The 115,343-nt window shown below is 39.5% G+C and carries 84 protein-coding genes and 1 tRNA gene; 49 read left to right on the top strand and 36 right to left on the bottom strand.

Going from position 1 to position 115,343, the window contains the following annotated elements:
* Positions 1–50 precede the first annotated feature (50 nt).
* Positions 51–2,873, bottom strand: a complete 2,823-nt coding sequence (locus tag JKG61_RS08455; protein ID WP_202102542.1) for a S9 family peptidase — start codon at positions 2,871–2,873, stop codon at positions 51–53.
* Between the two features lie 295 nt (positions 2,874–3,168).
* Here JKG61_RS08455 and JKG61_RS08450 point away from each other — a divergent pair, with 295 nt between their 5' ends.
* The gene (locus tag JKG61_RS08450; protein WP_202102541.1) at positions 3,169–3,900 is read left to right on the top strand and encodes an SIMPL domain-containing protein; all 732 of its coding nucleotides are present in this window, start codon (positions 3,169–3,171) and stop codon (positions 3,898–3,900) included.
* A gap of 70 nt (positions 3,901–3,970) precedes the next feature.
* Here the strand turns inward: JKG61_RS08450 and JKG61_RS08445 are convergent, their stop codons facing one another.
* Positions 3,971–4,831, bottom strand: coding sequence for a sigma-70 family RNA polymerase sigma factor (locus tag JKG61_RS08445; protein WP_021069785.1), 861 nt, complete (start codon positions 4,829–4,831; stop codon positions 3,971–3,973).
* Between the two features lie 250 nt (positions 4,832–5,081).
* On the opposite strand from JKG61_RS08445, the gene JKG61_RS08440 reads away from it, so the two are divergent.
* Positions 5,082–5,294, top strand: coding sequence for a helix-turn-helix domain-containing protein (locus JKG61_RS08440; protein ID WP_202102540.1), 213 nt, complete (start codon positions 5,082–5,084; stop codon positions 5,292–5,294).
* A 6-nt stretch (positions 5,295–5,300) separates the two neighbouring features.
* Here JKG61_RS08440 and fmt read toward each other — a convergent pair whose 3' ends face one another.
* A complete protein-coding gene (gene fmt, locus JKG61_RS08435) occupies positions 5,301–6,218 on the bottom strand; it encodes a methionyl-tRNA formyltransferase (RefSeq protein WP_202102539.1) in 918 nt (305 codons plus the stop codon).
* Between the two features lie 137 nt (positions 6,219–6,355).
* Between fmt and JKG61_RS08430 the strand changes: the two genes are divergently transcribed.
* The 4 genes from JKG61_RS08430 to JKG61_RS08415 all read left to right on the top strand — a co-directional run bounded on the left by JKG61_RS08430 (position 6,356) and on the right by JKG61_RS08415 (position 11,374).
* Positions 6,356–7,573 carry an ABC transporter permease gene (locus tag JKG61_RS08430; protein ID WP_202102538.1) on the top strand — a complete coding sequence of 406 codons (1,218 nt, stop codon included), beginning with the start codon at positions 6,356–6,358 and terminating at the stop codon, positions 7,571–7,573.
* A 110-nt stretch (positions 7,574–7,683) separates the two neighbouring features.
* Entirely contained in the window at positions 7,684–9,819 is a 2,136-nt protein-coding gene (locus tag JKG61_RS08425; protein ID WP_202102537.1) for a cation:proton antiporter, read from the top strand.
* A gap of 5 nt (positions 9,820–9,824) precedes the next feature.
* Positions 9,825–11,096 carry an NADP-dependent isocitrate dehydrogenase gene (gene icd / locus JKG61_RS08420; RefSeq protein ID WP_202102536.1) on the top strand — a complete coding sequence of 424 codons (1,272 nt, stop codon included), beginning with the start codon at positions 9,825–9,827 and terminating at the stop codon, positions 11,094–11,096.
* Positions 11,097–11,113: 17 nt separating this feature from the next.
* Positions 11,114–11,374: a hypothetical protein gene (locus JKG61_RS08415; RefSeq protein WP_202102535.1), complete on the top strand. Its 261-nt coding sequence runs from the start codon at positions 11,114–11,116 to the stop codon at positions 11,372–11,374.
* Position 11,375: 1 nt separating this feature from the next.
* On the opposite strand, the gene JKG61_RS08410 is transcribed toward JKG61_RS08415, so the two are convergent.
* From JKG61_RS08410 to JKG61_RS08395, 4 genes are all read right to left on the bottom strand, one after another.
* Positions 11,376–12,596, bottom strand: a complete 1,221-nt coding sequence (locus JKG61_RS08410) for a chloride channel protein (protein WP_202102534.1) — start codon at positions 12,594–12,596, stop codon at positions 11,376–11,378.
* Between the two features lie 14 nt (positions 12,597–12,610).
* Positions 12,611–12,985 carry a DUF423 domain-containing protein gene (locus tag JKG61_RS08405; protein WP_202102533.1) on the bottom strand — a complete coding sequence of 125 codons (375 nt, stop codon included), beginning with the start codon at positions 12,983–12,985 and terminating at the stop codon, positions 12,611–12,613.
* Between the two features lie 52 nt (positions 12,986–13,037).
* Entirely contained in the window at positions 13,038–13,682 is a 645-nt protein-coding gene (locus JKG61_RS08400) for a thioredoxin domain-containing protein (RefSeq protein ID WP_202102532.1), read from the bottom strand.
* Between the two features lie 61 nt (positions 13,683–13,743).
* Complete coding sequence (locus JKG61_RS08395; protein WP_202102531.1) at positions 13,744–15,909, bottom strand: S46 family peptidase; 2,166 nt, start codon at positions 15,907–15,909, stop codon at positions 13,744–13,746.
* A 167-nt stretch (positions 15,910–16,076) separates the two neighbouring features.
* On the opposite strand from JKG61_RS08395, the gene JKG61_RS08390 reads away from it, so the two are divergent.
* Complete coding sequence (locus tag JKG61_RS08390; RefSeq protein WP_202102530.1) at positions 16,077–17,018, top strand: hydrogen peroxide-inducible genes activator; 942 nt, start codon at positions 16,077–16,079, stop codon at positions 17,016–17,018.
* Between the two features lie 12 nt (positions 17,019–17,030).
* Entirely contained in the window at positions 17,031–18,821 is a 1,791-nt protein-coding gene (locus JKG61_RS08385; protein ID WP_202102529.1) for a chloride channel protein, read from the top strand.
* 13 nt (positions 18,822–18,834) lie between these two features.
* Here JKG61_RS08385 and JKG61_RS08380 read toward each other — a convergent pair whose 3' ends face one another.
* Positions 18,835–19,425 carry a riboflavin synthase gene (locus tag JKG61_RS08380; RefSeq protein ID WP_202102528.1) on the bottom strand — a complete coding sequence of 197 codons (591 nt, stop codon included), beginning with the start codon at positions 19,423–19,425 and terminating at the stop codon, positions 18,835–18,837.
* A gap of 681 nt (positions 19,426–20,106) precedes the next feature.
* Here JKG61_RS08380 and JKG61_RS08375 point away from each other — a divergent pair.
* Positions 20,107–20,181, top strand: a tRNA-Arg gene (locus JKG61_RS08375).
* A 52-nt stretch (positions 20,182–20,233) separates the two neighbouring features.
* On the opposite strand, the gene JKG61_RS08370 is transcribed toward JKG61_RS08375, so the two are convergent.
* The 3 genes from JKG61_RS08370 to xerD form a co-directional block, all read right to left on the bottom strand.
* On the bottom strand, positions 20,234–20,860 hold the full coding sequence (locus JKG61_RS08370; RefSeq protein WP_202102527.1) for a hypothetical protein: 627 nt from the start codon (positions 20,858–20,860) through the stop codon (positions 20,234–20,236).
* A 12-nt stretch (positions 20,861–20,872) separates the two neighbouring features.
* Positions 20,873–23,185, bottom strand: a complete 2,313-nt coding sequence (locus tag JKG61_RS08365) for a TonB-dependent receptor (RefSeq protein ID WP_202102526.1) — start codon at positions 23,183–23,185, stop codon at positions 20,873–20,875.
* A gap of 499 nt (positions 23,186–23,684) precedes the next feature.
* The gene (xerD, locus tag JKG61_RS08360; RefSeq protein WP_202102525.1) at positions 23,685–24,578 is read right to left on the bottom strand and encodes a site-specific tyrosine recombinase XerD; all 894 of its coding nucleotides are present in this window, start codon (positions 24,576–24,578) and stop codon (positions 23,685–23,687) included.
* 92 nt (positions 24,579–24,670) lie between these two features.
* Here xerD and JKG61_RS08355 point away from each other — a divergent pair, with 92 nt between their 5' ends.
* Positions 24,671–27,538: a M16 family metallopeptidase gene (locus tag JKG61_RS08355; RefSeq protein WP_202102524.1), complete on the top strand. Its 2,868-nt coding sequence runs from the start codon at positions 24,671–24,673 to the stop codon at positions 27,536–27,538.
* Positions 27,539–27,609: 71 nt separating this feature from the next.
* Here JKG61_RS08355 and JKG61_RS08350 read toward each other — a convergent pair whose 3' ends face one another.
* Both JKG61_RS08350 and JKG61_RS08345 read right to left on the bottom strand, forming a co-directional pair.
* Positions 27,610–28,788 carry an oxygenase MpaB family protein gene (locus JKG61_RS08350; protein WP_202102523.1) on the bottom strand — a complete coding sequence of 393 codons (1,179 nt, stop codon included), beginning with the start codon at positions 28,786–28,788 and terminating at the stop codon, positions 27,610–27,612.
* 1 nt (position 28,789) lies between these two features.
* Positions 28,790–29,446 (bottom strand): YgjP-like metallopeptidase domain-containing protein, encoded by a 657-nt coding sequence (locus JKG61_RS08345; protein ID WP_202102522.1) that lies wholly within the window; start codon positions 29,444–29,446, stop codon positions 28,790–28,792.
* Between the two features lie 228 nt (positions 29,447–29,674).
* Between JKG61_RS08345 and JKG61_RS08340 the strand changes: the two genes are divergently transcribed.
* Positions 29,675–31,678 carry a M13 family metallopeptidase gene (locus tag JKG61_RS08340; protein WP_202102521.1) on the top strand — a complete coding sequence of 668 codons (2,004 nt, stop codon included), beginning with the start codon at positions 29,675–29,677 and terminating at the stop codon, positions 31,676–31,678.
* 69 nt (positions 31,679–31,747) lie between these two features.
* Here JKG61_RS08340 and JKG61_RS08335 read toward each other — a convergent pair whose 3' ends face one another.
* From JKG61_RS08335 to JKG61_RS08305, 7 genes are all read right to left on the bottom strand, one after another.
* On the bottom strand, positions 31,748–32,041 hold the full coding sequence (locus tag JKG61_RS08335; RefSeq protein ID WP_133583617.1) for a hypothetical protein: 294 nt from the start codon (positions 32,039–32,041) through the stop codon (positions 31,748–31,750).
* A 113-nt stretch (positions 32,042–32,154) separates the two neighbouring features.
* Complete coding sequence (gene smc / locus JKG61_RS08330) at positions 32,155–35,697, bottom strand: chromosome segregation protein SMC (RefSeq protein ID WP_202102520.1); 3,543 nt, start codon at positions 35,695–35,697, stop codon at positions 32,155–32,157.
* Positions 35,698–35,803: 106 nt separating this feature from the next.
* A complete protein-coding gene (locus JKG61_RS08325; protein WP_202102519.1) occupies positions 35,804–37,393 on the bottom strand; it encodes an ABC-F family ATP-binding cassette domain-containing protein in 1,590 nt (529 codons plus the stop codon).
* A 186-nt stretch (positions 37,394–37,579) separates the two neighbouring features.
* The gene (locus JKG61_RS08320) at positions 37,580–38,200 is read right to left on the bottom strand and encodes a deoxynucleoside kinase (protein ID WP_202102518.1); all 621 of its coding nucleotides are present in this window, start codon (positions 38,198–38,200) and stop codon (positions 37,580–37,582) included.
* A gap of 53 nt (positions 38,201–38,253) precedes the next feature.
* Positions 38,254–39,252, bottom strand: coding sequence for a tryptophan--tRNA ligase (gene trpS / locus JKG61_RS08315; RefSeq protein WP_202102517.1), 999 nt, complete (start codon positions 39,250–39,252; stop codon positions 38,254–38,256).
* 61 nt (positions 39,253–39,313) lie between these two features.
* Positions 39,314–40,123 carry a nucleoside triphosphate pyrophosphohydrolase gene (gene mazG, locus JKG61_RS08310; protein ID WP_202102516.1) on the bottom strand — a complete coding sequence of 270 codons (810 nt, stop codon included), beginning with the start codon at positions 40,121–40,123 and terminating at the stop codon, positions 39,314–39,316.
* A 569-nt stretch (positions 40,124–40,692) separates the two neighbouring features.
* Positions 40,693–43,473: a hybrid sensor histidine kinase/response regulator transcription factor gene (locus JKG61_RS08305; protein ID WP_202102515.1), complete on the bottom strand. Its 2,781-nt coding sequence runs from the start codon at positions 43,471–43,473 to the stop codon at positions 40,693–40,695.
* Positions 43,474–43,750: 277 nt separating this feature from the next.
* On the opposite strand from JKG61_RS08305, the gene JKG61_RS08300 reads away from it, so the two are divergent.
* The 14 genes from JKG61_RS08300 (at position 43,751) to JKG61_RS08235 (ending at position 68,329) form a co-directional block, all read left to right on the top strand.
* Positions 43,751–45,085: a sugar porter family MFS transporter gene (locus tag JKG61_RS08300; protein WP_202102514.1), complete on the top strand. Its 1,335-nt coding sequence runs from the start codon at positions 43,751–43,753 to the stop codon at positions 45,083–45,085.
* Positions 45,086–45,098: 13 nt separating this feature from the next.
* A complete protein-coding gene (locus JKG61_RS08295; protein WP_202102513.1) occupies positions 45,099–46,013 on the top strand; it encodes a carbohydrate kinase family protein in 915 nt (304 codons plus the stop codon).
* A 48-nt stretch (positions 46,014–46,061) separates the two neighbouring features.
* Positions 46,062–49,307: a SusC/RagA family TonB-linked outer membrane protein gene (locus tag JKG61_RS08290; protein ID WP_202102512.1), complete on the top strand. Its 3,246-nt coding sequence runs from the start codon at positions 46,062–46,064 to the stop codon at positions 49,305–49,307.
* Positions 49,308–49,416: 109 nt separating this feature from the next.
* Positions 49,417–50,949, top strand: a complete 1,533-nt coding sequence (locus JKG61_RS08285; RefSeq protein WP_202102511.1) for a RagB/SusD family nutrient uptake outer membrane protein — start codon at positions 49,417–49,419, stop codon at positions 50,947–50,949.
* 95 nt (positions 50,950–51,044) lie between these two features.
* Positions 51,045–52,769: a glycoside hydrolase family 32 protein gene (locus JKG61_RS08280; protein WP_202102510.1), complete on the top strand. Its 1,725-nt coding sequence runs from the start codon at positions 51,045–51,047 to the stop codon at positions 52,767–52,769.
* Positions 52,770–52,809: 40 nt separating this feature from the next.
* Entirely contained in the window at positions 52,810–53,907 is a 1,098-nt protein-coding gene (locus JKG61_RS08275; RefSeq protein ID WP_202102509.1) for a PKD domain-containing protein, read from the top strand.
* A gap of 16 nt (positions 53,908–53,923) precedes the next feature.
* Positions 53,924–55,492, top strand: a complete 1,569-nt coding sequence (locus JKG61_RS08270; protein ID WP_202102508.1) for a right-handed parallel beta-helix repeat-containing protein — start codon at positions 53,924–53,926, stop codon at positions 55,490–55,492.
* 41 nt (positions 55,493–55,533) lie between these two features.
* Entirely contained in the window at positions 55,534–56,874 is a 1,341-nt protein-coding gene (locus JKG61_RS08265) for a DUF4832 domain-containing protein (protein WP_202102507.1), read from the top strand.
* A gap of 106 nt (positions 56,875–56,980) precedes the next feature.
* Positions 56,981–58,168: a type II restriction endonuclease gene (locus JKG61_RS08260; RefSeq protein ID WP_202102506.1), complete on the top strand. Its 1,188-nt coding sequence runs from the start codon at positions 56,981–56,983 to the stop codon at positions 58,166–58,168.
* Positions 58,169–58,697: 529 nt separating this feature from the next.
* Positions 58,698–59,300, top strand: coding sequence for an RNA polymerase sigma factor (locus tag JKG61_RS08255; protein ID WP_202102505.1), 603 nt, complete (start codon positions 58,698–58,700; stop codon positions 59,298–59,300).
* 93 nt (positions 59,301–59,393) lie between these two features.
* Positions 59,394–60,398, top strand: a complete 1,005-nt coding sequence (locus JKG61_RS08250) for a FecR family protein (protein ID WP_202102504.1) — start codon at positions 59,394–59,396, stop codon at positions 60,396–60,398.
* 32 nt (positions 60,399–60,430) lie between these two features.
* Positions 60,431–63,994, top strand: a complete 3,564-nt coding sequence (locus tag JKG61_RS08245; protein WP_202102503.1) for a SusC/RagA family TonB-linked outer membrane protein — start codon at positions 60,431–60,433, stop codon at positions 63,992–63,994.
* Between the two features lie 9 nt (positions 63,995–64,003).
* A complete protein-coding gene (locus JKG61_RS08240) occupies positions 64,004–65,470 on the top strand; it encodes a RagB/SusD family nutrient uptake outer membrane protein (RefSeq protein WP_202102502.1) in 1,467 nt (488 codons plus the stop codon).
* Between the two features lie 6 nt (positions 65,471–65,476).
* Complete coding sequence (locus JKG61_RS08235; protein ID WP_202102501.1) at positions 65,477–68,329, top strand: M16 family metallopeptidase; 2,853 nt, start codon at positions 65,477–65,479, stop codon at positions 68,327–68,329.
* A 112-nt stretch (positions 68,330–68,441) separates the two neighbouring features.
* Here JKG61_RS08235 and JKG61_RS08230 read toward each other — a convergent pair whose 3' ends face one another.
* The 3 genes from JKG61_RS08230 to JKG61_RS08220 all read right to left on the bottom strand — a co-directional run bounded on the left by JKG61_RS08230 (position 68,442) and on the right by JKG61_RS08220 (position 72,693).
* Positions 68,442–71,024 carry a DUF3857 domain-containing protein gene (locus tag JKG61_RS08230; RefSeq protein ID WP_202102500.1) on the bottom strand — a complete coding sequence of 861 codons (2,583 nt, stop codon included), beginning with the start codon at positions 71,022–71,024 and terminating at the stop codon, positions 68,442–68,444.
* A 312-nt stretch (positions 71,025–71,336) separates the two neighbouring features.
* A complete protein-coding gene (locus JKG61_RS08225; RefSeq protein WP_202102499.1) occupies positions 71,337–71,714 on the bottom strand; it encodes a lipocalin-like domain-containing protein in 378 nt (125 codons plus the stop codon).
* Between the two features lie 256 nt (positions 71,715–71,970).
* On the bottom strand, positions 71,971–72,693 hold the full coding sequence (locus JKG61_RS08220; protein ID WP_202102498.1) for an IclR family transcriptional regulator: 723 nt from the start codon (positions 72,691–72,693) through the stop codon (positions 71,971–71,973).
* Positions 72,694–72,825: 132 nt separating this feature from the next.
* Here JKG61_RS08220 and JKG61_RS08215 point away from each other — a divergent pair, with 132 nt between their 5' ends.
* The 8 genes from JKG61_RS08215 (at position 72,826) to JKG61_RS08180 (ending at position 85,899) form a co-directional block, all read left to right on the top strand.
* Entirely contained in the window at positions 72,826–74,265 is a 1,440-nt protein-coding gene (locus JKG61_RS08215) for an amidohydrolase (protein WP_202102497.1), read from the top strand.
* Positions 74,266–74,326: 61 nt separating this feature from the next.
* Positions 74,327–75,280, top strand: coding sequence for a fibronectin type III domain-containing protein (locus tag JKG61_RS08210; RefSeq protein ID WP_202102496.1), 954 nt, complete (start codon positions 74,327–74,329; stop codon positions 75,278–75,280).
* Between the two features lie 246 nt (positions 75,281–75,526).
* Entirely contained in the window at positions 75,527–78,601 is a 3,075-nt protein-coding gene (locus JKG61_RS08205) for a SusC/RagA family TonB-linked outer membrane protein (RefSeq protein WP_202102495.1), read from the top strand.
* A 10-nt stretch (positions 78,602–78,611) separates the two neighbouring features.
* A complete protein-coding gene (locus JKG61_RS08200) occupies positions 78,612–80,303 on the top strand; it encodes a RagB/SusD family nutrient uptake outer membrane protein (RefSeq protein WP_202102494.1) in 1,692 nt (563 codons plus the stop codon).
* A gap of 33 nt (positions 80,304–80,336) precedes the next feature.
* On the top strand, positions 80,337–81,617 hold the full coding sequence (locus JKG61_RS08195) for a ComEC/Rec2 family competence protein (RefSeq protein ID WP_202102493.1): 1,281 nt from the start codon (positions 80,337–80,339) through the stop codon (positions 81,615–81,617).
* A 1-nt stretch (position 81,618) separates the two neighbouring features.
* Positions 81,619–82,896, top strand: coding sequence for an MFS transporter (locus tag JKG61_RS08190; RefSeq protein ID WP_202102492.1), 1,278 nt, complete (start codon positions 81,619–81,621; stop codon positions 82,894–82,896).
* Positions 82,897–82,972: 76 nt separating this feature from the next.
* Positions 82,973–84,313 carry an FAD-dependent oxidoreductase gene (locus JKG61_RS08185; RefSeq protein ID WP_202102491.1) on the top strand — a complete coding sequence of 447 codons (1,341 nt, stop codon included), beginning with the start codon at positions 82,973–82,975 and terminating at the stop codon, positions 84,311–84,313.
* Between the two features lie 11 nt (positions 84,314–84,324).
* The gene (locus JKG61_RS08180) at positions 84,325–85,899 is read left to right on the top strand and encodes a calcineurin-like phosphoesterase C-terminal domain-containing protein (protein ID WP_202102490.1); all 1,575 of its coding nucleotides are present in this window, start codon (positions 84,325–84,327) and stop codon (positions 85,897–85,899) included.
* Positions 85,900–86,308: 409 nt separating this feature from the next.
* Here JKG61_RS08180 and JKG61_RS08175 read toward each other — a convergent pair whose 3' ends face one another.
* Positions 86,309–87,016, bottom strand: coding sequence for a hypothetical protein (locus tag JKG61_RS08175; RefSeq protein ID WP_202102489.1), 708 nt, complete (start codon positions 87,014–87,016; stop codon positions 86,309–86,311).
* 311 nt (positions 87,017–87,327) lie between these two features.
* On the opposite strand from JKG61_RS08175, the gene JKG61_RS08170 reads away from it, so the two are divergent.
* Positions 87,328–87,900 carry a hypothetical protein gene (locus JKG61_RS08170; RefSeq protein ID WP_202102488.1) on the top strand — a complete coding sequence of 191 codons (573 nt, stop codon included), beginning with the start codon at positions 87,328–87,330 and terminating at the stop codon, positions 87,898–87,900.
* 989 nt (positions 87,901–88,889) lie between these two features.
* Here the strand turns inward: JKG61_RS08170 and mph are convergent.
* From mph to JKG61_RS08145, 5 genes are all read right to left on the bottom strand, one after another.
* The gene (gene mph / locus JKG61_RS08165) at positions 88,890–89,777 is read right to left on the bottom strand and encodes an Mph(E)/Mph(G) family macrolide 2'-phosphotransferase (protein ID WP_202102487.1); all 888 of its coding nucleotides are present in this window, start codon (positions 89,775–89,777) and stop codon (positions 88,890–88,892) included.
* A gap of 392 nt (positions 89,778–90,169) precedes the next feature.
* Complete coding sequence (locus JKG61_RS08160; RefSeq protein WP_202102486.1) at positions 90,170–91,033, bottom strand: hypothetical protein; 864 nt, start codon at positions 91,031–91,033, stop codon at positions 90,170–90,172.
* Positions 91,024–91,722 (bottom strand): hypothetical protein, encoded by a 699-nt coding sequence (locus tag JKG61_RS08155; RefSeq protein WP_202102485.1) that lies wholly within the window; start codon positions 91,720–91,722, stop codon positions 91,024–91,026. Before JKG61_RS08155 ends, JKG61_RS08160 begins: the two co-directional genes overlap by 10 nt.
* A 386-nt stretch (positions 91,723–92,108) precedes the next feature.
* Positions 92,109–92,576: a macro domain-containing protein gene (locus JKG61_RS08150; RefSeq protein WP_202102484.1), complete on the bottom strand. Its 468-nt coding sequence runs from the start codon at positions 92,574–92,576 to the stop codon at positions 92,109–92,111.
* 29 nt (positions 92,577–92,605) lie between these two features.
* Positions 92,606–93,613 carry a helix-turn-helix transcriptional regulator gene (locus JKG61_RS08145; protein ID WP_202102483.1) on the bottom strand — a complete coding sequence of 336 codons (1,008 nt, stop codon included), beginning with the start codon at positions 93,611–93,613 and terminating at the stop codon, positions 92,606–92,608.
* Between the two features lie 176 nt (positions 93,614–93,789).
* Between JKG61_RS08145 and JKG61_RS08140 the strand changes: the two genes are divergently transcribed.
* From JKG61_RS08140 to JKG61_RS08125, 4 genes are all read left to right on the top strand, one after another.
* Positions 93,790–94,380 carry a Panacea domain-containing protein gene (locus tag JKG61_RS08140; protein WP_202102482.1) on the top strand — a complete coding sequence of 197 codons (591 nt, stop codon included), beginning with the start codon at positions 93,790–93,792 and terminating at the stop codon, positions 94,378–94,380.
* Positions 94,381–94,388: 8 nt separating this feature from the next.
* Entirely contained in the window at positions 94,389–94,829 is a 441-nt protein-coding gene (locus JKG61_RS08135; RefSeq protein WP_202102481.1) for a hypothetical protein, read from the top strand.
* A 153-nt stretch (positions 94,830–94,982) separates the two neighbouring features.
* A complete protein-coding gene (locus JKG61_RS23295; protein WP_394371078.1) occupies positions 94,983–95,093 on the top strand; it encodes a DUF1508 domain-containing protein in 111 nt (36 codons plus the stop codon).
* A gap of 27 nt (positions 95,094–95,120) precedes the next feature.
* Positions 95,121–95,339 (top strand): type I restriction-modification enzyme R subunit C-terminal domain-containing protein, encoded by a 219-nt coding sequence (locus JKG61_RS08125; protein ID WP_317192403.1) that lies wholly within the window; start codon positions 95,121–95,123, stop codon positions 95,337–95,339.
* Positions 95,340–95,394: 55 nt separating this feature from the next.
* Here JKG61_RS08125 and JKG61_RS08120 read toward each other — a convergent pair whose 3' ends face one another.
* The 4 genes from JKG61_RS08120 to JKG61_RS08105 all read right to left on the bottom strand — a co-directional run bounded on the left by JKG61_RS08120 (position 95,395) and on the right by JKG61_RS08105 (position 99,086).
* Positions 95,395–96,027 carry an NADAR family protein gene (locus tag JKG61_RS08120; protein WP_202102480.1) on the bottom strand — a complete coding sequence of 211 codons (633 nt, stop codon included), beginning with the start codon at positions 96,025–96,027 and terminating at the stop codon, positions 95,395–95,397.
* A complete protein-coding gene (locus tag JKG61_RS08115) occupies positions 96,003–96,920 on the bottom strand; it encodes an Abi family protein (RefSeq protein WP_202102479.1) in 918 nt (305 codons plus the stop codon). The genes JKG61_RS08120 and JKG61_RS08115 overlap by 25 nt, the downstream gene beginning before the upstream one ends.
* A gap of 625 nt (positions 96,921–97,545) precedes the next feature.
* The gene (locus JKG61_RS08110) at positions 97,546–98,199 is read right to left on the bottom strand and encodes a cyclic-phosphate processing receiver domain-containing protein (RefSeq protein ID WP_202102478.1); all 654 of its coding nucleotides are present in this window, start codon (positions 98,197–98,199) and stop codon (positions 97,546–97,548) included.
* On the bottom strand, positions 98,196–99,086 hold the full coding sequence (locus JKG61_RS08105) for a WYL domain-containing protein (protein WP_202102477.1): 891 nt from the start codon (positions 99,084–99,086) through the stop codon (positions 98,196–98,198). Before JKG61_RS08105 ends, JKG61_RS08110 begins: the two co-directional genes overlap by 4 nt.
* Before the next feature lie 127 nt (positions 99,087–99,213).
* Between JKG61_RS08105 and JKG61_RS08100 the strand changes: the two genes are divergently transcribed.
* From JKG61_RS08100 to JKG61_RS08085, 4 genes are all read left to right on the top strand, one after another.
* Positions 99,214–100,344 (top strand): AAA family ATPase, encoded by a 1,131-nt coding sequence (locus JKG61_RS08100; protein ID WP_202102476.1) that lies wholly within the window; start codon positions 99,214–99,216, stop codon positions 100,342–100,344.
* Positions 100,345–100,367: 23 nt separating this feature from the next.
* Complete coding sequence (locus tag JKG61_RS08095) at positions 100,368–101,000, top strand: hypothetical protein (protein WP_202102475.1); 633 nt, start codon at positions 100,368–100,370, stop codon at positions 100,998–101,000.
* A gap of 77 nt (positions 101,001–101,077) precedes the next feature.
* Positions 101,078–101,410: a hypothetical protein gene (locus JKG61_RS08090; RefSeq protein WP_202102474.1), complete on the top strand. Its 333-nt coding sequence runs from the start codon at positions 101,078–101,080 to the stop codon at positions 101,408–101,410.
* A 135-nt stretch (positions 101,411–101,545) separates the two neighbouring features.
* The gene (locus JKG61_RS08085; protein WP_202102473.1) at positions 101,546–101,797 is read left to right on the top strand and encodes a hypothetical protein; all 252 of its coding nucleotides are present in this window, start codon (positions 101,546–101,548) and stop codon (positions 101,795–101,797) included.
* Between the two features lie 24 nt (positions 101,798–101,821).
* Here the strand turns inward: JKG61_RS08085 and JKG61_RS08080 are convergent, their stop codons facing one another.
* Positions 101,822–102,232 carry a hypothetical protein gene (locus JKG61_RS08080; RefSeq protein WP_202102472.1) on the bottom strand — a complete coding sequence of 137 codons (411 nt, stop codon included), beginning with the start codon at positions 102,230–102,232 and terminating at the stop codon, positions 101,822–101,824.
* 126 nt (positions 102,233–102,358) lie between these two features.
* Here JKG61_RS08080 and JKG61_RS23075 point away from each other — a divergent pair, with 126 nt between their 5' ends.
* The 3 genes from JKG61_RS23075 (at position 102,359) to JKG61_RS08070 (ending at position 106,740) form a co-directional block, all read left to right on the top strand.
* Complete coding sequence (locus tag JKG61_RS23075) at positions 102,359–102,481, top strand: hypothetical protein (protein ID WP_262896195.1); 123 nt, start codon at positions 102,359–102,361, stop codon at positions 102,479–102,481.
* Positions 102,482–102,761: 280 nt separating this feature from the next.
* Positions 102,762–104,471: a DUF262 domain-containing protein gene (locus tag JKG61_RS08075; protein ID WP_202102471.1), complete on the top strand. Its 1,710-nt coding sequence runs from the start codon at positions 102,762–102,764 to the stop codon at positions 104,469–104,471.
* A complete protein-coding gene (locus tag JKG61_RS08070; protein ID WP_202102470.1) occupies positions 104,455–106,740 on the top strand; it encodes a DUF262 domain-containing protein in 2,286 nt (761 codons plus the stop codon). Before JKG61_RS08075 ends, JKG61_RS08070 begins: the two co-directional genes overlap by 17 nt.
* An 86-nt stretch (positions 106,741–106,826) precedes the next feature.
* On the opposite strand, the gene JKG61_RS08065 is transcribed toward JKG61_RS08070, so the two are convergent.
* Positions 106,827–107,789, bottom strand: a complete 963-nt coding sequence (locus JKG61_RS08065; RefSeq protein WP_202102469.1) for an HNH endonuclease — start codon at positions 107,787–107,789, stop codon at positions 106,827–106,829.
* 227 nt (positions 107,790–108,016) lie between these two features.
* Here JKG61_RS08065 and JKG61_RS08060 point away from each other — a divergent pair, with 227 nt between their 5' ends.
* The 4 genes from JKG61_RS08060 to JKG61_RS08045 are packed head-to-tail and all read left to right on the top strand — an operon-like array spanning position 108,017 to position 114,406.
* On the top strand, positions 108,017–109,159 hold the full coding sequence (locus tag JKG61_RS08060; RefSeq protein WP_202102468.1) for a cysteine desulfurase family protein: 1,143 nt from the start codon (positions 108,017–108,019) through the stop codon (positions 109,157–109,159).
* Between the two features lie 19 nt (positions 109,160–109,178).
* Positions 109,179–110,057 carry a DUF4007 family protein gene (locus tag JKG61_RS08055; protein WP_202102467.1) on the top strand — a complete coding sequence of 293 codons (879 nt, stop codon included), beginning with the start codon at positions 109,179–109,181 and terminating at the stop codon, positions 110,055–110,057.
* Entirely contained in the window at positions 110,044–113,274 is a 3,231-nt protein-coding gene (locus tag JKG61_RS08050) for a hypothetical protein (protein WP_202102466.1), read from the top strand. The genes JKG61_RS08055 and JKG61_RS08050 overlap by 14 nt, the downstream gene beginning before the upstream one ends.
* 1 nt (position 113,275) lies before the next feature.
* Positions 113,276–114,406, top strand: a complete 1,131-nt coding sequence (locus tag JKG61_RS08045) for a phosphoadenosine phosphosulfate reductase family protein (protein WP_202102465.1) — start codon at positions 113,276–113,278, stop codon at positions 114,404–114,406.
* On the opposite strand, the gene JKG61_RS08040 is transcribed toward JKG61_RS08045, so the two are convergent.
* Positions 114,403–115,343 (bottom strand): GIY-YIG nuclease family protein (locus JKG61_RS08040; RefSeq protein ID WP_202102464.1); only part of this gene is annotated, 941 nt, incomplete at its 5' end. The genes JKG61_RS08045 and JKG61_RS08040 overlap by 4 nt on opposite strands.

Genomic DNA, 115,343 nt, shown 5'->3' with positions numbered 1-115,343 from the left:
ATTTTTTATTTTCTAGAGCTTTTTTTGTTGTTTGTGGGGGTTTGTTTGTGTTATTCTGTGTTGAATCCCCAGTTTATTCCTTTGTTTATTGCTGGGACTCCTGATTTTATCCATTCCGCTGCGGGTTTGCCCTTTAAAAAGTGGTCGAAGAACTGACTTTGTCTGATTTGTATGTCTTTTCTGTTCTGACGTTGTATTAAATTGTGGTCGTCCCCATTATAGTTGAGTAACCATGCAGGTTTGCCTAATCTCCGGAGAGCAGTAAACATTTCAATCCCTTGGTACCATGGCACTGCGCCGTCGTTGTCATTGTGCATGATTGCTACTGGGGTATTTACCTCATCCATAAAGAAGAGTGGCGAGTTCTCAATATAGCGTTCTCTATCTTCCCATAGGGTAGCACCTAGGCGGCTCTGGGTTTTCTCATATTGAAACTGTCTCGACATGCCCGTACCCCAGCGGATACCGCCATAGGCCGAAGTCATATTGACGACAGGCGCTCCTGTCCAAGCGGCAGCATACATGTTGGTTCTTGTAATAAGGTGAGCAACTTGGTACCCTCCCCAGCTTTGACCTTGAATAGCCATTTTAGTAGAGTCGACCCAGTTGTTTTTTGCTAGATAACGCATGCCGGAGTTGATATACTCTTCGGCGGATCTTCCGGGATGCCCAGTTTGATAGCGAATATCGGGTGCAAAAACAAGGTATTCATTACTGACGAAATACGGAATATTAAGCCTTGATGGCGTTGGGGCCGGGGCTTGATAGCTGTACAATCCCTGAGATAGCCTTTCGTAGAAATAGGCTATTATCGGATATTTCTTATTTGGGTCAAAGTTTTCAGGTTTATAGAGTATTCCTTCCGCTGGATACCCGTGCGGTGTTGTCCATTTCACCAACTCAGCCGTTCCCCAGTTGTATTCCCGCTGTTGAGGGTTGATATCTGTGAGACGTTGTTCTACCTTAAAGTCGGTAGTGCTATATAGGTCTGGGCTCGAGGTATAATTTTCTTTGGTATAGACATAGATATTGCTCTTATCATCTGTCTTAAAATTCTTGAAAGTAAACTTGTCTTGAAGAATTTCTGTTGGATTTTGTTTTTTTGAAAGCAATACAGAGAAAATTCCATTTTCTTTGCTCTTCTCGTTAAAGCTAGTCAGCAACAGTTTGGTATTGTCTTTTATTTTCGTAGTTCGGTTTCTGGGCGTGCCGTCTTTTATCAGTAATGGTCTAAGCACAATAGCATTAGCCCTTCCAAACTGATTTGTGATAGATTTTTGTGTTTTTCCATCAAGTGAAAAATACCAGACGTCATATCTGTCGTTGATGTAGACACCTCCGTTATCTTCGGCCCAAGCGGCGATGCCGTAAGCTGCTGCTGCTGTAGGCATGTCATTTTCCTCATCAGCAAACTTTACATTCAGGCCTTTGTTCAGGCGCTGTTCTGTTCCGCTCGCGATATGATGACTGTACCAGTTACCTTCTGTTTCGTCAAATAGCACAATGTAGTTTGCGTCAGGGGATAGAAAAGCCTGCCCTTGCCAATCTGATTTTATAGACTTTCTTTCTCCTGTCCGTGTCGATATAGCGTAGATCTGTTGTAATTGAAACGCTTGCCATTGATAGGCTATTCTATTTCCGAGAGAAGAAGTGGCTAGAATCCATTCCTGTGTAGCTGCATCAGTATAAGCTGTACGATCGAAGGTGTCATCAGTAAGTGCGATTAGTTGATTGGTCTCGAGATTGTAGACTGCGTCATAGCTCTTGCTCATATCTTTTTTAAGATTAACAAGTTGCTGTGTCATCAGGTAATCGTCTTTCCAGTGCCATATGTCCACCTTTGCGTTTTCGAAATCTACGAGTGTAGTATCTTTGACTGGAGGAATAGGGGCTAGGCCAAAAAATAGTCTTTTGGAGCTTTCGTCAAAATTGAGTTGACCATCACCAGATACGTACCATTCTGGCGGAACTCCCTTGGTATTTTTACCCGCAATTACATGGGCAGTATCTTGGCCTATATGATATAGGTAAAGTCTGAAATCTTTTTGTAAGGCTTTTTCAGGACTCTTGTCTGCTAAAAAAGACAGATGGTTACTTTGATCGTCAAACGTTATATTTTTATATATACCTCTACCGTTGCTAATCTTCTTCAACGATTTTTTTGCAAGATCGTAAATATAGAGACCGTCAGCATTAGAGCTATCTTTAGTTTCTGTCTTTTTGCTGAAAACAAGATATTTCTCATCGTTACTAAAGAGATAGCTGTCTGTTTTCCAGAACTGGACCGTATCTTTTGTTTGCAACTGTTGAAGTATAAGTACATTTTCTTTTTTAGCTATACTGCTCTTTTTCGGAGATTTGGATGCCGTGGAATCCTTTTTAGCTATTGTGCTGTCAGCCGTTGCCGAACTATTCAGCTCTTGTGTATAAGCAATGAAATTAGTTGGATAGTATGCTAGTTTATAGTTTTTTATAGCGCCGATAGCTATTCTGTTTTGACTATTGATGTTAAATATTTCAAGTGAGTCCTTTGGAAAGTCATCACTTTTCTTCTTTTTGATTTTAGCCTCACGGGTGTCTTTGAATGGTGGTTTTATCAAAGTGATCAAAAAATCCTCTCTTTTCGTCATTTTTGGCGAAGTGCCGCGTTCGAAGCGTTGCAATAGATTGTTTTTTTTGTCTTTTAAATCGATGTATCCATCTCCTTCCTGTGGGCTTACAGTGTAGAAAATATAATTTCCAGACTTAGACACATCTACATTTGAAATATTTTTCCATAAATCATAACTGGAATGGTCTATCGGTTTTTTTTGTGCGATAAGACTTGGTAGTGTTACGCTACAAATAATAAACATTGATATGGTTTTCTTCATGTAATAAATGATTGTTCAGTTAGACCAAACTTAGATAAAATGGTGCGCATTCACGAATAGCGAATAGAAAAATTACATAGAAGAGAATATATGTAATTTTTGGCACGTAAATTATTATATATAGGAGTTGAATAGAAGAAGATAAGGTGGATAATGAAAACAAACCGATCTGCCAGCTTGCGGATCATAGAATAATTATATACATATGAAATATCCATGTAGCAACAACTGCACAAACACGAATGAATATAGTTTGGATATTCCATATGACAGATAAAAGACAAATTATATACATATGAAATCAACGGGAATTGTAATTGGTGTTATAGCGGCTTTAGCTTTAGTCGTTTCTGCTTTTTTATTAGCTGGTGCTTATAAGTACAAGTTTAAAGTGAACAATACGATAAATGTAACAGGAAATGCAAAGAAAGACTTTGAGTCTGATATTGTTAAATGGACTGCGTCCTACAGCCGTAAATCTATGGATCTCAGTGAAGCGTCGGAGCAGTTGAAGCGAGATCGGGACTTGGTTAAGAATTTTTTGGTTCAGCGAGGTATAAAGGAAAATGAGATCTTGTTTGAGGCCGTTAATATCTCAAAAGACTTCTCTTACCATACCGATGAGCGTGGAAATAGCTATAATACTTTTTCTGGTTATAGTTTGACTCAGGTTCTGAGCGTAGAATCCAAAGATCTGGATAAGGTAGATAATGCATCAAGAGAAATTTCAACGTTGATTTCTCAGGGGGTGGAGCTTAGTTCGAATTCTCCTAATTATTATTACTCTAAATTAGAGGACTTAAAACTTTCGTTGATTGCTGAAGCATCGCAGAACGCAAAAGCTCGTGCGGAAAATATAGCAAAAGAATCTGGTTCGAGATTGGGTACTTTGCTGCGAGCAGATCTGGGGATATTTCAGATTACCGGGCAAAATGATAACGAAGATTTTTCTTACGGTGGCGTGTTTAATACAAGCTCCAGGCTGAAGACGGCTAATATTACAGTAAAGACCAGTTATGGTCAATAAGTTATAAAATATATCAAAAAAATAAAGCGCAAGATATTCTCTTGCGCTTTTCCTTTATTGGTTGTTTGTGTTAACCTAAATAAGATTTTAAAATTTTGCTACGGGAGGTGTGGCGTAGGCGTTGTAATGCCTTGTCTTTTATCTGACGTACACGCTCTCTCGTTAAGCTGAATTTTTCACCGATTTCTTCAAGTGAAAGTGGGTGATTGGATCCTAGACCGAAGAACAACACGATAATCTCGCGCTCGCGTTCTGTCAAAGTTGATAAAGATCTTTTGATCTCTTCGGATAATGACTCATCTATCAATGAACTATCTGTATCTGGATCAGAGTTTTCTAATACATCGAGTAGGGTGTTTTCTTCTCCTTGTACAAAAGGAGCATCCATGGACACGTGTCTACCTGAATTACTTAATGTATCTGATACCTTATCTACAGTTGTTTCTAAGATGTCTGCTAATTCTTCTGGAGAAGGCTCTCTTTCGTATTCTTGTTCTAGTTTTGAAAATGCTTTGCTGATTTTGCTTAATGATCCCACTTGGTTAAGGGGAAGGCGTACGATACGTGATTGTTCAGCGATAGCTTGCAAAATAGATTGACGAATCCACCACACAGCATAAGAAATGAACTTAAAACCTTTTGTTTCGTCAAATCGTTTAGCAGCTTTTATAAGTCCTAGATTTCCTTCGTTGATCAAGTCTCCTAAAGTAAGACCTTGATTTTGATACTGTTTAGCTACGGATACGACGAATCGTAAGTTGGTTTTTGTTAGTTTTTCCAATGCCACTTGATCCCCTTCGCGAATCCGTTGTGCTAAGATTACTTCTTCTTCAGCAGTAATCAAGTCAACTTTACCAATTTCATGTAAATACTTGTCAAGAGATTGAGATTCACGATTCGTGATCGATTGTGTAATTTTGAGCTGTCTCATTAAAATTTATACCTTTCTTCTGGAATGTTGCAAAAATACAAAAAAATATGATTATTGAGTGTAACAAAATTGTAATTTATTTACTCATTTTGAGGTAGTTATGCAAGATAGTAAAACTGATAATTAACATCAAAAATCGTTCCAAATTTATGTTCTGTTACACATTGTCATGTTTAAAATAATATTCTATGTTTAAAACCTTTTTTTTGGAAAAATGTTTTATAGTAAAGAAAATTAAATATAGAGGATCATGGGTATAGTAATACGTTTGGATGAAGTGATGGCAAAGAGAAAGGTTTCTTTAAATGAACTTAGCGAACGCGTTGGTATAACGCTTTCTAATCTATCCATATTAAAGAATCAAAAGGCAAAAGCAATTCGTTTAAGCACGTTGGCAGCCATCTGTCGAGCACTTGACTGCCAACCTGGTGATATTATTGTTTATCAAGAAGACGTTAAATAGATGGTTTTAGTCAAAACGGTAACCTCTTAAAAATTCTTCAATGGACATCCGCTTTTTACCCTCGATCTGTAGGGAGATTAAGCTGATGCATCCGTCCGTTGTGTTGAATTTTAAGAAACTTTTCCCGTCCGTGTCGAAAGTTCCAGGAGTGCTTTTTGAAGGGAGCCGTTCTTTATTGGCCTCGTATATTTTTAAAACTTTACCATCCAATAAGGTGTATGCTGCAGGATAGGGACTCAACCCTCTAATCTTATTGTAGACTTGATCGGTAGGATTGTCCCAGTTAATAACGCAGTCTTCTTTGAATATTTTTGGTGCATGTTTGAGGGATTTACTCTCGGCCTCGTCTTGCGGAATAGCTGTAATACTACCGTTTTCTAGTCCCTGTATTGTTTTTATTAATGTTCTTGCACCTGCATACATTAATTTGTCATGTAATATTCCTGCAGTATCACTGTCTTCTATTGATACTTTTTCGTTCAACAATATGTTGCCTGTGTCTATTTCTTGTTGTAGTAGGAATGTGGTTACACCACTTTCTTTTTCACCATTGATAATGGCGTGGTTGATAGGAGCAGCGCCTCGGTACTGCGGTAATAGAGAGGCGTGGACATTTATAGTGCCCAAGGGAGGCATATTCCAAACAACTTCAGGAAGCATGCGAAAAGCAACTACAACCTGTAGGTCGGCTTGATAGGATTCGAGTGCTGTTAAGAAATCGGGAGCCCGCAGCTTTTCGGGTTGCAATACAGGGAGGCTATTCTCCAAGGCAAATAATTTGACGGCAGATTGATGTAGTTTTTGTCCACGGCCTGCAGGTTTGTCGGGGCTAGTGACTACTGCCACTACGTTTTGTCCGGCATCGAGTAGTGCTTTTAGAGAAGCTACAGCAAAGTCAGGGGTGCCCATAAAGATTATACGCATATATAAAGAAATTAAAAGTTAGAAATTAAAAAATCAAAATCAAGAGTTTGCAATTAAAATATTCAAGAACAAGGAAATGTTTATCGTAACGACTCAAAAAGTATTAACTTTGCGAAGTTACAAAATTATATTTCAGCTTGAATTTTCCGTTATTTATTGCAAGGCGAATCATATTTAAGGGACAACGTACCTTTTCTAAGCTTATTGTGCGTGTCACTATTGGAGCTTTAGCCTTGGCGATTATTGCAATCTTACTCTCTGTAGCGATTTTAAGAGGGTTTAAGGATGAGATAACAGCAAAGCAGCGTGGTTTTTTTAGCGATATAATTATTACCAAACAGGATTTGAGCCAGGCGGAGAATGCGCCAATCTCTCTTTCTGCTGCAAAGCTGGATGAGATTCGAAATCTGCCCAACGTTGTTTCTATCTCGCCTTTTGCTACAAAGGTGGGGATCATGAATGTCAATGGAGAGGTCGAAGGGGTGCTACTGAAAGGAGTAGAGTCTACTTATGATCAATCATTTCTGGCAAAGACGTTGGTAAAAGGAGATACTTTAAATCTCCAGGCCGAGGATGGGGATAGTCAATTGTTGATATCAGCCTATTTGGCCGAACGGTTGAAGCTACAATTGAATGATGGATTTATCATGTCTTTTGTGCAGGACAACAGAACGCGTAAACGTAAATTTGTCGTCCGTGGTATATTCCGTACTAATTCTGAAGAATTGGATAAAAATTATGTCATTGGTTCTTTGGATTTAATTCGACGTCTTAACAATTTAGGAGAGCGGGATGCTGGGGCTTATGAAATTCGGATAAAAGATTTTAAGCAGTTGGAAGCGACTACAGAGCAGGTCGATGATGTCCTGCCTTTAGAAATGAAATCCATGAATATTGTGGAGCATTTGGCTGATATCTTCAACTGGTTGAAGATGCTGGATATGAACGATGACATTATTTTTGTGCTTATGGTGATTGTTGCCGTAATCAATATGATATCATCACTGCTGATTACCATCTTGGAGCGAACCTTTTTAATCGGAATGTTGAAGGCTTTGGGAATGATTAATCGAGAGATACGGAAGATATTTCTGCTGAATTCATTGTATTTGATCGGATATGGATTATTGATTGGAAATAGCGTTGCTTTATTTATTTACCTGCTCCAAAATGAGACAAGATTCTTCAAGTTGGATCCAATGATTTATTATATTGAATACGTACCGATGTCGATAGACTTTGTAACAGTCGTTATTCTTAATCTGAGTATTGTTTTTATTGCCTTATTGACGCTTTTTATTCCCTCTATGTTGATTTCGCGCATTTCTCCTATTAAAACAATACAATTCAAGTAACCCTTAAAAGACCCTTATTTTTCCAAAAATCTACTTTTTTTCGTACTTTACCTACGATTTGCAATGTAAGAGTTGCAGTGTGTTGTAATTAAACGAACTATAGTCGATTTATGAGTAGTAAGATTTTTGAACATTTAGCTAACGCATTTGAAGCCCCTCTCACTAACCCCGTACTTGTCTTTTCTTTAGTACTTTTTATAATACTCTTGTCGCCCATATTATTGCGGCCGATACGTGTACCCGGTATTATAGGTTTGATTCTGTCTGGGGTCATTATTGGACCTCATGGGCTTAACTGGCTGGAGAAGAGCTCAGCGGTAAATCTTTTTTCGACAATTGGTCTTTTATATATCATGTTTATTGCGGGACTTGAGTTAGATATGAATGAGTTTAAGAAAACCAAGCACAAGAGCGTGATGTTTGGTTTTTTTACTTTTGCGATTCCAATAGCTATAGGTTTTCCTGTTTGTCATTACCTATTGGGGTATGACGTGTTGCCCAGCATATTGATTGCGAGTATGTTTGCTACCCACACATTGGTTTCTTATCCTATTGTTAATAGATATGGTATTTCAAAACATGAAGCTGTCGCCATTACCATCGGAGGTACGATATTGACAGATACGGCAGTTTTGATTATTCTAGCCGTCATCACGGGCGCTTCCCAAGGAAATATAAATCAAGAGTTCTGGGTTACGTTAGGCGTTTCATTTGCCATTTTCCTTTTTATAATGTTCGGTATCATTCCTAAAATCGCGAAATGGTTTTTCGAAAGAATCGAATCGGAAAAAACAGGGCATTATATTTTTGTACTTACTGTAGTGTTCTTTGCGGCTTTCTTGGCGGAGATGGCAGGGTTGGAGCCTATCATAGGAGCCTTTGTTGCTGGACTAGCATTGAATAAGTTGATTCCACACTCTTCGGCACTTATGAACCGTATAGAGTTTATCGGTAACGCTATTTTTATTCCTTTCTTTTTGATTTCTGTGGGGATGATTGTAGACGTGAGTGTATTGACAAAGGGACCGATGGCACTTATTGTGGCAGGTACATTGACTGTTGTTGCGATATCAGGTAAATACTTGGCAGCCACAGTGACCCAGTTGATTTTTAAATATTCGAAGAATCAAAGAAACCTAATCTTTGGATTGAGCAATGCCCATGCCGCCGCAACTCTAGCCGTCATTATGGTGGGGTACAGTAATAATATTATTGATGAAAATGTGTTGAATGGTACCATTCTACTTATCCTGGTAACCTGTATCGTAGCGACCATGGTCACGGAGAGTGCATCTAAGAAAGTCGTCATGGAGGGGCATCAGGATGACGCACATGTGGAGCACGTAGAAGAGGGGGAAGAGCAAATAATGATTCCCATTGCCAATCTTAGCACCATGGAGCCTATTTTGGATTTTGCGACTTTAATCAAATCCAAGAAGTCTCATTACCCATTAAGTATTTTGAGCGTCGTCCCTGACAACGAACGGGCCGAACGTAATTTGATAGAAGCCCGAAGGAACCTTGATAGTATGGCCAAGTATGCTTCAGGCTCGGAGACAGAGGTTGAACTGGTGACTACTATCGACTATAATATTGCAGCTGGTATCTCTAGAATGTCGAAACATGTTTTTGCGGATTGTATCATTATGGGGTGGCCTAGTGCTGTTTCATTTGTAGAGAAGATTGTGGGTGAAAAGACAGAGAGTATTCTAAATACAACAGACACTACTTTATTTATGTGTAGACTTGAGAAACCATTGATTTCACATAAGTCCATTACCGTATTTGTTCCTCCTTTGGCAGAGTCTGAATTTGGATTTACCTATTGGATGGAAAAGATATTGAAGCTAGCGCAAGAATTATCCCTTCCAGTGAACTTTATTTGTAATTCGAGGACAGTGGGGGCGACAGAAGAAGTTCAAAAACTTCTTAAATCCAGTGTGCCTTTGCATTTTTCAAATTATGAAGATTGGGACAATATCTACGGCTTGGCGACATTTAGTAATGTCGACTCCTTACTCGTTTTTGTGTCTTCTCGAAATGGAGAAGTCTCTTACCGCGATTCTTTGGATGGTTTGGCGCGAAGAGTGGGACGCTACTATAAAAACCAAAACTTAATCTTGTTATTCCCTAGTCGTCAGGCTGACTCTCATATCGATGAATATGAACACATTCAGACAGCACCTATTTTCAGAAAGATAAGCCGTGAGATTGGTAATATGTTTAATAAAGAAAAACAAAACTGATAGCTATGAGTGGAAAAATAACCGTGGATTCGAAAGGGAAACTGCAGGTGCCCGATGCACCTATCATTCCTTTTATTATTGGAGATGGAATTGGACCTGATATTTGGAAAGCCTCAGTCCGTGTATTCGACGAAGCAGTCAAAGCTTGTTATAACGGTAAGCGGAATATTGTATGGAGAGAGGTATTGGCCGGAGAGAAGGCATTTGAGCTGACAGGAAGCTGGTTGCCAGAAGAAACTTTAGCTACTTTTAAGACATATCTGGTTGGTATAAAAGGGCCGCTAACGACACCTATCGGTGGTGGTATCCGTTCATTGAATGTAGCCTTACGGAAAGAGTTGGATCTGTATGTGTGCTTACGCCCTACAGTATGGTACGAAGGAGTACCTTCACCAGTGAAACACCCTGAATATGTTGACATGGTTGTCTTTAGAGAGAATACCGAAGATATATATGCCGGGATTGAATTCGCTGCTGGTAGTGATGAGGCCCATCGACTACAAGGCTTTTTATCTGACGAATTGGGCGTAGCATATGAATTTTCTGATACGACGGGGGTCGGCATAAAACTAGTCTCTGAAGAAGGTTCTAAAAGATTGGTCCGCGCCGCAATCGAATATGCCGTGACACACAACTTACCATCGGTAGCGTTGGTGCACAAAGGTAATATCATGAAATATACCGAAGGCGCATTTAAGCAATGGGGATTTGAGGTGGCTGAAAACGAGTTTGCTGCGCATACCTATACTTGGGGGCAGTGGGAGCGTACAAAAGCCGAAAAGGGGCAGGATGCAGCCAATGAGGAACAGAAGGAGGCGCAACGCGCAGGCAAGATTATTATCAAAGACATTATAGCTGATAATTTCTTACAACAGATATTACTCGCACCACGGGATTTCTCCGTTGTAGCTACTTTGAACCTTAATGGAGATTATATTTCTGATGCCCTGGCTGCTATGGTTGGAGGAATCGGTATTGCTCCAGGAGCGAATATCAATTATAAGACCGGACATGCTATTTTTGAGGCTACACATGGTACAGCTCCCAGATTTGCCAATACAGATACCATGAATCCTTCATCCGTTATTTTGAGCGGTGTTATGATGTTGGAGTATATGGGCTGGAATGAGGCTGCTGATGCTATTAAAAATGCTTTGGGTGAAACCATAAGGGAAAAAAAGGTTACTGTAGATTTCTTTAACCTGATGAATGGAGCTACCTTGTTGAAGACTAGTGAATTTGCGGACGAAATCATCAAAAAACTTAGTGTCGATTAGGTAACTGAAAATAGAGTATGATGAGCGTTAGTAAATTACCTCCCTTTGTACGGGATTCGGTTGTCCTTACGGTCTTAGATAAAGAGAAGCTAGCTCGTATGGAGAGTTTGCCTTCGGAAGACGAGGTCGATGCTATTCGGCGTCTTCCAGAGATATTAGAATTGACCAATGCATTTATTGGAGACGAGAGTTCTAGGTATACCCATTTACAGTTGAAAGCAAAAGAATATCTTGATAGTGACGATGTGATGATGGCGTGGAAAGTATTGCTTCTGTAGGTTAGCCCTGTTTGATCATTTTCCTGTTTTTTTGACTGCTGTATATTCCCTTCTGTCCCGAGACGAATGCCGCTATAAGCGTTGATAGCAAGGCAAAAGGTAAAATATAGATTCCAAACAGCTCTGCAGCCATAATTGCACAGGCAAAGGGAGTTTTAGTGCTACCAGAAAAGACAGAAACAAAGCCAAGTCCCGTAATCACCAACAGGGGGAGAGGGATATATATCGAAAGGAAGCTAGCAAACGTTGCTCCGATAAAGAACAGGGGAGTTACTTCTCCTCCTTTGAATCCGACACTCAGTGTCAGGCAGGTGAGCACGATCTTAGCTAAGAAATCTATGCCCGATTGAGGCTGTTCGAATGACTCCAAAATAGTCGGGATACCGAGTCCAATATATTTGGTATTGCCTATATAAGCAATAATAGCGAGTATGACCAGAGACCCTATCACCACACGCCAGTACGGATTATCTATTCTCTTGAATAGATGGCTCAGCATATCTCCTGTATAGGTGAAAAAACGCGCTACTACACCAGCGAGTATAGCAAAGAGTATGACCCAATGAATATCCTGGATTTGGAACAGTTGGAAGTCTAAAAAAGGGTAGTGGGTGTGCGGTGCCTGAAGCAACAGGCAGACACCGTGTGACAGGTAAGCGGTTAGAAGTGCAGGTATTATCGCCTTGTAGCGTAATTTGCCCAAACGAAATAGCTCTACCGAAAAGACCACACCAGCGAGCGGAGTGCCAAAGAGAGAAGTAAATCCTGCAGCGATTCCGCATATCAGTGTTATCCTCGTTTGGGTTTTGTTCAGCCCCATTTTCTTTGCGATAAAATCAGCATAAGTCCCGCCATATTGGACAGCGGTTCCCTCACGGCCTGCAGATCCACCGAAGAGGTGCGTCAATAGCGTGGCCACAATAACCAATGGAGCCATTAATAGAGGAATATTTCCTTTAGGATTATAATACTCTTCAAACAGGAGGTTATTACCCTTACTTGCCACTCCGCCATAGCGTTGGTATAAAAATACAATCAGTAGGCCAGCTACTGGCAACCCGAGTAGCAAAAACTGTCGTTGTTCACGTAGGTCTCCAACATAGTTTAATGCATTTAAAAACACCACAGAAGTAATGCCTGTAAAAACGGCAATACTAATGCCTATTTTTAGCCAGCTATACCAAGGAAGACCGATCAGTGAAGCGAATTTACTATTGCGCACGAGTACTTATCGTGTTATAGAAATGAAACCAATAAAGAGGCCCATCCGATAATCATTAACAAACCACCTAAAGGAGTGATGGGACCCAAGAAACGAAGGTTGGCTTTCCAATATTCTGAAAACGACAGCAAATAAATGCTGAATGAGAATAAGATAGTGCCAATTGCAATTCCATATACTGCCAAACGCTGACTGTACAACGTAAAATCACAGCTAAACCCAACGAGTAATAATGCTAGGGCACTATACATCTGATAACGGACACCTACTTCAAAGGAAGCTAATTTATCTGCACTGATTATTTTCTTGAAGGCATGGGCACCAAATGCACCAAGCATGATGGCCAAAATTCCAAAACCGGCTCCAAGGACAAGAGTTACTGTCTGCATATTAATTAAGTTGTTTTTCTATGGTCTTTAAATCTGCGAACCCAGTATGTTTTCAGATTCTCTTTCCTCCTTTGTACAAGTAGAGTACAGGGATACTCGTTATGCCTAGTTGCTTGGTCAAGGTGTCATTTTCGTCAACATCGATTTTTAAAACCTTAACTCGACCCGCATATTTTTCTGCAATTTGTTTTATAGATGGTTCCATCTCTTTACAAGGTCCACACCAACTAGCATGAAAGTCGACGAGCACCATCTGTTCGTCTTTTGTGAGTGCTTTAAATTGCTTTAATGTAATCCCTTTAGGTGCCTGCGATAGATTTTTTTCTAAAGGAAGGTTTGTGGCTTCCCACTTCAGTATACCTCCTTCAATTTCATATACCGTAAATCCCCGATCGGCTAAGTTTTTGGCAGCCTGTGCACTACGGCCTCCCGATAGGCAATATACATATACCGGAGATTTCTTATTGAGTTTAGATAAGGTACCTTCTTCAAATTCTGCCTTTTGATTCCAATCTAGATTTATGGAATTAGCGATATGCTTATCTGTATATTCCTTTTGTGTACGTACATCCAGCAACTGTGCTTTTTTATTCTTTTCAAATATTTTAGCGGCTTCCGATGCCGTTATTTTGGTTTGCCCAAAGGCGGTAGTTAGGCATGCTATTAGTACTAGGAGTGAGTTCAGTAATCTTATCATTTTTTAATTTTTTAGATGAATAAATGGGGAACCTATTTTAACAAGTTCTCCATTATGCAAATTAAATTCCCATTTCTTTTAGTATAAATTGGGCATTGTCTATTTTGTCAGCGACCCAAAGCACATAGCGAATGTCTACGCCTATCGATCTGCTGTAGCTTTCATTCCAGGCAAAATCATTGATCGTTGCATCATAAGAGCGGTCAAAGTTGACTCCAATCAACTCGCCGTAAGCATTCATGATAGGGGAGCCCGAGTTTCCTCCCGTAGTGTCCATATTGTATAGAATGTTGACGGGTACATCATTCAAGTCCCCTTTACTATAAGCGCCGAAATTTTTGCTCAACCACGCTTGCTTAATAGCTTCAGGGTATCGGAATTCTGCATCGCCGGAGTTTCCTTTTTCAATTAATCCCTTTACGGTTGTGAATGGCTTCATATAGGTTGCATCAGCAGGGCTATAGCCTTTTATATTTCCATAAGTCAACCGTAATGTAGAGTTTGCATCTGGAATAAAGTTTTTAGACTGATACAGCTCTTTAACGGCAACATAATCGCCCATTAATCTATTCAATACTCCTTCGCGACGCTTTTGTTCCTGGCGGAATGGTTCTATTTCCGTTTCAACCTTTTGTTGGAAGCTTAGGAGTTCATCGTTGTATGCTGTAAGGCTAGCTACACTTTTAAGAACATCATTGTATAAAAGGGCTTTGTCATTCACTTTTGATTGAGCGATAGCTTCTTGTATATATTTTGTAGCGCTATCTTCATTTCCGAAGTTTTTGTTTACCACAGTCTGCACCTGATTTTTACCTTTAAAAAGATAGGCTTGAGCAAATAGGTGTCCCGCTATGCGTTCGTCCGCTTGTTTATTGTAGCTTTCGTATATGCCGTCCAGCTGTTGCTTAAAACGTGCTATGTTCTGATCGAAAAACTGTTGTTTACTTGATGTACCTCCCTGTTTGTCGAGGATACTTTTGAATTCATTGACCAAAGACGCGATTTGGAGCGAGCGGATGCCTGTATACAGGTTATTGAACCATAGCTCTCTTTCTGCATCACTGAATACCAGCTTGTAATGTTGGTCGATGTCAGCCATCAGCGTTGCATATTTCTTACTTAACTCCGGTTTAGAGGCGATAAATTGACCTAGTGCCAGGTCTTCTTGTTGTTTACTTTGAATAAGGTCGATATTGCGCAAGCCTTTTAATTTTCCTCTGTAGTTTTTCATTACATTGGCATTGCGTTTTATTCTTGTTGCTAGAGCTAGTTCGGTAGCTTTATCATTTTTTCCGGCCAGTAACATTTGTTGATTCTGGTAATCATAGAGCTCTGACGTATAGGGTAATAAAAACTGCTGCTGATATGTGATATACTGTGCAGGACGATGTCTGAATGTTCTTCCCGGATATCCCAATATGAATACAAAATCATTTTCTTCAACTCCTTTTGGATTCACTTTCAAGTGTTTTTTGGGTTTGTAAGGAACGTTCTTTTTGGAATATTTAGCCGCACTTCCATCTGGAGCAACGTACGCCCTTAAGAAAGAGAAATCCCCGGTATGTCTAGGCCATACCCAGTTGTCTGTCTCTCCTCCAAATTCTCCGATATCCTGACGGGGAATATAAACCAACCTTACATCTTCTATCGTACGGTAGCGGAAAAGTACATAACTTTTCCCTATAAACATTTCCGAAACTTCTGCTTTGATTGACGGATCTTCTTTCTCTGCCTGACGCGCTATCTCTTCCCGTTTTCTGTTTATTATATTAATACGTTCGATAGGATCATTGACTTGCGCTACAGCATTCAATATTTGTGCAGAGACATCATCATAAGATTCGGTAATACGGATCGTAAGTCCCCGGGCTTCTATTTCCTGCTCTTGCGAATTCGCAACAAAACCATTTTCCAAATAGTTGTGTAGCGGTGTTGAGGCTAATTGAACCGCACTGAATGCACAGTGGTGATTTGTGATAATCAGTCCGTTGGGCGATATGAAAGAACCTGAGCAACCAGATACCTGAACCAAAGCATCCACCAGACCTACTTGTCCTGGGTTGTAAATGTCTTTTTCACTGATTTTTAACCCTGCTTTTTTTAGCCCAGCTCTATTTAACTCACTCAAGGGAAACATTCCTTCGTCTGGTATAGACGCCGAAAAATTGAATGCCCCTAGTCCCAATAGGGCCGCTAATAAAATAGAGGGCTTAAAATTGTACTTCATATTAATCACTTTTTGATAGTATTGTATTCTCTCTTATATAAAAAGCCTCGGTGATAGACGGTTGTGTCTATTATTTGACGGATTCACTTTAGTGCTTTTTCCAAAAGTACTAAATTCCTACCTTTATATACCTCATTTCTTATCTTTGTATAGTTAAAACTTATAAGATGACCCTAGTTCAATTGGAATACGTTATTGCGGTAGACACCTATCGGAGTTTCGTAGCCGCAGCCGAAAAGTGTTTTGTTACTCAACCTACCTTGAGTATGCAGATTCAGAAGTTGGAGGAGTCGTTGGGGGTCAAAATTTTTGACCGCAGTCGACAGCCTGTAATCCCTACAGAGGTAGGCAAGCGGATTATTAAGCAAGCCCGTGCCGTTCTTACGGAAAGCAAGAAGATTACAGAGATTCTACAGGAAGCTAAGGGCGAGCTAGAAGGTGAGTTCAGAATAGGAGTGATACCCACGGTGGCTCCTTACCTTTTGCCTGGGGTAATTACCTCATTTTTGAAAAAATACCCTAAAGTCCAATTGCAGGTCTGGGAATACACCACAGAGCGAATTACAGAGGAGCTCAAAGCCGGAACGCTCGATTGCGGTATATTATCAACCCCCTTGCTGGATAATACCATCTTGGAAATGCCTTTGTTTTATGAAACATTTGTAGCCTATGTATCCGAAAAGAGCACGCTTTTTGATAAGAAGATGCTAGGCTATGATGATTTGTCTCAAGAGAAACTATGGCTGCTTAATGAAGGACATTGTATGCGGGGGCAGGTGCTCAATATTTGTAACTATAAGCATAATCAAGGAGCGAACGGTACGTTCGAGTACAATACAGGTAGCGTCGAGACACTGAAGCGGATGGTCGAGATTAATGATGGGTTGACGATTTTGCCCGAATTGAGTATCTTAGGGTATAATGAAGACCAATTGGGACATGTACGCTATTTTAAAGCTCCGGAGCCCGTACGTGAGATTAGTATAGTCACTACGCATAACTATGTGAAGAAAATGGCCGTAAAGGTATTGAAGGGTGAAATTTTAGCAGTTGTGCCCGAACGCTTTAAATCAAATAAAAAGAAAGATATTATCGGTTTTAATATCTAAACAAAAAGTCATATGAGGAGTAGATTTCTGAAGAGATTGGATCGGATTAATAAGTGGAGGATGGAAAGACTTTCGAACCGAAACTTTTTAGTAATACTTGCTTTTTTGGTCGGATTGATTGGTGGATTAGCTGCAGCGCTACTTAAAGGACTGACACATTTTATCGCATCTGCCTTACAGGATGATGTCGAGTGGCATATCAAGTATTCCGTTTATCTTATTTTTCCGCTGATAGGTATATTGTTAAGCGTACTGTATGTACGCAAGTTTTTGAAAGGCAAGACATTTGAACATGGGATTACGCCTATTATCTATTCCATCTCCAGGCGGTCCAGTCGGATAGAGGTGCACAATGTATACTCACAGATCGTTACGAGTGCGATTACCGTGGGCTTCGGAGGCTCCTGTGGATTGGAGGCACCGATTGCACATAGCGGATCGGCAATCGGGTCTAATATCGGTCGTTTCTTTGGGTTAAGTTATAGAGAGGTGACCATGTTATTAGCCTGCGGCGCCGCCGCAGGTATATCAGGGGCTTTTAATAGCCCGATAGCTGGGATGATTTTCGCCATCGAAATTTTGCTTCCAGAATTTTCCATCCCTGCCTTTATCCCCTTATTGATTTCGTCAGCTTTGGCTGCAGTTGTATCTAGGCTTTTGTACAGCGAGCCTCTTTTCCATACTGCGCTCACCGATTGGGAAGTAGGAGCATTGTTCTTTTATTTTCTTTTGGCTATTTTGATAGGACTGTTTACGGTTTATTTTTCGAAGCTCAGCCAACAGGTGAAAAATTGGTTTTCAAAGATCCAGAACCCTTATAATAAAGTTTGGAGTAGTGGTCTAGCATTAGGGGTGCTGATTTTGGTTTTCCCCGCGCTATATGGAGAAGGTTATCTCACGATACAGCAGATTTTAGATGGGCAGTTTGATTCCATTGTCAAGAACAGTTTGTTTTCCGATTTCAGAGGAATTGGCTGGATTGTGGTATGCTATACGGTGCTGACTTTGTTCGCAAAATCCCTAGCATCCTTATTTACTATCAGTGGAGGCGGTAATGGAGGTGTTTTTGGTCCCAGTTTGGTGATGGGAGGACTTTTAGGCTTTGCCTTTGCTTATGGTGTTAATTTGACTGGTGTCATCGAGCTGAATGTACCGAATTTTGTGATGGCAGGTATGGCCGGAGCATTAAGTGGCATTATGCACGCCCCGTTGACCGGGATATTTCTGATTGCCGAGATTACAGGAGGCTATGCCCTGATGGTTCCCTTGATGATTGTCGCCTCCATCTCTTATCTGATAAATAGAGCGGTGATGAAACACTCCATCTATACTAAAGTACTTGCCGAATCGGGCGATTTGATTTCCTATGAAGACAAGGACAGGACGGTGTTAAGCATGATGAAGCTACGCTATGTGATAGAGCAGAACTTCGTCTTGTTAAAGCCTAACGAAACCCCACTTGATAGAAAAGGTGATATTATCCATTCGAAGCGAAATATCTTTCCCATAGTGGATGATGAGCGGAAGCTTTTAGGGATAATATACAGCGAACGGCTATTTTCTATTTTATTAGGCGAAGAAGAAGGGGCTGAACGTACATTTGCGTCGTTGGCTCAAAAACCAGTTGATATTATCAAAGAAAATGAGGATATGGAACGCGTAATGCAAAAAATGAATAAAGATGATGTCTGGATATTACCCGTAGTGGATAGTCAGGATAGATATCTTGGATTCATTTCAAAAGCAGCGGTATTCAATAAGTATAGAGCGCTCCTCATGAGGCAGGGGACATACCTCGAATAAGAAATAATGGCTCTTAGTTTCTAAGAGCCATTATTTTTGATATATATTTTCCTACGATGTCAAACTCGAGGTTGACTACAGTGCCCACATCCACATGTTTTAAGTTTGTGTTTTCTATTGTATAGGGAATAATCGCGACAGAAAAACGGTCCTGCAGAGAGTTCACCACAGTTAGACTGATGCCATTTACGGCTATTGAGCCCTTTTCGACCGTGATATTACTAAGAGATGGATCGTACTGGAATGTAAATAGCCAGCTACCATCGTGATTCTCTTTCGATATACATATTGCTGTCTGATCTACATGTCCCTGCACAATATGGCCATCAAATCTTCCGTTTGCCTGTGTACATCGCTCAATATTGATTAACTGTCCCTCCTCAAGAGTATTTAAACTCGTTTTTTGTAAGGTCTCGTCAATAGCAGTAACTTTATGGATATCTCCTTCTATACCTACCACAGTAAGACATACACCATTGTGAGAGACACTCTGGTCGATTTTCAATTGAGAAGATAAGTCCGAATTAATATAAATATGAAGATTTGTTTGTTCCCGTTCGATTTTCGTGACGGTCCCTAAAGTTTCGATAATACCAGTGAACATAAGTGCTTAAAAGATGTTTACGCAAAATTAGACAAATGAATACGTATAAGCAACTCTTTTGGTCAAGGGATTGTTAGTTGTTCAGTCTGTTAAAAAATAAGATAAAAAGCAATTTATTTTTATTTGTGTAAATAATACACTAACTTTAACTAATTCCTATAAGGGAGTGGTGCGATGGCGGATATAGTCATCGCCTCTTTTTCTTATTAGTAAATTATTTACCTGAATATCAGTGTTTTAGCTTGTGTTGTGCTTTTTTGATCCAAAAATGTTTGGATTGAATGGAAAATATATGTTACCTTCGCTTAGGTTTAGGTTGATTGCCTCGTCTAGAGGTCAAATTTTAAAGCCTGAGAAATCGCCTGATTCTCTCAGGCTTTTTCTTTTCTCAGCCCCTTTAAAGAAACCTTTTAAATTGAGATCCCTTTGATTTTTCTGAAAGTGTATGTATTATTGATTCGATTCTATATTCCAAGGGATGAATAAGGTCTCTCGATAACACCAAGTGTCGGTTTATGCCTGTTAGTGGTCAGAATGAATCATGAAAGTTTTTATTTGCAAAAATAAGTATTTTGATAAATGCAAAGTAAAATATTGTTTGTTAAGCTATTATAAAGTCTTTTCAGAATGATTGGCAAAAAAAGTTTTAGTTTCACATAAAAGTTATATTTTTGCGGAACGGTCTCCGTAGTTTAATGGATAGAATTTCAGATTCCGGTTCTGAAGATGTGGGTTCGACTCCCGCCGGGGACACCAAAAAAAAGAGCATTTGATATTATCAAATGCTCTTTTTTTATAGAATTGCTGATTAGTGACCGTGCCCGTCTTCCGTAAAGTGAAGATCGAATTTAAGATCTAGATCATTTGCTCCAGTGAAAGAAGTGAAGTTTGTATTATTCCAATCTTTCTTCGGATCGATCGTTTCTTTAACTTTAGGATTTAGGTGGCGCATGATATAACGGGTTGTAAACGTTGAAGACGCCTTCAATACAGTTATATAACCTTGTACACCTACTTTAACCTTAGTTCCATCATTTTTCTTGTCGCTGTATGTCACAAAGGCGTGGTTCTCTGGTATATTTAAGATAAAGGCAAAGTGATGGTCATCTTTTTCTACAAAAGACTGTTGGGTTTCGCGTCCGGCAAAGTCTTTGATCGTGACATTGAAACGGTATGATTTTCCCACTTCCAAATGAGTGTGAGCTCCTGCTGGTGGCAACATCTGGCTACCTGTAAAGTCTATTTTCTCGACTTCTGGGTTTTCTATTTCAGCATAGTGGTAGTGGTCACCATGTGCTTCTGCTTCGACCTCTGTAAAAGTGATCGATGCCGAACCAACTTCTTCTTGATCTGTTTCTGGTGTAGGTTCATCTTTTTTACAAGCAGTAGTAAGGGCGAAAATAGAAATGAATAGTATAGTTATGTATTTTTTCATCAGAATAAATTGTTAAAATGTAAAATTGACTTTAAGAGACACATTGCGTCCTAACGCATGTGCGTAGTATCTAAACCGATCCATATAGTCTTTGTAAGCCTCGTTAAAGACATTGTCGACGGCAAGTTGGAGTTCTGCTCTTCGTTGGGATTTGAGTTTAATAGAAGAAGCCAGTACTGCGTCAAAGAGATGGTATGCTGCAGGTGGTGGAGCAAAGTCCGAATTCGGCTCATACCGTGTTTGCTTAGCTTGAAAATGATGCTTGATCTTGATATAGCTCAGTACCTGGTTGGGAGCAAAGCGATAGGAGAGATACTGCTGCAGTTTCCAAGCTGGTATATTAGGAAGGAACTCATCTTTCGTGACATTCTTGGCCTTGACAATAGATATGTTTAGTCCGTGTTGCCAGTTTTGGTTGATGTCTGCTAGGGTCGATAAGTCCGCCCCATAGAAGAATGCTCGATCCTGCTGGTATTGAAAGAGCGGAAATGTACCACGGATAGTTTGGCGTGTAGAGTCTGGGACAGGTTGGCTATAGATATAGTTTTCTATCACCTGCGCGAACAGGTCTATGTTTGCCCGGATGATACCCTTATCCATCGAAAGGGAATTTATCCATTTCAAACCTCTTTCACTCTTCAGATTCTTATTCCCAACTTCATAGGTGCCCGTGCCATGATGTATTCCATCGCTGTAGAGTTCATTGGCAGACGGTGCACGCCACGCTAAGCCTAGATTACTTTTCCAGGTAAATATAGCGTTGACACGTTGGCTGATTCCAGCAATCCCTGAAATGTTGTGAAAATGCTTTCTATCCGTCATAAGGTATTGCGGAATCAATCCATCTTCGGTTATCTTCGAATAATCGTATTGATAACCGGCTGCATCGAAGAACTTGTAGTCGTAGCGTATTCCCGTTTCTACCAAATAGCTCTTGAATGGTACTTTGATGCTGGCGAATGCGCCGAGTCCATGATTCTCGAAATTCGGAATGATAGGGGTTGAGCCTGTTCCGGGTACATTGTTATTTATCTGCAGACTTCCCGAAATGCCAGTCATAAAATATGGGCGGCTATATACCAATTCCAATTGTTGTGTGTTTAGAAGTATATCTGCCATAGGGACATCATTTTCAGCAACACGACGCAGGTCAAACTCTTTTCTATGATTACGCTGTATACTGTATTGCGCTTCGAGCTGACTGCTCTCGTCAATCTGGTACAGGTATTCGAGCTTAGCCAGTTGATGGGTTACACGCTGTTTTGGAGATCCGATTTTATAGGAAAAACTGTATTCTTCAAATGGTTTTCCGTGTTCTATTCTGGCCAATATGTCCTCTTTCGAACCGATATGGGCTCCTTGGAATACACCTAAAGTATTTCCAAAATGACTTAGGTACATTCTGAACGTGTTTTTACCCGTTATATAGGATGCGAAAAAATTACCATGAAGCTCCTCATTGCCGGTGTTCCCGAGGTAATAGTCTCCTGATTTCAGATTACCTTGTTTAGCCGTCGTTATTCCTGTTCGGTAGGAGAACTGTCCTATCATTCCCTCCAGTTTATTGTTGAGGAGTAGTCCTCGTCCATTGCTATTGAATAGGATTGCATGGCTACTTTTGGCTTTTCGATCTGTAGCGATAGCAGAAGAGCCTATTTTGATAATTCCTCCCAGTGCATCAGGTCCAAATCGGACCGCGTCCGAACTTTTTATCACCGTAATCTCTTCTGCTGAAAAAGGATCTACTTCTGGAGCATGGTCTGTCCCCCATTGCTGGCTTTCATGTCTTACCCCGTGGTTTATGAGCAATAGCCTATTACCATATAATCCATTTATAACGGGTTTTCCATTATTAGCTCCGGTTTTTAGGGTATTGACCCCTGCGATTTCACTGAGGACACCCGCTAGGTTTTTACCCTGACTCTCCAGTCTTTGTTCTTTATGGAGTGTAACCGAGCTTTTGGGAGCATTGACTTGTGCATTGGCTGTGACGGTAACTGCATCCAGTTGTTGCATTTCTTTTAGCAACACAATTGTTAAGGCCGTGTCCTGGTTGATTTTGATATTGACTTCCTTTTTTTCGTAGCCATTACGGTTTATATAGAGTGAAGATGTCCCTTTGCATATATGCCTAAATAGATAATCCCCTTGGCTGAGTTCATTTGGACGTATATTATTGTTCAAATACAGATGTGCATTGCCAATTGACTGATGGTCTTCAGCGTCAATCAGTCGTACTTTTAGTGTTAAATTACACTGTTGGCCGTAGGCAAATATAGATGTATATAATGCCCACTGAGCGATTAAAATGATAATCGTCTTCATGAATAGCGTCGTTAGTAAATCTTTAATTAAGCGTATGCCTTGTCCATGGAAAACAAAATTGTGTTGTCCAGTGATAGGGGATACTCTACAACATAGTAGTAGCTGTATTGATTTAACTATACATAGGAGGACCTCTGTTGGTGTATAGACGAGGCTTAAGTGTTACTATTGTGGTATCGAGTGATACGTCGTAAGTTGAATAAAAATAAGAGGGTATGTACGCTAATTGTAAGGCGTCTGTTGGAGCCAATGAATTTGGCAGATAGATGTAATAACAGATAGCACAGTCATCATGTACCGTCGATTCATCCGTGTGTTGGCATGAGTTGTTCTCGTGTCGGTGGCAATCGTCATGTTTGTGTAGCAGCAAGCTTCCTGAAACCCATAGATGGATTATAGCGAATAGGAGAGCAACTGTTTTAATGAAGATATGCATTGTATGCAAAGATATCTTTATTGCATCAATGTTGCAAATTTAAATACACTTTGTTGCGTTAGTTTATGATCTCGGGTGAAACTGCGTAATTACCGACTGAAGGTATTCTTTGTCTATATGGGTGTAAATCTCTGTTGTCGTGATGCTTTCATGACCGAGCATGTCTTGTATAGCTCGTAGGTCGGCTCCTCCTTCCACAAGGTGGGAAGCGAAGCTGTGTCGGAAAGTATGCGGGCTGATTTTTTTATTCAACCCGATTTTAGCGGCGAGTTCTTTGATTATTATAAAAATCATTACTCTCGAGAGCGCGGCGCCACGACGATTGAGAAATACAAAATCCTCATGGCCTAGTTTTATTTTCTGTTGGTTGCGTACTTCTTGGAGGTAGATCTTTAGGTACTTAATGGCTTGGCTACCGATGGGTACTAAACGTTCTTTACTACCTTTTCCTTCGATTTTAATGAAATCAATATCGAGGAAAAGGTTGGATATCTTTAAGTTGATAAGCTCAGAAACCCGGAGCCCACAACCGTATAAGACTTCTAATATGGCTTTGTTTCGGGCTCCCTCAGGGCTGGATAGATCTATGGCATTGATTAAGGCATCTATTTCCTCAATATGTAAGACATCTGGCATTTTTCGTTCCAGGCGTGGTGTTTCTATAAGCTCAATTGGATTGGGATCTAGCTCGTGTTCTAACTGCAAGTAATTAAAGTATGCTTTTAGACCAGAAATTAATCTAGCTTGGGTAAAAGTTGAAATGGAAAAAGTGCTCATCCATACGAGGAAATCCTGTATATGACGTGGAGACAGATCCTTAATTTCTAGGTTCAGATCCTCACAGTATATTTTTAGTTTTTGAACGTCATTAAGATAGGCAGAAATTGAATTTTGAGAAAGATTCCGCTCAAATTCCAAGTACCTTTTAAAATCCTTAGATGTAGTATTCCAGTCCATATGCAAAATTAAATATTGTAATTTTATTATTGCTTAATATGTTTAGTAATTTTTTAATGGTATTTTGCCAAAAAATTAAACATGCTAAATTAATGAGATTTTTAAAACCTTTAGCAGTAGCATTTTTATTACCTGCTACTTTCGCATCTGTTGATGCGTCCCCAGTATACGCTTCGACGTTAGCGCATGAGGCAAAAACGATTTTAGCACAAGATACTTTAAAATGGCAAGATAAATTGCCTTTTGATAATAATGTAACCGTAGGTCAGCTGAAAAATGGATTTAAGTATTATATCCTTAAGAATGTCGAGCCTGAAAAGCGGGTTACAATGTATCTTGGTGTCAAAGTGGGATCGATTCTAGAAACAGAAGAAGAACGTGGTCTGGCTCACTTTTTAGAGCACATGAACTTTAACGGATTGAAACACTTTCCAAAAAATGACCTTGTTAATTATTTGCAGAAAGCAGGTGTACGTTTTGGATCTGATTTAAATGCATATACAAGTTTTGAAGAAACAGTTTATCAGCTGCCTATACCTTCCGATGATCCAGAATTATTGAAGAACGGTTTGCAGGTGATGCGCGACTGGGCACAGGACGCTTTGTTGGGTACGGATGAAATCAACAAGGAACGCGGTATCATTATGGAGGAGATGCGTGGTGGTAGAGGTGCTTCGCAACGTATGCAGGATCAGTTTTTGCCTGTATTGTTGAATGGATCTCTGTATTCTCAACGTCTGCCTATCGGTACGGAAAATGTCGTCATGAATTTCGATCCAAAGTTGATCCGCGATTTTCACGCAAGATGGTATAGGCCAGATCTACAATCGATTATTATTGTAGGAGATATCGATACCAAGGAGATGGAACAAGAGGTAATCCGACTTTTTTCGGATATGAAAACGCCTAAGGACGCGGTCAAACGTACAGAGCATTCGGTACCATTGTTAAACAAGAACCAATTTCTAATTGTTACTGACCCCGAGATGCCTTCTACGGTAGGACAGATTATCATTAAGCATCCGGAGGAGAAGGTAAGTACAGTAGGCGATTACAGGACTTCTTTGATGAAGAGTCTATTTAATAATATGATTGGCTCTCGTCTTAGAGAAATCAGTCAACAACCCAACCCGCCATTCCTTCAATCAGGTATAAGTATCAGTTCACTGTTCGGAGGATTGGATAATCTATCGATATCTTTTGCAGCTAAGCCAGGGATGTTTGAAGAGGGCCTAAAGGCGACTATGCGGGAGCTCGATCGTTTCCAAAAATTTGGCTTCACGGAAACTGAATTCAAGAGAACACTTGCTGCCTTTGAAAAGAGTAACGAAACATCCTATAAAGAACGTGATAAGAAAAAATCAGACGCTTATGTCAAAGCTTACCTGCAACATTTTTTAAATGATGCACCAGCACTGAGTAATGAAGATCGTTACGAGATCACGAAGCAGTTGTTACCGACTTTGACTTTAAAAGAGGTTGAAGCTATCGGAAGACGTTTTTACGTGGATAACAATAGGGATATCGTTATTATGGGACCTGAGAAAGATAAAGCTAATCTTCCTCAAGAATCACAGGTTACTGCTTGGTTGAAGGAAGTGGATCAAGAACAGTTAACCGCTTACGAAGATAAAGTATCTGAATTACCACTTTTGGCCAAACAGCCTGTGAAGGGAAGTATTAAGGCAACAAAAGATATCGCCGCAATCCAAACCAAGGAGCTTATCCTTAGTAATGGGGTGAAGGTATTGTTGAAGCCTACTACTTTTAAAAATGATCAGATTTTGATCTCTGCATTTAGTCCAGGAGGTACCTCTTTATACGCTGATGCAGAATATCTTACAGCCTCAAATGCAGCAGCATTTGTTAATGCCTCTGGGGTAGGTCAACTGAATGCTGTAGAATTGAGAAAGTATCTTACCGGAAAGAATGCAAATATTTCACCTTATCTATCTGAACGTTCTGAGGGATTGTCAGGATCCTCGGACAAAGAGGGCTTAAAGACTGCTTTCGAGATGATCTATGGCTATTTTACAGCGCCGAGATTGGATGATGATATTTTCCAAAGCGGAATAGCCCGTACGTTATCGTCGATGGAAAACAGAGAAGATGATCCTGGTTTTGTATTTTCTGATGTTAAAACCAAGACATTGTATAAAGATAATGTACGTAGAACCATTCCTACAGCGGATCAAATTAAAGGAATAAATCAAAAACGTGCTCTAGAGATCTTTAAAGAACGCTTTGCTGATGCTTCTGATTTTACCTTTACCATAGTTGGATCTTTTACCGAGGAAGAGATTAAGCCTTATCTGGAAAACTATCTTGCGGCATTACCAAATCTTGGACGGAAAGAGCAGGCTAAGGATTTAGGTATCGTCGAGCCGGCCAAAGGGATAGAGAAGATCGTATACAAAGGAAAAGAAGCTAAGGCTCAGGTTCAGATGTCCTATTATGGAGACTACGATTATTCAGAGAAAGAAAACTTAAACCTTGACGCACTAGAGGGAGTATTATCCATTAGACTATTAGAGCGGTTACGCGAAGAGGAAAGTGGTGTCTATGGTACAGGCGCAAGTGCATCTTCTAGCAAGTATCCAAGAGGTCGTTACAGCTTTAATATCGGATTTGGCACTGGAGTAGACAAGTATGAATCATTGATTAATTCTGCCGTTGACGAAGTGAATAAGGTAAAAGCCAATGGACCAAGTCAAATCGATTTAGATAAGTTTGTTATCGAGCAGAAACGTCAGTTAGAACTGCAATTGAGAGAGAATGGGTTCTGGATGGGACAGATCTCAGGTGCTTACCAGCTCAATGAGGATCCTACTTATGTACTTCGTTACCTAGATGAGTTAAATAAGGTATCTATTCAATCTGTAAAAGAGGTTGCGAATAAATACTTAAAATCTGATCGTCTTTTCAAGTTTATTTTATTGCCTGAAGCGCAATCTAAATAAGAATCAATTTCATAAAGTAGAGAGGTGCAAATATATGATTTGCACCTCTTTTTTTTCTTAAAGTATATGTACTACTGATTATATTTTTGGTAGATCTGACGGACGTGTTCCTGTTCATTTCCCCCATCTACTATTGCTTTTTGTCTGTTCGCTCCGTTTCCTATTTTCATTTCTAGCTTTTTGGTCCGCCATATATTAATGATGCCAAACCGACCAATTGTCGTTGATGGTAATCCTAACAGACGGCAAGAGTATTCTCCTAAAAGATAATGGTTATAGAACAAATGTATTTCACGCATCATCTTTCGCATGAGCGGATTTGTTGGGTATTGCGCCATCACAGGCTCCTCCTTGAGCGCAGAAGCCAGTAATTGGGTATCTGCATCTCCCTCTCGTTGGGTCATGGTCCAATAGTATAGTGATTCGATAGCCTCATCCTCATTGTCCGGCAATAATTCTAAGGGGATCCCCAGTAAGTGTCCAATATATTTCCAAAAATGGAAGACTCCTTCTTTTTCTTCGGAAGAGACCTGTATTCCCATGCGCTGGAGTCCCACCATAAATACCAATGAGAAGCCTAAATTTGTCGCTAACATATCCCAACTATTGATCGGTATTCCCCATTTTTCTGCATCCCAATCCGACTTGTCGAGGATATGTACACGTGAATAGGCATGTATCATACGCGTGAGGAATATTTGTTTAAGCCCCTCGCTTCCTTTCTCTAAGCCATTTTCTTTCGTGATCTGTACCCAAAACTCTACCGTGTCCACCAAGCGCTTTACCGCCCCCTTTTTTAGTGCTCCTGTGTATATTAAAGGCTTATTGATTGCAGCGGATTCATAACCACCCATAAGACAGTAATCACGTAAGACGATGAGTGAGGTCAACCCTGGTCTTCGGCAAAGCTCACTTCCTTTTTGTAGTTTATTCTTATCTAGCCAATCTGGGTTTAAATTGATATTCTTGAAAAAGTCATTCCATACTGTCGATTCGTCTGGAGGTAAAGGCTGATTGTCTATATAGTTAAATAGGGATTTGTTTGCGGCCACAATACCTATTTTACCATATAGCTCGTGTATGATTTGATCAGCTCTATTATCCCATTGATAAAGCAAGGGAATAAATTGTTTAGCGTTGTCGATATCTGGTGTAAACCCCAGCTTATTCAATAGCTCTTTACCTACCCCTTCTGTCCAATAATAGGCAAATGACGATGTATTGAGCTTAAAGCGATAGGGAATGTCCATCTTATCTATTTACTTGTGGTTTTAGTTCATAAAGGAATACCTTTTGGTGGTGTTTCCAGTCTTTTATATGTTGATTAGCCAGTTGCTCTCGTATTGAATCATCCATTTGTAGGTAATCAAAAACAGCAACGGCACATAGGTAGGCCAGATACTCTCTTGACTTATGAATAAGATTTTTATCAAAGGTCAAACGACTACTGTTAGTACAAACAGTATGGAAATTTGTTTTTAATTTACGGATATATATACTATCGATTAATATCCCTAGTTTTTCTTCCCAAAAACCTATTCGTTGTTTTAATTCTTGCATTAAGACCTGTTCGAGGAGATTGTTTAATCCAGCTTTACTCTTAGGATTGAGATTTGTATATAGGGATTTTCCAGCGATATATGGATTTAGTAATTCTTTTTGGACGACGACGGTAAACGTGCTGTCGAAGAGGGCTATAGTTGTACTTGTTTCCAATTTGACAGACCGATCTGATTTTGCCAATTTTTTGAACGGAGTACTTTTAAGGTAAGTAATCAATTCGCCCTCTGACAGCTGTGCGGGGACAGCAAGCTGAATGATACCATCTTTTTGCCCCATAATGGTGACACCTTTTTCAGTGTCTCGTATACTGATGTCGTAGGTTTGACCTTCAATTTCTATATACATATATAAAATAGTTACCTAATAATCTACTGATGATTTATTATGTTTGCATAGATATAAACCCGTCACGGGAATACCCAATACAAATGTAGCGAACAGAATCGGTTATTATTTAGATCCTTCGTCAACACTTTCGTTGCCCAGTGTAATGTATGTATATCCGTGATAGTTAGTTGGAGTATTCTATTCTGATTTATGGGGATTACTCTTAAAAGATAAATTAAATACATAATGAACAAGCTAATTGTACTTACAGCGGTTTTGGCGAGTGCGAGTGCGACATTTGCGCAGCAGCATCAAGCTATAGACCTATCTCTGATGGACAAGAATGTCAGGCCTCAGGATGATTTTTACAACTACGTCAATGGAAATTGGATGAAATCAGTCGAGATTCCATCAGACAAGGCGCGTTGGGGATCATTCGACGAATTGCGCGAAAATACAGATGTAGCTGTATTGAATATTTTAAAAGGTTCGTTGAATTCACACTTTGAAAAAGGGAGTGATGGACAGAAAATCGCGGACCTTTATAAATCTTTCATAGATTTTGATACGCGTAATAAGCAAGGGTTAGGACCGATTCAAGAGCAACTTAAGCGAATCGACGGGATCAAAGACCTTAAAGACTTAACGGCTTATTTCTCCTTGTATGGCAAAGAAGGGGGAAATCCATTTTATGGAGGCTATGTGAGCGCTCATATGAAGAATTCTAGTGCCAATGCCGTTTATTTAGGAGGGGGAGGACTAGGTCTAGGTCGTTCTTATTACCAAAAGGTAGATGAAAAGAATACTCAGACACTGGGAGATTATGCTACTTATATTTCGGCTTTATATGCCAAGACGGGACAGCTGACACGTGATCTGAAAGGACCGAAAATTGTAGCATTTGAGAAGTCTATTGCTTCTTATTTGAAAACAATAGAAGAGTCCCGCGATGCTCAAAAGCGTTATAACCCAGTTGCTGTTAGAGATTTAGGAAAAATGGTGAAGAACGTCGATGTGGCAGACTATTTGACCAAAATGGGATTTAAAGCAGATACGGTTATCATTGGCGAATTGAATTATTTTCAAAATCTGGATAAAATCGTTAACCAACAAAATATTCATGTTATCAAAGAGTATCTGAAGTTTCATGTTATGAACGACGCTACTGGTTATCTAACACAAGAACTCGATGAGTTAGCGTTCGATTTCTTTGGCCGTAAATTGAAAGGTCAGAAAGAACAGCGTGCTTTGGACAAAAGAGGTCTAGAATTTGTGAATGGAACTGTAGGAGAGCTATTAGGCAAGCTTTATGTAAAGCAACACTTCCCAGAAGATGCAAAGGCAGCGTGCGAAGAACTTGTAGGCTACTTGATCAAATCTTTTGAGGTACATATCAATAATCTAGCTTGGATGTCTCCGGTTACGAAGGAAAAAGCTTTAGAAAAGTTGGCCAAATTTAATGTGAAGATTGGCTATCCAGATAAATGGAAAGACTACTCGCAATTGAATGTTGGCAACTCGCTTCCCGAGAACATTCGGAATATCCACATTTGGGCTTTTGAACAAAACTTAGCAAAACAAGGTAAACCAGTAGATAAAACGGAATGGGGCATGAGCCCGCAGACGGTAAATGCTTATTACAGTCCATTGTATAACGAAATCGTATTCCCAGCGGCCATTCTTCAACGTCCATTCTACGATTATAAAGCCGATGCCGCCGTTAATTTCGGAGGTATAGGTGCAGTTATAGGACACGAATTATCTCATGGATTTGACGATTCAGGCTCTCAGTACGATGGTAATGGTAACTTAAACAATTGGTGGACGGCCGACGATAAAGCAAAATTTGATGCTGCAGCAAATGCGTTGGTAGCTCAATTTGAGTCTTATGAGCCTGTACCGGGAGTATTTGTCAATGGTAGATTTACATTGGGTGAGAATATTGGAGATCTGGGAGGTTCATCTGTAGCTTTTGACGCGATGAAAATGTATCTTAAAGACAAAGGCAATCCCGGTAAAATCGATGGCTTTACACCAGAGCAACGCTTTTTCCTGTCTTGGGCTACGATTTGGCGTACCAAGACAACGGATGAATTTGTTGTCAATCAGGTGAAAACCGATCCTCATTCTCCAGCGCAGTATCGTGCATTTGGACCAATCATCAACCTGGATGGTTTTCACGAAGCTTGGAGTACCAAAGCAGGAGATAAAATGTATGTTCCCAAAGACAAACGTATTGTTATCTGGTAAACTGCGTTTTCCAAATTAAGGAAGTAATAAAGAGGGCGATTTCTATAGTTAGAAATCGCCCTTTTGAATTTATTTAAGTTTGTTTATGGCATCTTGCTCTTTGAGCTTGTCCACATTGTTTTTATCTCCAAACTCTTCTGTTTTTTGCTGGAAATCCTCTAAGATTTCGCGGATAGCATCAGCGTTTTGTGCCGTACGTTGGTAGATGTCCGGCACTTTGGATTCGATCATTTTGTCTCCAAGTTCGATGTTGTCGACTTCGATTTTTCCGATTTTTTCCAACACGGCTTGTTGACTATTACGTAAGTCTTCCAGCTCCCGTGTTATTTTCTCCATCAACTCGAATTTTTTTAATTTATCCATAGCTTTTATCTATTGTTATAGAAATAGAACGTATGGAGCTTTAAAAAGTTTATAAAAAAATCCCGACAGCCTTGCGAAGATGTCGGGATATACATTTTTCAGTATGAACTGAGTTAAGCTACGTCCCTTAGGTCGACCGGTACTACGCGGGATATTCCTTGTTCTACCATCGTAACACCATAGATAATGTCGGTACTCGCTATCGTACGTTTATTGTGGGATACCACGATAAACTGTGATTGATTAGAGAACTCACGTATGATTTTGTTGAACTTGTCAATATTCGTGTCATCCAACGGCGCATCTACCTCATCGAAGATACAGAATGGCGCAGGCTTCAAGAGATACAGGGAGAATAGTAGAGCTGTAGAAGTTAGCGTTTTCTCCCCACCTGACAGCTGATTGATAGATAGCGGACGTTTTCCTTTAGGCCGGGCAATAATATCAATGTCGGACTCTAATGGATTCTTAGGGTCACTGAGAATCAGGTCACAGCTATCTTCTTCGTTGAATAGCGAGCGGAATACACGGATAAAGTTTTCCCTTACCGAAGTAAAGGCGCTCATAAACTTGTCATTGGCACTATCATCTATTTCCTGAATAGTAGATAGCAAAGAGTCTTTCGCTGCTACCAGGTCATTCTTCTCTTTCGTAATGAAATTAAAACGTTCCGTAATCTCATCATAAGCCTCTTTAGCCATAGGGTTGATACTTCCGTATTCGTCCAGCTGTTTTTTCAACCGGGTACATAGGGAGCCCAGTTCTTCGGGTGACTGTTCTATCTCTGGCATTTCCCCTTCAAGGAGCTCTTTGATATCGATATTGAATTCTACCGATAGACGCTCTTTAAGGCTATTAAGGTCTATCTGAAGGGTTGTCTTTTTATCCTTTATCTCCGTAATCAAGAAATCATATTGATCTTTGGCTTTACGTAGATTGCTTACTTCCTCCTCGAGGTCATTAAGGTGTTTACGGAAGGAGTAGAATACTTCTTCCATTTCATGTAAAGCTTTCTCGAGAGACTCTTTTTGCTCATATAAGCCCTTTAAATCGTCGTCATTGCTGTCTGTAAAGGTTAGAGCATCTTTCATGTCTACCTTTATTTGCTCTTGTTCGGCTGTATTCTTATTGATACGCTCTTCCAAAGCTTCCTTTTGACTTTCCCGATATTCCAGGTCTTTTTGGACGCCCGACAACTTATTCTGCTGTTGGTGTAAACGAATGTTTTCCTGGTTATATTCTGCCGATCGTTCGGTTAGAAAATCATTTAAATCATTGAATGCTGCCTGCAAATCTAAGCCTTGCTTTTGGCGCTCTTCACTTTCGACCTTCAAGATCTTTAATTCCGGCTCTGCTTTATTCAGATCTTCAGCGATTTGTGACAGACGTGATTCTATGTCAGCCTTTCTATTCTGTGAATTAGCCAAGAATGCTTGATATTGTTCTTGCTTTGTTTTTACAGAGGTCCATTCATTTTGTAGGCGAGCCAACTGAATACGTAGTTCGTCGATGACTTCTTTTTGCGATTGTCGCTTTAGCGAGGCAATGAGTTCGATTTGCTCTTCCTCAACCTTCATTAACTCGGCAATATGTGCATTGAGCGTTTTGATTTCTTTTGCTAGGTTCTCGAGGTTCTTTGCACGACCGATACGCTTACCTTCAAAAAGACCAACCGAACCACCACTTAAGCCCAATTTGTGCTTATTGAATTTACCCTCGTGATGTAAGATAACGGCATCTGCAGTTGGTAAGTCGGTTTCTATAGATTTAGGATCGTCGGCATGTAGAAGATAGACGTTCTTTAGCAATTCTAGACAAAGCTTTTCATACTTCTTGTCTACCTTTATAACGTCCATTGCAGATACCATGCCACTCGGTACTGTAGGGGTAGTTTGTTCAACAGGTTGCAACACGGCATCTAAAACAAAAAAGTTGGCTCGTCCTCGAGCAGCATCGCTCAAAAGATTAATTGCTTGAATCGCATCTTGTTGCGTGTCGACCACGTAGTGGTTCATCACCGACTCCAAGTAGTTTTCAATCGCGACACGATACTCTTCCTGACAGAAAAGAATATCTGAAAATAGGGGATAAGACTTACTCCATCCAGCATTTTTACGCAAGAACTTAATAGACTCAGGAAACCCTTCAAGGTTATCAACCAACGACTTCGTAAGGTTGTACTCATTTTGTTTGGCATCAACCAAACGAGACTCTTTGCTGAGTTCGTCTTTTGCTTGTGCTAGTTTAGTCTCAGCAACTTGGATCTTACCGTTGAGTTCGTTTTCAAGCTCTAATGCTTGCTCGTACAAGCCCTGTTGCGCATCTACTTTCGATTGTAAGTCGTCAACAGCAAGGTTAAATTGATTTAACTCCTCCGCTTTACTACTTGCGTCAGTGATATTGCGTAAGGACTCTTGCTCGAGCGATTCTTTTTGAATGTTAAAGACCGCAATATCTTTTTCAACTTTATAGATTTTGTTTTGCAGCTCATTGTTTTCAGCAGCAAAACGGTCTAATTTACTTTTAGCGGTTTGTTGCTGTCCTCTTAGTTCTTCAACCTCTGTTTTATTCTTTTGTATAGCATCTTGATAAACATCTAATTTAGCCTGCTCTTCATAAATCTCCTCATGTAGTCGCTTTAAGGTAGAATCAACATGACTAAGTTGCTGTTTATCCAGGTTTTGTTCCGTTTGTATTCGCGCGTCACGCTCTTGTAAGTGGTGGAGACGCTCATTCTTTATTTTTTTCTCCGATTCGTATATCCGGATTTTATTTTGAAACTCGTGAGTCGTTTTTTGTTGTGTCGAAAGGCTTTTTTCCTTTACCAATATTTCCTCACGGCCTGTTCGAAGCTCCTTTTCTTTGCTGTCAATCTGCTCGAGTGTAGTTTGGAGCGATTGGCTTAGCTCTTTTTCTTTTTCACCTAATGTGCTTAGGTCTGAGCTAAAGCTATCCAAGCGATAGTACGCTAATCCGACACTAGCTTTTTTATACTCTTCTTTCAATAAAAAGTATTTATCGGCCTTTTTCGCCTGCGTTTCTAAGGTCTTTAGATTCTTTGTAATTTCATATAGCAAGTCATCGACACGAGATAGATCTGCCTCTGTTTCTTTGAGCTTGTTGAGCGTTTGTTTCTTCCGGACTTTGTACTTGGATATCCCTGAAGCCTCTTCGAATAGGTTTCTCCTAGAGTTATCTTTATTCGCAATGATTTCGTCTATCATTTTCAACTCAATGATAGAGTAGGTGTCTGCACCGATTCCAGTATCCAGAAATAAATCTGTAATATCCTTGAGGCGACATTTTACATCGTTAAGTCGGTATTCACTTTCTCCCGTTCTGTACAGTTTACGCGTTATAGTGACGGTGGTGAATTCTGTTGGCAATACACTTTTGTTGTTGTTGAAAGTCAACGATACCTCTGCTAGATTGGCTGGCTTTCGCGTTTTTGTTCCGTTGAAGATAATATTCTCCATCTTTTCTGAACGCAAGGTCTTCGTACTCTGTTCACCCAGCACCCAACGGATAGCATCTACCACGTTGGATTTTCCGCAACCATTCGGACCGACGATAGCCGTGACGCCCTCGTTAAAATTTATTGTGATTTTATCACCAAAACTTTTAAAACCCTTGATTTCAAGCTTAGTTAGCTCCATTCACCTTGTAGTATTAGTTCGTACGAAAATAAACAATTAAAGACAGAATTTAAATCTAGGTTTTGCACATTTTTATAGATTTCCACATCCCCCAAAAAACAGTTGTTTAGAGTTGTATAAAGTCTTTAATACCAATATCTTCCAAAAAAGTGGCGTCATGGGATACGACAATCAAGGTGCCTTCGTAAGAATTGATTGCGTGGGTCAGGATGCGTACATTTTGAAGATCCAGGTTATTCGTAGGTTCGTCCAAAATAATAAGATCTGGCGCATTCGGAGAGACCGTGAGACAACACAGCGTAAGGCGTAACCGTTCACCTCCGCTCAATACACTAACGGGCTTATTCCAATCGTCTGGTTGGAAGAGAAACCGCTTTAATCGGGTATTGATTTCTGCAGGTTGGAGTCCCGAATCATTGAATAGCTGGGCTTGTTCGAATAGTGTTAATTTGTTGTCCAGCAAGGCATATTCCTGATCTACATAAACTGCGTGTTCAAAGGCCGAAAAACATTTTCCCTCTTGCGGTATCATTTGCTTTAGGATTATTTTCAACAAAGTGGTCTTGCCACTACCGTTGTCTCCTTGAATGGCAATACGCTGCCCTCCCCGTATAAGTATATGGATAGGCGTGGGCCATAGTGGAGTTCCGTCATTCTTTATGACCTGTATGTCTTTGGCTTCAAATAACGTTTTTCCCTCATGGACGCGCATATTTTGAAAATCAAACTTCATCTTGTCCAGATCCGGAACAGACGAGCGCAGTGTCGTGAGGTCTTTGTTCAGATCGGTAATTTTTGATTGATGTACCGCTTTAAGCTTGGAGGTACTATTCTCCGCTTTATTTTTCAGGGTATTCATCATGATACGAGCCACACCTTCCTTCTCCTGCTTTCGCTGACCTCTTGAATCCTGGCGATTTTGCCGCTCGGCTGTTTCTCTTTCCTTGAGCTTTGCTTTTCGTATCTCCTTTTCTTTGGCGCCTATATCATCGGCTAGAGCACTCAATTGCACGTTCTTTTGCTCCAGATAAAATTCATAGTTACCTCCAAAGCGGGTGATGCCATGCGGTGTCATTTCAAACGTGATGTCCAACAGGTCGAGTAGCTGTCTATCATGGCTCACGATAAGCATAGTTTTGTTGCTCTGCGAGATATAGTTATACAATTTTTCCCGGCTCGATGCATCCAGATGATTAGATGGCTCATCAAGAAGCACAAGCTGTGGGTCGTGAATAGCTATGCCTGCGAGGAAAACTTTAGTTTTCTGTCCGCCACTTAGCTTTTCAATAGGGGATCTCAAGGCAATGTCTTCCAGCCCCCAAGCATTAAGCGCCTGTTGACATCGTTCTTCAATAGCCCAGTCGTCGTCTAGCATGAGATAATCATTCTCATTAATACTGCCTTTTAGGATATTGTCCAAGGCAATAAGTTTCTCCTGTACGCCTAAGGCTTCTGCTACCGTGAGATTGTTGTATTGACCAAATACCTGAGGGACAAAGTAAACGCTTCCATTGGCCTGTATCTGTCCATGTGATGGAGAGGTATGTCCACTGATAAGGTGTAATAAAGTTGATTTTCCGACGCCATTATTTCCGACTAAAGCTACTTTTTCCTGTGGAGCTAGGCGAAAACCAATATTTTCAAATGCAATAGATTTGTTTGGAAATGTATAGGATACATTTTGTAAAATAAGCATGATTTCTTCTTTTGAAAGTAATAAGATAACCGACTCCTTGACGACAGGGCAGTTGTGGGTTAAAAAGAGAAGAAATCAATTTTACATATAATGCGTTTTTATTTGTCAGATAGACAAAGGTAAGAAAAAAAAAGGCTTTATTTACAAATGTTGCAAAATAAAGCCCTTTTTGCGGTGGCAATATGTTTATTTTTTAAATAGACCGTATAGTTCGGCTTCTATTTTTTGAATGATAGTTCCAAGATCCTCGGGATTATTCGCAAAGTCCAAGTTATCTTTGTCCAGTACCAACAATTTTCCATCTGTATAATTGTTGATCCATTTTTCATACTTATCATTCAGCTTTGACAGGTAGTCTAGGCGGATACCCGATTCATAGTCCCGGCCTCTGGTCTGTATATTGTTAACCAATGTCGGTACAGAAGCCTTTAGATAAATCAAAAGATCCGGTGGTTTGATATAATGTATGATACTTTGGAATATATTACTGTAGTTTTCAAAGTCGCGTGCACTCATCAATCCCATATCATACAGATTCTCTGCAAAGATGTATGCATCTTCATAGATGGTGCGGTCTTGTATCATGTTGATACTTTTACGTTGTAGCTCGACAATATGGCGGAAGCGACTGTTTAAAAAGAAAATCTGCAAGTTGAAAGCCCATCTTTTCATATCACTATAAAAGTCTTCAAGGTAGGGGTTGTCATCTACTGTTTCAAACTGCGGCTCAAAATTGAGGTGTTGAGCGAGTAGTTTAGTCAATGTTGTCTTTCCAGCTCCAATATTTCCAACGATTGCAATATGCATAGCTTAAATAAAAGTTAAAAAGTAAAGATTACGACCTCATCGTCATAATTCAACTAATAAAGTTTTTTGATCCCAATGATTTCCCGTACTTCACGTAGTGTTTTCTGGGCACTTGCAGATGCTTTTTCCGCACCTATACGAAGCGCTTTTTGGATATAATCTTCATCATTGGAGATATCCTGTATGCGGGACCGGACAGGTTCTGTGGCGATGACCATATCTTCGGCCAGTTGCTTTTTGAAATCCCCATATCGTATCTCGCATTTATTGTATAAATCATCAAAATGCGCCAGCGTATCATCCGTAGATACCACCTTCATCAGGTCAAAGAGATTCTGTACTGACTCTGGCTTTTCTTGATTAGGTGCTGTAGGTCCAGAATCGGAAACAGCACGCATGATTTTTTTACGGATTACCTCAGGCGTATCAGATAGATAGATACAATCTGCTTCACCATTTGATTTACCCATTTTGCCCTGTCCGCTCAGTCCCGGTACCTTAACTAATTTGTTCGAGTAGGAGAACGCAAAGGCTTCTTTGAAATAATCTACCTTATAAAGGTGGTTAAAACGATTGCCAAATGTACGGGTCATTTCCAGATGTTGTTCCTGATCTTTGCCTACAGGTACCTTGGTCGCATGATGAAGTAAAATATCACATGCCATTAACACGGGATAGGTTAACAAACCTGCATTGACATTATCCGGATTTGAACGGACTTTGTCTTTGAAGGAAGTAGATCTTTCAAGTTCGCCCAAATAAGCATTCATATTCATGTAGAGGTAAAGCTCTGCTACCTCGGGTACATCGGATTGAACGTAAATCGTGGATTTTTCGGGGTCAATGCCTGCTGCTAAATATTCAATCACGACATTGCGAACCGTAGACTGTAAGTCTTGCGGATTGGGGTGTGTGGTAAGAGAATGTAAATCGGCTATAAAAAAGAAGCAATTGTATTCATCTTGCATTTTGACAAAATTACTCAACGCTCCGTAATAGTTTCCTAAATGTAATTTTCCGGTACTTCTGATACCGCTAACGACAGTTTCCATATGCTGCGAAATTACGGAATAATTCCTTTATTTTATTTTTAGTTTTCGATATTATGACCATTTAGAGACCTAGCGTCTTTGCTTCGTTCCAATAGATATCCATCTCAGCAAGGTTCATTTCACTGAGTTTTTGGTCATTCTCGGATGCCCGCTGTTCTAAATGGTTAAACCTCCGTATGAATTTTTTGTTTGTTTTTTCTAACGCATTTTCGGGATTGATTCCCATATGTCGGGCATAATTGATTAAAGAGAAGAGAAGATCACCAAATTCCTGTTCCGCTTTATCCATATCAACGGTATCCTTATTCTCCAGATCAAACTCTTGCTTAAATTCCTGAAGTTCTTCTTCAACCTTCTTCCAGACTTCGGTCTTGTCGTCCCAATCAAAGCCTACTCCGCGTACTTTGTCCTGTATACGATAGGCTTTCACCAGGGCAGGCAATGTTTTTGGAACACCGGCAAGGACTGAACGGTTACCTTCATTTAATTTGATCTGTTCCCAGTTGGCTTTGACATCTTCATCATTGTCTACCGTTGTCTCGGCATAGATGTGTGGATGGCGATGGATCAATTTGTCACAGACGCTATTGAGCACCGCTGTGATATCAAATGCATGTTGTTCTTCGGCAATCTTAGCATAGAAAACCAAGTGCATCATCAGGTCGCCCAGCTCTTTTTTTACTTCATCGAGATCTTGGTCCAAGATTGCATCCGCTAGTTCGTACATTTCTTCGATGGTCAGGTGACGTAGGCTTTCCATCGTCTGTTTTCTATCCCAAGGGCAATCTATCCGTAGGGTATTCATCACGGTTAAAAGTCGAGAAAATGCTTCCGATGGGTTGCTTGCTGTTGTAGGGATGGGATGTGCCATGATGTTTTCTTTTTTTGTAGCCCAAAGTTAAGATTTAATAGTTGCCGTATGAAACGTTTTAGGCGAACTATCGTATTGTGCCAAAGTCCGCGGGTAAAAAATGAAAGAGATCCGGGAGTTTTAATGGTGGTTTTTGACGAAAATGAATATTCTTTATAAGAATGTTTGTTTCTCTTTATGTCAGTTTTGTGCTCCACTTCTGAGTTCTTAAACTCGCTTAGGCAACTTTTCGAAGCTGCCTAAGCATTTTTGGAAACTCGCCTAAGCCTTTTTGTAAAAACTCTTCGGTCATTTTTTCAAAATGTTAGAGGTTTCATCGGCAGTAAAAAAGTAGAGGTTACTCTATTTTGATTTTAAGCCGTTCTAATGCGTTTATTTTTTTTGTACCATTGGGGTCAAATCGGCATAGAAACCAAAATTAACTTTGGGTTAAACTGCCTTGGCGTAAGCTTTTTGTATAAGTCTGTAAACAGATTTGCTTGTGATTTGTTATCCATGTTAATTTAATGCTTATAGAAGCTTATCGCTATAAAAAAATATGCTATATATAGACACTATTCCTTATTATATTATATTTTAGAGTTTTTTCTAATGTTGGCCTTAAATTCAGACGGCGTCATCCCATATTTCTTTTTAAAAGCCGTTGAAAAGTATGCGGGATTTGTGAAGCCACTTTCATAGGCGACAATACTTAGTGGTATATTTTTTAAGATCAATTGTTTAGATTTTTGTAGTTTTTTTTCATTTATGTAAAAAGAGACATTGCAATCTAATAATGTTTTTAATTTTCTGTGTAGAGTGACCTTCGATATATTTAAAAATGAGCTAATCTCATCGACTGATAGTTGCGGGTTTGTAATATTATTCTCTATATAGTGCTCTAGATTTTTTAAAAGAACTTTATCATTCGGATCAGGACTAATGATATGCCTTAAATCGATATTGTTATTGGAATAGTACTGTTCCAGCATTTTTCTATTAGCTATTAAACTGCCGACAGATTCAATTAAAAATTCCGTGTTGAATGGTTTTGTAATATAGAGATCTGCTTTAACTTTTAGTCCGCTGATAATATGCTCATCATTTGATTTAGCACTCAATATTATGATTGGAATGTAAGAAGTATATTTATCAGCTTTAAGTTTTTTAACAATCTCTACACCTGAAATATCTGGTAACATGTTATCTGTAATTATTAGTGATGGATTTATTTGAGTTACCATTTCTAAGGCCTCCATACCACTATGTACAAAGTAAACGTGATAAGATTCTATAAAAATATTTTTTAACAGAACAGCTAAATCTCTGTTGTCCTCGATAATTAAAATAGATTTTTCTTGGTTATGCCATTTTTGTTGTTGTAAGTGATCATTCTCGAGGGTATTCTGGATTTGATCGTCAATAAGAAAAAAACTATTTGCTAAATATTCACTATTTCTATTTGATGTATTATCTTCACCGATCTCGTGTTCAGAATCTTTTTTCTGTTTAAAAGGCAACGTTATCCGTAATTTAGTGCCATCATTGGTGTGGCTTTCAACATAGATATTGCCATTATGTAGCGTTACGATTTCTTTACACAATGCTAAACCTATACCACTTCCATGTTCCGCATTGTTTCCATGGTAGAACGGTTCGAATATATTGTCAATGTCACTGCTCGGAATACCAATTCCATTATCTTTAATGGTTATATTGAAAGAACCATGGTTTTCGGCAGGACTAAGGCTCATCGTCACTTTTCCATTATTAGGGGTGAATTTAAAGGCGTTGCTTAATAAATTAAATATTAACTTTTCAAATTGAGAGTTATCTATGTCTGCAACTGGGGTTTTTATACTGTTTTCTAAGTAAAAATCTATGTTCTTTATCCTTGCTAAGGGTCTAAACAGATTGACGATCTGTTGACATATTAGAAGTATGTTCTTACTCTCTACATGCAGAGATACACTATAATTCTTGAATTTTTGAAAGTCTAAAAGTTGATTGATCAACTGTTGTAGAACTAAAGCATTTTTCTCTACCAGCTCGAGATGATATTTTTGATCATCCGTTACACTGTACTTTTTTAAAAATGCACGCAATGGAATAAGCATCAAGGTCAGCGGAGTTTTAAATTCATGCGAGATCATGGTAAAGAAGTTAATCTTTGCTTCTGATGCCTTTTTAATATTTTCACTCATTTCCAGGATTTTTTCCTGTTGGTTCAGTATTTCATGATTTTGGGTTTCCAGCTGTTTGTTTTTATCCCAATTGGCCTTTAAAAGATAAAATGTAATTCCACCGAATACAATAGCAAAAACTAAACTGATGACTAGAAAATTTAATGTCCGCTGTTGCCCAATAAATACTCGCTTTTGATCTTCTAAAAGCTTTTGCTGACGATCAATGTCGATCTGTTGCGTGATCAATTTGTCATTTTGAACTTTCATCGCGTGTACATTCGTCGAATCTACTACAAAAGATTCTAGTAATAATTCCTTTTCATAAGCCCTTCCAGATATTATCGCCATTGCAGTCTGTATACATTCTTTTCCTCCGGTAGGGTAGAGCAATGAAGCATATATTTTCTTGTTATATATGAGATCGATTCCATTGTCTAGTCCAGGGAGAGCATCTACTCCTATTATTCTTGTGTTTTGATTTCCATATAACTGTGCTACGACTTGATGAGCAGCTAATGCCATCTGGTCATTAAATGCAAAGATTGCATCATAACCGTTAACAGGAAATGGGTGTGTCAACAGTGCCTTTTCAGCGTTTTCTCGGATCCATTGTCCATTTATTTTGGTGTTATGCTTGATGTTTCTAAATGATTTCAAAGCTTCGTAAAATCCTTTTTCACGTTCCTGTGAGGCCGAAGAGAGTGGAAGCCCTGTTATTTGTAATATATTTCCTTTACCGTTCAGTTTACTTCCCAAATATTCTCCTGCTTTATAACCTACTTGATAGTTATCTGCGCCGACGTAAGCCGAGTATTTATTTGATGTGGTTTTTCTGTCTGTTACGACGATTGGGATTCCAGCTTTAAACAAACTGTCCACGATAGGTGTAAGCGGGGCCGCTTCATTCGGAGAAATTATTATCAGGTCAGGTTTTTTTTTCGCGATATCTCTAAGTTGTTGGATTTGAGTAAGGCTATTATTATTGGCATCTTGATAGACGAATTCCACGTTTTTATTAAGCGAAAGCTCCCTTTTCATTTCCTCAAGCATATTTCTTCTCCAGGCATCAGAGCCCACGCATTGTGAAAAGGCGATTGTAATTGTTTCTTCATTTCTTTTGCTTTCGCAGTTTATAAATAGAACCGACAGCACACTAAATGTGAGAATATAATATAGTCTATACATAATCGATTTATTTTGGTCTTTTGTAAATCTATCAATAAACTTTAAAAGGATGGTAATTTATATCATTAGATATGTCAATGTGGTGTCTGTGGGTGAAATAAAATTGAAAATATGTGAAACAAAAATAGAATAGTGAGAATTTTTATATGTATAATTCGCTTTTAATCAGTTTGTTATTGTTTTTTTAAGTTTCATAAGCTATTGACATAATAGTGTAAGACCGAGCCTTACCGAAAAGCGACCTTTGGATATATAATCTAATAACTAAATCTTTTTTATGAATAACAACAAGGTTTTTCTTTGGTCTTTGGTCATATCACTCGGAGGCTTTTTATTTGGTTTTGACACTGCTGTGATTTCAGGCGCAGAGCGAGAAATTCAGGCGTATTGGGCTCTTACAGAATTTGAACATGGAGTGACTATGTCGATAGCGCTCATCGGTACTGTATTAGGTGCGCTTGTTGGAGCTATTCCCTCAGATAATTGGGGGCGTAAGAAAGCACTTTTATTAATAGCTTCATTATATTTAGTATCCGCTATAGGAACAGCTTTAGCGCATAATTGGGTGTTTTTTTTGACATTTAGGCTATTGGGGGGAGTCGGTGTAGGTATTTCATCTGTCACAGCACCAATCTATATATCCGAAATATCTCCACCAGATAAAAGAGGAAGACTCGTTGGACTGTTCCAGTTCAATATAGTTCTTGGTATTCTTATATCCTACCTTTCTAATTATATGATAGGCCAGATGGAGGGTGAGACGTGGAGATATATGCTAGGTGTCCAAGCATTCCCGTCAATTTTATTTTTTGTACTTATAAAATACCTGCCAGAAAGCCCGAGATGGTTGATTATAAAGAAAGGAAATCTGGAATTAGGAAAAAGTATATTAGAGGTTATCAATCCCACGAATAGTACCAGAGAATTGGAGGTGATTTTAAATTCAAAGGCTATACATGGCGAACAAAAATATTCTGTTTTTAAGAAAGACTATAACAAACCTTTGCTGTTGGCCATATTGTTTGCCGTTTTTAACCAAGTATCAGGTATCAATGCAATCATTTATTATGCACCTCGGGTGTTTGAGATGGCAGGATTGGGTTCACAAGGGTCTTTACTGTCAACTGTGGGGATAGGATTAGTTAATTTTATATTTACCTTATTAGCACTCAGTGTTATCGATCAGTTTGGAAGGCGTAAGCTCATGCTGTTCGGGACAATAGGAATTATTTTTTCTTTATTGCTGGTGTCCTACTCGTTTCATCAAAGCGAGCCCGATGGCATCCTAATTCTTGTGTGTTTGATGTTCTATATCGCATTTTTTGCATTATCTCAGGGTGCCGTTATTTGGGTTTTTATAGCCGAGATATTCCCGAATGTTGTGAGAGCGCAAGGTCAGACTTTAGGCAGTTTAACTCATTGGGTTATGGCTGTGATTATTACATTTTGTTTCCCCATGTTCAGTTCTTGGCTAGGGGGCAGTAGCACTTTTTTGATTTTTGCCTTTTTTATGATCGGGCAGCTTGTGTTCGTTTTAAAATATATGCCAGAGACAAAGAAAAGATCTTTAGAACAACTACAGGAAGCAAATACAGCATCTATAAATCAATAAAAAAAACAGGAATATGAATACAAAGGTTTATTGTTTTGGAGAGGTATTATGGGATATAATAGGTGGTACCGAGATCCCTGGAGGAGCTCCTATGAATGTCGCTTATCATCTCGCTAAACTAAGTGTATCCAGTTATATCATTAGCTGCGTGGGGAGAGACAAAAGAGGTGAAAAGCTTATGGGTTTTCTAAATGAAAATGATGTCGACACAAGCTTTGTAATAGATTCAATATATCCAACTGGGATAGTCAATGCGACGATAGATGCTAATGAAGAAGTAAATTATGATATCGTTTATCCATCTGCTTGGGACAATATCAAGGTAAGCAAGGATTTGAGTAGGATGGACATTTTGGTATTTGGAAGCTTAGCATCCCGATCGGACCGTAGCTATGAAGCCCTAAAATCCATATTGTCAAAGGCTGACTTGAAGATATTTGATGTCAACCTAAGACCTCCTTTCTTGGACAAAGATAAAATATGTTATTTATTAGGCCTGTCAGATGTTGTTAAAGTCAATCTTTCTGAACTCAACACTATTTATTCTTGGTTCGAATCGGAGTTGAGTTCGGATGTGAATCAGGCCACATTGATCATGGATAAATTCAGTATAAGTGAACTAATACTAACAAAAGGTGCCGAGGGGGGATGCTATTTTTCCGATGGAGTCAATTATAATTTTAAAGCTTACCCAGTTTCGGTAAAAGATACCATTGGTAGTGGCGATTCATTTTTAGCAGGTTTTATTTACGGGAGGCTTAATGGTTTTGATTTGGAAGAGAATTTAGAGTTTGCAACCCAGATCAGTGGGTATATAACTTCAAATAAAGGTGGGTGTCCAGAGTACCAGCTTGTTGACTTTAACAGATTTTTATGGAAAAAAAGCTACGATTATATTGAAAAGCGAAGATACGTAGCAGCGTATTAGTGTATCTTCAAATACAGTTAAGAAAATTAAAAAACCATATTATAAACTATGATGATAAAAATAAAATTAGGACACGCTAGTAGGTATATGCTTTGTGCCAGTTTGGTTATTGGTTGCCCAATAGCTTTCGTCAAAGCGGAGTCAAAGGCAGTAGGAACCTTAATACCAATAGCTGGGAACAGCTCCGAAAGCTATTCCGATTATAATCCGCCCCAGACAATTCGAGGATTGGTAACAGACAATAATGGAACACCACTGAAAGATGTCACTGTGCGTGTTGTTGGCAAGAACATAACAAGCATCTCCGATGAAGAGGGGGTATTTGTGTTGCCCATTATAAAAGAAGAAGAGTTTATCCGGCTACAGCTATCAAGCGTAGGTTATAAAACACAGACTCTTTTGGTAAAAGAGAATCGAGAGGTTCGCGTAAAATTGGAAAGAGACTATAATAATCTGGACGAAGTAGTGGTAGTAGGTTATGGTGAACAAAAGCGGAAAGATCTTACAGGAGCCATTTCAAGTGTAAAGGGAGATGATGTAGTCAAGACAGGGATGGTCGGGATTGATCAGGCATTGCAGGGAAAGCTCGCTGGGGTATCGATTCATAAAAATAGTGCACAACCAGGAGGAGGAATTGATATATTGGTTCGTGGAGCGAGTTCAGTCAATGCAAGCAATACGCCATTAGTTATCATTGATGGTATACCTATATCTCAGGTTGTTCAACCCGAGAATAGTGAAGGTAGAACCGGCGACGGTACCCAAAGTCCTTTAAATTTTCTTAATCCCAATGATGTTGAATCCATAGAGGTGTTAAAAGATGCGTCTGCAACGGCTATATATGGGTCTCGGGCCGCTAATGGGGTGATATTGATAACAACAAAAAGAGGTAAAGCAGGGAAAGCGGAAATTTCTTTTTCTAATAATTTCAGTATACAGCAAAAAACCGATACTTATGAAGTGTTGGATTTAACAACCTGGATGCAATCCAAAAATGAAATTCACCTACGCGCTTGGAGTATCAGCAATGGAGTCGCACCGTATGGTAAGAGAACTTTTTCAGAAGCCCAAACCAATCCAGTAAATGGTATTCGTTATTCACCAATCTATAAAGAGCAGGAGATTTCGGAAGCAGGTCCCGGTACCGATTGGGTGGGGATGTTGATGCGTAACGGATCCATTCAGGAGTCTAATGTCAATGTGAGCGGAGGTACAGATGTGACGCGATATTTTGTGTCAGCCAACTTTTTTAATCAGAATGGTATCATAAAAAGTAATGGGGTGAAGCGCTATACCGGTAAAGTAAATCTTGATCAAAGGCTAAGCAAATATTTTAAAACAAACGTTAACTTTTATATATCCAGGTTTAACAATGACAATGTTATGTTTGGGGATGGGGCTTGGGGAGATAAGGGAGCTTTAGTAAATGCGGCTATAATGGATCCTTCACTCCCTGTTTTTGATGCAAATGGAGAATACTCCATCAATCCTATGTTACCCAATGTCCCAAATCCATTGTCGATGCTTACTATAACAGACAATGGTTCTAGCGATCGTTTTTTAGGAGGATTGGATTTGATTTACACGCCTTTTTCCGGATTGATGTTTAAATTGAATGCAGCATTGGACCGATCGAATCGCACGCGGAATACCTATCATCCTCGAACATACATCTTCGGTGCCAGATCAGAAGGTATGGGATCTATCCGCTCCTCTAGCGATGAGTTCAAACGTATTGAATTATTAGCGAACTATAATAAAACATTTCGTGAAAAGCATAATTTGGAGGTGATGTACGGTACATCTTATGAAACCTCCATGTCTAATGCACACTACCTTAAAAATACCAATTTCCTATCGGATATATTTCTGTGGTACAATTTAGGAGCCGGAAGCGGTATTAAAACTGTTGCTTCTGGAGCTTCTCAAAATAATCGGTTATCTCATTTTGCTCGATTAAATTTTGGAATTGATAATAGCAAATACTTGATCACAGGTACATTTAGAGCAGATGGTGCGAGCCAATTTGCAAAGAATCACAAATGGGGGTATTTTCCATCTGTAGCGGTAGGTTGGAACCTCCATCAAGAGTCGTTTATGCAATTTGCTCAATCTAAATTAAGCCAGTTAAAATTAAGATTGAGTTATGGGCAGACAGGGAATGCTTCTATAGGAGACAATGCTTTTGCAGCTTACATCCCAGATCTAGTATGGAATAATGACGGCGGAGGACAGGTCTTTGGTGTCCGCCAGAATAGATTAGAAAATCCGGATTTGAAATGGGAAACTACTTCGGAATATAATTTGGGTATTGATTTTGGTCTATTCTCAGGACGTGTTTCAGGAAATATTGAATTGTATACAAAGCAAATATCAGATTTATTAAATACGAAGCAATTGAACCGCTATCATGACGTGAACACAGTAACCGCCAATTTGGGCGTTACACAGAGTAAGGGAGTCGAAGTCACACTAAACACTGTCAATGTCAGCAAAGATAACTTCAAATGGTCGACCAGTTATATCTTTTCATTCTATAGAGATCGATGGAAAAAGAGGGTAGAAGGATGGAATCCCGATATCTACCAATCGGAGACAGATCCTGTCCGACCAATATACTCGTACCGGTATTTGGGCATTTTACAAATGGGAGAGCCAATTCCAGATGCACAACCCGATATACTTGCGGGGTCGGCGATGTTGCGCGATCTCGATGGTTATAAATTAGATGAAAACGGTAATAAGATCGTAGATGCGAATGGACGTTTTGTATACCTCGGTAAACCCGATGGAAAAATCGATTATGCCGATATGCAATTGATCGGCACAACCGATCCGGGATATATCATCGGCCTTTCCAATACCATGACCTACAAAAAAATTGATTTTACCTTCAACCTTCATGGGATGCTAGATCGCATTATGAGGGATCCAAATTTCTTTATCGGGGATGGTGCATATCCCTATGGATACAATATGCTAAAGTACCGCTACGAAAATACCTGGACAGTAGATGATCCAGGCCGGCATATACCACATGGTACTTCAGTAGGAATGGGAGATTTCGAATATCAGAAAGCTTGGTTTATCCGTTTACAAAATGTAGGCTTCGGTTATACATTTGCCCCAAAAGCAGATAAGCGTAAAGTAATCAATCAGTTGAGAGCATTTGTTAATGTGAATAACCTGCTTGTACTGACCCCGTATACGGGATTGGATCCAGAGACAGATATGCATTGGGGACCCTACCCAAATGCTAGAACTTTCTCGTTTGGCCTCAATATTAATTTTTAAAATTATGAAATACTCCTTTTTAGTGATGTACAGGCTTTCAAGAGTATTAGCTATCGCTTTTAAAAGACAAACCGATCCGTTAGTAGCGGGATCACAAAGAAATTTATATATGAAATCGATATATTTAATATTATGCATCGGCATTTTTGGCAATGTTGTTACAGGTTGTAAAAAATTAGATCCTATTATCTACAATGAGTACTCCCCCTCTAACTTTCCAAAAACTGAAGCGGATGTTCAGGCAATGGTATTATCCTGTTATCAACCATTAAATTCATGGAATACTTTGGGGGTTCAGTTCTGGTTGGAAAACATGACCAATACAGTTATCGGTGCTTATGGCCTGCAACTGGCTTGTAGGAGGATGGATTACGATGTAAATACCCAAGACTTATCTAAATATTATTATAACTCAAGCCAGATCAGTAGGGCTACCTTAGTAATTGATGCTATCGAGAATAGTGACCTTTCTGAAGAGGTGAAGAAACGATATATAGCAGAGGTAAGGTGTGCTCGTGCCTTTTTAATGTATTTGCTATATGATATTTATGGAGGATTGGTTATAGCTCCGGTAGATATTTTAAAAAATCCACTTAAAGACACACCGTTACCAAGGGCAACCAATCAAGAGACGGCCGAATTTATCGAATCTGATCTATTGGCAGCCATAGATGGATTGCCATATCCGAATGCTACCGTATATGGCAGGCTGAATAAAGGTGTGGCTAATATGTTATTGATTCGTTTGTATCTAAAAGAGACCATGCAATATCAGTTTGGACTGGATGGCTCGGTAAGCTCCATTACTAAACGACCTGAATATTATACCAAAGTGGAAGCCTTGTGCCGGGAACTGATGAAAGGAGAGTATGGTTATGCACTGGCTGCAAATTACACGGATCTTTTTACCGTTGGTAAACAAAATGCTACCCGGACTGAGATGATTTTTGCAATACCATCCTCTATTACTGGCCCTAATACACATTATTGGCAATTGCAGATCATGCCTACTAATTTAGTTTCCTCTCGTGGAGGTAATTTAGCCGGTTGGCAGACTCTTTCGGGGTATTGGGCATTTTATGATTCATTTGAGCCTAGCGATACCCGCAAAACGTACATGCTTGAGGAGTATTTGAATACTGATGGTCAGATGCAGAATAGAGCCAACCCAGGAGAACCATTGAAATTTGGACCTGTACCATTGAAATATTTTGTAGATCCTGACATAAACAAGCAAAGCCTTATGAGTCTAGCTGATCGTGTCTTTTTTAGATATGCGGACGTGTACCTGAGTCTTGCTGAGGCCCTTGTTTATAAGCCCGGTGGGCAGGTTAATCAAGAGGTTGTAGATTTATTGAATGTAATACGTAGACGTGCTAATTTGGGCGAGATCAGTCTTAGTGATATTCCTACATATGAGCGTTTTCAGGAAATTATCTTATTGGAACGAGCCCATGAATTATGGTGTGAAAATGGCCAATACAGGGCTGATCTTATTCGTTTTGATAAATTGTTGGATGTGATTCTGGAAATTAATGGTGGCCAGGCACCCCGAGCGAAGAAATATAAATACTTATGGCCAATCCCGCATGATGTGATTGTGGATGGTAAGGGAAAAGTAAATCAAAATCCGGGCTATTAACGTAATTATCATAAGAATTATAAATATTTTCCGAAAGACATATGCAACATAATAAGATGAAATATACAGTGTTCCTTACATTAATAGTTTTTGCTATGAATAAGGTTTATGCATCTTCAAGGGGTGAGATGTTAAAAGATACCGTGTCCGATACATTGGTGATCCACCAGATAAAAAAGGATTATATCCATTTTCCTGTGAAGATAGGTAGCCCAAAGACCTGGATACAGATAAAATTAAAAGATTCCATAGTTCAGGAGATAGAAGTGCCGTTAGCTACTTCAGACACGGTTGACTATCATAGCCGTTTTGAAGTAGCTCCGTACAAAGGCCATATGCTGCAATTGATTGTAGAGAAATCTCCTGAGGGATCACGCTGGAAAGACCAATTAAAGTACTCCAACAAATTGTTTGTAGACAAGGGAATGTATAAAGAGGCACTAAGACCTCAAATACATTTTACCCCACAACGCGGCTGGTTGAATGATCCGAATGGATTATTTTATTTTAATGGGAAATACCATATGTTTTTCCAGCACGTGCCATTTTCTACAACCTGGGACAACACGACCATGTCTTGGGGGCATGCTACAAGTACTGATCTTGTACATTGGAGGGAACATAAGGTAGCTATACAGCCCGACAAATTAGGCGTTGCATTTTCGGGATCCGCAGTGGTTGATTGGTACAATACTGCCGGATTTCAGCATAAACCTATTTTGGATAGTGATGGCAAATTAGAAAATCCAGCTATTGTGGTTCTCTATACAACTGTGAGTGGCAGGTATAATGCGACTTATGGCCAATCCATTGCCTATTCATTGGATCAAGGCATAAGCTGGACAAAATACGAAGGAAATCCGGTGTTACCTTATCAGAAGGAGGGGGGAGATCGAGATCCTAAAGTATTTTGGTATGGTGATAAAACCAACGGCAAATGGATTATGCCTTTATATATCAAGGATAATTCGTTTTCCATTTTTTCTTCTAAAGACCTGAAAAATTGGGAAAAGATGTCAGAAATAGCTGATTTGGGCTGTAATGAATGTCCTGACCTCATACAGTTTGATGTAGATAATAAACCTGGCATTAAGAAATGGGTGTTTTGGGGAGGCGCAGGCTGCTATATGGTAGGCGATTTTGACGGGATACAGTTTAAGCCGGAGACTTCGTCTCTCACAGTCAATTACGGAGGAGCTGACTATGCGGGGCAGACCTTTAGCAATATTCCTAAAGAAGATGGACGGATTATTCAGATCTCCTGGCTTAGGGGCGGATATCCAGGGATGCCGTTTTCTCAAGCTATGACTATTCCTCGCGAACTTCGACTCAAAGAAACAGGCGATGGATATAGATTGAACTCATACCCTGTTCAGGAGATCAATAGGCTACGTGAAAAGACATTGTATCAATACGATAAAGCTAATAGAAAGACTCTCCTACGAAATGAAATTGAATTGGGCAAAGGGCAGGCGGTCGATATAGATTTGCAGCTTGTATTAGATCGACACGGTATAGGTGAGGAACCGCATCGTGATATATTCGAGATGGAAATTCTGGGTCAGCAGCTTACTTACCATTTACATACTTCTATACTTAAGATCGGAGCATTAGAAGCGCAGGTACCAAAGCAACAAAATTTACAACTTAGAATAATTGTAGACCGAACGTCGGTGGAAGTGTTTGCAAACGGAGGCGAGGTCGCGCTCAGTCATTCTTTCGTTTCGGACTTCAGCAAAGAACAGATTATAAAGATCAATGACTTTAGCAAGGAACAGATTCAGTATATGAAAGTTTACGGTATGCGTTCAATCTGGTAATGTGTTTCTGTTTATCAATACATACATAACAATATTAATTATGAAATCATATTTTCAATTTATATTCGTCAGCATTCTGGTTAGTCTCGCTTCTTGTCAAAAAGATAAGTATGATCATACCATGCCAAAGGTAGATTATTCTACTACAATAAACGGTTTTGAAGTTAACTTCCTAAATCAATCGGTACGGGCTGATTCCTATTCCTGGGATCTTGGCGATGGGACTAAGTCCAACGAGACAAACCCTGTACATGTGTACGATCGATCTGATTTTTATTCTATTACATTGACCGCCTATAGGGAAGGAAAGGTAGTGGCCACCAAAAGTTCTATGATTATCGTAGGAGTTATTGCCAATTTTATACATCAGGTAGCAGGTGATGGATTGAGTGTGTCATTTATCAATCGTTCCGAAAATGTAGAAAGCTTACAGTGGGATTTTGGAGATGGTACGACTTCATCGGAAGAGTCGCCCAAGCATATTTACAGCGACTTTGGCGTGAAGACGGTAGAGCTCACCGTGCAGGGGAAATACGGAGGAGAAGCTTCTTCCAAGGTGTTGGTATTATTGGCACCGCCACTCCATTCCCCATTATCGGCTTGGGACAAAGTACATAATTCAATAGAACGAGAGACCGACAATACGGCCTCCAAAATGCAACAGCTAAAGGTTGCGGTCGATGACAAATACGTATCATTCTACATGCTGTTTGACGGGCTTAGCAAGGATGAATTGAAATACACAGGAGTAGGATTCTTTATAGATACCGATGGGAATACCGTTACCGGAAACCAAGGGATTTATGGAGCAGGCTGTGATTTGTTTATCGATGGCCCAATATTTTCTGCTGTAGGCAGTATGTTTGATTCTAATACCGATGGAGCCGGGTGGGATTGGAAAAATTATAGGCCTAGTACAGATCGGCTATTTGTTCAAAATCTGGAAACACTGGCGAACGGAAAAGTCGCGGTTGTGGTTTCTATTTTACGTAGTGAAATGTTTCCTCTTGGTGATCGTATAGGTTTTGGACTGTCATTTGCGGGTTCTAGCTGGGGATTCTCTAGACCATGGACCAATATAAAGGCTTATTATTACCTAAAAGAAGATCAACTCAAGTTCGAACGATTTCCGAATTAATAAATAATAACTACATATGAAAAGTACAACTATAATCTTTAACTACCCATTTTTGATGGGAATGATTTTCCTGATGTTACTGAACTCATGCGAGCCTAGTATTATGATGTCCGAAAAGAAAGTCGCTTTCGCAACGTCAGGACAAAATTATTATGTTTCAAATAGTGGTAATGATGCCAATAGTGGCGTTATCACAGATCCTTTAAAAACAATAAGTCATGCACTGGCTTTAGCACAGGCCGGAGACTCTGTCATTGTCCGTGAAGGTATCTATTTTGAAAAAATAAACTTTCCACGATCAGGGGAGGCAAATGCTTATATTACATTAACGTCCTTTTTGGGTGAGAATGCATTAATTAGTGGAAATGGTTTACCTTCTAGTGGTCATGATGCCTTAGTAAGATTAACTTCTGTTAACTGGATCCGTATCCATGGAATGGAGATAGCCCACTTCAGCACCTCCGACGGAGGAAAAATGCTCGATGGTATTTTGGTAGAAGGAACCTCTTCCAATATAGAAGTGACCAATAACCATGTGCATCACATTCACAACAATGCATCTCCTTCCATTGGTAGAGAAGCACATGCGATACATTTTAAAGGAAATGGTAATACAGTCATGTCTAATTTGCTAATCGCAAATAATAAAATACATGATAACCGGACCGGCACAAGTGAGAATTTGACTATAAACGGATTCGTAGACCAATTTTCGATCATAAACAATGAAATATATGATGCGGAAAATATAGCAATTTGCATAGCTGGTGGCTATGGTGCCAACGGTACTCCTAGTGTTGACTATGCTAGGAATGGGCTTGTCTCCCAAAATAAAATCTGGAACATTAATGGCAAAACGGGACAGGTACCGGTATTATTGCAAGCTGCTGGAACTATTGGGATTTACATCGATGGGGCCCGTAATATTACTGTTGAGCGTAATAAGATATGGGACAGTGATAGAGGTATAGGATTAGTCAGTGAGAACAATGGATTTCCAACGGAATACTGTATTGTAAGAAACAACCTGATTTATAACAATAGAGCCGAGGGGATATATATGGGTGGATACGCCAATTACACAACAGGCGGTACGAGAAGCAGTCTCATCTTAAATAACACCTTATTCCATAATGCCGGCGAGTTAGGATATTATGGGGAATATGTTGGTGAAATTAGGATTAATACCAATTGCCATTATAACGAAATCCATAATAACATTTTGGTGAGTCGACCGGACCGAGGAACTTTTATACGTAAAAATGATGCTACAGGATCTTTTAATGGAATTGATTACAATCAATATTATACTGCCGGAAGCGTAAGTAGATGGTATTGGAACGGTACCGCATACTCAACCCTAGCAAGTTGGAAAGGGGGAAGTGGCGCAGATACGAATGGCTTTATTGCCAATCCGCTATTTAGTAATCTGGGGGCTTATCCACCAGACTTTTCTTTACAGTCAGGGTCGCCTTCTATTAATGTTGGTACTAATAACCATGGATTGGGAGCTGGTACGGTAGACTTTTTAGGCCAGACACGTTACGTTGCGACTATCGATATAGGTGCATTTGAATACCAATAATAAATTGAATATACTCTATGCATATAGCTAAGATAATTTTAATGGGAACGTTGTTGTTCGTAACCGCTCATATTTATGGGGAGAATGATAAAGCATTGTGCGATTCAACACTGCAATATTATACGGGGTCTGATGAGATTTTTGGTAATCCCGAGCGTGGACTTATTCATACTTATAGCACCCTAAGGGATAATAATAAACTGAGCATACAACAGCTTGAATTACTAAGGCATGAAAATGTAACTACAATTCTACGGATTATCTATTTAAATGATTTTAGAGCCTCGAAGATAAATAAAGCCAAACTGAAAAGCATAGCTGACGATTTCAGGCTTATTCGAAGACAAGGGCTTAAAGTGATAGTTCGGTTTGCTTATACAGACGATATTGAAGGGGAAGATGCGCCATTAGCAGTTGTCTTACGGCATATAGACCAGTTAAGTCCGCTGTTAGAATCAAATGAAGATATTATTCCGTTTGTACAAGCGGGGTTTATTGGGGCGTGGGGAGAGTGGCATAGTTCTAGCAACAATCTAACGACTTTAGAAAATCAGCGTGCTATTTTATTTAAATTGTTGACAGCATTACCTGAATCAATTATGGTTCAGGTACGCACACCTGCAATCAAGAAGCGTATTTTTCAATCCGATTCGTCAACAATTGATAACATCTTACAACAATCCGTCAGTAGCGATCGTGTGGGACACCATAACGATTGCTTTCTATCGAACAGTACGGATTATGGTACTTATAGTTTAGAGAATATTTCAGCTGAGAAATTTTTTATCCATCAAGAAGGATTGTCTGTACCTGTGGGAGGCGAAACCTGCCCACCCACTGATGGTTTTGATCCGGACTGCCAGCAAAGCCAACATCAACTGGAATATCTAAGGTGGACGTATCTCAATTTAGATTGGTTTGGTCCAACATTGGATGGTTGGCGTGAGTCGGGCTGCTTCGAACCGATTAGTCGCCGGTTGGGCTACCGGTTTAGGTTGATAAGTAGCCATATTCCGGCCAGTTTACATCAGGGGCATAATCACAGCATCTCATTACAGTTTTTTAATGATGGTTATGCACCTATTTACCACAAGAAGATAGTCAAGTTAATTCTTCAGAATCGGCTCAGTAGCGATATACATATGATTCCTTTGGACATCGATCTGCGTGCATGTAAGCCAGGACAATATCTAAATTGGGAAGGAAATATATGCCTTAAAACCATAAAAACGGGAGCATATAATATATTTATCAGTATAGCAGATGCATCGGATAGCCTTAAGGATAATAAAGCGTATAATTTGCAGCTGGCAAATAAAAATATCTGGCGAGAGGATAAAGGATGGAATGATTTACAATATATATTAAAAATAGAATACTGAGTTTTCGTTTCATACTCTCCTCTATTGGAAACTATTTTGGAATTAGACTGACATTTCCTTACTTTTAGGGAGATGTCAGTCTTTTTAATCTGTTGTTTCAATTGATATGAGTGTAAAATTGTCCGACCATTTTGTGGGGATAGCGGCTAAGCGGTTGAGTCGGGTTGAAATCCATTCTAATCAGCACGAATTTAACGGTATAAACAAATTTAGAGAGATATTAGGGATTGATAGACGTCCTTTTTCTGGCCGGGTAATTTATTTTTCAGATGATTCCGATCATGTTCTCAACAATCAGTCTGAATTTACTTGGTACGATGTACGGGAAAATAATCCGAATAGATCAGCCGAGTTTAGATTGTACTTTTCAGATAGTGAAATTGTCCCCAACTCCTCGGTGGGCGATTTAGTGGTACTAGGTAAGGATGTTAATGATCAGCTTCTGATTATTGTCGCTACCTCTGGATCGACAGCAGAAAAGCAGCTTTTATATTTATTTGGTTTAGAAGAGGTAGACAATAGATTTATAGTGAGAGATTTTCGCAAAGACTATTCTGATTTAGGTTTTGCGGGCAAGTACGTTTTGGAGCTATTGGGAATCGAAACAGAGCCTGAGCATGAGGTCGACTATCTGACCATGATGCTGGACCGGTTTGGAATGACGTTTCCCTCTACGGCTATATTTTCTGAATTTGCCAGATCCACTGTTGACAATGTCTATGTATTGGATGATCCTGATCATGCATTGATCGAATGGTGGGAGAGGGAGGGAGACCTCCTACGGATTTTTGAGAGAGCTATTGTAGGAGATAAAATTAGAGCGGGTTTCAGAAACGATGTAGATGCTTTCCTTCAATTTGCGTTAACAGTGATCAATCGGCGCAAATCCCGAGCCGGTCACAGCTTTGAGAATCATTTGAAGAGGATTTTTGATATTCACGGTATTCCCTATTCAAAAGGAGCAAAAACAGAACGGAATAATCGACCCGACTTTGTTTTTCCATCCATAAAAGCATATGCTGATATGCAGTTTCCTATGGACCGGTTATATATGCTCGGTGTAAAGACTACGGCAAAAGACCGTTGGCGTCAGGTACTTTCAGAAGCGGATAGAGTTTCGCGGAAACATCTAATAACATTAGAACCCTCCATAAGCAAAAACCAGACGGATGAAATGGCTGCACAAAATCTGCAGTTGATTATACCTTCACCTTTACATCACACCTATTCGGAGATCCAGCGCAGTGGGATAATAGACTTAAAAACATTTATTCGCCAGATCGAGCGACCTTAAAAATTCAAGGGCTAATATTTGAATATCTTTTATTGCCATTCCTATAGATTTTTGTAATTGTGTTAAGTTGGTATCAGTTTCCATAAGGCGAGTCAGAATGCGGCTATAACGCTTTATTCTCATTTTTTTTCCTATGGATACATTGTTTCGCATCACAGGATATGGAAATCTGATATATGGATTAGAAGAATAGCAGCAGAACCACCGTCTTCTTGAAGTAATCTAAGAGTCGTTTAGATTAGAAAAACCAAGGTTCTGCCACCATAGCCTTAATGTTTGATTATAAAATACGGACAGATATAATGAATTTTATCCCCCGTCATAAAAGTAATGTTACGTAGGCTGTTAGTGAATAGTTGAACATCGAAAAGTAGTTTTAGATACAAGAAGTAGTTTGTATACTTGTAAAGGATTTTTAGGATTATCCCACAGGTGCAGCTAATTTTTTAGGAACAATTATAAAATCCGTGAAGTATTTTTTTCGGACGATATACCAATAAGCATACGCATTAGAATAATTCAGCAATTGATGAAATTTACTTTTAAAGATGATTCAACGACATGGCAACTGTTTAAAGATGGGGATAGGGAAGCTTTTGCGTTTATTTACAATCGTTATACGTCAAATTTATATGCTTATGGCATGCGTCTATTGCAGGACGAAGAAGAAACCCGGGATGCCATTCATGAGCTTTTTGTAAAGCTGTGGCAGCGGAGAAAGACCATTGGCTATACCGATAATATAAAGTATTACCTCATCACCTCTTTTCGTAATATAATCTATACCCTTAAAGGAATAGAGAACAGGATGCCACAAGCTGACCTTTCTGAGGCTGAGGATTTCGATCTGAGTTTCAATCTAGAGTCTGAATTTATTCACAAGGAGCAATCAAAGGAACTATCTAAAAAACTATTGGAAGCCCTGGGGCAGCTGACACCAAGACAAAAAGAAATTCTTTATCTAAGATATTTCGAAGAACTGAGCTACCAAGAGATTGCTGTCGTAATGGATATAACTGTTAAAGCGAGTTATAAGTTATCAGCAAGAGCGCTGGAAGCTTTACGCGAACTGATGAACCTTCCTCTTTCTGTCGTCCTGTTTCTGTTGTTTACCTCAATCAAGACTCATTAATTCTCTTTTTTTAATTTTTTTGAAAATAATTTGTATTTCATGGGGTGTTTTTCCATGGAATCAGGTTATGTTATAAATAGTCATTATTTAGACATGATAAACCCAAAACACGAAAGCTATAGCTGCACGGATTTTCTTGACGATGTTTCCTTTATAAATGCCATCAAATATAACAGGGAGGCAGACGTGGCCTATTGGGAAAGATGGAAAGACAGCAGCCCCCGAAATCTTTCTGCTTATCTGGAAGCTGAAATACAACTACGCGTAATCCTATCTGCTTCACCTATAGTTCCCACAAAGGAATTTTTGGATACATTATGGAACGATATCAACCAAAGTCTTGAAGATGGGCGACGGCTTAAGATAAAACGAAAACAGCGGATGCTATGGTACGCAGCAGCATCGATATCGGTTATAGTTTCATTCTCCGTATGGTTTTTTAATTCGACTATTTCTATAGTTACTCCCTATGGAACCACAAAAGAGGTTATTTTGCCCGATGGGAGTAAGGTCCTTTTAAATGCAAATACCGAGCTGAAATATCCTCGCGCATATAATTGGAAGGATAATAGAGAAGTTCTATTAAAAGGAGAAGCCTATTTCGCTGTTGAACATGGCAGGCCATTCTTTGCTCGGACAAAAAACCTCAGTGTCGCCGTTCTGGGGACCGAATTTAACATCAAAGAGCGCCGTGGAGTGACATCGGTTGCGCTGGTTAAAGGCAAGATTGAAGTCCGGGGCACCTCATTTACAACTGTGCCGCCTACGTTAATGAAGCCCAAAGAAATATTCAGATATGAAGAAAGTAGTGGCAAAGTATTAAAAAGCCATACTGTTCCGGAAGTACATACCGCCTGGATAGAGAAGAAAGTACTGGCCAATAATACAACGATCGGCAGTATCCTTAAGGATTTTGAAGATACCTATGGTCAACGGGTTGTTTTAGAGGATACTACATTGATGGAGAGAGTTATAGATGGTGTTGTCCCTATGGGAGACAAGGATAACACCATGTTTGTAATCGCCAACATTTTAAATGCAGAAGTTTACAAAAAGGGGGATACCATTATATTGAAAACACACAGAGCTAACAAATAGAGAAAAGTAATAACCTAAATATTATAAGTACAATGAAAATAACTAATAATTTGATTAAAATTCTGTACTTGGTACTGGCCATACTGCTTATTAAGCCGGTCCAAGGCCAGGTCAACAAAACAGTTTCTGTAGTTGAAGCCTTACGGGACATCACACAGACCTACAAAACCAAGTTTGTTTACGAATCAGAGATTCTACGGGGCAAGACCACTACAGCAAGCACGAAAAAAGAACCGGGACAGTCTATGGAAGAGTTATTGAAGGACATTCTGTATGCCAACGATCTTCTGTTTCTGTATGTAAGTGAAAATCATTACGCCATTGTTAAGAAAGATCAGCGGTCTTTGACTGAAAATAAAGGATCGAGTACACCAGCTGCTTTTGCCGGGAGAGTCTATGGTGCAATTACCGACCAAGATGGTCGCCCTTTACCTGGTGTCAATGTCTTTATCAGAGGTAAGTCCGCTAGAGCAGTTTCTGGTGTCTCTGGCAATTATAGCATTGAAGCGACCAAAGATGATATTATTGTCTTTACCTATGTGGGTTTCAAACCGGGAGAGGGGAAAGCCAATCCAGAAGGTGTGTTAAATATCACAATGGATGCTGATGTCCATCAATTACAAGATGTCGAAGTCGTATCTACGGGGTATCAGACTTTATCGCGCGAGCGCAGTGCTGGATCTTTTTCAAAGCCCGATATCGGTGTTTTTCAAAATCGTTCATCGAGCATGAGTATTGTACAGCGATTGGATGGATTGGTACCGGGGCTGACTATAAATAATGCACCTGGGACGGAGACTATGCTGATCAGAGGGCTTACTTCTATCAATGGTTCAGCATCTCCTCTTTTTGTTGTTGATGGAGTCGTACTTGATGCAGAGAATATAAGCTCACTAAATCCTAATGATGTAGAGGATATAACGGTTTTAAAAGACGCGACAGCTGCTTCTATTTGGGGATCCAATGCAGCTAATGGCGTAATCGTCATTACGACAAAAAAGGGTGGAAATACAGGTAAGATCAAAATAGATTATGATGGATTTATAAATTTTCAGGGCAGACCACAGACAGACTATCTGCCAGTATTAACAAGCCAGCAGTTTATACAGGCTGCTACCGATATATTTGATCCTGTCATCAATACATACGCTTCTGTGAGTAAGTACAGCCCGACGACATGGAAGCCTGTGCCTTTGCACGAGGAGCTACTTTACAAACTAAATGATAAGATCAATCCGCCTACTGCCGAGCAAAGAACAGCTTATGAGAAGCAACTGCATGATCTGGCGAATACCAGCAACCAACAGCAGATTGACGATCTGTTTTATCGTAGCGGGCTACTTACTAATCATACCATTTCGTTGAGAGGAGGAAGTGATAAATATGGCTTTTATGGGTCAGCAGCCTATACAGGAAATCAAAGTAGCACTCCGGGACGTAACAGTAACAACTACAAAGTCAATCTACGTCAGGATTTTAAATTTTCTGATAGAATCCAGATGCACTTGATTACGGACCTGACCAATACCACATCCAAGTCAAAAAGAGCAGCCACTCCAAACAACATGTTCCTACCTTATGTTTTGTTCAGGGACGGGGAGGGCGATAATATGTCCATGTCCTGGTTACAGTTGCCCGATGGAGACCGCGAGAAGTATGAAAACCTAAGTCGATTGGATCTAAGTTACAGTCCATTAGACGAGTGGGATAGCGGATATACTAGTGCCAATGCGATATTAGCTAGAATAAATACAGGTTTGAATGTCAAGTTAGTTAAAGGATTGCAGTTCCAGGGTGTTTATGGATTAGTAAAAGGGAATACTAAGACTAAAAGCTTTGACGATGACCAAAGTTTTACTTTCAGAAAAGAACTGGCTCAGTTTACCAAACCCGCTACAGGTCCCACAGCCAACCCTACTTATTTCCTTCCGGAAAGGGGGGCTATCTTTGATGTGAATAATCATCTCCAGGAAAACTGGAATATACGAAATCAGTTAATGTTTGATGATTCCTATGACAATCAGCGGCATCAGATCTCAGCGCTATTGGGACATGAGATCAGAAAGACATTCTATACGGCCAATGGAAGCAGCGTGAGAGGCTATGATGAACAGTTAGGTACCTCTGCTCAGTTAGATTATAATACACTCGCTGTTACTGGGGTAGCGGGAGCTGTATTGCCTAGAGGGACTGGTAACAATAAAATAGATATCAAGAACTTCACGTCCTTAGAAGACGACATTCGCTATATTTCTTACTATGGCAATCTAGGCTATACCTACCAGACTAAGTATACCATAAATGGGAGCTGGAGGATAGATGAGTCTAATCTTTTTGGTAAAGACAAGTCAGCTCAAAATAGACCGGTATGGAGTGTAGGTGCAAGCTGGATGATCAGTGGAGAAGACTTCATGGATAACATAGCGTGGGTAGACCGCCTGAAAGTCCGTACGACCTATGGAGTGACGGGTAATTCGCCGAGACCGGGAAGTGCGGCATCTCATGATATATTCAGTGTACAGACCAATGCTATTTTTCCAGGTGGACGGGGATTGATTTTATCCACTCCCGGTAACAGAAACCTGAGTTGGGAATCTACGAAAACGCTAAATGTCGGATTGGATTTTTCCATCTTCAAGCGTTTAAATGGATCTGTAGATGTATATAATAAGAAAACAGAGGATCTGATTGGCGAGTTGCAGATTAATCCATTTACAGGTTTTGCTTCCATAGAAGGAAATCAGGGTGCATTGAGAAACAACGGAATAGAACTCAATATAAATTCCTTAAATATCAGTAACAGAGACTTTAGCTGGCGTACCATGTTAACACTAGGTTACAATAAAAACAAAGTTCTCGATCTTTATTCTAAAACTGCAATAACGACGGGCAGTAAAAAAGTAGAAGAACGCTTTATAAAAGGGTATTCCGCCTATTCTATCTTTGCTTATCAATATGCAGGACTAAACGAGGAGGGAACACCCCAGATTAGACTGAATGATGGTACCCTTAGTACCGCCAAAAATGTGGCAACACCCGAAGATATTGTATACATGGGGACCTTCCAACCAAAATGGGCAGGCGGTTTTGGAAATGATTTTAAATACAAAGACTTCGGCTTACAGGTTAATGCGGTTTACAATCTAGGTTTTGTGATGCGTAGAGATGTAAATCGTTTCTATTCAGGGGGGCGGTTAGTGCCGAATGCGGGGTCTCTTACCACAGGCAATGTGCATGCTGATTTTGCCGATCGCTGGATGAAAAAGGGAGATGAAGCCTTTACAGATATTCCTGCTTATAATAGTGCAAAAACCGATCCCCGTGAGCTTAACTACTATTACCTTGCGGACAAAAATGTGGTGGATGCGTCGTATATCAAGTTAAGAGATATCACACTTTCCTATAGTCTGCCCAAAAAACTCCTTCATACTGTTAGAGCTGATGGATTGAGCTTCCGCCTTCAGGTATCTAATATTATGTTGTGGAAAGCGAATGACTATGGTATTGATCCTGAGTTTCAGAGTGCAGGCTCAGGTGTAAGAAACATGCCGGGAAATCAAGGGACAGTAACACTAGGCGCTCATCTAACATTTTAACTTGAAATTATGAAAAAGCTATTATTTGCAAATAAAATCGTACTAGCGCTTACGATGTTCGCCACACTAAGTGCCTGTAAAAATGACTTTCTAGAAGTTAATCCAAAGGGTAAACTCATCGCTTCCAAAACCTCGGATTATGACCTTATGTTCAATTGGGGGGCAATCCGGATTGGTTTACCGACCTCGGCTGTTATTATGGGAGACGATGCGATTGTTGTCGATCCACTTTACGCCAAAGCGACCTTAAGGACCCAACGTTTTTTCAGATGGGAAGATGATGTTTACGAACCTGATGACAATGCTTCAGAGATGAGCTTATTGATGCCCAAAATTTATATCTACAACAAGATAATAGAAGAGGTCATGGATTCAGATGGAGGATCAGAACAGTTTAAAAAAGAACTACGGGCAGAGGCCCGTGCCAACAGGGCCTGGTCTTATTTTTTATTGATCAATTTCTTTGGTCTACCTTACGATGAATCTACATCAGCAACAGATCTAGGCTATCCTATTATCCGAGAAGCCAATGTTGCCGAAACTCTATTTAAGCGTGCTTCGGTAGCCGAAGTCTATGATTTTATAATAGACGATCTGAAAAAAGCAATTGAAGAGTTACCACCACAATCGGCCGCCCGCGTAAGGATGTCTAAAGCGGCTGCCGAAGCTATTCTTGCTAAGGTATATATGTTTATGGGAAAATTTGACGAAGGACTTACTCAGGTCAATAATGCGTTTAGTCATCTTCCGACAAACTTTACGGTGGCATTATACGACTTTAATAAGACGCTGGCAGAAGGCGGCACATGGGGATATAATAAAAACACTACACCCAAAACTTACTTGGGCGGTGTACCTTCCGGGGATCTACATGAAGAAACCTTACTCGACCGGGGTTTTAACAACAGTTGGTCCCTTAATGGTGCAGATATTCTCCTATCCGACGAGACCGCGGCTTTATACGAAGCTAATGATATGAGACTTAAGCTTTTTTCCAATCAACCCTATGGAGGAGGGAGCATTGCTTCACCCAATCCGGCAGGGAGGCCGGCACCGATGCGTGCCATTGGTTTTTACAATACTCAATATGGCGTGCGTCTGGCCGAAATGTATCTGATCAGTGCAGAATGCAAGGCCCGGACAGGAGATCTCACAGGAGCCAAGGCGGATTTAGAAATGTTGCGCAAAAATAGAATGCCAGCAGGTAGTGTGGCAGTAGGGGCGACAGATCAGAATGAATTGATCCGCTTTGTTATCGAGGAGCGTCAAAGAGAATTGGCTATGCAGGGGTATCGCTGGTTCGATATGCGTCGCTTGTACCGCGATCCATTATTTGCGGACAATCTTCCTTACAGACATAAATATGTAGCAGCGACCGGAGAGACTACTACCTATACATTACGGCCAGAGAGGCTGGCCATACGTTTCCCACAGAGCGTAATTAACGCGAATCAGGGAATGCCAAATAATCAGTAATAAAGTATGACAATTCGATTTTTAATACCTGCATTAACACTGCTGTTTGCTACGCCTTCACTGGCGCAGCGGACAGCAGAGGTTGGAGCAGTGCAGTTTCAAAATGCGAGCCAGCAGTCTATAGCTGCACAATCATTGCTGCCTGTAGATTCCGACGTTAAAATAGGCAAACTAGCCAATGGATTGACTTATTATATCCGTAAAAATACAGAACCTTCTAAAAGAGCCTTATTAAATTTGGTAGTAAATGTCGGTTCGCTTATGGAGGATAATAATCAATTGGGCCTGGCTCATTTTACAGAACACATGGCATTCAACGGCACACGTGATTTTCCAAAAAATGAGCTTATCAACTATTTACAACAAGCAGGAGTGAAATTTGGAGCAGATGTAAATGCATCTACCTCTTTCAATGAGACGATCTACAAACTGCCTCTTCCTACGGATGATTTACAGGTTTTCGAAAAGAGTTTCAGTATATTGGCCAATTGGGCAGGACTGGTGACGTTTGACGAAGATGCTATCGATAGAGAACGTGGGATAATCCTGGAAGAAGAGCGCTCCAGGGGCAAAAACGTTGCTGAACGGGTTAAGCAGCAAGCCCTTCCATTACTTCTGAATGATTCACATTATGCTGCCCGTCTGCCAATAGGTACAGAGCAAATATTGAAAACGTTCAAGCCTGATGTCATAAAGCAGTTTTACAAGGATTGGTATCGTCCCAATTTGCAGGCTGTTATTGCGGTAGGAGATTTCGATCCGGTACAGGTAGAATACCTGATCAAGAAAAATTTCTCCAAACTCAAAAATCCTAAAAGCGAGCGAGCGAGAGTTAACTATTCTATTCCTCCGAGTCTGTCCACCAAGGTCAAGGTTATTACCGATCCTGAGCAGACGAGTACCAGATTTCAGATGATTGTCCGTCATCAGGGTACGCCAATAAAAACGGCGGAAGATCTGAGAAAATCCATCGCCAGAAGTCTTTTGAATCGCATGTTGGGAGGTAGAGTAGCCGAATGGAGACAGCAAGAAAATCCACCAATGTTAATCGGGTCTATTGGCTATGGAAATTTCCTCGCGGATATTGATGCTTTTACTATAGCGGTGACCGCCAAGCCTGGGCAACTTGAGCAAGCCACCAAGCAGATACTCGCTATCAATGAACAGGCTATTCAATTCGGTTTTACGGAAACGGAGCTTCAAAGAGCAAAAACATCTTTGCTCAACACGATAGAACGACAATGGAAAGAAAAAAATAAGAATAACTCGTCCAGATATGTCAATGAATATGTTGCACACTTTTTAAAAGGAACCGCCATTCCAGGGATTGATTACGAATATAATTTCATTAAGCAAAACCTTCAATATATTAATATAGCAGAATTGAACGCATTGATTGTGGCTTTAAATCAGACGGACAATCGAATAGTCATTGTGGAAGCACCGGAAAAAGATAAGGATCTATTGCCGGATGAACCAATGTTGCTCAGCTGGATCAATACCGCGGGCGAGGGCATAACCCCTTATCAGGATAATATAGTAACTACGCCTTTGCTCAGAAAGATTCCATTAGGTGGCCAGGTGAGTTTAAAAAAGGAAAATCCGAAAACTGGCGTCACAGAGCTTATACTCACAAATGGAGTCAAAGTGATCTTGAAACCTACTCCTTTTAAAAATGATCAGATTATTATCAACGGCTATAGCTATGGTGGTACATCCCATGCTCCTGATTCTATTTATTCTTCGGCTTCTGTGGCTGCACTTTTTGTCAATCGCAGTGGTATTGGTGATTTATCAAAGGGGCAGTTGAATAAGGTACTGAGCGGTCGCTCTGTCAATGTTTCCAGCGCTATCAGCGAGTTTACTGAAAGTGTCAGTGGCAATTCTTCCCCTGCCGAGCTGGAAACTGCCATGCAGCTTATCTATCTGTTATTTACCCAGCCGCGTAAAGATTCTATCGCTTGGTCTTCCACGATTTCACAGCATCAAGCGAGTATGGCCAATAGAGCGTTAAATCCCACACAGGTATTTCAGGATACCGTTATAGCCGTGTTGAACAATTATAATCCCCGTAAAACCAAAAATGGACTCACCGATTTAAGGGATGCTTCGATGGATGATGCCTATCAGTTTTACAAAGATAGATTTGCTGATGCAAGTGATTTTACGTTTGTTCTGGTGGGTGCCTTAGACGCTGCTGAAACAATTCCTCTGGTCGAAAAATACCTAGGTGCTCTACCTGCGCTGCACAGAAAAGAAAGTTATATAGATGCAGGTTTCAGAATACCGTCCGGAAAAATCCGCAAAATCATACATAAGGGTATAGAGGACAAGAGCCGTGTGCAGTTGGTGTACAGTGGAAATTATACCTACTCTGCCGAAGCAAATATGCAGCTCGAGGCCTTGAAAGAGGTGATTAATTACCGGATATTAAATCGGCTTAGAGCGCAGGAAAATGGTGTCTATACGCCCACCGTAAGTGTAGCTTATACTAATATTCCGAAGGCCGGATATAGTATAACCATCAGTTTTAACTGTGCACCCGATAATGTAAGGCACCTTATTGATGCAAGCATAGAGGAGATCACCAATTTGAAAGAGAATGGGCCGACCGCCACGGAGCTTCACAAATTCAAAGTGGCTCAACAACGGATGAAGGAGATGCAGATAGAAAGTAATGTCTGGTGGGTATATTATCTACGCGAACAGTATATGCAGCGTGATGTACCGGATGAGGAGCTGAGGGAAATACAGCTTCTGGATACCGTAACTATCCACAGCATACAATCGGCTGCTAAACAATACACGGGCGGAGAAAATCTAATAGAATTTATTTTAATGCCCGAGTCGGTAGATTAAGCCATCTACTTGATACAGGATTACACTCCCCGGTAATCCTGTATTTTATCGATTTGTCTATCCTGATCTTAATATACTATGCGGTTTTCAACCAGTGCTTTCATGGATCAGTTTATGGCCTAATATCCTCGGTTGGTAATACTTCTACCTTATCATTAGCCTTTACCACGAATGTACCTTTTACCCGGGTAGAATTCAATAGATACAGAATCCATATGATGCCAAAGATAATAGTCCTGAATATTTCGGCGTACTCACTGAATGTTTCCGGTGGTTTCGAAAATAGAACCGAAGCAGCCACCGTATCCAGAATAGTAAAGACAATCTGTAGCAGGAGCAGTGCCAGCAAAGTCTGAGGAAATATGTCCCGTCGTTTTATCAACAGATAGAAACAATAACAGGAGAGAAAGAATATCAGCGTGTTTATTACAAATTCAAAGACGAGAAGGGCACTTAATAAGGTTTTAGACATTTCAGTATAGTATCCAAATGTATTCCATACCTGTAAGCTAAACATATAGGGCACCATTAAGTTGAAGAAAACACGCAAAGGACTTGCAAACAAAGCGAGGGCTAACAAAATCAACCATCCACCTACTGCATCATACTCCGCATTATCATAGAGATATATTACGGAGGAGGCACTTCTTTTATGGTAGTATTTAATAGTGAGCCAGGTGAATAAGGCTAGTAACACTAAAAATATCGATACTGCCCACCAGTTAGTTTTATTTTGAGTGTTAGATCCGGTCACAAAACCATCATCATCCATGTACACTGCACAGGTAAAAATGTTGTTCAAGTCCGAAAAATCCGACATAAATTCATCTACCTGATCCACCTTTACATGCGTATCGTGAAAACCTAATCGGAATGCCACCTTCAGTGTATCATTATTTGTTGTGATACTTTTTCCAAAATAATAACTATCTCTGGACTCATAGATATTCTCGCTTAGGGCAGGTACATTTACAGAATTTGGATTTATGATATACACATCATGTTCTAGAGCCAAAGGATAGCTCAGAGCGATCGGCGTTGTGCGAGGCTCGATGATCTCCGGAATATAAAGGCTTAAGCTTGATGCGTAGGCATATACCGTAGATCTATTTGTTGTCGGATCAAGCTCGATTATCTTGTCAATAGTATAAGATTCTTTTACACGAAATACATTATTTGCAATATCATCTTCTAGATGAAGAGGAGTCCGTTTCTTTACCTGTTTATAAAGCTTCTGGTAATATTCGATATTCGATTTCTCGATTTGGTTTTTGGCTGTCTGTTTAAAATAGGAACGTGTATTTTCTGCATTTGCTCCAGTATATATAGTGAGTACATCCAAGATCGCAGTACCATCCTTTTGAATGTGGAACCGCTCTTCAATACGTGTATTGCCTGATACTATTTTTTCCGTGTCATACATTTTCCCCCCAGGCTGTACGTGTAGTACTTTACCATAAAAAGGAAAATATCTATCGCGTATATTTCCGCCCTGATTAGTTATGGTAGGATCTATATATTGCCCGCGATCGTTCAATATAAAATACAGTACCATATGGTTGAAAGCATTTGGCGAGGGGAGATAAGTCTCCATATTATACTCCTCCCAGGAATTTACCAGGACGAGCCTACTTTTAATTCCCCTGTGCTTCAGCATTGTCGCCATTAATACTGACTTGTCTTTGCAGTCGCCGTAGCGTTGTGCAAATACTTTTTCAGGTTCATTAGCCCGATGCGAATATTCACCGACTTCAACGCCCATATAACGGATTTCATTCTGCACGAAATCTGCTACTTCTTTTACATAGGCAATAGAGTCTTTTTTTGCTTTGAGCCACAGCTGATCTGCAAATTCACGTAGCTTTCCTGTTGCAGCCGGTAGAGGGATTGGGTTGACATCATCCGCCCATTTAGCGACATCGGACCACTTCTCGAATTCCGAACACTCCATACGTTGTCTTGTGGGGTACCATATTGGCGTATTGAAATCATAAGCTACATGCGTAGTACTTGGCATTTCCCAATAGTAGCTGATCGCCGTACCTAGATCTTTTTCCTTAGGGGAGTCGGCTCCCAGAAACGTTTTAAAATAGAGCTTACGTTGCTTTGGTACAATATAATTAATATGCAGTGCACCGGTAGGTTCAAAACCTTGTAGTACATAGCTGTCAAAAAATCTTCCGCCAAATACAGGGTTGAAGCCTACCACCGAATATGACATTACGATTTTATCGTCTTTCCTGAGGTCATCGAGCAGTAGGTAAGCCGAATAGGTGCCATTATATATGGAGCGGGACAGTTCTGTTTCCGAAGCTAAGAGTTCAAATTTTGACAGGTTCAGACGGTCCAGTCGTTTACCATCCCGGAGCAGGTACAGCTCATGTAAGACCAGTGTTTGGTATTGCGGTACAAAACTAATATGTATCTGTCCGGCGTTTTCTGCACCGGCATTTTCTGTTAAAACCTTTACCGTACGGTAAAATCGGCTCTGCAGCGACAGATTGACCTGATATTCTATAGATTCAAAATAATAACCGTCGCTTATATCTTCCAGATCAGGCATCTTAGATGGCACCTCTTTCTGTCGTATCCAATCCGGAACAGGAGCTTTGGTCAACGATGGTGATTTTGCAAAGCCAATGATTTGCAAGAAAATAAAAAGAACTGCCAAAGCAGAGGTTCTGATTAATTGCATAGGGTTAATAATTATGAAACGAATATAATGATAAGTTGAATTCTTTAAAAGAAAAAATCCCTGAAGCGGGGAGCTTCAGGGATTCTTAACTAACCAATTATTAACCTAAATTATGAATACTGATATCATCGCAATTCTCATGCCGATAATATTTAATATCCTGTTGTTAACAAAAAGGTTACGTTGTGATGTGTATCGCATTACAAAAAATAAATAGTCGATGAGCGGTAGTGGCACAATCAAGATCAAAAAGGCTAAAAGCCGAGCTTTATTGGTGCTATTACCTAAGGCCGTTTTATTTGGAGAGAGTTACTATTCGAAGTAAAGTCTGGATCTAACCAAATATTTAGCACTCTTGATATGACTTTCCATCGTAAGCTTCGAATCTATTAATTCATATTTAAACGAAGTCTTTTTGCCGTTAAGGTTTAAATATATAGAATCTTTGGATAGCGTATAGCTTCCATTACCTTCGGGAGATTTAAAAGAACCATCCGGCAGAAATTGTACCCTTACATTCTTGACCGAATCGAGCCTGTCCTTAGCCTCCTCATAGGGAGAATGATCCGCGTTAAAATGAGTGATCCGTTCGGCCACCAACTGCCATTCTCTGTGCAGAGGATGTTGTTGTCTGTTAAAGGAGAGAAAAATTATACTTGATAAGGCAATTAGATAACCGAATAATCTCATGATAGCAAATTTAGCATTTTAAAAATTACCTAGAAATACCAAATAGTATACCAATCTATAGTTTATAGTGTTGCGGCTATTCCTAAAATTTGAACTATGAATATGCTATATTGCCCATCTTACCCTTATGATATCCCGTCTATTTCAAATCTGACCGATTCAGAGTTTTGCAAAGAAGTCATTTTTATCATAGGAGAAAATTGCTGCTCATTCGTTGATTTTAATGACCTATCCCGATACCGACACATATCAGATTTTAAAAAATCATTTTATCACTTATAGTCTTTGCTGTTTCTGCGAGGTTATCAAATATTTTGTTCTTTATGTTTTCAGTATATCGATTTTCAGGTAGATATATACCTAAACCTGCAATCACTTGTCCCTTACGGAAAATTGGCATTGCCACACCTACAATATTAGCTTCTGTATAATGTACCGCATACCCCAATTTGTTTATCTTTTGAAGTTCCGATATCAGGGACTGTTCACTTTTTACATTTTCCCAATTTTCCGGCAGACCATAGGTCTTGATAAAAGCATTGCGGTCAACTGGCTCTAGATATGCAAGTAATAGCTTACCGGTGGCTGTTTGATAGGCATTGAGTTCTTTTCCTGGGTTTGCTTGTAGCTCTTGTACATAAGTCTTATTATATAATGTCCTCCTTGAGTTATTCTTTAAAACCGATAAAACACAACTTTCCTTAAGTATTTTGCTTAAGTTTTTCATTGGCCCTTTCGCTACCTTGATGATCTCTTTTTCGTTTGAAAAATTATTTGTCAAATAATAGGCTTGTCGGCCCAGTAAATAGCCTTTTTTCTTCTCCACATATCCACGACTCATCATCGTTTTAATGATATTTGAACAAGTCCCACTATTAAGATTTAACGGCGTAGCAATTTCGCCTAAGGAATGTTCTTTGTCCATATTGCGCGATAGCAATTCCAATATGTCTAATGCTCTATGTAATACTTGAATCATTATATATTATTTAAAACTTATTCAAATGTAACTAACAAATCTTTTACATTATAAAAGTTTTAATATTTATTTTTTTACTATAAAATTATACTCTAAGTTTGATGTAAGTAATCATTTAATTATAAGCCAACTATGAACAAATTACTTTTATGGGGTGTCTTCACGATTTTTCCGTTAATTAATAAGGCGCAGATAGCTCAGCCTTCATTGTCATACCTTGAGCGATCATTTCAGACTTACGATAGACTTCATAAGATAATATGGTCTGATCCGGAACTAGGTTTTTTAGAAGTGAGTAGTTCAGGTGTTTTACAAAAACATCTGTTAGAAAGCGGTTTCAAAGTGGATGCCGCTGTTGCCGGTATGCCTACATCTTTTATCGCGAGCTACGGGAGTGGTAGTCCTGTAATTGGACTTCTTGCCGAATTTGATGCACTTCCAGGGCTATCACAGGATACTGTTCCCTATCGTAAAGCTTTGCAACAAGCAGGAGACGGGCATGGTTGTGGACATAATCTTTTAGGCACTGGTGCTGTTGCTGGTGCAGTTGCGATAAAGGAATGGTTGGATAAAAGTCAACATCAAGGTACAATAAAAGTATTTGGTGCTCCAGCAGAAGAAGGAGGAGGAGGTAAGGTTTATTTAGCTAGAGATGGTTTTTTAAGTGGTGTGGATATTATGTTAGATTGGCACCCGAGCACTCGAAACGCTGTAGATGTGGGGAATGGTTTTACCGCAGTTCAAATGATTGATTATACATTTCATGGAAAAGCTTCACATGCCGCAGGCAGCCCAGATAAAGGAAGATCCGCTTTGGACGGAGTAGAGGCTATGAATTATATGGTCAACATGCTGCGCGAGCATATTCCTTATTCTTCGCGAATTCACTATGTGATTACCAATGGAGGAGATGCGCCCAATGTAGTTCCTGAATTAGCAACAGTTTCCTACTATATAAGACACCCAAAGCGCGACGCGTTAAAGAAAATTGTCGATTGGGTCAATCAAACTGCCGAGGGAGCAGCGTTGGGTACGCAGACCACCGTGAGCAAAGAAATAATTGCTGGATTTTATGAAAAGCTCCCAAACCGTAAACTAGCCGAGTTGGTCCAGAAAAATTTGGAGATTGTAGGCGGGATAACTTACAATGATAGAGAAAGGGATTTTGCAGAACAAATGGTACAGGAGTTAGGTGGTACCTCCACTATACTGGACAAAGTGTCTGAAATTCAGCCATTGGCCGACGAAAGGGCGTCCACAGGAGGAGGGTCTACCGATGTTGGAGATGTTAGCTGGAATGTTCCTACCATAACTTTCGGCACTGCGGCTTTTATTCCGGGCAGTGCGGCACACAGTTGGCATTGGACTGCTGCAGGTGGTACCACTATAGGTACAAAAGCTCTTATTAATGCAGCAAAAGTTTTTAGTCTGACTGCAATTGAACTGTATACGAATCCTGAATTAATTGAAGAAGCAAAAAGAGAATTCGAAAAACGTCGAGGGGCAGATTTTAAATATAAGTCTTTGGTGGGAGACCGTGCCCCAGCGCTAGAATATCGAGTCAAAAAGTAGAAGCAGCCACTAAAAAAAAACCGATCCGTCAACTGGCGGATCATGAAATAATTATATACATATGAAACAACTTACTGTACTTGAGTTTTGTCTCTTTACACTAATTTTATTTTTTTCTGGTTCTTGCAAACGGCAGGAGTCTCAATTAGGAGGTAGTACTGACAAAAAACCTGCAAATGTCATCTTATGGACTTACTCTCCCACTAGCATTACCCTTGCTTGGGATCATATCGATGGGGCTACATCTTATACCGTCCAATTACTCGGCGATAAAGATGCTGATATGCCTATTGATTCATACACTACGACCACTAAAGATTTTTATCAATTTAATGGGCTACAAGAGGTTAGGGGGTACTATGTTAGGGTTCGTGCTAATGTAGACTATAATACCGGTGATTGGGTATATATCATGAATAATGCATTGCCGGGTAGGATAATGCCCAAATACGGTTTTGTTGCTGACGATTTTAAAGAGCCGGATCCTCAACCTAATATCGACCCCATACTGTACCCTAATTTTCCCGAGGGATGGGAGAATCATGCCAGTACAAGAAAAGGATCTCATGGAGGCAATGGTCCTACAGGCCGCCAATCCGATGTATTTCCATCGGGCGAATGGCTGATGTCTAATATGTATACCAATTCTGCTGCAGCCATCATCCATAAAGTAGGCAATTGGGCGTTAATGATGAATACAGGTGTAGCTGCCAATTTAGAAATGGACTTTGATTTACCCGATGGCGCACGTAAATTTTCATTCATTTACGGAGCAGCAACCATCACCAATGCAAATGAAACAGCCTTGCCGCTTAACTTAGAACTCAGTGTAGAATATTCTGTTGACGCTGGAAAAAATTGGACTCGATTGGGAGATCCCCTTCCAGTTAGCGATTTACAAGTTCAATATTTCAAGGAGTATGAGTTAGATATTAAAGGGCCTGTTCGATTTAGAATCGGGAAGAATGCATCGCGAGCACGACCTATGATCGATGAAATAGCCATTTATTATTAAAAATAGTACAACAGTATCACTCAAAAAAAATAACACAAGGAATATAATATGAAATATTCATGGAGATCGTGTTTGACACCTCTGTGAGTATTCCATATGGCCATTAAAAAACAAACCTATCCGCCAACTGGCGGATCATGAAATAATTATATACATATGAAATATCCATGTAGTAGCAACTGCACAAACACGAATGAATATAGTTTGGATATTCCATATGACAACTGAAAGACAAATTATATACATATGAAAAAACAAGTTAGCAGATTTCTTGGTGTTCTTACCCTGTTACTGATCAGCTTGAATCTCTTTGCTCAAAATGATCTAAGAACGGTCAGGGGTAAAGTTACAGATGAGAGCGGTCTACCAATTATAGGAGTAAATGTTAGTGTAAAGGATGGCAAGGGAAGTAGCGTTACAAATGAATCCGGCATTTATAGCATCTCTGTTGCCGACAATAGATCTACGATACTGATATTCTCTTTCATGGGGATGAAAACACAAGAAGTAACGTTGACAAAAAGTAACACCTTAAATGTAGCCTTGGAGCCTGAAGCGCAAAGCCTAGAAGAAGCTGTTGCCATCGGATATGGAACGGCAAAGAAGAAAGATCTTACGGGCGCTGTAGCCCTTATTAGTGGTGATAACCTCTCCAAGAAAAATCAAACGATACTTTCACAAGCTTTACAAGGGGAAGCTCCAGGAGTATCTGTCACTAGAAGCAGCGGGCTCCCTGGTGCGACGGCTACCATTCGAGTACGGGGGATAACCACTATTGGAGACAGCAACCCTTTGATTCTGGTAGATGGTATTCCAGTAGAGAGTATTGATAGGGTTAATCCGAATGATGTAGAGAATATTTCTATTCTTAAAGATGCTGCCTCGGCCTCTATTTATGGAGCTCGAGCTTCGGCCGGTGTTATTCTAATAACCACCAAACGTGCGAAGAATAACCAATTGAATTTAGAATATCAAGGGATGTTTGGTTTGGTGACACCCACCCAATTTCCAGGTGTAGTAAACCATGAGCGATATATGGAAATGATCAACGAGGTCGCATGGAACGATGGAGGGAATCTGCCAGGTACAAATTACAATGTATATAGTGAGGATTTTATTCGAGATTATTCGGCTAATAATAGATTGACCAGTGCTGATCGGTACCCAATTATTAATTGGATGGATTACTTGATAAAAGATTATGCCCCAAGTTATTCACATGGTTTGTCTTTAACTTATGGCAATGAATTTGTAAAAACAAAAGCATCTTTCAATATAGAAAATGAAGAAGCGCTGTACAACCATCGGTCTTTTGATAGAATTAGTTCAAGACTCAACAATGAGTTTAAAATTACTAAATTCTTGACTGCAGATGTAAATGGTTCGTATTTACGTTCGGCTAATATGCAACCGATAAACAATCCACTTTCACATGCCTACAAATATGGTCCTTTAGAAACACCCTATTGGTCTGATGGACGTATTTCAGGAGGGAGGAATGGTACCAATACCTGGGCTCGGCTAAATCATGGTGGCTTTAATAACAGCTGGGGAGATGAACTGATAGGTCGCTTAGCCTTAAATTTTCAACCCATAGAGCAGTTAACCATATCAGCCATAGTGGCACCATCTATCCGGTCAGTTAAGGGAAAAGTATTTACAAAGGAAATACCATATTATGATTTAGATAATACAACGACAACTGTTGGCTTTATCGGCGGCAATGAATCGACCAGTCTGGTCGAGTCTAGAAGTGAGACCCGCACTACCACGAAGCAGCTGACCGCCAATTACAACACTGTAATTGCAGATCATCATGATCTTTCTCTTATGATAGGATATGAAGACTATTATCGTTTTGCGGAGGGTTTAAATGCTTCCTCAAGCAATCTTTCCCTTTCTGACTATCCTTATTTAGATAGGGCAAATTTAGCGTACATGCAAAATGACGGAAATGCAGTTGAGAATGCTTATAATTCTTATTTCGGACGTGCTATGTATAATTACGCGAGAAAATACTTAGTCCAGGCCAATATTCGTTATGATGGTTCTTCTCGATTTCACAAAGATTATAGGTGGGCTAGTTTTCCGTCCGTATCAGCAGGCTGGGTAGTTACCGAAGAGGATTTTATTAAAAAAATTGATTTTCATCAACTTGACTTTTTTAAACTGCGAGCATCTTGGGGGACTCTAGGCAATGAACGCATCGGAAATTACCCCTATCAAGCTATTATGAACTTCAATAATGCCCTTCTTGTAGATAATGGAAGCATCGTATCAAGGACCACAGCAGCGCAAGTTGGGTATAATATTAGGAATATTTCATGGGAGACTACCGAGTCGTGGAATATTGGTTTTGACGCTACGCTGTTATCTAATCGCTTGTCCTTGACGGCAGATTATTATAAAAAGAAAACGCGTGATATGTTGCTTGCTCTAGAAATCCCCGCTTTTATGGGATATGCCAATCCGGATCAAAACGCAGGTCAGATGCATACCAAAGGTTGGGATGTACAGTTCGCTTGGAAGGACAATATTGGCGATTTTAGGTATTCTGTATCTGCCAATTTATCAGATTACAAATCCGTGATGGGTAATCTGTCTGGTGTCGTTTTTCTAGGAGATAAAATTATCAGAGAGGGGATAGAATACAATTCATGGTATGGATACCGGTCAGCCGGACTGTTTCAATCCCAGGGCGATATCGACCAATCTCCTTTGTTGAGCACGGTAGTGCGTCCAGGAGATGTTAAATATCAGGATTTAGGTGGGGCCAACGGCGAGCCTGACGGAAAGATAAATCCCGAATATGATCGTGTACCCTTAGGTGGATCTTTACCAAGATATCTATATGGCGGAAATATCAATTTAAGTTACAAAGGTTTCGATGCGTATTTGATGTTTCAAGGAGTTGGTAAACAAACTAGCCAGCTATCAGTGGATATGGTTTATCAAACAGCAGCTTGGCATACTTTTCCCGATTTTGTGGACGGCAATTATTATAGTGAATATAATACAGAGGAAGCCAATAATAAAGTACGTTACCCGCGTTTATCCCAATTGGCTTACGATGGAAATAATTATAAGATGTCAGATTTTTGGTTGTTTGACGGTTCCTACTTTCGACTTAAAAACGTAACGCTAGGTTATACGCTACCTTCCCGGTGGAACAATTACTTGAAAATGTCAAATGTTAGGATTTACGCATCAGGTAGCGATTTGTTTTCCCGGGACAACTATCCTAAAGGATGGGATCCTGAAGCAGGCCTTACCGCCTATATAGCACGTACATGGAACTTTGGTTTACAAATTCGATTTTAAATACAAAAAAATGAAGAGCAAAATATTAGCAATACTAGTGGTACCATTGGTACTTTTGGGATGCCAGCGTTTAGATTTAAACCCTTTATCAGAAGGGTCTAGTGAAAATTGGTATAAAAATGAAAATGAAATTACTCTTGCACTTAATGATTTGTATCGAGGTGCATTGTGGCATGTTGAGAGCACGAGATTATACAATACTGATCGATGGACGGATGATTGGAATCAGCGCGAGTATCTTTACGATTGGGTAGCAGGTTCCATTACTGGAGAGTGGGCTGACTCAAAAGGTACCTGGGGCAATACATACCGTGGAATAACACGTGCCAATACTATACTAAGCAGTTTAAATAACGCCGAGAATACGCTTCCACCTCAACGTTTAAATCAACTGCGGGGAGAGGCCAGTTTTTTTCGTGCATCTTTTTATTCCTATTTGGTTTTCCTTTATGGAGATGTGCCTTTGGTAACCGAATATATTACTATTGATCAGGCATTCGCCATGGGACGTACTGCTAAGGCTGATGTTCTCGAGCAGATTTATAAAGATTTTGATATAGCTATTGAGAATTTACCCCTTAGTTACGGAAAGGAACAAAGAATCACAAAGGGAGCTGCGTATGCTTTCAAAGCTAGGATAGCTACTTGGATGTTGGATTACCAAACAGCAAGAGATGCTGCTAAAAGTTGTATAGATTTAGGGATTTACTCTTTAGATGAGGATTATGCACGCATGTTTTTATCGAGCACCGATGTGTCCCCCGAGTTTATTTTTACTATTCCGCGTTCGGAAGAGCTGACAGGAACAAATATGGGAGGAGCTTCATTTCTTCCTCGCTTTTTGGATGGTACAAGCACAGCGCAGCCTTCTTGGGAATTGTTTTGTGCATATACCTGTATTGATGGGTTGCCTATTGACGAATCACCACTATTTGATCCTCAAAAACCCTTTAAGAACAGAGATCCACGTTTAGCCGAACTAATACCCGAATTTGGAACCCCATTTCACGGATTCATCTATGATCCAGGAGCTACACATATTTTAGAGTTAGCGACCAACAAAACCATACTTAACCAAGAGTCGTTGTTAAATTCTCAATTTGCATCCTATAATGGTTTAATCCTAAAAAAAGGAGTGGATGAAGCTTATGTAAAGAAACGTTCAGATCCAAATATTCTGATTATGCGGTATGCAGATGTATTGTTAATGTACGCTGAAGCGAAAATAGAACTCAATGAAATTGATGATAGTACATTGGATGCCATCAATCTGGTACGCGCCAGGGCTTACAAAGTATCAGTTTCACAGAGTTCACTATATCCAAAAGTTACAGAAGTTGATCAAGGCAAATTGCGGAAAATACTTCGATTAGAACGGCGCTCCGAATTATCTTGGGAGAATAGGAGATGGTTTGATCTCATCCGCTGGCGAATAGCAGAAATAGCTATAACAAGGCCAGTTTATGCTTTACCGATCAAGGCAGGGTTGGAGGCTAACATGGCTTCTGGTGATTATTTTTTTCCGAAGGGATCGGCACCAGAGATAGATGAAAATGGACTAGTAGATTTTTCAGCAATGTATGGTACAGGTAAAATTCGCGCTGTGGTACCAAGAAGTTTTAACAAAAGACAGTATCTTTTTCCTATTCCGTCTAGAGAAGTTATTATTAATAAGAATATAAAACAAAATCCTGATTATTAGTGCATTATAATAATCTGAAATTATAAAATAAATATGCGAAGTACTAACAATATAATGATCCTCTTTCTATTTATACTGCTTGGATGCGGTATCACCAAAGCCCCCAGCGATACAAAGAGCGTAAAGGAGCCACCGACAGAAGATGTCGTTATTGGTAAGCCACTGCCACATTGGCAAGACGGATGTTTAGATATTCATGCCATCAACACCGGACGTGGAGAGAGCACATTCTTTATTTTTCCCGATGGTACAACCATGTTGATTGATGCCGCCGGGTCTACTATTCCAGCTACGGCTCCGATACCACCCCCTTTGCAGCGACCTAATGCGTTGGTAAGTCCGGGTACGGTTGTCGCCAATTATGTAAAGCACTTTGCTCTTCCAATAGCTAATAAGATCAATTATGTAATGTTAAGCCATTTTGATCCAGACCACATGGGATCTTATGAGACAAGCCTACCATTTCACAAATCCGGAAAGTTTCAAATGGTAGGGATAACTGAATTTGGAGCGCAGGTATCCTTTGATAAAATTATTGATAGGGGATATCCTGATTATAATTTTCCGGTTGATATGACCGCAGATCCACGGATTAGTAATTATATCAACTTTGTGGATTGGTCCAAGAAGGCATATGGAGCTACAGCAGAGCAGTTTGCAGTTGGCAGAAATGATCAAATTCTATTGCAACGCAAGCCTAATGCCTACAGCAATTTTGAAATCCAAAATATTTGCTCAAACGGCGTGGTGTGGACGGGTAAAGGGACGGATACAAAAAATACATTTCCAAGTGGCGATATCGTAGCCGCCGCTAAAGGCAGCGAAAATATATTTAGCATAGGAATAGTATTGCGGTATGGTAAGTTCAATTATTTTACGGCTGGAGATCTACAATTTAACGGAAGTAGCGAACACTCTTGGAAAGATATTGAATCCCCTGTTGCAGCTGTAGTACCTCAGGTGGATATGATGAAAGCAAGTCATCATGCAACAGCCAACTGTAATAGCGAAAAATTGTTACAGAAACTGTCTCCCCATAGTATCGTTATTCAACCGTGGCGCGATGTACACCCCAATCTAGAGACAGTCAATAGAATGATTGCAGCTAATAATAATGTACAAATATTTTCAACGAATATGACCGAGGCCAATAAGCTTCGTTTCGGAGATAATCTAAAAAAACTAAAAAGTTTTCAAGGACATATAGTAGCTAGAATCAGCCCTGGTGGGGATCAGTACACCATCTATATCCTTGACGATAACGACGAAAACTATAATGTGAAAGAAGTATTTGGCCCTTACATAAGCATCTAACATGAGTAAAGAGAACCTATTATTTGGCGCCGAGAGTATTTTGAAAAATTTGGGTAAACCCGAGAATAGGAGGTGGGGGATTGTTACTATACTTTTTATAGCAATTGTTTTTAATTATGTAGACCGTCAGTTAGTATCAGTTTTAAAACCGATACTAAAAGTTGAGTTTAGTTTAGACGATTCGGGTTATGCATTTATTGTAAACATTTTTACGGTATGTTATGCCACGATGTATCCTATTACTGGTTGGCTAGTTGATAAATTTGGATCTAAAAAAGTATTGTTTTGGGGGGTACTGACCTGGTCTATTGCTTGTATTGGCGGTGGTATTTCAAAAACTGTCAGTCAATTTGGATTTTTTAGAGGAATGTTGGGGGTAGCTGAGCCGACAGTTTTTCCGGCACAACTTAAGGCAGTCACAGTTTGGTTTCCCGGCAAATTACGGGCTACAGCCAATGGCTTATGTCAGGCGGGTGGTTCGATAGGTGCTATTGTAGCTCCATTTTTAGTAGCTTGGTTGGCTTTAAGTTACAGTTGGCATACCGCTTTTATCGTTATGGGGGTGGTCGGTATACTGATTGCCATACTTTGGCGGATAGTCTACAAGGATCCACCGGCCTACATTCAGCAAGAAGCATTACAATCTACCGTATCCGATGATATCAATGGGTTCTCTTGGAAAGAACTTTGGAAGCGAAAGAGTCTATGGGGTGTTATTATGGTACGATTCGTCAGTGACCCAGTTTGGTACTTTTGCTTGTTTTGGCTTCCAGGTTACTTACAAGAAGAATCCGGACTCTCACTCGCACAAATTGGGATGTTCGGATGGATTCCCTTTTTGATTGCCGATGTAGGAGCTGTCGGTACCTCTATGCTTTCCGATAAGATTGTGCGTAAAGGCAGTTCACCTCTGTTGGCGAGAAAGAGAATGCTACTCATGATTACATTCTTTAGCTCCCTTTGTGTCTTTACCCCCTATTTGGACAGCGCTGCAGCTACAATTGTTGTGTTTAGTGTAGTGGCATTGGTCTGCGTGAGCTGGTTATTCACCATGGGGGTGATTATTGCAGAGAGTTTTCCTGTTAAAAATGTAGCCAGTGTGCAGGGGATTGCCGGAGGTTTTGGAGCGTTAGGCGCGGTTATTTTTAACTATTTCGTAGGTCAATTAATGGGGTCTTACGGGTCTGAAAAAATATTTTTGGTCATGGCCTTTTTACATCCGTTGGCATTATTGATGGTATGGGTTTTCATCAAACCTGAACGTCCGAATACCGGATAAGATAGCGTGTAGAACCTTACAATAAATTAATTTTTTATAAAAAGCAATAGTACAAGTATTAGATTATTAAATAAATATGGTGAAGAGTAGTACAGAAACGGAAAAAGTTTCTTTAGGTTCAGCACGTATCACGCAAGTTCGTGACATTCCCGTGGTTGCTGAATACGATGTAGTGGTTTGCGGAGGAGGTCCTTCGGGTTTTATTGCTGCTATTGCTGCGGCAAGAGGAGGAGCCCGGGTTGCTCTTATCGAGAGACTAGGTTTCCTTGGTGGTATGGCTACAGCTAGTTTAGTAGCTCCGATAAGTGTATTCAATTACAATGATCGTAGGATTATTGACGGCATTCCTTGGGAGTTTATTGAAAGGCTTATTGCTATAGGTGGCGCGAGAGAAGAAAAGCCAATAGGTAATATCACATTCTCCCCCGAAAAATATAAACTTATTGCACAGCGTATGGTGTTAGAGGCAGGAGTATCCCTATATCTACATTCCTATCTTACCGGATGTAAAAAAGACGGCGATCGGATTACCCACGTATTTATCGATAATAAAAACGGTGCTGAAGCCATTGCCGGTAAATACTTTATAGATTGTACGGGAGATGCCGATCTGTCCAAGCTATCGGGTGTACCCATGCAACCAATGCGTTCCGAGCTTCAGCCTGCATCGTTGATATTTATGCTCGGTGGAGTTGATGTTGAGTCGCTTCCTATGGTCCGACATAGTATGCAAGGGGTTAATTATCATGATCTAGATATGAGAAATATACTTGAGGAGATGAATAGGCATCAAGATATTCCACGTTTTGGCGGACCTTGGTATTGTGGAGTGTTAGACCATGGTATGGTTCTAGTCAATATGACCCGTACATATGCAAATATGGCAGACAACAGACAAGCCACACATACAGAATGCGCATTACGTGAGGATGTTTTTACCTTCGTAGAACTTCTTACACAGCATGTTCCTGCCTTTAAAGATGCCTATTTGGTTATGACGGCCCCACAGACAGGCACACGAGAGACCCGTAGGATCAAAGGCGTCCATACGTTGACAGGCGAAGAATATATCAATGCACAAGATTTTCCAGATGCTATTTCAAGAGGATGCCATCCCGTGGACATTCATTCATCTGTGTCGAATAATCAGCGTTGTGAATTCCTTAAGGATGCGGCTTTTGTACCATACCGTTGTTTGATAGCACCTGATTTTCCCAATCTACTCGTTGGTGGAAGGGCATTTTCAGCCGATGGGGTATCCTCCGCTTCTGTCAGGGTGCAGGCATCTGTCATGGGACTTGGGCAAGCTGCGGGAGTTGCTGCAGCACTTTGCTACAAGACAGGAGTGGACGTGTCGCATGTTGATATCACCGAATTGAGGAATACCCTAATTAGATACGGTGCCAATCTTAAATAAATTAAATACATATGAAATATATAAAATTGATTTTGCGATCTCCATTTCTCTATAGTCTATTTATAACTTTACTGAGTGTAGCGTGTTATAAAGACAACCATCAGACTAGTACAGGACCTCGGCCTGGAGCCAGTATCGAGCTTCCTAGGGTAAAGTTGATCGATGGTAATAATGTGTATGGTTACATATTGGATGAGGACAATAATCCCATTGCCAATATAACGGTTACGGACGGGTTTTCCGTAGTAAAAACAGATAATAAAGGGGTGTATCAGCTTAAGAAAAATGATAAGGCCAAATTTGTTTACTACTCCACGCCTTCAGATTACCAAATTGCAGTCGAAACTAATAACCGAAAAATCCCTCTATTTTACCGGACATTGACAGCTGCAACAACTCCTCAACAGCACAATTTTACCTTGCGTAAAAAAACAAATATGGAGACAAATTTTACCCTGTTTGGCTTAGGGGATCCCCAAGTGACAGATGATCAGCAGGTAGCGCGCTTCGTTAATGAGACCCTGGCAGATATTAAATCCGAATTGGCCGATATCAAGCAGCCTGTCTATGGAATAGCATTGGGTGATATTGTAAATGATAAGGACAATCAGCTCAATAATATGAAAACGCGGTTAGGATCTACATCCATGCCCATATTCAGCACGATAGGTAATCACGACAAATTCGCAGCAAGTCCGAATCCAAAGACCAATGATTTATTTGAAAAGGTATTTGGACCCACCTATTATTCTTTTGATATCGGGGAGGTTCACTTTGTGTGCTTAGACAATGTGGTTTTTACAAGTAATACTAGCTATTCTTTAGGGATTAGCCAAGCACAGATCGATTGGTTAGAGAAGGACCTTAGTCAAGTCCCTAAAGAAAAAATGCTTATTGTATACTACCATATGCCGATTCGCGGTAGCAATTTTTCAACGAGATCTCAGTTCCTGAATCTCATAAAAGATTTTAAGGAAGTCCACATGCTTTGCGGGCATACACATTATATGGAAAACTACATCCACAACGTGTCAGGCAAAGAAATGTATGAGCACGTTCACGGGGCAACCTGCGGAGCATGGTGGCGCTCAAATATAAATGGTGATGGCACTCCCAACGGATATATGATATATCAGATTGAAGGGACTACTGTTAAAGATTGGATATATAAGCCAACGAAGTTACCTCGGGATTTCCAGTTTAGACTTCATTGGGGAAATATTGATTTCGGCGGACAATATGGTCTGTTCAATTATGGGCAAAGTAGCAATACTTTAGTGGCCAATATATGGAATGCAGATCCAGCTTGGAAAGCCGAAGTATATATGGATGGTAAAAAGCTAGGTGATATGATTCTAAAAACCAGTGCTCCATTAAATGAAGATGCTTGGTCAAAAGGATATCACATTGGGGTGTTGAATAGGAGTGCTGATAGCTATTCCACCACCACCAAACATTTGTATTCTTATCAGATTAGCAATCCAAACAATACACTAAAAGTTGTGGTAACAGATCGATTCGGTCGAAAATATGAGCAAACCCATGCAGACATTGTTTTTGACTTCGAATCCGCTTGGCAATACTAAATAAAAAGCAGCAGAATTTTTCAAAACAAAGAATAGAAGGAAAGTCGTTTAGTTTTTATAGACGGCTTTCCTGTAGTTTAAATGCTAATTCATTGTGTCATATTTAACATTGTTGACTATTATAGCACAGATTACTTGTAGCATGATGGAACAAAGATAGTCGGGAAAGAAAATAAAAAAAACACCCTGAGGCGGGGAGCTTCAGGATGTCTTCACTAACCAATTATTAACCTGAATTATGAATATTGATATAACGGTAATCCCCGTACCGATAGTATGCTAGGGTGTCATAAATAACATAAAGGTTACAACAACTCTAAATTAAGCTTTAAATTCCTCCTCAATTACGGTTTCCCGTATTTTTAGAAAAATTTTATCATCGACTATATATAGTGTAGATCTACGACCTTTACATTCTTTTTTCTTTAATAACAGGCTTGTTATTCTCACATACCACTTCAGACGATCTGTTATTATTGCTATAGCTATAGCAGTCCTTTTGGGTATTATCGAGAGCAACGATACGCATTTGCAACGCCCGGATTATTTGCTGCAATTCGTTTATCTTGCCAGACATAGCTTTATCGTTTTTATTTACGGGTATATATATGCTTTCACAATCTTTTATAAACGACACAACATACCATTCTTCCGTGCCATTACACGTATTTTGGACTGTTAGTTCCTCTACTTCAGCTAATTTTTTATTTAGCATAGCAGTAGCTTTTTCCATATTATAGTCCTCTGCGGTCATTACTTTGGGGGAGCCATCGATACATTCTATAGCTATTGCCGGAGCGTAGTAGTAGTCTATAAGAGCGAGATTATCGTTAGGTATCCTGCTTTTTTCAACCAGTGCCACATATTCCTTTTTTAGACGCAGGTATTCGGCATGAGGTGTAGGAGCAACCGGGTAATAATGGATTGTTGTTATACTTGAACCAAGTACGCCGTCCACCTTCCAATCGGAAATATCACCACATGCATATGTTTTAATGAGATTCTCAATCTCCATCCGCTTTTCTTCAGCTTTCTTACGATAATATTCAAATGATTCCTCCTTTTTGCATCCCGCAATAAGTAATAATACAGCCATATAAATCAAGTGCTTTTTCATAATCTAATCGGTTTATGCTTATTTACAATTTCAGTAATCGGTACAATAACGAGTATAGTACAGCAAACGCGACAAGCGTTCGTCCTTGCATATCCATTGGAGATACATTGTTCTGCTACAAAATTTAGATCGACATTAACAAATTATTAAGCTTTTGTACAGCCCATTTACTAACGTGTTTATTTTTTATGTTTGATATAATCTCAATCAACGTTCATTTGCACGTTTTATTTTTGATATATAATTCCGTATGGAGGAGATTTTTTTACTGTTACGTACTCAATATAGTACCATTTTTTTACTACCTATACATGCAGATTTTGAAAAAAGCTATCTATCTGATACTATGTGTTTTTTTTAGCGGCGCAAGTATTTTCCTTACTTATCGATGGATCCTTACCACGAGATACAAGGTGGACAACAAAGAATATGCCCAGCGCTTTGGTTTGCCCTATGGGTTAGCGTTTGCATACCACGATTACATTGACGGTGGAATAACACTCTGTGATAGCGATGAAAAAATCATCTTGTCGTCAGGCAAAAAAGTAGGTTATGAGCAGGTCGAGGTCAAGCGGTTGCTGTGTTACTACATATTATCCCGAGACAAAGTGCTTTTCAGGTTTTCTGACGTCAATGATCAGATCCAATATTGTTCCGTCAATAGATTCCATACTGTGACTTATGAGAAGAATATAGATCTGGATAACTGCACAGAATTAGCAGAGGTTTTGACGTGGATAAGATCCAAAAAATCCTTCCTAAGCATCCACTATGTCGTGTTTACAGGTGTTTTAATACTGATGTTAATAACAAATACGATTGCGATTGCAAGGCTTTTTACAAAAAAATCCCCAAAGCGGGGAGCTTCAGGGATTTTTAACTAACCAATTATTAACCTAAATTATGAATACTGATATAACGGCAAATCCCATGCCGATAGTATGCGCATTCAATAAATTAACACAAAGGTTACATTGAAATCATTGTCCATAAAGAAGCAAAATGTAGTATATTGCCAATATCTAATTTACTGATTATTGATCTGATGCCCGCTTTGGGAACTAAATTGCAGAGCCCTTACTTCAATTATTCTCTGGGGCTTATGGCAACACCCTATTACACTACTTTCCGTATCAGAGACCGGTACATCAGTCCTAAAGCCCGCTATGAAGTATAAAACGAGTAGTCCTAATCGTGCCCCATCTACTATATCGAATATCTTGCGATAGCTAGTATAGTTTTATATTAATTGATAGCTAACCAATCTTTTCATTTACTTTCTGTAGATACAAAATATAGAAGAAAATACTCCCAGAGGTGATGAAAGGAATAAAAACAAGCAAGTCATTCAATCTTAAACTATCGGTTTCTCTATAATCTCTAATAAGATCATTTAGCCCCAACCCTATACATGATAAGCATATTATCAAAGCCAGCAAGATTATCTTTTTATTTATTTTCATCATATTGCTTATAAGAATTATTGATTCCTTATTTAATAATTCAAAGTTAACACTTAAAGGATTCTAATTATATTAATCGTTCTTCTTTTCGAAATAACTAAGCCCCCATATTCTCAATATCTTTATTCTTCCCTAAGATACTAAAAATCAAACACAAATATATTATCCCAAGTCAATATGGATTCATATTCAGATTTTATGTTCTCCAATCCCACACCTAATAAACTCAATACTCGTGCAGTTTAGCAAAGACCTCAAAAAAAATCCCTGGAGCGGGGAGCTTCAGGGATTTTTAACTAACCAATTATTAACCTAAATTATGAATACTGATATAACGGCAAATCCCATGCCGATAGTATGCGCATTCAATCAATTAACAAAAAGGTTACATTGAGCATCCTTACTTCATTTTATTGATCGATACCTAACGCTGTTTTGGCGGCGCTGATATGCTTGTCGTCGTTGCATTCTATTGCAAAAGCGCCATATGCCAATGGAGCTGCAGCAGCTCTCTCTATAGATTGTTCGTAGATCTTGTCCCATATCGTTCCGCCTTGTTTAACATACTCAGTTATCAAAAGCTTCAGACTATCCTCTCCAAAAACCGATAAGTGGCCAGAAAAGTCCATTGCAGGGTCACCCATATGCGCGGTAGACCAGTCTATGATACCAGATACATTACCTTCCTTATTGCTCAATACATGACCAGCATAGAGATCACCATGGATGAAGCAAGTGAAATCAGGCCACAAGAGCTCATTGTCCAGCCATCTACGATACCTACTTTCCAAGATCTCACTGATACCTATTTCAGATTTCACCAATTGGATACGGTTAGCTATTTCAGTTCTCAATTCATTAGGTGTCATTATTTTTAAATTGCTTTTTCTGACATCGTCAGCAGCAACACGATGCAGCTCGGCCAATGATTTGGCCAGAGACTGCACATAAGCTACGCTATTGGGGTCTATATTCCACGAAACCTCATGTGTCATGGCATCGAATGTCAGGGCAGGTGCATCCTCCAGTAGCGGGTATGCAATTAGACGCTCCGCTACAATCTTCCAATCAGGAACATTGATGGACAGGTTTCTTTTGGCTAGATCCAATATTCTGCTTTCATTTTGGATCTGTTCGATCATATCCTTCCTTCGAGGAATTCGGAGCACCCAGTTCTGACCGTTTACTTCTTTCACAAAAGCAACTCTAAAGTCGATGCCCATCTCATTGATGCTAATGTCGTCCGAAATTTTCAACCCATGTTCTAGGGCTAATATTTGAATATCTTCGATTGTCATTTCTATACTTTTTTATAATTATTAAGTGAGTATCAGTTTCCCGACAAGAATTCAGAATGCCATATATCGGGATAGCACTTTATCCACCTTACTTTCATATGGATCCCATTTTTCCATTTGGGGCAATATTCTGATACACGAATTGAAAGACAGTAGAAATACTGTCACATTGAACCCATATAGGGGGCAGTTAGATTAGGAAAACCAAGGTTTTGCCATCACAGCTATATTGTTGGAGTATAACATACTCGTAAAGATAGCAAATTATTGTTCATTCATCCAAGAGTTACCCTTCTTTATAACATAGGGATAGATATAGGATTTCAAACGGTCGATAGTATGCGCATTCAATAAATTAACACAAAGGTTACATTGGGGGGGGGAGAATATCCTTATTTTATGTTATCTTCCATAGTATAGCTCAAGCGCACTACAGTTTTATTCCAAAGCGTCAACACCTGCCCAGCGACCAGGCTATCCTCTTTTTCGCATACCGTCAATTTGTCTCGAAATGCGGCTATGTATTGGCTCCAATAAGACCCCTTGCTGTCTTGCAGTAGAAAGTAAAAGCCAGCGTCTCCAAATTCCTTTCCCGAAGAGTTTAGGATTAGTTCCCCATTTGCTCCGACATGGATAGACATGATGACCGTAGCATTGCCCTTGGGCAGAGGAAAGGTCGCTTTCAGACAAGTTTCCCCAGAAGGTAGTTGGCACGTGCCATATAGCCCCGAATAAATAACCTTACCGCTGGATTTAAATTTTCTGAGCCATACCGTGTACACCACTTTGTCGGTAGTTGGATTTCGGAGCGATATGATCTCGCTCGTCAGGGATTCAGTCTTCTTCATGTTGTCAGTGGGGATATTCAGTTGGTTTATTCTACTGCTGAATAGTATGTTGACCAAAGTGCCAAATACTTTAAATAGAGGAGTCCACTGCAATCCGAAGTGCAAGCTATAATCGGAGGTGTTTTCGTAAAATGAAATGACTTTTTTCGATAGTCTCGACAGTTCGTCTGGCGAAAGAGCAAATGCTGCAACAGAAGATACCAGTCCCCTAGGGCTATCGTCTCTTTCAATGATAAGGTTTTCCTTTTCAGCCAATTCGTGGACAAACTGCTCACCTATACCATCGACACTGCCTATATGCCCGAATAGCCAGGAGTGATGTTCAGGTTTTATCTTTCGTCCCCATAAGATTACCCATTGCTGTGTGCACCAGTCTTGAAATTTTTGAATTGGATAAGCTAGTCCCATGTCAGATAGCGTTTTCCGTTCCACTCTCCAATTTCGGCGACAGCCTTGAACCTCAACGTCGTAAATTCAAAATGAAAATCCTTTCTGTTTCTTTCCTTCATGGCGTCCGCGTGCCTTTTAGGGCGAGGTACATCGCTATGCCCACGTACCATATCCGTCATCTCCTCTTGCGATCGCCATATGGAGAATGTGGATACCGTCTGTGGTAAGCGGATTGAAGCCAATGATAGTAAGGTGCCGGGATGATCCCGCACAAGCTTCTCCACAGGTCTGCCCCAGCGGATAAATCGTGGTACTTCCAGCAGTTTCATCCGTGCCACAGTCACGGCCACAACAGGGCTGCCCGATAGATCTATCTCTGTAATATCTTTCGAGATATCAAACCCAGAAAAGCTACCCCATTGCCTAGCTAAGATAAGCCTCAGATGCCATCCGTTGGCGAATATCTTGCCTATGTTGTTATTGGTCAGGAAGCGATCCAGTGCAGCTTCACTTTCCCACTGGGCAAATAATACCAATTGACCGATCAGCATACGCGAAAATGAAAATACAGGCGAGCCTAATACCATTCCTGTCATACACTCGGCATGGATCAATCCAGGTACCCGATTCGGAGTAGGTGGCGCTATCATAACTTTCAAGCCCGATAGGGCAGAGGTCTTCACCAGGTGGTAGGAAAATATACTCATTTTTCGTTGCTCAGTTTATCAAGAAAAGCAATCATATTGCCATCCGAGAGCGTTTATAGATTCTACAGTTACGACTAAGCAAGACTCCTCGTTCAGGCCGTTAAGGTTCATACTTTTCATATCTCTATTTTTAGAATCCTATCCTATACATACGGTTTGTCACAGGCAAAATAGAGAATCTCTAGCATTATTCCAATAGTAGACTTGCAGACTCTTTGGTTAAGAAGGGGCAGCATACAAAAAAATCCCTGAAGCGGGGAGCTTCAGGGATTTTTAACTAACCAATTATTAACCTAAATTATGAATACTGATATAACCGCAAAAGCTATGCCGATAGTATGCGCATTCAATCAATTAACAAAAAGGTTACATTGGATTGTAAGATCTTAAAAATCATATACAGTTACCTGCACACCTTTGCTAACCATGCATTCCTTTAGTAGCGGCTCTATCTTATCCCAGGTACCACCAGCTAGTCCACAGCCTATACGTGGCATATGTACCGAAGCATCGTGCTGTAGAGCATGATCAGCCACTTTTTCTAATGCTGATCTTATCGCTTCATAGCGGATAGGTGGATTACCTTGCTCATCCCTATAGATCTTATGCTGCCCGATCATGTTTGCTATCCATGTGTCATCTTCTACCTGTACGAATTGTACTTCGCCCAGTTCAAATCCATCCTGCGACTTATACCAAGCCTTGTATTGTTTGGCTGGTTCCTTCCACTTTTTAGAGATAGCCATGACGAACCCTTTTCCCCAAGCACCAATGTCATTACAGACATGTACAATTATCTTATTGCCAGCTGCGGTGGGGGCTGTTGCGTCACCTTTTATATATTCTACTCTCATTTTGTAATCATTCAAGAATTTATAGATTATTAACCATATCCCTCATACATAGCTTTTACTCGAGCATACATTACATTTTTAAAAGACTCAGGAGACAGGACTTTGGCTCGTTCGCCGAAGGATAAGATCAAGGTTTCGAGTTCATAATTAGGGATGATATCGAGTTTTATGATTAAGCCATTTTCATCATTTGACACTACCTTTTGAGAGCCATGCAGTGGTTTAGATAGTACATAAGGGGCGGCCTTGACATTGAACCAGATCTGTATTTCTTCCAGAGTAGACGAATTAAAAGAAACCCCAACTATATCCTCAAAATACGCTGAAAAATCCCAACTATCATTTTCTATATACTTCAAATGGCTGTCTTCGATAGCGATGATTCTATCTAGAGCAAGGTTGGTCAGTGTATTATATTCCTGATTCCATCCAAATAAAAACCAACGGTTGTTAAATTCACGTAGATGGTATGGTGATAGATCATGTATCGTCTCTTTGGTAGCGTTGAAGGATCGGTACTTGATCCGAATTCTCTTTTTGTAAAGAATAGCGTGAAATAGAGTGCCGAGATATTCAATGCCCTTTAGGTATCTATTGTTATCATGACTCATGATTAGCTGATCCGTTTTTTCTAAGAAAAAGACCTCTTCGAGTTTAGCGCCCATCTCCTGGATCCATCCCATCTGGGGCAGGCCCTCTATTTTAGAAAGCATTTCTATCGCACTTTTTAATTGTTGCACCTCAGGCGAGTTCAGTCCCTGGTTGTAGAGTTTAAAATCCTTATCAGCATATCGATAATAAGACTTGCCATCTTGCTTATATATTTCTATAGGAGCAGATCCACCTTCAGGGCTACGCATATACTTTATATCCTCTCGCAGGGTACGTACGCTTATATTTTTGTGGTTGGGATTAATTTCCGAGAGCTCTGTATCTAAGCAATCCAAGAGGTCCTGAAAGGAGAATCTCTTCTGTGGGTTAGAGAGACAATTGTCGAGTATCCTATACCGAATCGAAGCTTGTTTATTAGTAGCCATATTGCAGTTGAAATCAAAGTTTTATAAAGATATAAATTACTGTGCAGATAGGCTGCATACCCATGGTCTACTTTTGGACATAGATCGTCAATGGAGACGATCATTTTGGCATAGCATTGTTTTATCATTTTAAATTACGTATTTTGTATCAGCAAACACTATTTATCCCAGACAGAATGAGTCAGCCACATATATATACAAAAGATGATATCGCCAAAATTGGCAATACACTCGTGTATATTGCCGAGCGTGTGTCAGATTTATCCAAGACCAAGCTGCTCAAGCTAATCTATTTGTTGGAAGAGACTACGATCCGTCGATGTGCTCGGCCTTTCCTGAATTTAGATTTCGAGATATGGCGATTAGGGCCAGTTGCCAAGGACCTGTATTTTGATTTCAGCTCTACCGAACAATATATTTTTCAGGACTATATAGCCGCGCGGCCCGCAGAGGAGGGAAGAGTATACATTTCAGCGGTCAGGGAGTTCAGTGATGACGAGTTTTCAGATGTAGAATTAAATATTCTAGACGACGTCATCAAGCAGTTCGGGCATTTTTCTGCGACACAGCTTGTAGACATTACCCATGGTCCACATTCCCCCTGGACGATTCTGGCACAGGAGAAAGGTATACTAGAAGGCCTGTCCGATGGTAGTGTGTTCACGACAGACTATAAGATAGACTTCAATACCTTACTTGACGAAGCAGGAAAAGAGGCTTATGCTCAGCATTTGGAGTATCTGAATGCCTCAAGATCACTCAAGTAGCCTCTACTATGTTTACCCCAGGAAACATACTTTATTTTACGCCATTTTATTTCAAAAATGACGCTGCCAGCAAGAACAAGTACTTTATCTTACTCAAAGATATAGATGGAGAGCTGATCTTAGCCTCATTGCCTTCCAGCCAGATTTATCTGCCAAACCGTATTGCCGAAGATCACGGCTGTATCGAGGTGCCCCAAGGCTGTATTAACTGTTATCTCTTTGTTCGGGGGCAAGTAATCGGACAGCAAGGTTTTTCATTTCCATTACTCACCGCTATTTATGGTCAGCAGATCGATACCTATGATCGCACTTCTATTGAACATCAATATCCTGTCGAGGGTGTTCATTATAATGTGGTAGACTGTCTGCTCCCAGCAGAACTTGAGGCCGTATTGGACTGCTTGCGTAACTCCAGTTCCGTATCACGCAAATACAAAAAGATATTATAGTACGCAGTAGAATCGCGTAATTCCTCCCATCTTTCCTGTTTCCTCAATAATAAACGTCTTTTAAGACCTTCTTAAGGCCTGTTTTTATTTTTTTATATTTCTTTTTTACTGTGCAGATGTACTGCATAGTAGGTCCCGTACTTTGTTCTCAATATGTCAAATGCAAAATTTGAAGTATTCGTGAGTTCAAGGAGTTCGCAATACTACTTTAGGTTAAAATCTGGTAACGGTGAGATTATCTTAGATTCTTTTTTACACTATTAATCAAAAACATCATGAGCAACCAGCTTTATTGGCGAAGCCAACCTATCCGCCAAGCAGATCAAGTTTATGGATACCGTCATCCGCTACTTCGTCACCAACGGCTACCTCGACTCAGCAGATCTCATGGAACCACCATTCACCGAACTTGATGACAGCGGAGTAATAGGATTATTCGACGAAAATAATGTTATTAAACTAATCGGCTTGATAAAACAAGTCAACCAAAACGCAGATATTGGAGCATAATAGAGTAAAAAACCTCAACTAGTCTTCTCCTTGTCGTTTTGTATTAATACGTTTGCTAAACGACAGCAAACAGTTGACCTTCCTCCTCGTTGTTGAGGAAATGGTCTTCATCGCATATCGTATCGATGTCATGATCATATAGCCTAAATCCAGCAATGGCTAGTGGAGCCACACACTCTATTTTGTTGTTCGTTAATACATGCTTCTCCCGGAGATCCATCCACAGCCTACCAAGGGCATTTTTGCCCTCCAATTGGTTATTTCCTATGTTCTTAGCACCCCAGAATTGATCTTTATAAGATAACTCCACGATTGCTTTATTTCCAGTTTCTTCCAGTATAGGAGCCAGTTTGTTCCAGTGTTGCGAAAGCTTTATTTCCATCACCCACCGCATCACCTTTAGCTTGATCAGTTCCCAGTCCTGTCTCGAGTAAGGATTATATTTTTTACTGATCATCTTGGCCGTCATAGGGCTAGCCTGGCGAATGATTTCATTTTGAGCTTTAGGGAAAAGCGAATAGCGCATTGCCTGATACAGTGCTTCGCTACTAGGTACAATAATGTCATTTACAAACAGAGGGAAAGAAGACGACATGTTTGACAACTCTCCAAACGCCTCATTCGTTTTAGAAAATGTAATGACTTCATTGCGATTGTATATTCTTATGTTTCGTTTGGATATTGCCATAATTCTTCATTTTGCCAGTTTTCTTTCATGCCTAGCGCATTAGGATCTATATTGGGATACTTTACGAATAAGCCCTCTAGTCTGGGGGTAAAATGGTTTTGAGGCTGTACTATGTTAAGTAAGTACTTCATACAACAGAGATGGATGTATAGATATTGAAATTCATGAGATTTGGGGATATCTACTATCCATGCATGTGGTGGATTACTGAGAAGTTTAGGACTTCCAGGCAAATTTCTGTTCCATAATCTACTATGATGAGCGCAGTAATTTCTTATTTGAGAGATAGACTGTAACCAACTGGGCAGGTAAGTGTGATTTACCGTTCCAAATTCCTTTGCAATGATGTCCTTTGAAATAATATTGTTTTTAAGGTTTCCATATAGTTTGGATAGTGCTCCCAAACTAGTTTGTTCCAATGATTTCCATGCAGGGGGAAATCTTCCATCATCTTTATGTTTCTTCTTATGCTCTTTGATGAATGTATCTTTTGAACGGCCGATTTCTTCTTCGATGGCTGATAATGTTTTAACAAGGTCAGGGGCGCTCTGGAAGATTTCAAAGTTTTGAAACCACCATGGGTCAAACTCATGTGACAGGTGATAGATGAGTTTAGTTCTTAAACTAATTTCGATTTTTTCAATAACGTCGAAAAGTAATATTCTCAATTCTCTGTCAAAGTTGTACAAGGCTATAACATCACCAAACTTACTGCCTGGCTTGAAGATGTGATTTACCTTATCCTGTTGCATAGGCCACCAATAACCCGCAAGTCGATAATAGCTAATGTGTGAAAGATAATGTTCTGCATCATCGGACTCATTGACAATCAATCCTCGCTCTTGCAACTGAGCTATTTGTTGGACGATGGTAAAAGCTTGCTTGGTGTACATTGGTTATCCTTTACAATATGGTTATAAAGCAAAAGACACGCCCTGGGACGCTGTTCTTATGGGTAGCGTGGCGTGTACTGTTAGTACAAATGTAAGCACTTATGTTTAAAAGTGCAAACTTTGTTTAAAATTGGTCTTAAGACGGCAGTTCAAATTTGTAAACGCGGTCTGGGTTTGCAAAAATAGGCCATCTTTTAATAGTGACAATCGACTTATCTTTAGGCTTTTTGAGAGCAAATAATTTGCCGTTAGGTTTAAGAGTATTAAAGTCAAAGTATTGCCAGTCCATTAATGCTTTTTTATAGTGGTGTTATTAAAACCTAAGTTGTTTACTCTTTCCCATACATCGAAGTATTCTAAAGTGTTTTTGTTAGTTATCTCAGTGCGCCAGTTCAGGGGTGATCCATTTTCTTATGCCCCGTTTCCAAGAACAGCTCGATCCGGTTCAGAACTATCGGGAACTTCGACAGTACATCTTGTAATCAGAAACGAAATCACAAAAAAATCCCTGAAGCGGGGATCCTCAGGGATTTTTAACTAACCAATTATTAACCTAAATTATGAATACTGATATAACGGCAAAAGCTATGCCGATAGTATCGTGTTTCTAAATCTTAACATAAACTTAACTTTTCCCTCCGCTGTTTTGAAAACTTTGCCAATATCCCATAATATTCGCCTTGCCTACTGGGTTCTGCGAATGACAAAAAACTTCTGGTATAGGATGATTTTCATCTAATATATATTCGACGAGCCACTTTATAGCATCATAGCCAGATGGCAGCTCTTGGCCGTTTGGGTCTTCGCCCAAGTCATGATCCAAAGAAACCCTGCGATAAGAATCATCCATCGTTATACGTTGCACAAAGTCTTCATAGGTGCGTACCACAGTCCATTTACCCAACAGGTAGGGGAGTATAGCGATTTCATCCAAGTAATTACATAGATCACCCACGACCCGAATGTCATCTAAAAACAAACCAGCTGTAAAATACTTACACAGCATATATTGATGGATCGTCCAAGACATCATCGCAGCCGCCTTTGCATTCTGTTCATTTCGTAGTAGATAGTTCAACCAATAGCGTTTTGCATCGTTAAAAATATGAATATATTGATTTCTAGTCAGATCGTAGTCTAATTGCTGACGCAATAACTGATAGACAGCAGTCACTACACCGTACTGATCACTATCGAGAATACCACTAGCGTGTAGATTATCCAATTCCGACAATCTGTTGGTATTTGGACAAGACCGAATGTTACGTAGCTCTCTCATAGCTCTATTGCCTTTTTATGTTCAGCTTTTACAGTATCAGCCAGGCTTTGTGGAGCTAATACTTTAACCTGTGCGCCAACTGATAATATTTCCATTATCAAGTCTCGTGTCACATACAGCCGCAAGCGCACCCGGACTTCTTCCTCATTATCGACCAATAGCTCCTGTGACTCATGCAGCGGCATCGATTTTATATAGTTACCTTGAAATGAAGAGTACGAAAGTACGATCTCTTCTACCTCCTGATCTTCCGTAGCTAGTAATACGCCAAAACTATTCTTAAAATACAGTTCTACATTCTTTGCAAAGCGGCTTGCTGGTTGCTTCTTACCAAAGTCCAGTTTACACATCCTGTCTACCGCAAATACCCGCATGGCATTTCTGTCCAAATCCTGCCCCACCACGTACCAACGGTTCTTGGCCTCTTTTATAGCAAGTGGAAGTAGTTTCCGCTGTTCAGCCTCCGCCTCGTAATACTTCTGATATTCAAATTTCAAGAGCAGGTTGTTACGTATAGCGTGAAATATTCCCGCCAGATGCTCCGTTCCCATCGGCCTTCTCCGTTCAAATAATACCACGTTCGAACTATTGTCCCCCATGCGGAGCAGGTTCAGGATATCAAATGCCTGCATAGATCGGTCCACATGACCTTCATCAGCTTCAATATAATACCTCCTTGTACTGCGGTCACTTTTTATAGAGACAGCATAGATCTCCAGAATATCATTTATATGACGTTGGAAGGTACGCTGCACAAAGTCAAGCTTTAGTCCCTGTATTTCCGATTCCTGTTTTAGGTAGGCATCTAGTTCCTTCCAAGTCAGTGGACTTCTCCGTAGCTTATTAATAATCAGATTGTGCCGTATCAATGTTTCTTTCTCCGCCATAGTTTTTTCTTAATGGTGTTGCACAAATATATCACCTCATCGCGACAATACGTGTCGCTATCCAAAATAAAAGAAAATATTCAGCACGACATAGGTCGTCGCGAAGTCCGCCCAACTTTGTGGCATTATGAAAGGAAACCACATACCACACGCGCTCGATTTGCAGTCCTACTGCCTGTCTGGAGAAAAGAGAGAGATCAGTTTAGCAACAGTAAGCATGATCAGGAGTAGCGATTATGGGACTATCGCAAGCTCCAGATTCTTTGTCCATTATTTTGGTACGATGCCACACAGTGAAAAAAGACATGATTTAGATTGTTCGCAATGTCTGCCTTGGCTTTTACAACAGTTTAGTGGCCAGATCATCGACTGTCATTATGAAAAGTCCTTCGATGACAAGCAGAAAATGATGACTTTCGACTTAGTATACCTATTCATCTCGGGAGGTCTTATGCTTATCATAGACTTTAATAGGAATAGCATCTACTTTTATTACCATTGCTATCCACAACAACAGATCCATCAGCTATGGGACGCACTACAGCAATTCCAGCAGGTAGAAAAATTCGATGACGCCAAAGTATCCTTTATGGTTCAGTATCGAAATGATCTCGACACCCAGCGTATGGATATCAAAAAGCCCGAAATAGATATCGACCGTCATTATAACGACGATTTCAAGGATATAGATCAAATCATACAGTCGCGGTTACGTTTAGAAAAAGACAAAGGCATCGTATTACTTCACGGCAAGCCAGGCACCGGCAAGACCAGCTATATACGGCATCTCATACACCACATAGACAAAGAAGTTATTTTCGTACCCGTACAGTTGGCACAGGATCTAGCAGGCCCACAGCTACTGACCTTTTTTATTGAACACCCCAATTCCATCTTTGTTATCGAAGATGCCGAGAATCTGGTGATCGACCGCGAGGTGCAGGGCATGTCGGCAGTATCTGCACTGCTCAATTTTACCGACGGCCTACTGGCCGATAGCCTAGGCATACAGTTTGTCTGTACTTTCAATACCGATCTATCACGGGTGGACAAAGCGCTCCTGCGCAAAGGCAGGCTCATCGCCCAGTACGAGTTCGGGCTATTGGCCAGGGATAAAGCACAGGTCCTTTCCGATTCCCTCGGCTACGACACACACATCAGCGAAGCTATGTCGCTGGCAGCTATTTTCCATCAGGATGAGCAGCCACAGCAGCGCACGGTAAGTAGCCACAGAGCTGTAGGATTCAAGATAGCTTAATGATAAGATATAGATCTATGTTAATGAACATAAAGTTTTATTTAGATAGTGCCGGGTTGCCTGATTTTGGACAGATACGTTACATCGGCATAGGCAGCGATGGTATACAGATATGCCAGCTACTGTATCAGGAATACCGAATCGACGAGTTGGCATATATTCATCATACCGAAAATTACAGTATACCGCCCGATGTACAGTTTGTACCATTCTCCGCTACCATACAGTGGCAGGTAGGAGATATCACTTTTCCCTATTTTGGAGAAGGTATGTCATCCTTATTGCTACAGCTTAAAGAACAGGGAGGGCTTAAATACAATCTGGTAGATATAGATGACAGATATCTCACAGGTCTTTTTACAACGATGCACCCCGAGGCTGTTTTGACAGGATTATGGGGCGAGCCCATGGTTAGCTATCTATTGAGGCAGTCCTATACCCGTGCTTTTCGCTGGGTATTGCGTATCCCCTTTAGATTTGAAGGCTACGGTGTCCTTTCAGATTTAGATCGTCAATGGCTGTCCGAACAGTCTAATATTATTTTAATAGACAGCCCGGCGCTGGTACACAGACAGCAGCCCGATGGTATGGCCCTCGACCAGGCATTCGATCTTGTACATCGCCACGTCTGCCAGCAGATGATAACGACGGGTTAATATATATAGAAATTAGATATTCGACGACATACTTTGACGCGTAGGCATTGTACTTTAGCAAACAACAGATTAAAATTATGGAAACCAACACCAGCCAACAAAACGAGAAGACAGCACCATCCGTGCACAATGCCTATAGGCCCAATCGGGTAGGGCAATGGCTCAAGACGATCCTTGTTATTGCCGTATTTTTTATGCTTTCATTTCATTGGATGCCCGATCACGGACACATCTTTCCAAAGGAACAGCTTTCTCTTGCAAACACCATTATCAGCAATAAAGATGTCGATCAGTTGATTCAGCGGCACAATGAGGCTAGTGGATTTGAAAGGACTTTGATCAGGCAGGAGTATATACACAAAAAGATGTACGAGCTAGGTGTTATTTTCGAAAGGGTAGAGGAGGAGTAGTTGTTATTATTAACAATAGTTCGGCTTTTACATATATCATAAAACAATGAAATATGAATTTTAATCCATTTTAAAAAGTAATAAGGGAAGCCGAAAACTAGAAAGAGTAGGCATAAAACAACAAATATAAATTCAATGGCAAATTTTTATTGTGAATACTGTGGGACTAAATATTCCTCCGTATCCAGCCTTACAAATGCTTCTTGCATGAAGCATCCTAATGGTGCTGCAAAAGGCAAGCACAAACTCTATGAGGGCAGCGAAAAATCGCAGTATACCTGCAAGTATTGTGGCACTAACTATAGTAATCTAACAGCTTTGACAGGTGCTTCCTGCATGCGACACCCCAATGGCGCAGCCAAGGGAAAACACGCACCTGCCTTGTAGGAAAGGGGGAAACGGGAGCTCACGCTATACCGTTTGGTAGAGCTCCCAATATTGATCGTCGACAAAAGAGACAAATTCCTCACTTGAGAAAATCTCCCGATAATGACCATCTTCGTCACGAAGAAAGAATGATCCATTCTGTTTGATTACGGCATCGTATGCCATACCTGCTTGATAAGGAAAGTCAAATAAGTATAGCTTGTTTTCCTCGAGACATACCTTGTCGAGAACACTCCGGAGAAACAATATTCTCGATTGTCGTAGCAATTCTTTCATCTCCTCCATGATTTTCAGGTAATCATTTGGGCTATCTATCGTGCTGAGGTCGATATCATCTTTTAAAAATTTAGCACCACCTCCAAAAGGCGCCTCTTCAAAATAGCTTGCCACCTTTTTGAGCTCATCCGATAGCTTATTTATTTGTTCATTGATCATAGCCTAAAAATAGTAAATACTTTTATTCCACCCACTATTTAAAATTAATGTAATGAGCGACACGCTTTGTCGCTATCACAGAGCACCTTTGCTGTATATCAGACAAAAAGCTATAAATATCACATTATGAATACAGATTTTAACAAGACGGAAGAGCCTACGCCCAGTTACGGTCACATCTTTCCAAACGAACATCTTTCTCTTACAAACACCATTATCAGCGATGAAGATGTCAGTCGGTTGATTTAGCGGCACAATGAAGCAGCTGGATTTGAAAGGGCTTTGATCAGGCAGGAGTATATATACAAAAAGATGTACGAGCGAGGTGTTATTTTTTCAAAAGGAGAAGAGAAAGTGATTTATCAATAATAGTTCTTCTTTTCCGTATATTGTAAAGCAATAAATGTTGATCTTCGGCTTATATTAGAAGGGCATGAATGGTTGCTGTTTTAGCGTCAACAGAATTTAAGGTTTTAAGTTCCTTATTGAGTATCCAAGTGAATTAAAATATTATTATATAAGTAGTAAAATGAGTAACGCAAGTTTCAAAAGTATTGGAGATTATTTTTTTACACAGAAAAAGCAATTTGTAATCCCAAATTATCAAAGAGGATTTAAATGGGCAGTTAAGAAAAAGGGTGATTTGTCCGCAGTTGAAAAATTATGCGTAGACCTGATTAAAGCTCAGAGAGATAAAAACTATTTCTTACAGGGAGTTACAGTATGCGAAGAAGACAATCGAATCATTTTGATTGATGGGCAGCAACGTACTACAACACTATATCTTATCCTTTGGTTTTTGGATATAAGCTTATTTAATAAGATTGACTTATGTTATGACATTCGAGAGAAATCTAAAGAATTCATTTCTAACTTAAAGGATAGTAATTTTGATTACCATAGCTTTGACCCCGCCGATCAAAACCAAGATGTTTTCTATTTCAAAAAAGCGATTGGACAAATAGAAAACACATTAAGTGGAGTAGATAAACAATTTTTCTTAAATTTTCTCCTCCAAAAAGTTAATATTTTATATATCGTAATTGATGCTGATAAAGCAACGAAGACGTTCACTATGATGAATGGTGCTAAGGCTATTATGCTTCCAGAAGAGCTCATAAAAGCAGAAATACTCAGACAGATTTCTCTTTCTAATCCTGTTTCAATTGCTAAAGATTTAAATAATAATCAAGATAATATTACAAAAGAATGGGAAGTCGTATCTAAACGGAGTCGGCATGCCAGAGAGTGGGATAGATGGCTATATTGGTGGAACCGGGAAGATGTTCAAGATTTTTTTAGTACAACCAAACCGTTAGGTTTCTTACTTCAGTTCTATTTTTTTAAATACAATCCTAGAAATATCGATGTAAGTTTTAATAATTTTAAAAAATTACTGAATGAGAAGACAGCTACAGATATATTTAAAGAGTTACGTCATTTACAAAAGTCTTTTGAGGACGTTCTTAAAGAACCTAAAGCTCATAACTACTTGAAACTCGCTTTACTATGCTCAGAAGGTGGTACGACTGATACTTTTGATATCATTAATTTTTTCTTTTTAAAAAAGTCAAATACGGAAGAATTAAGCGAATATGCGAAATGGAGGCTTGTAGGGGCGACACATAAGGAAATTATTAAAGAAGGACAATTAAAAGAAGGAGAACACGCAAAGGAAGATAAGGCACGTCTTGCTCTAAGGTATTTGTCGAATGAATTTGTTTATGGGAACTACAATAGCTTGGCTTTAAGGCAGTTTTTAAGATTGAATGTAGAAGAGGATAATAAGTTGTTTGGTAACAAGGGAAGAAAATTTGACTTCAGTATTTACGGTGATAAATCACTTGAACATATACATCCTAAGTCGAAAGCCTATTATTCCAAGGTTTCTATAGATGAAACAAGTGAACTGATTTCTTATTTTGATGGAAATAATAATTTCTTGGATATTGAACCTACCGGGGCAGGTTGGTTGAATAGAGACTCTTTGGAGCAATGTTCGGAACATAGTATTGGAAATCTAGTCCTCTTGGATAAAAATGAAAACTCAAAATTCAGTGACAAACCATTTATTGAGAAAAAAGATATATATTTTAATGTAAATGAAAGTTTTAAAAGTAGAAACTTACTTCATTCTATAGCGGTTTTTTCAAAATCCGATTGGACTAAAAAGGATATAGAAGAAAATCAAATAAACTTTTTAAGACGCTTTAAGAAAGACTATGGTATTTCAGAATAATATATTAGAGAGTGGGAAAGAATACACACTGGCTACTCTTTTTACAAATAATAATAAAGTCATTATTCCCGATTTACAAAGGGATTATTGTTGGGGAGATAGGGCATGGAATAAAGATACCGAGAAGTACTCCGAACTTGTTTCCGGATTTCTTGGAAATCTAATCGAGCTATATCTAGAAAATTCGAATAATAGTTTAACCCTAGGTTTGATTTATGGCTATGAGAACCCTAAGTGCCACATTCAGCTTTGTGATGGACAACAGCGTTTGACTACATTGTTTCTCATCTTAGGAATTATAAATAAGAGAAGCGGTAACTGTTTTCAAAGTAACTTAATCTCAAATGACGAACTCGAAAATGATAGATTACCTTATCTACAATACTCTATTAGAGAAAGTACTCTTTATTTTTTTAGTGATTTGGTATGTCAATATTTTCTTCAGTCAGAAAATGGAAGTTCGCATTCTAAAATAAGAACTTCTTCGTGGTATTTCTCAGAGTATGATCTCGATCCAAGTATTAAAAGTATTTTGGCTGCTATAGAGACTATCGAGGAGACATTTGACAAAATGTTAGATTTTGATTATCCTAGGTTTGGGGAATTCATCAACAGTAAACTAGGACTGTTATATTACGATATGGGGACTAGAAGCCAGGGAGAAGAAACTTTTGTAATTATAAATACGACAGGAGAACCACTGTCAGCAACAGAAAATTTAAAACCGATATTGATAGGTAATATTGTTGACAAAGAAAAACGAAGAATAGCATCTGAAGAGTGGGAAGAGCGAGAACAGTGGTTTTGGCAAAATAGAAAAGAAGATGAGTATACTTCTGATGACGGGATCAATGACTTTTTTATATGGTATTGGCAGATCCGGTTGTTGCAAGAGAGAAGTTGGAAAAGTAAAAAGGCTTATCCTTTAAATCCGCGAGAGTTATTTTCTAAGCAACCTAAAGTAGACGAAAATAATGATGAAAACCCTGAAGTTAACCGCTGGAAAATAAGTTTAGCCCCATCTACAATACACAGTTATTTTAAAGCTTTTCAGCGGACAATTGAACTTTGCAGTTCGGAGAATGTTGTTGAAGTTTTAAAAACAATCAAAAATGAAAGTATTTCTGTTTCTTGGTTTAGGGATGTCGATTTAGATTTGATATTACCATTGATTGTATATTTGGAAAAATATCCTAATCCTCAATTTTTTCCTGATTTCGCTAGGCGGTTAAGGAAAAATCATTTTGACAAAAAACGTAAGCGGGGTAATGATGTCGATTGGAGACATATTGTTCAGTTGATCGAGTTCTCGGAAAAGGAAGAAGAAGTTCTTGTCTTCAAAATACAATCTAGCGAACCTTTATTGTTTAAGAGCATTGCTAATGTAGAATTGAAAGAGTGGTTTACGTTGGATGAACAATTAAAGCGGCTGCTAAAAAAAGAGCACAAATCGGAGGTAGAGTATTGGGAAGACCATAGCGATTTAATGGGGGATTTGACACCACTTTGGATTGCAAATGAAGGGCGGGAATACAGTTATAACTATTTAGAAGAAGTATATAATACATTTGAATTGCTATATAATTGCTATGACCCTGATCGGAGCCAAAATACTTCTACTCTTTCTAATTACGTACGGTTATACCGAGTTTTAACGGAGAACAGTCGATTGACTAAGCCTTATAATACGAGGGGAATGCAGGGAGCTTGGTTTTCGTGGAAAAACCAAGAAGACCTGTCTTATTTTAATTATTTAAAAGACGATTTTTACGTTTGTTTGTTTAGTCTAAACAATGAACAGGAGATAATAGAAACATTAAAAAATCGTATAAGGGAGTTACTTCCGATAACTGAAACAATCATTACAGACGAGAACTTTACTGCGATTAGGCATTTAAAAATATGGCTTTTGGTTAAGGTTCTAAAAGCAGAAAAAGAACAACTACTTCTCGCCTTTTGCGACGGTCGAGGCGGACTTAAAGATGGTAATGGCTTAGCCTCTTATGATGATTGTAATAAAAATAAATTAAATCAAGATCAACCTTTCTCAATAGGCAACTCAATATGTGGGTATGCGGTTAAGAAACTTAGTTATATTGAGTATGCAAAGAGTTGTTGGGGACAGCAAGATTGTTTTGATACTAGTGTAGGAAATTCAATAACACTTCTAGAGTTTGAAAGTCGAAATACTATTACTATAGCCGTTGAAAAAATTCAGAGCACTGATCAGGAAATCCAAAATCTAATCAATGATTTTTATGACAATTAGCAGCTTGATATGATTGTTGATTAGTGTTTTTTTTGTGATTACTAATAACTGTTTTTTTTGAAGAAATCGAGATTTTGGGAATAAAGTCAAAACCCCATTTTCTTCCTATGCTGTGCGATGTTCTCTAATGCAGGATGGTGCTCTTCATTAATAGGTAAAGAGATCCGTGCTCCATCAAATTGCTTGATCGAGTAGGGGGAGGCATCATTTTCAACAAAATTCGATTTGACTATAACTCTGTAGTCGTCAGATATAGAAATGATACCCCTGTCAAAAGCCCGGTGTAGGTTAGGACACAGCGCTATACCATTGGAGATAGAATCATCTTGTCCCTCCGAAAAAGGCACAATGTGGCAGGCGTCGAGCAAGGATATGTTTATTGTAGCGTCTACCCGCATGCCGGATATGGCACAGGTATTATTGTATAGCTTTGGGATCTCCCTTTTAAAGATCCCACATCGTACAAATATCTCCTCTTGGTAGGACTCCCTAGCTACAGTTCTTTTCAATATCTCTATTTTTTGTCTGTATTCTTCGCTAGTTTCATTCAAGACCGATACGTCAAGTTCTATCATTCCGTCACAATCCACATAGCTGCTTTTTGTCTCGCTAAAGTAGGTGTCCAGCAATGTTTCTTTGAGAATAGCTCGACAACTCGGATCAGACAAGACCACCACCAAGTCATCATCTATCCAAGCACACTTGACGGCCGCATTCAGATTGTTGAAACTCCGCATAGAAGATTTTGATTCTATCCATATCTCACAGCCAGGATTGGCGATCAACTCCCAGAACGGCTCAGAGCGCATATGATAAAATGGAAGTGCAAGTATCGGATCATGTTTGGTAATTACCAGCTGTGACCAGATACGCTTAAAAGAAGCTACCAGTTCAGGTACGATCAGCAACTGATTACTGAAATAAGTTCCTTCCTCGAACAGCTTAATGACCGCCAACAATAAGATGGGCTTATGCGGAGCACCTCCATTCTTCATGTCGCGCTTTAGTTTAGAAAAGGAGTGTACATAAAAGGGGAGGTGTTCGATCATATATCAATTGTAGGACTTGATTGCTAAAATAGGCAAAGATTCTGTTTATCTCTAAAGAGCTTTAAAAATAAAGCTAAAAATCACACTTCAATCAATATGAACAGGTTGAGTTAAATATATCAAAAAGTTATAAAATATATAGGCTGAAAGTGTTTCCAAATGTTGCAGATAGGGAACTTTTTTAATATATAAAGGTTATATTTGTGCTTACATTTTGCTTATAATCCATGCAAGAAAGCTTCATATACTTAGATAATAATGCGACAACACCACTGGACCCTAGAGTCTTGGAGGTGATGATGCCTTATTTGACCAATATGTACGGCAATGCATCCAGCAGCCATCGCATGGGCAAGCAGATCGGAGCCGCTGTTCATAAAGCACGGACACAGATCGGAGACCTGATCGATGTCAATGCCGAAGACATCTACTTTACATCAGGAGCTACCGAAGCCATCAATATCGTACTTCAGGGGATTCCGGCACGCAATGGTATGCCCAAGCACATCATTACAGCCGTGACCGAGCATCCCGCAGTACTGGATACCTGTCGTTATTTAGAGACAATGGGCGTAGAGGTTACCTACGTACCCGTATCTGGTGAGGGCGAAGTAGATATTCAAGCCTATCAAGAAGCATTTAAAGAGAATACAGTTCTGGCTTGTATCATGGCCGTAAACAACGAGAGCGGATTTATACAAGAACTCAGCTATTATTCCGAGATCGCTCACGAGCATGGAGCGCTTTTCATGAGCGATGCGACGCAGGCCATAGGCAAGATACCCTTCACCGCTTCGGGAATTGATATAGTGGTGATGTCGGCACACAAATTTTACGGTCCGAAGGGGATCGGAGCGCTGTATGTTTCGCCTTATGTCAAACTCAAGCCCCTAGTATATGGCGGAGGGCATGAACGAGGCATACGCAGTGGCACCCTGGCTGTATCCAATATCGTTGGTATGGGCAAGGCCGCTGAGCTTGTCCAACAAGAGTTGGATCAGGAAATAAGACATATCATCAAGTTACGCATGCTGTTAGAGAGTGAGCTCAGGCAGCGCATACCCTATGCTATACCTACGATAGGATTTAAGGATTATTGCGTGCCACACACACTCAGCATACATTTCATGGATGTTAACAATGACGCATTGGTGTTAGCGCTCAAGGATATCTGTATATCCAATGGTTCAGCTTGTCATTCCTTTGTGATGGAGCCATCACACGTTTTATTAGCGATGGGACTGGACAAAGAACAGGCAAATGAATGTGTACGTTTCAGCTTAGGCAGATTCAATACAGAAGAAGAAATCATACAGACCGTAGATGCGGTAACGAAAACCATAACTCGACTACGGGCTATGGCGCTCTAATTTGAGGTTTAAATTATTAATGGCAAAATTATCATTTTCAGGACACGAGACCTTCCCGTGCAAAATATATTGGTTAAAAAAGGGATACGACTTTGTCAGGGCCGAGAAGAAATTCACGGACGACGATGCCGTTGTTGACCTAGGTGTGGGGAAGAACATGGTAACGTCCATCCGCTACTGGTCAAGGGCTTTTGGAATTATAGATGAATCTGATCAAATCACTAAGTTTGGTGACTTTATATTCAGTGACAATAATGGTGTTGATACCTATTTAGAAGATACTTTAACCCTTTGGTTGTTGCATTATCATCTTTTAAAGACAGAGAAGGCATCTATCTATCCAATGGTATTCAATGGCTTGAGACGTGAACGATCAGAGTTTACGAAGGAACGTCTATTAGGATATTTAAATCGTCAGATTGATGATGCTAGTACTACTTTTAGCGATAATACATTACAGTCCGATGTTAAAGTGTTTTTTGGTAATTATACAAAGTTCGGAAGTAGCGATATAGAAGATGCTTATAGTACGATTTTGCAAGAGTTAGGTTTAATAGAGCACTACCAACGTACAGATACTACCGACAAGTTGGTTGATGTTTATGTATTTAATATGAGACCAAAGAATATTCCGATTGAAGCTCTATTATATGTTATTCTAGATGGTGAAAAATACGGAAGTTCTATAACTGTAAGTCATTTAGCGAATGACTACAATTCGGTTGGTAACACTTTTCTATTGACCGAAAGCTTGATTACTGAGTACATGCGTAGTGTGCCACTAGAATACGGAAACTATTCTGAGACAGCAGGAAACCCTGTCTTACAAATTGTTTCGGGATTAGATAAGTACCAAATTTTGAGAAACTATTATAATTCGACGTATGCAAATGTATAGTTACTCTCCATCCGTCAATATTATTCGCGATAGCGATCGTGAGTTGAATTATATAAAGACTCTCAATGGTCAACGTGCTTTTGAGCAGATTGTTAATTCATCAAATTCCGGTTATCGTACTTTTTCAATAGTAGGGGCTTACGGTACTGGAAAGTCTACTTTTTTATGGGCTCTGGCCTATGCTGTGCAAAAGGAAAATAGATTTTTTGATGCCTTTGATTACTTTTTAAAAGGATATACAACTTATACTACATTAGACTTTGTAGGAGAGTATATATCCCTACAGGATGCTTTTGCAGATCAACTAGAATGTAAAGCTGAAGATGTACTTGATTCACTTAAGCGTTATGCTCAAGAATTAAAGAATAATGGAAAAGCGCTGATTATTCGAATAGATGAGTTCGGAAAGTTTTTAGAATATGCTGCACAGCATAATCCTGAACAAGGTTTTTACTTCATCCAAGAGTTGTCTGAATTCGTCAATGATGACAGAGGAAATACTATCATGTTGACTACTTTACATCAGGATTTCTCTGCTTATGCATATCATCTTAGCGATGCCCAAAGGAAAGAATGGCAGAAGATAAAAGGAAGATTAATAGAAATTCCTTTTAATGTTCCCTCGGAACAATTATTACTGATCGCAGCCGAAAGATTAAAAGATACTACAAAAAGCGTCGATGAATCGCAGCTTTCTACATTAATAGAGGTAATAAAACTTTCAAATGCTTTTCCAACTAATGAATATTTCTCTTTGGAGACTTCAAGGGCGCTATATCCATTAGAGCTATTGTCTGGTAGTGTATTAACGATGGCTCTTCAACGTTATGGACAGAATGATCGCTCACTATTTACTTTTTTGGATTCCGAAGATCATAAAGGTCTCAAATATTTTATTCAAAACAACGAAGGTAAGTTTTATAATCTAGAAGAGGTTCATGATTATTTGATTTACCATTATAGCCAACACTTATTTGTAAAGCAAAATCCAGATTTTCAGATTTGGAGATTGATGAGTGATAGCATCGAGAAAGCTGAGGGTATTTTTGCGGGGACTCAACTCGTTAAATCCGTTTCTATTATCAAAGTAATAGGTTTGCTTCAGTTATTCTCTCGTAAGTCAATGTCTGTAAATGAAGATTTTCTTTCAAAATATCTTAGCATTGCATTTGGTTATAGTGACATTAAGGATGAATTGAGGAGGCTTTCTCAATTGAGTATTATACGCTATCGTGAGGTAAGCAATAAGTTTGTTTTAGTTGAAGAAACGGATGTTGATATTGATTGGGAGATTGAAAATGCCAAGAAGTATATTTCTGATATTTCGAGTATAGGTACATATCTTGATGATCATATAGAATTACCAAATTTATTGGCCAAACGTGCTTTATTAGAAAAAGGAACTCCGAGATATTTTGAATTCAGGCTTTCAGATACTCCTTTGTCTTTAAAGCCTAAAGCAGAGATCGATGGATACGTCAATCTTGTGTTTTCGGCCAAAAGTATAAACGAAACACAAGTTGTAAGTGCTTCTCAACAAGAAGCTATCCTATATATTGTTTATCGAAAATCGGAAGACATTCTTGCCAATATTAAGTTAATTGAGCAAATCAGATATGCTAGAAATAGATTTTTAGAGGATAAGAATGCTCAAAAAGAATTTTCAATACAATTGGATCAAGCATTAGAACTGCTTACAAATAGAGTTTTAGAAGCATTGTATAGAATTGATCCCAATGAGATAGTCATTTTTTATCAAGGAGAAGATTGTACAAAAAAAATAAAGAACTGGAGACAGCTTAACGGATTGTTAAGCGATATCGTAGATACGGTGTATACCGGAACTCCAGTTTTTAGAAATGAAATGGTCAATAAGACCAAGTTGTCTACACCGATATTAACTGCGAGAAAAACATTATTTAACGTTATTCTTGACAATTTAGGTAAAGAAGACTTTGGTTACACATCTAATCTTTTTCCTCCAGACAAGACTATCTATCATTCATTGATAAAAAATAATGGTTTTTATACAAAGAATGAATTTGATTCTTATGACTTAGAAGCACCTAGTTCGAATGACTTTAGGTTAGTTTGGGGAAAGTTTATTGAGTTTTTAGAAGAAGCCAGAGTAGCAAAAATCAGTTTACAAGAATTTGTAGATCGATTACTCGATAGACCATTTAAACTAAAGAAAGGGCTTGTTGATTTTGTATTGCCATTATTTTTATTAGTTAGACACTCAGAGTATTCGCTGTTTAATAAAGACGGTTTTATTCCTCAGTTAAACGCTAATATTCTGGATTTAGTGGTCAAAAATCCTGCAGATTTTTCTCTGAAATCATTTTCTGCGACAGGAATTCATCTATCTGTATTCAATAAATACCGAGACCTACTAAATCAAAATAGGGTAGACAAAAGCTCAAATAAAGGATTTATTGAAATGATTCGTCCATTTCTTTCCTTTTATATGCAATTACCCGAATACGCTAAGAAAACAAACAAGCTTACTCGAGAGGTCTTGAATTTAAGAAAGGCTATTTCAGAATCTACTGATCCAGAAAAGACGTTTTTTGAAGACTTCCCCGCTGCTTTGGGGTATTCACTTAAAGAACTTGACGAAAGTCCGCAGAAGCTCGAGCGTTTCTTCGTAGAATTGCGCCAATCCATAACAGATATTAGGACGAGCTTTAGTAATTTGGTTCAGCGATTCGAGGAATTTATTTTAGAAGAGGTTGTAGGTGGAGACTCTATAGTAGAATTCTCCGAATGGAAAAAAGCTATTCAAGATCGATTTAAAGGACTAAAGTCATATCTAGTGGCACCGCATCTTAAAGTGTTTTTACAACGATTGAATTCTAATCTAGAAGATAAGACTACTTGGATGAGTTCCTTATCTCACGCCATTTTAGGGAAACAGCTAGAGGATATAAATGAGGAGGAAGAGGTGGTTCTATTTGTCAAATTCAAAGAATGGATTCATGAATTGGAGAATTTTACTGATATTGAGAACAAAGTAGAAAGTGAATATATTCATGATGCTGTTAAAATTGAGATTACTAGTTTAAAAGAAGGCCTGAATAAACAGGTTTTAAGTATTCCTAGATCCAAACAAAAGGAAGTTGAGAAGAAGAAGGCAGAATTCACACGTTATTTGACAAATGACCGAGAATTGAATATATTTATACTAGCAAAATTGTTGAAAGATCAAATGGACTGATATGTTGGAAAATAAGAAGGTAAGACATGTTCTAGGTATCTCAGGTGGTAAGGACTCTGCTGCTCTGGCTATATATATGAAGGATCACTATCCAGATTTAGATATTGAGTATTATACAGCCGATACTGGGAAAGAGCTAGATGAAACTTACCAACTTATTCGGAATCTCGAGGCTTATTTAGGGAAGGAAATTATCAAGTTGAAAGCGTTTGACGATAGTGTTGAGACTCCATTTGACCATAAGATGAAAACGCTAGGTGGCTTTTTACCCAATACACTGAATCGTTGGTGTACAAAAAGTCTGAAGTTAGATGTTTTTGAAGATTTTGTTGGAGACGATCCTGTGATATCGTATGTAGGTATTAGAGGTGATGAGCATAGAGAAGGCTATATTTCCAACAAATCTACCATACAATCTATCTATCCATTTCGTGAGAACATCTGGAGCTCTGATTTAGTAACCAAGATTTTAGATAATAAAAAAATAAATGATCGGTTAGTTTGGGCAGAGGAAAATATATCTTCAGATAAATTATTCCGCTTTCTTGAAGTATTAGGAAGACCTATCGGAGAGTTACTAACCAAAGACGCAAAATTAGAGCAATTAATCAATCTAGGTATTTCAGATTATAACCGTCTGGCCCTTCATGTTGCTAAAATAGAAGGGTATCCTATTGGTAATATGAAAGAGGATTTCCCACTGGTGGAGAATACTGATGTTCTTGTGCTTAAAGATATATTTCTGTTGCTAGAGAATAGTGGGGTAGGTATTCCTGCTTATTATAAAGAAATTGAATTCGAAGTAGATGGAGAGATTGCTACTTATAATAGGAGTCGATCCGGTTGTTTCTTTTGCTTTTTTCAGCAGAAGATTGAGTGGGTATGGCTGTTAGAGCAACATCCTAATCTTTTCGCACAGGCAATGGAGTATGAGCGTGGAGACTTCTCTTGGAGCCAAGACGAATCGTTGGAGGAGCTTAGTCGTCCAGAACGCGTCTTACAGATTAAGCGTGAGTACATAAAGCGTCAAAAAAGACTTCAAAATCTTAATAAGCCTAAAAGTTCGAAGCTTATGGATATTCTTATGGACGCACCAGAAGAAGAGATAGGTTGTGCCAGTTGTTTTATTTAATCATCTATTTTTTTGTTTGCTAAGCTGTATTCAGAAATAGAAATATGCTTAATTTTTTTGTGATTGGATAACAAAGCTGCAAATGATCTAATCATTAGCCTCTCTAATTCTAGTCTTTGAGAACGAGAGATCCAAAGTGGTAAGAAATCTAATCTAAAATAATCCCAATTAGGTATTTCAGGTCTGTGTTGACGTATTCTCTTTAATGTTTCGGATTCACCTATGTATAATAGTTTGTTTTTTGTATCGATAAGATAATAAATGAAATTAGGATGGTCGGAGAGTTGTTTACGAATCTCCGATTTGGGTTTCCAATCTTGCTTGATAAATTTAAACTCTCCTTTATTAAGAAGCCTGTTCTCCATATCTTTTAAAATGTGTGACTTCGTAAACTGCTTAAATAATTCAGGAAATATGGGTTTTTGTGTATAATGGGCTTTGCAATGTAACGTGCGATTTGTCTTGTCAAATTCTAAATCGATAAATTCCCAGAAGGGTATTTCCTCTTCAATATCCTTATTATATGAGAGATTTCCTCTTCGAAGTTTGTTTTCCAACGTACGCATGTAACTCATTACGAAACAGTCTTTCAATTCCTCTGCGAAATCTTTTGAAAAGAACAGTTTATAGTTTGTTTCTTTTCCATAATGTTTTGTATAAAGTATAGACCCTCTGAACTCTTTTTTGTTTAGGATAAGAATAACCGTTGTTTCTTCAGACTTTTTTGAAGAGTTAAGGCCAATTAAACTTTCTATTTCCCAGACTTGTGAGAGCCAGTTAGGAATAGGTGTATCTAATTTTGTAAAGAGATGCATATTCCGCACTATATTACACCACCATTCCGCTCCAAAGTACACCAGTGATTCCGCTGCAAAACACACCACTTTGGTGTAAATTTTCAGCAGCCTAGTTATAAGTTGAGGGTCTTTTAAACTGT

Origin of the sequence: Sphingobacterium faecale, assembly GCF_016746095.1 — a bacterium.
Lineage (GTDB): Bacteria > Bacteroidota > Bacteroidia > Sphingobacteriales > Sphingobacteriaceae > Sphingobacterium > Sphingobacterium faecale.
The sequence above is the reverse complement of the archived record's forward strand: the minus strand, read 5'-3'. Positions and strand labels throughout refer to the sequence as shown.

Coding starts and splice junctions, on each gene's coding strand:
- JKG61_RS08390 (WP_202102530.1), top strand. CDS start 16,077: ATGACCCTAGTTCAATTGGAATACGTTATTGCGGTAGACACCTATCGG.
- JKG61_RS08270 (WP_202102508.1), top strand. CDS start 53,924: ATGAAAAGTACAACTATAATCTTTAACTACCCATTTTTGATGGGAATG.
- JKG61_RS08105 (WP_202102477.1), bottom strand. CDS start 99,086: ATGGCGGAGAAAGAAACATTGATACGGCACAATCTGATTATTAATAAG.
- JKG61_RS08110 (WP_202102478.1), bottom strand. CDS start 98,199: ATGAGAGAGCTACGTAACATTCGGTCTTGTCCAAATACCAACAGATTG.
- JKG61_RS08245 (WP_202102503.1), top strand. CDS start 60,431: ATGAAAATAACTAATAATTTGATTAAAATTCTGTACTTGGTACTGGCC.
- JKG61_RS08210 (WP_202102496.1), top strand. CDS start 74,327: ATGAAACAACTTACTGTACTTGAGTTTTGTCTCTTTACACTAATTTTA.
- JKG61_RS08120 (WP_202102480.1), bottom strand. CDS start 96,027: ATGGCAATATCCAAACGAAACATAAGAATATACAATCGCAATGAAGTC.
- JKG61_RS08115 (WP_202102479.1), bottom strand. CDS start 96,920: ATGTACACCAAGCAAGCTTTTACCATCGTCCAACAAATAGCTCAGTTG.
- JKG61_RS08080 (WP_202102472.1), bottom strand. CDS start 102,232: ATGATCAATGAACAAATAAATAAGCTATCGGATGAGCTCAAAAAGGTG.
- JKG61_RS08440 (WP_202102540.1), top strand. CDS start 5,082: ATGGGTATAGTAATACGTTTGGATGAAGTGATGGCAAAGAGAAAGGTT.
- JKG61_RS08295 (WP_202102513.1), top strand. CDS start 45,099: ATGAATACAAAGGTTTATTGTTTTGGAGAGGTATTATGGGATATAATA.
- JKG61_RS08050 (WP_202102466.1), top strand. CDS start 110,044: ATGCAAATGTATAGTTACTCTCCATCCGTCAATATTATTCGCGATAGC.
- JKG61_RS08290 (WP_202102512.1), top strand. CDS start 46,062: ATGATGATAAAAATAAAATTAGGACACGCTAGTAGGTATATGCTTTGT.
- JKG61_RS08285 (WP_202102511.1), top strand. CDS start 49,417: ATGAAATCGATATATTTAATATTATGCATCGGCATTTTTGGCAATGTT.
- JKG61_RS08275 (WP_202102509.1), top strand. CDS start 52,810: ATGAAATCATATTTTCAATTTATATTCGTCAGCATTCTGGTTAGTCTC.
- JKG61_RS08455 (WP_202102542.1), bottom strand. CDS start 2,873: ATGAAGAAAACCATATCAATGTTTATTATTTGTAGCGTAACACTACCA.
- JKG61_RS08140 (WP_202102482.1), top strand. CDS start 93,790: ATGAGTCAGCCACATATATATACAAAAGATGATATCGCCAAAATTGGC.
- smc (WP_202102520.1), bottom strand. CDS start 35,697: ATGGAGCTAACTAAGCTTGAAATCAAGGGTTTTAAAAGTTTTGGTGAT.
- JKG61_RS08145 (WP_202102483.1), bottom strand. CDS start 93,613: ATGGCTACTAATAAACAAGCTTCGATTCGGTATAGGATACTCGACAAT.
- JKG61_RS08195 (WP_202102493.1), top strand. CDS start 80,337: ATGCGAAGTACTAACAATATAATGATCCTCTTTCTATTTATACTGCTT.
- JKG61_RS08170 (WP_202102488.1), top strand. CDS start 87,328: ATGCAGATTTTGAAAAAAGCTATCTATCTGATACTATGTGTTTTTTTT.
- JKG61_RS08180 (WP_202102490.1), top strand. CDS start 84,325: ATGAAATATATAAAATTGATTTTGCGATCTCCATTTCTCTATAGTCTA.
- JKG61_RS08450 (WP_202102541.1), top strand. CDS start 3,169: ATGAAATCAACGGGAATTGTAATTGGTGTTATAGCGGCTTTAGCTTTA.
- JKG61_RS08095 (WP_202102475.1), top strand. CDS start 100,368: ATGAACATAAAGTTTTATTTAGATAGTGCCGGGTTGCCTGATTTTGGA.
- JKG61_RS08365 (WP_202102526.1), bottom strand. CDS start 23,185: ATGAAGACGATTATCATTTTAATCGCTCAGTGGGCATTATATACATCT.
- JKG61_RS08135 (WP_202102481.1), top strand. CDS start 94,389: ATGTTTACCCCAGGAAACATACTTTATTTTACGCCATTTTATTTCAAA.
- JKG61_RS08350 (WP_202102523.1), bottom strand. CDS start 28,788: ATGGACATTCCCTATCGCTTTAAGCTCAATACATCGTCATTTGCCTAT.
- JKG61_RS08405 (WP_202102533.1), bottom strand. CDS start 12,985: ATGCAGACAGTAACTCTTGTCCTTGGAGCCGGTTTTGGAATTTTGGCC.
- JKG61_RS08415 (WP_202102535.1), top strand. CDS start 11,114: ATGATGAGCGTTAGTAAATTACCTCCCTTTGTACGGGATTCGGTTGTC.
- JKG61_RS08065 (WP_202102469.1), bottom strand. CDS start 107,789: ATGATCGAACACCTCCCCTTTTATGTACACTCCTTTTCTAAACTAAAG.
- JKG61_RS08385 (WP_202102529.1), top strand. CDS start 17,031: ATGAGGAGTAGATTTCTGAAGAGATTGGATCGGATTAATAAGTGGAGG.
- JKG61_RS08335 (WP_133583617.1), bottom strand. CDS start 32,041: ATGGATAAATTAAAAAAATTCGAGTTGATGGAGAAAATAACACGGGAG.
- JKG61_RS08215 (WP_202102497.1), top strand. CDS start 72,826: ATGAACAAATTACTTTTATGGGGTGTCTTCACGATTTTTCCGTTAATT.
- JKG61_RS08255 (WP_202102505.1), top strand. CDS start 58,698: ATGAAATTTACTTTTAAAGATGATTCAACGACATGGCAACTGTTTAAA.
- JKG61_RS08100 (WP_202102476.1), top strand. CDS start 99,214: ATGAAAGGAAACCACATACCACACGCGCTCGATTTGCAGTCCTACTGC.
- JKG61_RS08325 (WP_202102519.1), bottom strand. CDS start 37,393: ATGCTTATTTTACAAAATGTATCCTATACATTTCCAAACAAATCTATT.
- JKG61_RS08250 (WP_202102504.1), top strand. CDS start 59,394: ATGATAAACCCAAAACACGAAAGCTATAGCTGCACGGATTTTCTTGAC.
- trpS (WP_202102517.1), bottom strand. CDS start 39,252: ATGGAAACTGTCGTTAGCGGTATCAGAAGTACCGGAAAATTACATTTA.
- JKG61_RS08045 (WP_202102465.1), top strand. CDS start 113,276: ATGTTGGAAAATAAGAAGGTAAGACATGTTCTAGGTATCTCAGGTGGT.
- fmt (WP_202102539.1), bottom strand. CDS start 6,218: ATGCGTATAATCTTTATGGGCACCCCTGACTTTGCTGTAGCTTCTCTA.
- JKG61_RS23295 (WP_394371078.1), top strand. CDS start 94,983: ATGTCAAATGCAAAATTTGAAGTATTCGTGAGTTCAAGGAGTTCGCAA.
- mph (WP_202102487.1), bottom strand. CDS start 89,777: ATGACAATCGAAGATATTCAAATATTAGCCCTAGAACATGGGTTGAAA.
- JKG61_RS23075 (WP_262896195.1), top strand. CDS start 102,359: ATGAATACAGATTTTAACAAGACGGAAGAGCCTACGCCCAGTTACGGT.
- JKG61_RS08150 (WP_202102484.1), bottom strand. CDS start 92,576: ATGAGAGTAGAATATATAAAAGGTGACGCAACAGCCCCCACCGCAGCT.
- mazG (WP_202102516.1), bottom strand. CDS start 40,123: ATGGCACATCCCATCCCTACAACAGCAAGCAACCCATCGGAAGCATTT.
- JKG61_RS08425 (WP_202102537.1), top strand. CDS start 7,684: ATGAGTAGTAAGATTTTTGAACATTTAGCTAACGCATTTGAAGCCCCT.
- icd (WP_202102536.1), top strand. CDS start 9,825: ATGAGTGGAAAAATAACCGTGGATTCGAAAGGGAAACTGCAGGTGCCC.
- JKG61_RS08155 (WP_202102485.1), bottom strand. CDS start 91,722: ATGAGTATATTTTCCTACCACCTGGTGAAGACCTCTGCCCTATCGGGC.
- JKG61_RS08070 (WP_202102470.1), top strand. CDS start 104,455: ATGGTATTTCAGAATAATATATTAGAGAGTGGGAAAGAATACACACTG.
- JKG61_RS08345 (WP_202102522.1), bottom strand. CDS start 29,446: ATGTATATAGAAATTGAAGGTCAAACCTACGACATCAGTATACGAGAC.
- JKG61_RS08320 (WP_202102518.1), bottom strand. CDS start 38,200: ATGCATATTGCAATCGTTGGAAATATTGGAGCTGGAAAGACAACATTG.
- JKG61_RS08395 (WP_202102531.1), bottom strand. CDS start 15,909: ATGAAGTACAATTTTAAGCCCTCTATTTTATTAGCGGCCCTATTGGGA.
- JKG61_RS08200 (WP_202102494.1), top strand. CDS start 78,612: ATGAAGAGCAAAATATTAGCAATACTAGTGGTACCATTGGTACTTTTG.
- xerD (WP_202102525.1), bottom strand. CDS start 24,578: ATGGACTGGAATACTACATCTAAGGATTTTAAAAGGTACTTGGAATTT.
- JKG61_RS08340 (WP_202102521.1), top strand. CDS start 29,675: ATGAACAAGCTAATTGTACTTACAGCGGTTTTGGCGAGTGCGAGTGCG.
- JKG61_RS08160 (WP_202102486.1), bottom strand. CDS start 91,033: ATGGGACTAGCTTATCCAATTCAAAAATTTCAAGACTGGTGCACACAG.
- JKG61_RS08260 (WP_202102506.1), top strand. CDS start 56,981: ATGAGTGTAAAATTGTCCGACCATTTTGTGGGGATAGCGGCTAAGCGG.
- JKG61_RS08225 (WP_202102499.1), bottom strand. CDS start 71,714: ATGAGATTATTCGGTTATCTAATTGCCTTATCAAGTATAATTTTTCTC.
- JKG61_RS08280 (WP_202102510.1), top strand. CDS start 51,045: ATGAATAAGGTTTATGCATCTTCAAGGGGTGAGATGTTAAAAGATACC.
- JKG61_RS08230 (WP_202102500.1), bottom strand. CDS start 71,024: ATGCAATTAATCAGAACCTCTGCTTTGGCAGTTCTTTTTATTTTCTTG.
- JKG61_RS08265 (WP_202102507.1), top strand. CDS start 55,534: ATGGGAACGTTGTTGTTCGTAACCGCTCATATTTATGGGGAGAATGAT.
- JKG61_RS08055 (WP_202102467.1), top strand. CDS start 109,179: ATGGCAAAATTATCATTTTCAGGACACGAGACCTTCCCGTGCAAAATA.
- JKG61_RS08305 (WP_202102515.1), bottom strand. CDS start 43,473: ATGTATAGACTATATTATATTCTCACATTTAGTGTGCTGTCGGTTCTA.
- JKG61_RS08175 (WP_202102489.1), bottom strand. CDS start 87,016: ATGAAAAAGCACTTGATTTATATGGCTGTATTATTACTTATTGCGGGA.
- JKG61_RS08445 (WP_021069785.1), bottom strand. CDS start 4,831: ATGAGACAGCTCAAAATTACACAATCGATCACGAATCGTGAATCTCAA.
- JKG61_RS08190 (WP_202102492.1), top strand. CDS start 81,619: ATGAGTAAAGAGAACCTATTATTTGGCGCCGAGAGTATTTTGAAAAAT.
- JKG61_RS08060 (WP_202102468.1), top strand. CDS start 108,017: ATGCAAGAAAGCTTCATATACTTAGATAATAATGCGACAACACCACTG.
- JKG61_RS08235 (WP_202102501.1), top strand. CDS start 65,477: ATGACAATTCGATTTTTAATACCTGCATTAACACTGCTGTTTGCTACG.
- JKG61_RS08220 (WP_202102498.1), bottom strand. CDS start 72,693: ATGATTCAAGTATTACATAGAGCATTAGACATATTGGAATTGCTATCG.
- JKG61_RS08090 (WP_202102474.1), top strand. CDS start 101,078: ATGGAAACCAACACCAGCCAACAAAACGAGAAGACAGCACCATCCGTG.
- JKG61_RS08085 (WP_202102473.1), top strand. CDS start 101,546: ATGGCAAATTTTTATTGTGAATACTGTGGGACTAAATATTCCTCCGTA.
- JKG61_RS08240 (WP_202102502.1), top strand. CDS start 64,004: ATGAAAAAGCTATTATTTGCAAATAAAATCGTACTAGCGCTTACGATG.
- JKG61_RS08185 (WP_202102491.1), top strand. CDS start 82,973: ATGGTGAAGAGTAGTACAGAAACGGAAAAAGTTTCTTTAGGTTCAGCA.
- JKG61_RS08400 (WP_202102532.1), bottom strand. CDS start 13,682: ATGATAAGATTACTGAACTCACTCCTAGTACTAATAGCATGCCTAACT.
- JKG61_RS08370 (WP_202102527.1), bottom strand. CDS start 20,860: ATGAAAAAATACATAACTATACTATTCATTTCTATTTTCGCCCTTACT.
- JKG61_RS08355 (WP_202102524.1), top strand. CDS start 24,671: ATGAGATTTTTAAAACCTTTAGCAGTAGCATTTTTATTACCTGCTACT.
- JKG61_RS08205 (WP_202102495.1), top strand. CDS start 75,527: ATGAAAAAACAAGTTAGCAGATTTCTTGGTGTTCTTACCCTGTTACTG.
- JKG61_RS08300 (WP_202102514.1), top strand. CDS start 43,751: ATGAATAACAACAAGGTTTTTCTTTGGTCTTTGGTCATATCACTCGGA.
- JKG61_RS08380 (WP_202102528.1), bottom strand. CDS start 19,425: ATGTTCACTGGTATTATCGAAACTTTAGGGACCGTCACGAAAATCGAA.
- JKG61_RS08075 (WP_202102471.1), top strand. CDS start 102,762: ATGAGTAACGCAAGTTTCAAAAGTATTGGAGATTATTTTTTTACACAG.